Source organism: Pseudomonadota bacterium (assembly GCA_039196715.1).
Classification (GTDB): domain Bacteria; phylum Pseudomonadota; class Gammaproteobacteria; order CALCKW01; family CALCKW01; genus CALCKW01.
The window spans coordinates 56,812-172,154 of the sequence record JBCCUP010000001.1; the positions used below are offsets into that span (position 1 = coordinate 56,812).

The following is a 115,343-nucleotide window of genomic DNA, read 5'->3' on the forward strand; positions in this document are numbered from 1 at the left end:
CTACTTCGTCATTGTCATCCTCACCGGCCTGCTCGCGACCGGCATCGTGGTCGCCGCGCGGCGGGCGAACTGAGCGGGGTGCCGAGCGTGCAAAAGACCCTCTCCCGCGTGGCTCTGCTGGTGCTGTTCGCCACCGCCATCGCGGTGATCAGCCTTGTGCAACTCAGCCGGGGGCCGTTCCGGATCGACCTCACGGCCGACCGCCTGTTCACCTTGTCGAGCGGCACACTCAGTACCTTGCAGAACCTCGAGCACGACGTGCAGCTCGAGCTCTTCTTCACCGACGAGGCGACGCGCGACATCCCGGTGTTGCGAAACCACAAGCGGCGCGTGACCGAGTTGCTCGAGGAATACGTGTTGCTGAGCGACGGCAAACTCACCCTGACCGAGACCGACCCCAAACCGTTCTCCGAGGCCGAGGACCGCGCCGCTCGACTGGGCCTGACCCCGGCGGCACTCGCACCGGGCGCACCGGCCGTGTATTTCGGCCTGGCGGCCACCGGCGCCCGGGGTCAACCCGAGCGCGTATCCTTTTTCCAGCCGGGCGACGACACCCGACTCGAGCAAACGATCAGCAAGGCGGTGTTTCTCGCCGGGCGGGCCGCGGCGCCCAAGGTCGCCGTCATCAGCACTCTCGACATCGACGGCGGCTTCGACCCACTCGCCGGCCGCCCGACCGACCCCTGGTTCTCGATTCAGCAGGTGCGCGACATCGCCGACGTGAGCTGGCTGCCACGCGATGTCACGGCGGTGCCCGAGGACGTGTCGGTGCTGCTGGTGATCCACCCGAATCAGCTGTCTGATGCCACACGCTACGCCATTGACCAGCACGTGATGCGCGGCGGCAACGTGGCCGTCTTCCTCGACCCGCTCGCCGAGAACCTCAGCGCGAACGGTGCGCCGGCCGAGGCCGGCACCACAGCGTCGGACCTGCCCGCGTTGCTCGCGGCGTGGGGGGTCGAGCTGGTCGATGGCAAGGTTGTCGGCGACGCCCGCTTCGCGGTAGCCATACCCAGCCGACAAGGCAACCAGCCCGTCCGGCACCTGGGGCTGTACCAGCTGCAGCAACCGACCACGGACAAGCCGATCGTCGGCGGGTTGGAGCTGTTCACTCTGGCAAGTGCCGGCGCGCTGCGCCAGACCGAACACGCGCCCACACAGTTCACGCCGCTGCTGCAGTCCAGTCGCAACAGCGCGTTGCTGGACGCCGAGGACCTTGCGTTTCTCTTCGACCCGGCCACCTTGTACGACGGATTTGCGCCCACCGGCGAGCAGTTCACCCTGGCGGCGTTGTTGCGCGGTCGACCGCCGACTGCGTTTCCTTCGGGTGCGCCCACCGCGCCAGCCGAGGGGGACACCGCACCGCCCCACCGCGATGTCGCCCAACGCGACGCGCTGATCGTCGTGGTCGCAGACACCGACCTGTTGCTCGATCAGATGTGGGTGCAGGTGCAGGATTTCTTCGGCCAACGCGTGGCCGAACCCTTCGCCGACAACGGCACTTTTCTGTTGAACACGGTCGACACCTTGCTTGGCAACGCCGACCTGATCGGCCTGCGCGCGCGCGGCCAACACCAACGGCCCTTCCACGTCGTGCAACAGCTCGAACGCGAGGCGGATGCCCGATTCCGCGCCAAGGAGCGTGAACTCACCGCGCGGCTCACCGACACGGAGACCCGCCTCGCCGAACTCCAGCGCGCCAAAACCGGCGACGATGCGCTGGTGCTCAGCGCGGAACAAAACGCCACAATTGCCGAATTCGAGGCGGAAAAGCTGTCGATTCGCAAGGCGTTGCGGGCGGTCCAGTTGCAACTCCGCGAGGACATTGACGCGCTCGAAAACCGACTCAAACTGATCAACATCGTGGTCGCGCCCGCGCTGCTCACGCTGCTGATCTTCGTGTGGGTGCAGGTCCGACGTCGACTGCGACGCGCCCCGTTCTGACACGGTTGCACCGTGGCCGAAAATGACTTGTTCGGTGGCGTCGACGCCGCGCATACTGGCGCCCCGCCACCCCCCAGAGCTTTGCCTGATGAGCCACGTTGCACGTTGGCAATCGCCCACGCTGGTGATCGTCGCCGCCTGCCTGATCGCCACCATCGGATTCGGCGTGCGTTCGTCTTTCGGGTTGTTCCTGGACCCGATCACGGAGGCCAAGGGCTGGAGCCGGGAAACCTTCGCGCTGGCGATGGCCATTCAGAACCTGCTCTGGGGCTTCGGTGTCCCGGTGGCCGGCGCCTTCGCCGACCGCTTCGGGCCGAGTCGCGTGATCTGCCTCGGCGCGGTGCTCTATGCCATCGGCATCACCGGCCTGGTGTTCGCCGAGAGCCACGCGGCGTTGTACTTCAGCGCTGGCATTCTGACCGGTCTGGGCGTCGCCTTCTCCGCCTTTTCACTGGCGATGGCCGCCATGGCGAGAGTGGTCGGACCCGAGCGGCGGTCGTTCGTGCTCGGCCTCGGAACGGCGGCAGGCTCGTTCGGACAGGTGGTGTTCTCGCCGCTGGCGCAGGTCTTCATCACCCAATGGGGATGGGACGATGCCCTGTTCGCGATGGTGTTCTTCACGGCCCTGCTGATGCCGCTCGCGATGCTGCTGCCGTCAGGCGTGACGAAGGCGGCGCAGGCCGCGGCCGAGCAGAGCCTCCGCGAGGCCCTGGTGGAGGCGCGCGCCCACCGCGGCTACCTGCTGCTGACGTGCGGGTTTTTCGTCTGCGGGTTCCACGTTGCATTCATCACCGTGCATTTCCCGGCCTACGTCGCCGACCTCGGCCACCCCGGACAGGTCGGTGCGTGGTGCCTCGCGCTGATCGGCCTGTTCAACATTCTGGGGTCGTTTGGCGCGGGGTGGCTGGGCCAGCGGTATTCCATGAAGGTGTCGCTGTCGTGGATCTACCTGCTGCGCGCGATCACGATCGCGGGCCTGCTCGCGGCACCGAAAACCACCACCACGCTCTACGCCTTCTCGGCCGTCATGGGGGTGTTGTGGTTGTCCACCGTGCCCTTGACCACCGGCATCGTGGCACGCGTGTTCGGCGTGCAGTACCTTGCAACGCTGTTCGGCATCGTGTTCCTGAGCCACCAGATCGGCAGTTTCGTCGGCATCTGGTGGGGCGGTTGGCTGGCTGACAACAGCGGCAGCTACGACGGGATGTGGTACGCCGGCATCGTGCTGGGTCTGCTCGCGGCAGTGGTGCACTGGTTCATCGACGAGGAGCCGTTGCCGCGGCTCGCCACCGCCTGACGGCCTCGTCTCAGGACAGAACGATCAGCACGAGCGCGAGCGCCGCGGGTGCGGCCTGGATCCAGAGGATGCGGGGCTTCACCGTGAGCGACCCGTAGACACCCGCGACCACCACGCACAACAGGAAGAACACGATCACATCGACCCGACCCTGGGTCAGTGACCAGAACAGTCCGGCCGCCAGGAAGCCGTTGTAGAGGCCCATGTTCTGGCCGAGCGCCTTGCTGCGGTCGGCGAATTCCGCGTCGCCGTTGTGGAACACCTTGAGGCCGATCGGGTGCGTCCAGAGGAACATCTCGAGCACGAGGAAGCCGACGTGCAAGACGGCGACGATCGAAACGACAAGGCTGGCCAGAACACCCATCGGTATGCACTCCTGCTGCAGGACGCCAGTGTGTCACAGTCGACACCGCTTCGACCTGCCCAATCTGAGTCATTCTCGACACACTGTTCGCAGCGCTACGCCGCCGCGACCGGCGGTGGCCGCAACCGCAACCAGCGACGCGCCCAGACCATCAGGGCAATGTTCAGCAGGCCAACCACCAGGTAAGGCGCGCGCAAGGCGGTTTCGCGACCCCAGTGGGGCTCGAGTCCCGCCATGAGAGCACCACCACACACCGCACCGAACGCCATGAAACCCCACCCCGCGCAGCGGTAGAGGCTGTTGACCCGGCCGAGCAGTTCGGTCGGGATCGACCGTTGACGCCAGGAAACCGTCACCACGTTCCAGAGCATGGCAGCGAAGAGCTCGATGAACAGGCAGGCCGCCGCCCCGACCACCGAGCGGTTGACCCACAGGGCGATCGGCATGCAAGCGAACAGCGTGAACGCGAGCCACACACTTGGCAGCGGACCGATGCGGGCGACGATGCGGGGGCTGAGCACACCGCCCGCCACACCACCCACAGCCGCGACGCCCAAGAGGAGACCGTAGCCAGTCGGACCGAGCAGCAGCAGCTCTCGGCTGTAGAGCACCATCAGGGTCAGCACCACAGTCGACGAGAAGTTGATCATGCCGAGCAGCAGCGCGAGCCGCAGCAGCTCGCCGTGGCCACGCAACCAGCGCCAGCCCGCCAGGAATGCGGCTTGCCAACCCGACTGTACATCGGGCCGGTGTGCCTCGACCTGAATGACCGCCAACACCAGCGACGCCAGCGCGTAGCCGAGGGCACTGACGACGAACGGCGCCACCAGGGCCACCGCGATCAGCGCACCTGCCAGTGGCGGCGCGAGCAGCTGGTTACTCGCCGTCTCGACACTCCACAGGCGACCGTTGGCCTGCTCCAGCGCCGCACCGGGCACGAGGTCGGGCAACACGGTTTGTGCAGTGTTGTCGCGGACCACCTCGGCAGCACCGAGCATGAACGCCAAGACCGACACCAACCCGATGGCCATGAAGACGCTGGAGGGGACCGTCGACTCGAAGCCGAACACCGCCACGGCCAGCACCGCTGCGAGCAGGGCGCGGGCCCGGTCAGCCCAGCGCAACAACGGCACACGCGCCATGCGGTCGCTCATCAACCCGGCTGGCAGGGTCAGCAGCAACCAGGGCAAGCGCGTGGCGGCGGTGACCAGGGCAATCAACAGCGGATCGCGCGTGAGCTCACTGGCCAGCCAGGGTAAGGCCACGATCAGCAAGCCATCGGCGAGGTTGCTCAGTGCACTTGCAACCACGAGGGCGCGGTAGTTTCGCTGTTGTTGCGTCGAGAGCAGCGGAGGGTAGGCAGGCGGCATGCCTGCAGTCTACCACCCGACCGGAAGGCACTCCGGCGGGCAGCTCTGCAGGTTCAATAGCCGGTCATTTCAAGGTAGCCCAGGCCCACGCGGCTGCCGCCTCGGTCACGGACCTCGACGGCCCCTTCCCAGTACACCACCAGGGTGTCCATCCACTGGGCATCGACGCGGGCCACCACCTCGGCATCTATTTTCAGGCTTGGCACACTCACGCGCCAGGCCACCGGGTACGCACGTCCGTCTGGCGCGCGCCAGTGTCTGAGCGGTTCGAGTTCGAAATCCGACGCCGAGAGATGGCGAGCCTGCCCGTGCGCGTCGGTCACGGTGCCCGAACTCGCCGGGTGGGCTGTCCCCCCACTCTCGCGCAACTGGTACAACATCAGATCGCTGCCGGAATCGAGTTGCAGCGAAAACCAGTCCCAACCCACGGTGCCGTCGGCCAAGGCGCTCGTGCTCCACTCGCGATCCAGCCAGGACGACCCCGTGACAGACACACGCCGGCCGTCGACGGTCACGCTGCCAGACGTGCGCAGGCGGGTGGCAGAGTAGTAGTAAGAGGCGTTGCCAACGGCCCCGCCCTTGTGGCTGAGCCCCGCCTCGCCGTTCAACACCAGGGGTTTGTCCGGTGCCACGGTCACGTCGATCGAGAAGCTGTCACCGGCCGCCCGAAGCCGCCAGGGGAAACCGCCGTCACCGGGGCCGGACACCAGGCTCCAATCGCCAATTGCGACCGTGAACGGCGCGTCGAATTGCCCTGCCAACCCGGCGGCACCTCGGGAAAAGCGCGTGGCGTGGTGATGTGCGTCCGCATCGACGTCGGTCAGCGCCGCGTGGCCCATCCACACCGCGTTGGTGGCAAAGTCGGACCGCGACGCCGGGGGCTCCGGCGCCAACTGGTTGCGAAACCACGTGATCTGGTAGCCAAAGGCCTGGCCCTCGGGGTCGACCAGGTTGCCCACGATGTACCACCACTCGTTCTGAAACCCCGGGTGTGCGCGGTGGTCCGCCGGGAAGCGGAACGCGCGCGACCGGTCGGCGCGAGCGAAGCCCGGTTGCGCCTGACCACCAAGCACCCCCTCGACGGCCAATCCCCCCTCGTCCTCGGCAGGCCGGCCACACGACACCACGCACACGACAGTCAGGGCGATGAACCACCTCCGCGTCATACCCGTGTCACCGTGCCGAGCCGTGGCGCTTGGCGCTGCCGGGCCGGCATCACGGCCGCGGCGATCGCAGCGAGCGGTCCGAGCAGACCGACAGAGAAAAAGACGCTCGCACGAAAGTGCAGGTCGATACTCCAGCCGAACGCGCGGGTGTTGATCACGTCGGTCAGGACCCACGCCAATGCCGCCCCCAGCGGCAGGGCGAACAACGCCGCCAGACAGCCGAGCACCGCAGCGAGGCCGAACAGCAAACCCTGGAGCTGTCGCGGTGTCAGGCCAACGGCTCGCATGATCGCGAACTCGCCCTGCCGCTCCATCAGGACGGCGGTCAACGCGCCGAACACCCCCAGCACGGCGACAACCGTCACCAGCAGAGTGATGACGTCCGTGATCGCGAATGTGCGGTCGAACACAGCCAACGACTGGGTGCGGATGGCCTCGCTGTCGGTGACCCTGTACGGCGTCCGGAAGCGGGACGCGAGCGCCTCGGTTGCGGCGAACACCGCCGCCTTGTCGGCACTGTCGGACAACGCGAGGCCCACGCTGTTGAACCCGCGCGCGTCGCCCGCGCGCTGCGCCAGGCGGTGCCCCAGGGCCATGACCCCCTGGCTGCTGCTGTAGTCGCGGTAGACGCCAAGCACCCGCGATTCGGCGTCCCCGTGTGACCAGGTCACGCGCACAGCATCACCCGGGCTCAGGCTCAAGCGGCGGGCCAGCGGCTCCGACACCAACACGCCCTCACCGGCTTCAAAGGCGTCGAACAGCGTCGACGTTGCCGTCGAGCGCATCGGAAAGCCGCGCACACTGTGCGCACCCGGCTGGATCACCAGCAACTCCGTGTCCAAGGCGTTGACGCGCGCACGCAGGCGCCGACCCGCGCTGATCGACGCCACGCCGGGCACCGCAGCCAGGGCCGCTTGCTGGTCGGGCCCGACCGGCTGGGCGCCCTCGTCCCGCACCGGTGTCACATACAAGTCGCTGCTCAGGGTCTGTTCGAGCCAGGTGTCAACACTGGCCCGAAAGGCACCTACCATGCTTGCAATACCCATCACCGCCGCCAACGCAAGCGCCAGCGCGGACACGGCCAGCGCCGTCCTCGAGAGCGATTGCCGCACCGTGGTCAGTATCAGTCGAAGCTGCACGCCGCGCGTGCGCAACGCCGGCGCAACCACGATGAGCAGGCCATGGATCAACGACGGCACCACCGCACCGTAGCCGATCACCACGCAGAAGAGCCCGAGGTAGGCGCCGACAATGCCGTCCCCGAGCACGACGATGGCGGCACCGCAGCCCATCAAACCGAGGCCGAGCAGGGTAGCCCCGACAAACCGCGGCGATTCGGCCGTGGCGGGCAACGCCTGCCGGATCAACGCGGTTGGGTCGGTGAGGGCCGCTTCACGCGCCGGGCCCAGCGCGGCACAGCACACCGAGAACATCGTGACGCCGAAGGCGATCAGAAACTGGGCCGGTGCGAGCAGGAGCCGCGGGGCGGAGTCGCCGCGGTAGATGTCGACGAACACGCGGTCGAGCAAGCCGAGCACGCCTGTCGCCAGGGCAACGCCGAGCACGAGGCCGAGCACGGCACCGAGCATCCCCAGCACCACCGCCTCGAACAGCAGCAGCGCGAAGAGCTGTCCCCGGGTCGCGCCGATGAGGCGCGCCGCACCCAACGTCCGACGCCGCCGCAGCACCAGAAACACGAGCGTGTTGTAGACGAGGAAGGCGCCCACCAGCACGGTCAGCAGACTCATTGCACGCACACTGATTCGAAAGGCGCGGGTCACATTCTCGAACTGCACGCGTGACTGACCGAGTGACACCAGTTGCAACTCGGGTGCAAGGCGGCGTTGCAGCGTACGCGCCTGGTCGTCGGACAGGCTCAGTGACACGGCCTCAAAGCTGCCGTCACCGCCTGACAGGGACTGCACCAGCGACACGTCGGCTATGCCGGCACGCACCAGACCCGGGGCGTCGAACAGGGTGTCGACCTGCAAGGCGTGGCGCCGGTCGCCGAGCCGGAAATCCAACGTGTCACCGACCTGCACACCAAACGCTTTTGCGAGGTCATCGGAGAGCGCCACAACCGGCGCCCCGCCCAGCCACTGCGCCAGGGCATCGGCGGACAGCGGCTGCCGGCCTCCGTCCGCGGCCGGCAAGGGCTGCAACAACGGCATGGCGGCGTGCAGGCTCATCTCACCCACGCGCTGACCGCCCCGGTAGACCGTGCCGCTCACCTGCAACTCTGGCCAAACACGCGACACCCCGTGTTCGCGCACCAGCGTGGTCAGTACCGGCGCCGGCACCGCGCCACGACGCGAGATCACGCGGTGTGTGGCGTTCGGGCTCAGCGCCGTGATGGCCTGGTCGAACGCCTGCAGTGCACTCTGGTTGGCGAGGCCCACGGCGACGACGATGGCCGCACCCAGCGCCACGGACACCAACGCAAGGCACGCCTGCCACGGGTGTTGCGCGTAAAACCGCAAGCTGCTGCGCACCAACGCCAGGGGCAACAAGGCTCTCACCACGCGGTCTGCCCCGCCGGCAGTCCCTCGATCAGGTGGCCGTCGTGCACCGTGACCACCCGGTCGGCGCGGGCCGCCACGGCCGCACTGTGCGTGGCCACGACCACACAGCGCGCCTCGCCGCGCGCGATCGCGAACACGGCGTTGAGCACCTGCTCGGCACTTTGTACATCGAGTGAACCGGTCGGTTCGTCCGCCAGCACCACGTTCGGGTTGCAGGCCAGTGCCCGGGCAATACCCGCGCGCTGCTGTTCTCCGCCGGACACCTGGTCGGGAAACCGCGCGGCCAGCGCGCCGATGCCGAGGTCGGCCAGCCGGGCCTGCGCCGTCCTCAACGCCGACGCGCGCGCCTGGCCCTGCAGCTCCAGCGGCAGGGCCACGTTTTCGACGAGCGTCAGGGTCGGCAGCAGGCAGAACTGTTGGTACACGAAGCCAATCCGATCGCGCCGTGCCCGGGTGACCTCGGGCTCGTTCAGCGTGTGCATCGCGGTGTCACCAACCCGAACCTCACCGCTGTCGGGTCGCAGCAAGCCCGCGGTGAGTTGGAGCAGGGTCGATTTGCCGGAACCGCTGCGCCCGAGCAAGGCGACACACTCGCCCGACCCGACGGACAACGTGACGCCCTCGAGCAGGGGGGTGTCCGCGGCGTGCCGATAGCAGACTGCACGCAAACTCAACACCGAAGCCGCTTCCACCGTGATGACCCGCCCCAATTGAATTATTCAGCCTCGTCGCCGCTGAAGAGACCAGGAGACGGCGCCCGGGTTCGACCGCGCGCCAGAAAAACCGAGCCGGCTTGGAACACAGTGCTGCAGACCCTGACCCGCTATTTTCGCCGATCGCTGGTGGTGATGACCCCGACGCCCACCGTGGCGTCCCTCGTGGGCGCGCCGTCACCGGTGCAGGCCTACCCGTTCACGGTGGAGTCAGCCCGGCAACGGTGCACCTTCAACGGCACGGTGGCAATCAGTCAGGTCGTGCAACTGCTCGGGCTGCGCGAGGGCGACCGCGTGTTGCTGCCAGCCTACGTGTGCGGCTCGGAGCTCGGCCCCTTCGAACACGCCGGCTGCGTGTTGGCATTCTACCGCGTGCACCCGAACCTCCAAATCGATCTGGCCGACCTCGAACGCGCGCTCGAGACCCCGACACGGGCCGTGTTGCTCACGCACTACTTCGGCTTTCCGCAACGTGACACGGCCCGGGCCCGCGCGCTGTGCGATGCCGCCGGTGCCGCCTTGATCGAGGATTGTGCGCACGCGCTCTTCTCGACGGACGGCGCAGCACCGGTCGGGCAAATCGGCGACTACGCGGTGTTCAGCCCGCGAAAATCCCTGCCGCTGGCCGACGGTGGCCTGGTGGTGGGTCGACAGGCCCTGGCCGACACCCCGGCGTGGCCCGCTCGGCGCCCGCCGCTGTTGCCCACACTTGATCGCGTGGTGTACGGACTGCAACAGTCCGCGCGGGCAGTGCCCGGCGCAGGCGGCGGCGGTCGGCTGGCGATTGCGGCCCTGTTGCCCTTCGCGGTTGCGATCAAGGCTTTGCGGCGGCTCGTCCGCCTACCCGATTGGGCCTGGGCAACCGCGGATGTCGAGGGCCCGGCAGCGGTGCCGTTCTACCCCTGTCGGATGTCCTGGTACGGCGCGCGGGCGCTGCGTCGGGTCGACGCCTCGAGTGTGGTCACCGCCCGTCGACGGCATTACCGGCAGTGGGCTCGTGCGCTGGCCGACGTCGACGGTGTGTCGCTGCTGTTCGACACCCTGCCCGACGGGGTCTGCCCGCTCTACTGTCCGATTCTCGTCGACGCCCCCGACGCGCTCGTCGCCAACCTGGCCGCCGACGACGTCGAAGTGTTTCGCTGGTGGCCGCACCTGCACCCGGCGATCGCGTGGGCGGAGCACCCGGCACTGGTCGCGCTCAAGGCGCGCTCGGTTGCCCTGCCGGTTCATCAGCAGCTCACACCCGAGCAGATCGACGTCCTGGCGGCCCGACTGCGCGCCGCCGTCAGCGAGACGGCCAATGCGGCAGTCAACGACGTTCACACCGACACCCACGTGTCGGACACCCCCGAGGCACGACGGGCGTGGTAGCGGTCGTCCGGCACTTCCGCAACTACCTGTCCGCCGGGCTGATCGGCAGCCTGATCGGCCTGGTGAGCTTCCCCTTGCTCACGCGGTCGCTGAGCGTCGAGGAGTACGGCTGGCTGGGTCTGGTGTCCGCGACTCTGACGGTGTTCATCAGCTTCGGCAAATTCGGCATTCAGTCCGCGCTGCTGCGCTTCTTCAGTGAGGCGCGCGCACAGAGCGCCGAGGCGCTGACAACGCTGCTGTCCAGTATTGCAGGCCTGGCAATTCTGCTGTCAGTCCTGTCGCTCGCCGTCTGGCTGATCTACAGCACCTGGATCGTACCCGGACTGCCCGACGGCGAGATGATGCGACGCCTCTACTACATCGCAGCTGCGCTGGTGCCCATCAAGATCCTCTTCAGCATCACCACCAGCGTCATGAAAGCCGACGAAAAAAGCGGGTTCCTCGGCACCGTGACCGTGAGTGAGAAGGCCGCGAAGCTGTTGCTGATCGTGTTGATCATCTACACCGTCGGTGCCACCGCAGAATGGGTCATGGCGTCCACCGTCCTGGTGGAGCTCGTCATCCTGGCCTGGGTGATGCGCCGCGGCAGCCACTACCTCGGCGGTTCGCGCCCGCGTCTGTCGGTTCCCGTACTGACGCCGCTCGTCGCGTTCGGCCTGCCGGCCATGGCCGGGGAGATGGTGGCCGTGGCGCTCGAAGTGGGCGACCGCTACGTCATCCAGGCCTTCATGGGCGGCGAGGCCCTGGGCCAGTACGCGGCCTCCGTCAACATCAGCATGTACCTCGAATGGGTGCTGATCCTGGCCTTGCAGAGCGCCATCGTGCCCTACTACGTGCGCCTCTACGAGGAGCGCGGCCGTGCGGAGACGCTGCGCTTCCTGAACGGCGCATTCGAGGTGTACGCCGCAGTGGCGCTCGGTGTGTTCGCGGTATTCAGCGCTGCGGCACCGTCGTTGATCATGCTGCTCGCGGGCGAGCGCTACGCGCCGGGTGTCATCGTCATCCCGTGGTTCGCTGCCGCGTTCGTGCTGCTCGGGTCGGTGTCGATCGCCGCGGCGGGCATCTACATCGACAAGCGCCCGCGAGCACTCGCGAAATGGGTGTTGGTCGCCTTCGTGACCAACGTCAGCCTCAACATCCTGACCGTGCCGATCTGGGGTCTGCAGGCCGCCGCCGTGACCACCTTCGTGTCGATGAACGTGCAGTGTCTGGGCGTCTACTGGGAAGCGCACCGCACGATGCCGGTCAAGCCGCCGCTGGCGGTGGGCGCCATCAGCGTCTTTGCGGCACTGCTGGCGCTGTTTGCGAGCCGTCAGCTGCCGGCGGCCGGGCATTTCACCGACATGGTTCTGCGCGGCACCGCTGCGACGCTGCTGTACGCACTGACCGTGCTGGCGCTGAGTCCGACACTGCGACGCACCGCGTTCGAACGCGTGCAGGCCTGGCGCACCCAGCAGGTGAACCGACGCGCAACCTGACCGGCCGGCTGCACCGGCGAGCCGCGACGACCCGCACGCGCCGACCCTGAATTTTTCTGCTCGCCCGCCGCTGCACTCGGAAGTGTGCTCAGCGCACCACCCACGCCAGCCACGCCACGGAGCGTCCGGACATGCCCACGCGCGCCCACGCGAAAACGCCACCAGAAACGCCCTCCGTCGCCATGACCCCCGCGCCACACCTGGCTCACTGGCGGGCCAGGCCCGGCGCGGTGGAGCGCTATCCGTTGACCGTGCCGTCCGCCTACCGGTGTGACACGTTCACGGACCAGGCCGCAGTGGCCCGCTTGATCGAGGTCCTGGCGTTGAAGCCGGACGACCGCGTGCTGCTGCCGGTGTTGCAGTTCGAGCGCCAGTTCGACGCGTTGATTGCACGGTCGTGCGAACGCGCCATCTACGCCGTCGACGCGCAGATGCAAGTCGACCTCGCCGACTTCGAAGCCAAGTTGATCCGCGGCGCCCAGGCGGCAGTCGTATCGCACTACTTCGGCTTGCCGCAACGGGCGATGCGTGCCATCGCCGCGCTTTGTCAGCGCCACGGCGCGGCGTTGATCGAGGACTGCACACAGTCCATGTTTTCATCGGTTGACGGCGTGCCCACCGGCCAGTTCGGTGACTACGCGTTGTTCAGCCCGCACCGCGTACTGCCGGTGCTCGAAGGCGGCCTGTTGGTGTCACGCACCGAACTGCCGGTCGACACCGAGACGCGCGAACCCTCGCTGCTGCCCACCCTGGCGCACTACGCCGAGCGGGCGTTGCGTGCTGACGTTCCGGAACACACTGGCCCACGCTGGATGCACAGCACCGCCCTGCACCTTGCAGCGCGCATCGAGGCCACCGTCAACGCCCTCTGGCCCGGCGAGTCGAATCCCTGGTGTGTGACACCAACGGCGGCGGAAGCCCACTCACCCAAGCCGCCGTTCAGCGTCTCGGCCGTGGCCCGCGCTGCGCTCGAGCGGGCCAACGCAAACGAGATCGTGGACGCCCGTCGCGCGCATTTTGCGCGCTGGCTCGACTGCCTGCGCCACCACGACCGGTTCGAGCCACTCGTCGACGAACTGCCAGACGGGGTCAACCCCTTGTACTTTCCCGTATTGACTGACGCGCCCGAAAGCGTCGTTACTGGGCTTGCCGAGCTCGACATCGAAGCGCGCAGCTGGCCGCGCCCGTTGCTCGAGGTCGCCGGGCTCACGCCGCGCCCCGAGTGGGACAAATTCGCCCGTATTGTCGCGCTTCCGATACATCAGCAGTTGACCGGCGCGTGTATTTCCCACGTGTCAGACAACTTGCCGGGGCACGAGGGCTATACTGACGCAGCTTGAGTCAGGCAGGGTCCGGGCAAAACCAAGTTGTACAATTTTCCCAGGGCAAGCACGCCGGCAGTTCGCGGCCGCGTTGGCCCGCATCGAACGAGCTGATGTAGAAGGCCGCCAAACAAGCTGTGTTAAAGCACTTCAGAAACTACGCCTCAGCGGGGTTGATCGGCAGCCTGATCGGGTTGGTCACCTTCCCGTTGCTGACCCGCAACCTGAGCGTCGACGCCTACGGCTGGCTCGGGCTGGTGTCGGTCACGGTGACGGTCTTCATCGGCATCGGCAAACTCGGCATGCAGACGGCGATGCTGCGCTTTTTCGGCGAGGCGCGCGCGCAGGGCGAACGGCAGCTCGCCGACCTCATGGGCACCATGGCCGGGGCCACCCTGTTGTTGGCTGGCGCGAGCCTGGTGCTGTGGTTGCTGTACACCGCATTCGTGGTGCCGCTGCTGCCCGATGGCCAGACAGCCGTGCCGCTGTTCTACGTCGCGGCCGCCCTGGTGCCAATCAAGGTGGTGTTCAGCATTGCCAGCAGCGTGCTCAAGGCCGATCAGCGCAGCGGTGTGCTGGGCACGCTCACGATCATTGAAAAAGCCCTGAAGCTCAGTTTCATTGTCCTGATTGTCACCGCGCTCGGCGTCAGCAGCGAGAAGGTGATGGCCTCGACCGTGGTCGTCGAACTCATCACGCTGCTGCTGGTGTTGTACCTCGGCCGACAGTACTTGCGCGATGCGCAACCGCACCTCTCGCGGTCGAAGATGAAGCCACTGATCGCCTTCGGCCTGCCGGCGATGACGGCCGAACTGATCACCGTGCTGTTGGAGACCGGCGACCGCTACGTGGTGCAGGCGTATCTCGGCAGCGTCGAACTCGGCCACTACTCGGCTGCTGTGAACATCTGCCTGTACCTCGAGTTCGTGCTGATCCTCTCGCTTCAGAGCGCGATCGTGCCGCACTACGTCAAGCTGTTCGAAGAGCGCGGTCGCGAGGCCACCCTCGCCTTCCTGAACACGACCCTGCGCTACTACTTCGCGGTCGCACTGGGCATCTTCGCCGTGTTCTCGGCCACGGCGCCTGTGCTGCTGATCCTGCTCGCCGGTGAGCGCTACGAGCCCGGCGTGGTGGTCATCATCTGGTTCGCAGCCGGTTTTGTCGCGCTCGGCTCCGTGTCGATCGCGGCCGCCGGGATCTACATCGACAAACGCACACGCGCCCTGGTCCGATGGGGCGCCGTGGCTTTCGTGGTCAACATCACCCTGAACGTGCTGCTGGTGCCGGTTTTCGGCCTGATCGCGGCCGGTATATCCACCTTCGTTGCCTTGTCGATTCAGTGCCTTGGCGTCTACCGAGAGGGCTACAGGACCCTGCCGGTTGCCCCACCCCTGGCCACCGTGGGCGTGTGCCTGATCGCGGCCCTGGCCGCCTTGCTCGCCGCGACGTCGGTCCAGCAGGGGTACGGACTCGGTGATCTGTTTGCCGTCGGCACGGTGTCCACGCTGACCTACGTGGTCGTGCTGCTCACCCTCAGCGGGCAGCTCCGATCGGACTTCATCGGCTACCTCAGAGGCCGTCTCGGCGCCGCCTAGCGCCGGTTTCACCGGGGCCGCTTTGCGAGCGGCTCGAGGCGCACGCCGCCCGGTGTGTGATCCCGTTCTCAAAATACGCCTTACAAGCTCAATACCATCGCGGACGGTGCCGCTAGCCCCATTGTCTGCGTGGAACCGAGCTTCGCAGTGCATTTCTCAACAGCCACAACAGTGCGGAGCCAGTATGGAGAGCATTGCTCGCTTAGAGTCCGAGGTCAGGGGGTACGTGAGGTCCTTTCCGACCGTGTTCACGCAATCGCGCAACGCCCACCTGTGGGACGAGCAGGGCCGGCAGTACATTGATTTCTTTGCCGGTGCCGGAACGCTCAACTACGGCCACAATCACCCGCGCATCAAGGCCGCTCTGCTCGACCATATCCAGCAGGACGGTGTGTTGCACGGGCTCGACCTCGCCACAAGCGCCAAGATCCGCTTTCTCGAGACCTTCGAATCGGTCATTCTTCGGCCCCGCCAGCTCGACTACCGCTTGCAGTTCACCGGACCGACCGGGACCAACGCGATCGAGGCCGCCATCAAGGTGGCGCGCAAGGCCAAGTCGCGCTCGCACGTGGTGGCGTTCACGAACGCCTACCACGGCCACAGCCTCGGTGCCCTGGCTCTGACCGGTAACCGCCGGTACCACAACGAGCACTACGGTTCGCACAACAACGTCAGCCACCTGCCCTTTGACGGCTACTTCGGACCGGGGACAGACACTGCGGCGCAACTGCGTGCGCTGTTGCAGGACGGCAGCAGCGGCCTGCCGATCCCGGCTGCGATCGTGCTGGAGACGATCCAGGCCGAAGGCGGGATCAACGTGGCTTCCGACGATTGGTTGCGGGCCATCCGCGCCCTGTGCAACGACTTCGACATCGCACTGATCATCGACGACATCCAGGTTGGCAACGGCCGCACCGGGACCTTCTTCAGCTTCGAGTCCGCGGGCATCCGACCGGACATCGTCTGCCTGTCGAAGGCGATCGGCGGCGGCCTGCCGATGTCGGTCGTGCTGATCGATCCGGCCCTCGACGTGTGGCAGCCGGGCGAGCACACAGGCACCTTCCGCGGTAACCAATTGGCCTTCGTCGCCGCGAGCGCCGCGCTGCCTCTGTGGCGCGAAGACACCTTTGCACACCAGCTCAAGCGCAACGCCACCTCGGTGGAGACCCGCCTGAACGCCCTGGCCCAACAGCACGACCTGCCTCCGGCGCGGGGCCGCGGGATGATCTGGGGTCTGTGTCTGCCCAGCCAGGCCGCGGCGGACGCGGTGACGCAGGCGTGTTTCGAACACGGCCTGATCATTGAAACGGCTGGCGCCGAGGGGAACGTGCTGAAATTCCTTGCGCCGCTGACCATCGAACACGACACGCTCGCGCGCGGACTCGAGATCCTCGAATACGCGCTGCAACAGTGTGCGCCCATCCACGACGACAAGCGGGTTGCCATACCGTGACTGGTCCGGCCCATCAACACGGCATCGTTGATGACACGGTTCTTGCCGCGTTCGCGCGGCGCGTCGCGCTGGACGGCGCCAAGCCGGCCGTCGAGCACGACGGGCGTGCACTGAGCTACAGCGAGCTGGATCGCTACGCCGCCGACATTGCCGTTCGCCTCACCGAGCTCGGCGTTGGCGAAAACCACACCGTGGGCCTCTGTCTGTCGCATTCGCTGCACGCCGTTGCCGCCATGCTGGCCTGCCTGAAAGTGCAAGCCGTCTTTGTGCCCCTCGACCCGCAGAATCCCGAGGACAGGACCCGCTACATGGTGGACGATGCGGGCGTCTCCTCGGTGTTGTGCACCGAGGATACGCACAAGACGGTAGCCGCCGTCGGCTTGCCCGCGGTCGTGTTGCTCGACGACGGCATCCGGTTCTCCGACGCACACCACGCCACCGACACCGACCCGGACGCCCGCGCGTACGTGATGTACACCTCCGGCTCCACCGGCCAGCCAAAGGGCGTGCAGATCAGTCACCGTGCACTGATCAGTTACTGCAAGGCTGACGCGACGGTCTACGCACTCGAGGCGAGCGACCGGACGCTGCAGTTCTCGACGCTGAGCTTCGACATCGCGATCGAGGAGATCTTTCCACCGCTGTGCACTGGCGGCACCGTTGTCATGCGACCGAGCGAGCGCAGTGAGGCGCACGTCGAGCTCAGTGAAATCGTCGAGACCCACGCCATCAGCTGCCTGCACATCGCGACCGGCTACTGGCACGAGTGGGTTGACCTGATGGCCGCTTTCGCCCAGCGGGTGCCGGCCTCGGTCCGCCTGATGGTGGTCACCGGTGAGAAGGTGTCGGTCGAGCACTACAAACGCTGGCGGAGCCTGAGCGACCACGACACGCTCTGGGTCAACGCCTACGGGCCCACTGAGACCACCGTGTCGGCCACGGCGTTCGTGCCGGGGGCCGATTGGGACGGCAGCGACCTGCCGATCGGCAAGCCGCTGCCCGGCTACAGCGCGTACATCCTCGACGCCGCTGGCCACGACGTGACACCCGGCGAAACCGGCGAGCTGCTGATCGGTGGACCGGCTCTGGCGGACGGGTACCTGAACAAGAGCGAGCAGACACAGGCCGCCTTCGTTCGCCATCCGCACAGGCCCGAATTGCCGTTGTATCGCACCGGCGACCTGGCCCGCTGGCTGCCGAGCGGTGACATCGCATTCGCCGGTCGCATCGATCATCAAATCAAGGTCGGCTCCTACCGCGTCGAACCGGGGGAAATCGAAAACACGCTGAACGCCCAACCGGGCGTGCTCGAATCGCTGGTTGTGCCGCTGTCGGTTGACGGCCGCAACCGCCTGTTAGCCTACGTGGCAACGGGTCCGGTGTCGCTGGATCTCGACACGCTGGCCATCAACCTGCGGCACGCCTTGCCCGACTACATGGTGCCGAACCACTTCGTCACCCTCGCGCGCTTCGAGAAAACCGTCAACGGCAAGGTCGACCGCGCAAGACTGCCCGACCCGGCGACTGCACGCTCGCCGAAACGCGCTGACTACGTTGCCCCGATCAACGCCACCGAGTCGGCATTGCAAACCATCTGGCAGGCGGTCCTGGACGTGCCCGATATCGGCGTCGAGGACAGTTTCTTTGCCCTCGGTGGCGACTCACTGACCGCAACGCGGGTGATCGCGAAGATGCAGTCTGCTCTCGGCAAGACGCTGTCGTCGCGCGATTTCTTCTATCTCGAAACCATCAAGATGATGGCCGGGCAACTCGACGGGAAATCGGTGCCACGCATCGTCCCGTCGCCAGTCTCGGCTTTCATCAACACGAACGGGCGGCAGCTCTACTCCGTCCTGCAAAAATCCAAGCCCAACACCAATCGGCGCCATGGCGTGTTGTTGGTGCCGCCGCTTGGCAACGAGCAACGGCGCATTCAGCGCCCGCTTCGTAACGTCATGCAGCACTTTTCGCGCGCCGGTTACACCCTGATGCGCTTTGACTGGACCGGCACCGGAAACTCCAGCGGTGACGCCGCTGACCTCGCCTCTCTCGACCCCTGGTACGCCGACCTTGTCGACAGCGCACAGGCACTGGCAGAGCACTGCAACCAGATTGACATCGTCGCCTTTCGCGTCGGCGCACTGCTGGCCTCGCATGTGGACTTTGACTCGCTGCCGATTCGGCACACCGTCTACTGCGAGCCGGTGCTCAATGGCGCCGACTGGCTGGCCGGTCAGGAACGCCTGCAACACGACATCCTTGCAGACACCTACCGCTTCCTGCGACCGCGGGCGGTCAGGCCGGCCCGGCTGCGCGAGTACTCCGGCCTGGAGATGGGTGAGGCACTGCACACTGCGTTGCAGACCGCACGGTTCCGACCGCGCGCGGCCGGCGCCGATGGCCGCGGCACCGAGAGCCTCATCCTGCCGGCGGGCTCAGCGACCGACGGTCTGGTCGGCTACGGGCTCCACACCACGGACGACGACAACGTGTGGTACCACCACCGCAAGACCAACGCCGACATGCAGCTCAACCACACGGCACGCCTGGTCGCCGAACTGATCGACGTCCCCGCTGCACCCGGCCACGAGACGGAGCAACGTGACCATGCAGCCTGAGATCGCACGCACCACGACGCCGCACGGCCTCGAACACACGTGCACTTTCGGGTCGGATGCACGGCTCAACGGCGTGTACACACCGCCGGTGTGTGGCGACGTCATCCTGCCTTGTGCGCTGTTTCTGACCGCCGGTCTGCTGCACCACGTCGGTCCGCACCGCTTCTACGTGGAGATGGCCCGAGACCTCGCCGAGGTCGGTGCAGCCAGCCTGCGCTTCGACCTCGCCGGTGTCGGTGACAGCGAAACACGCAGCAGCGGATCGAGCTACGCGCAGCGCTCGGTCGAGGACGTGCGCTCGGCGATGAATCACCTGCAACGCGAGTACGGCCACAGCCAATTCGTGTTGATCGGCCTGTGCTCCGGCGCCGACGATGCCCTGGCCACCGCGCAACAGGACAGCCGCGTCGCCGGCGCTGTCATGCTCAACGGCTACGCCTACCGCGCCGGTCAGTTTCACTGGTACCGCGCGTGGAATTTCTTCGTGCCACGGCTGTTCATGTGGCAAAAATGGCAGAACCGCTACAACAAGCTCATGGGCCGAGCGCCGACCGACGCCTACGCCGCCGCGTCCAACAGCCTGGACGACGACTACCGCTACATTCCGCCCCAGACAGAAACCGCGGACAATATCAACAGCCTGACCCGTCAGGGCACTCAGCTGTTGTTCATCTACACCGGCAGCGAACACGAGGACTACACCTACAAGGGGCAGTTCTTCGACATGTTCCCGGATGCGCGTGACAACCTGCGGGTCCGCGAGGCCTACCTCAAGGAGGCGGACCACACCCTTGTCTTGAAGAGCGACCGTAATACACTGTCGAATTGGATTCGCAGCTGGTACGCCGGCGTGCCATTCGAACGGAAACACTAGCTCCGTGATCACCCCGAAGGTCATCAAAACACTGCTGACACAGCCGGTCGTGCACAACACGGTGTTGCCGTTCCTGCGCGCGCCCGGAGTGCGTGTGCTGATGTACCACCGAATCGGCCGCCTGGGCAGCGAGTTCGAGGGCCTGAACATCGATGTGTTTCGCGACCACGTCGCCTGGCTCGCGACACGGTACACCCCGATTCGGCCACACGAGCTCGCCGACCCGAAGCACCAGACGCGGTCCAAGCGGCCTGCAGTGCTGTTGACCTTCGATGACGGCTACACCGACTTCTACGCCAACGCCTACCCGATCCTGCGGGAGTTCAATGTACCGGCGCTGGTCTTTCTGCCCACCGAAGCGGTGTCCGACGGTGGGACGATCTGGCCCGAACGGCTCCAATGCTGGATCAACCGGGCGCGCGCTGCGGGTGCCTACGGGGCGCTGGCCGACCTGTTCAAGCCTCAGTACGGCGACCTGATCATCAAGAACCGCCAAGTGCTGAAGTCGATGCCCGACGACGAGCGCCGCGTGATCCTGGACACCATACGCACCACACTGGATTCATTGGGCGTCGACACACACGTCGAACGGCAGATGATGACCTGGAGCCAGATCAACAGCACACGACCGTTCATCGAGTACGGCGCACACACCCACACGCACCCGATCGTCGCGCGCATGTCACCTGCCGAATTCCAGGCCGACATGCAACGCAACTGCGAGCACCTCGAACGCGGCCTGGGCGAACGGCCCACCACCTTCGCCTGGCCCAATGGCCGCTGGGAAGACTTTTCGGAATCGGCCCTGGAGACGGTCAAGTCGTTCGGGTTCACGCAGATTTACACGACGGTCGAGGGGGTCAACCGCGGCCAGTTCAACCCGGACGAAATCCGCCGGCTCCCAACCATCACACCGGACGCCACGAGCCTCAACGCGCTGATGACGCGCGCGTCCTGACGCGGCGCGCCGCCGCACCCGCTCGTCCCGTTTTCCCGCGACAGCGCTGCCTGCCAACGCCCCGGCCCACGCATCGATGGGCCCGAGGCAGCCAGTGCTCAGGTAATTGGCACCTGATGCCGCTAGTACACAAAGCACCGCAGCATCGGGCCGTTGCGCCGGGCTGCTTTGCGTGCACACGCACCGTGCACGGCGACAGATGCGGTCGAGGAGGACCCCAACGTGAGCGACAAAAAAGAGATTCTGCTGGACTCGGGCACCAATGAAATGGAGGCCCTGATCTTCCGCCTCAAGGGACAGGAATACGGCGTCAACGTCGCGAAGATACACGAACTGATTACCCCGCCCGTGACCCGAGCCTTGCCCGGCAGCTCGAACTCGGTCATCGGGGTGTTCCGCCTGCGTGACGAGAACATCGCACTGGTCGACCTCGCCTACCACCTCAACCCCGACGAGGGCCGGCTGGACGGTGGCAACACGGTCATCATCACGGCCTTCAACGAGAAGAAGACGGCGTTTCTCGTCGACTCCGCTGACCATATCGAACGGGTGAGCTGGGACCAGATCGTGCCCCCGGCAGACGGCCTGGTGTCCGAGGGTGCCATCACCGGCATCCTGCAGTTGACCGACCGCATCGTACCAATGCTCGACTTCGAAGCGATCCAGGGTGAGATCGTCGGGCGCCAGTGGGGTGAACAAGAGGCCGAGAAAGTGGCTCACTGCAAAGAACGCGAGAACCTGAGCGTCTACGTGGTCGACGACAGCTCCGTCGTGCGCAAGTCGCTCTACATGATCCTCGAGGATTCCGGCGTCGGCCAGATCACGATGTTCAACAACGGCGAGGAAGCCTGGCGCTCGGTCTGCCAGGCCGCCGAGACCAGAATGCTGCCGAACATCCTGATCAGCGACATCGAAATGCCGCAGATGGACGGCTTCACCCTGACCCGCAAGATCAAGGAAACCCCGGCCATGCGCAACATGCCGGTCATCCTGTTCAGCTCCATCGTCAGCCAGGATTCGCTGCACAAGGGCTACCAGGTGGGTGCGGATGCACAGCTGTCCAAGGCCGACCTGTCGAAGCTGATTCCGACACTCGACGCGATGCTCGAAGAGACGAACGGCCTCAACTCGACCGCCGAGATCAAGATCGGCTGATCCACACCCTGCCGATCCCGCGCTGCCAACCACGCTGACGCCCGAGTCGGCGCGCACGGCCCATCGGCTGGGCCCTCACGGTGTCGGCACCCTGCCGGGACACCACGGAAGGCTGGCACCGCCCGAGCGCTCGGGTCACAATCGCCCTCCGCAACCGGAGGGAACGCCATGATCGACCACGTCCTGTTGACCCTGGCCGGATCCGACAGGCCGGGTCTCGTGCGCACCGTCGCCGACCGGGTCTCCGAACTCGGTGGCAGTTGGCACCGCAGTCGCCTGGCTCACCTCGGTGGGTGTTTTGCAGGGGTTGTCGAGATCCGACTGCCGAGCGAGCGTCGCGAAGCGCTTTCGGCGGCGCTCGATGCCCTCGGTGAAACGGGTCTCAGCGTCAACCTGCACGCGGCTGCGCCGCCCGCAGCCGAGCCGGAACGGGCCCGGGAGCGCGCCCACCTGGCCGTGGTCGCCAACGACCGACCCGGAATCATCGCCGCGATCAGCCAGGCACTCGCCTTGCATGGGGTCAATGTGGAGGAGCTGCAAAGCGACGTCGACGATGCCCCGATGGCATCCGGTCCGTTGTTCCGTGCCGAAATCGATGTGTCCTGCGACCACCGAGACCAGCTGGAACAGGCGCGTGCCGAAATCGAATCGCTGGCACACGACCTCATGATCGACCTGTCGGAGGCCTGACACCGTGTCAGGCGGGCCGACTTTGTCAGCCGGCCGCCATGGAACAACACGCCCTCAAACTGTTCAACCTGTACGCCCACTTCCCGGTGGTGCTGATGGGTGCGTACGTGTTGACACTGTTCTTGCCGCTGTCCGCGTCGCGTTTCTTTGCCTCGCTCATCGGCGTGGCCATCACCTGGGGTCTGTTCAAACACTTCGACGCCAACCTGCAATGGTGGGTCGACACCTGGGCACACACCGCCTTCGTGCCCTCGATGACGGCCCCCGAGGGCCTGGAGTACCTCATGCGTGAGGCCTACATGCGCGGGTTCTTCACCTGCCTGTGCTGGGTGTTGGGCGGGCTGCTGATTTTCGTGCCGCTGGCGGCCAACAGCTACGTGCAGTCCGCGGTTGCCATGCGCTCGCGGGTCTCGGCCAAGGGGCCGGTCTCGCCGCTCTGAGCGACTGCCCTGCCGCCCGGACCGCCGTTGCGGCCTCGCCCATTACCGCCCAGACCAGCGACGCTGCGCCAACACCAGCGCGGCCAGGCTGCGCGCCTCGGTGAAATCGTCGCGCGCCGCCAGCGCGGGCCAGTCGTCGAGTGGCCAGGGCACCACCTCGAGCGGCTCGTGCTCATCGCCCTCGGCGCTCGCGGGGTACAGGTCGGTCGCCATCACCATGTGGGTGCGGTGGCTCATCATGGCCGGCGCCAGGCTCATGATCTTCAGGAGTGTCAGCGTGTGCGCAGCAAAGCCGACCTCCTCCATGAGTTCGCGGTTGGCCGCCGCCAACGCCGTTTCACCGGGCTCGATGCCGCCCTTGGGCAACACCAACTCGTAGGCGTCCGGGCCCACCTGGTATTCACGAATCAGCAACACGCGCCCGTCGTCGAGGATGGGCACCACGATGACACCACCGACCAACTGACTGCGGGCGCGCTCGTACTGTGCGCGGTTGCCGTTGGAAAACAGGAGGTCAACCGTCTCGAGGCTGAACAACCGGCTGCGCGCGATCTCCGTGACGGCGGTGATCTCGGGTTTTTGCGCGGCCACGGCTAGACGCTCACGTCCGCCACGGCACGGTCCCGCTCGGTGGCGGCGGCGAGCAGACGCTGCGTGTAGGCTTCGACAGGCCGCGTGAAAATGGTTTCGGTGTCGCCCTGCTCGACGACACGCCCCGCTCGCATGACCAGGACGCGGTGGCTGATCGCGCGCACGACCTTGAGGTCGTGGCTGATGAAGAGATAGGCGAGGTTGTGCCGCTGTTGCAATGCACGCAGGAGTTCAAGCACCTGCGCCTGCACAGAGCGGTCGAGTGCCGACGTCGGCTCGTCGAGCACCAGCAGGTGCGGCTGCAGGACCAACGCCCGCGCAATCGCGATGCGCTGACGTTGACCACCGGAGAACTCGTGCGGGTATCGGTCGCGCACGGCCGGGTCGAGCTCGACTTCGGTCAGGGCCTCGGCGACCCGGGCGTCACGTGCGTCCGGGTCGAGAGCGGCCGCGTGCACGGCGAGGCCCTCGCCCACGATCTGGGCCACGCTCATGCGCGGGCTCAATGCGCCGAAGGGGTCCTGAAACACCATTTGCATGCGCTGGCGAAGCGGTCTCAGTGCCGACTGCGACCGCGATTCGATGGCCTCGCCCTCGAACAGCACACGACCTGATTGAAACGGCACCAGGCGCAGCAGGCACTGCGCCAGCGTGCTCTTGCCCGACCCGCTTTCGCCGACAATTCCGAGCGTCTCGCCCTGCCTGACCTGCAAACTGACCTGGTCAACCGCCTGCAGGCTGGCGCGCGGTCGACCGAGCAACGAACGCCGAAGCACGAAGCGGGTGTTCATGCGCTCGCAACTCAGCACCGGTTCGGCGTCAATCGGCACCGGGGCAGGCGATCCCGAGGGCTCGGCGTCGACGAGGTGTCGCGTGTAGGCGTGTTGCGGCGAACCGAACACCGCAACCGTGTCACCGTGCTCGACAATGGTCCCGTCGCGCATCACGGCGGTTTTCGCCGCCATGTGCCGCACCACACCAAGGTCGTGGCTGATCAACAGGATGGCCATGCCGAGCTCGGCTTGCAGTGACCGCAGCAACTCGAGAATCTGCGATTCGACCGTCACGTCGAGGGCCGTCGTCGGCTCATCAGCGATCAGCAAGCGCGGTGTGTTGGCCAGTGCCATGGCGATCATCACCCGTTGTCGCTGGCCCCCCGACAGTTCATGCGGGTAGCTGCCGAGTCGCTCGGATGCATTCTCGATCCCCACGCGGTCGAGCAACTCGAGCGTGCGCGCACGCGCGCGCCGTGCACTCAGGCGCTGGTGTAGCACCAGCGTTTCAGCAACCTGTTTTTCCACCGTGTGCAACGGATTCAACGCGGTCATCGGCTCCTGGAACACCATGCCGATCCCCCCGCCCCGAAGCTGCTGCAGCGCTTCGCCCTGCAGTCCGCCGATGGGCATGCCTTCGAACCGCATGCGCTCGCATCGCACCTGCGCTGACTCGGGCAGCAGTTGCAACACAGCACGTGCAGTCACGGATTTGCCCGAGCCGCTCTCGCCCACGAAGGCGACGGTTTCGCCCTCGGCAATCGACAGGTCAACCCCGCGCACCGCCTCGACCGGCCCACCGTGGGTCGCGAACGACACCGACAGGCCGGCGATCTCAAGCACGCGGCTCACAGCGTCACCTTGCGGGGATCGAAGGCATCGCGGACGGCCTCGCCGACGAAGACGAGGAGCGACAGCATCAACGCGATGGTGACGAAACCCGTGATACCGAGCCACGGAGCCTGCAGGTTGTTCTTGCCCTGGTTGAGCAACTCGCCGAGCGACGCAGACCCGGGCGGCAGGCCGAAACCGAGGAAATCCAGGCTGGTCAACGTGGTGATCGAGCCGATCAGAATGAACGGCATGAAAGTCATCGTGGCCACCATCGCGTTCGGCAGCACGTGACGCCACATGATCAGACGGTCGGGCACGCCGAGTGCGCGTGCCGCCTTGACGTAGTCGAAATTGCGCACACGCAGAAACTCCGCTCGAACCACACCGACCAATTGCGTCCAGGCGAACAACGTCATGATGATCAACAGCGACCAGAACCCGGGTTGGATCACGGCGGCCATGATGATCAACATGTAGAGCTGTGGCATGCCTTGCCAGATCTCCACCAGACGCTGCCCGTAGAGGTCCACGCGACCGCCGAAGTACCCCTGCACCGCGCCGATTCCCACCCCGATCAGCGAACTCGCCAGGGTCAGGGCGAGGCCGAAGAGCACCGAGATGCGAAAGCCGTAGATCACCCGCGCCAGGACGTCGCGCCCCTGGTCGTCGGTGCCGAGCCAGTGTCGAGCCGAGGGCGCGGTCGGCGGTGATCCCGGGTTTTCGTAGTCGATGGTGTCGTAGCTGAACGGAATCGGGGCAAACAGCATCCAGCCTTTGGCCTCGATCAGCTCCACCACGTAGGGGTCGCGGTAATCCGCCTCGGCCTCGAACTCACCGCCAAAGCGCGTCTCGGTGTAGAAGCGGAACGCCGGGGCCAGGTACTCCCCGTCGAAGCGCACCAGAAGGGGTTTGTCGTTGGCCACCAGTTCAGCGCAGAGCGAGACCACGAACAACGCGAAAAAGAGTCGAAGGGACCACCGTCCCCGCGCGTTGGCAGCGAACACGTCCAGACGACGGGCCGTGATCGGGTCTCGCCGCCACCGCTGGTAGGCGGCGCGCATCAGCCGCGCGCCTCGAAGTCGATGCGCGGGTCGACCCAGTGGTACACCAGATCACCGACGAGCTGCATCACCAGCGCGAGCAAGGTGAAGATATACAAGGTAGCGAAGATCACGGGGTAGTCACGTTCGATCGCGGCCTCGAATCCGAGCAGGCCCAAGCCATCGAGCGAGAAGATCACCTCGATCAACAGACTCGAGGTAAACAGGATGCCGATGAACGCGCTCGGGAAACCGGCAATCACGATCAGCATGGCGTTGCGGAACACGTGGCCGTAGAGCACGCGTCGGTCGCTCAGGCCCTTGGCACGCGCGGTCTCCACGTACTGCAGGCGAATCTGATCGAGAAACGCGTTCTTCGTGAGCAAGGTGAGGCCGGCGAAGCCGCCGATGACCATCGAGGTGACAGGCAACACCAGGTGCCAGAAATAGTCGCCGATCTGCTGCAGTGTGCTGAGCTCGTCGAAGTTGTCCGATGTCAGCCCGCGCAGCGGGAACAGGTCCCAGTAGCGGCCGCCGGCGAAGAACACGATCAACAGCACCGCAAACAGAAAACCCGGAATCGCATTGCCGACAACCACGGCGAAGCTGGTCCAACTGTCAAACCGGCTGCCGTCGCGCACAGCCTTGGCGATGCCGAGCGGAATCGAAATGAGGTAGGTCAGCAATGTGGTCCAGAGGCCGAGCGACACCGACACCGGCAGTTTCTCGATCACCAGATCGACCACGGCGATGTCGCGGTAGTAGCTTTCGCCGAAATCGAAGCGCAGGTAGTCGCGAACCATGATGGCGAAGCGTTCGTACGCGGGCTTGTCGAAGCCGTACTGCTTCTCGATCTCGGCAATGATGTCCGGGCGCAGCCCGTCCGCGCCACGGTACTGGCTGTTTGCCGTGGCGCTGGCTGCGGCGCCGCCGTCGCCACCGCTGACCCGCGCCGTGGCGCCCGCCGCCTGGCCCTGCAACTCGGCAAGCACCTGCTCGACCGGGCCACCGGGTGCGAACTGGATGATCACGAAATTGAGCAACAGGATGCCGAAGAGTGTCGGCACGATCAGCGCGAGTCGGCGAAGGACGTAGGTGAACATGCAGCGGCCGGTTCACGGAGCAATCGAGGTCAGACCCAAGGGTAGCCTACGATCGGCGCAGACGGTGAGCCGACCCACGCGGGATTCAGGGCGAGCAGTCTTGCTCCCAGACCCGTTTCGCGGTGTCGCGCCGCGGCCGTGTGCCGTCCATCGACGGGGTGATGCTGCGCACGCGAAAGACAGCGATGCGGTCGAGCGATGTGCCCTCGTGCTGATGCCACTGGCGACAGACGAAAGCGCCGAAGGCCCTGCTCACCGCATCGGGCGGCCGCGCGTGCACACGCTCCTTGAGTTTGCGCCAGCGGTTGTTGTCGATGTCGCGGTAGCGCGCCACGTCGAAGGCCAAACTCGGCTCGTGCCGGGTGCGGTGCCAGGCGTCCACGGCCGTGCCGTCCGGCCGGAAGCCCACCACTTCCATCCGCTCACTCGAGCGCCGCGGCACAGGCGCAAACATGTCCCAGCGTTGATCCAGACCCACCTGTGCGAGCGACTGATCCACGGCCGCCAGACCAAGCGCGCGGTATGCCGGCAAGCCCGTGACATTGTGGAAGGTGATCGCACACAGCAACGCGAAGGCGAGGACCTCAGCCGCCACCGCGGGTTGCAGCGCCTGCACGCGCCACGGCAGCAGCACATCGGTGACCTGGCCCATGCGTCCCCGGTTGTCAGCGACCCAGTGGTAGACCACGTCCACGCACCGGGCGCACCACCGGCGATCGAGCAACCAGGCGGCTGGCCAGGCCCAGACGCTCAGACGAACCAGCAGGCGCAACCCGCCACCGTGGCGGTGAAGACGGCCCTCGGCGTCGGTCACGACCCAGGTGTTCTCACGCTGCATCGCCGCGAACACGTCCTCGCGGCTCTGCGCGCGCAGGATGGGCACCGTGCGCGGCAGGAAGAAGGCACGCAACACCAGGCACATCTTCAGGCAGAACACACAGTCGCCGTCGTACCACATCACCACGCGGGCGCGGGCAGCCTGCCCCGGCACGCGATCGAGCGCTCGCCAGAGTGCACCGGGCAAGAGCAGGCTCAACGCGACAAAGTCGATCAGCGGAAACAGACCGATGCGCAGAAACACTGCAAAACTCAGGTGCAACGACGCCAGCAACGCCAAGCCGACCAACCGTGCAGGCGTCGAAAACACCGGACTCAATACCAACAGCGGTGCGAGTAGCTCCACCCACCAGACGTAGTGGGTACCGAAACTGATCAACGCCGGCCAGTCACGCAACCAGACGCCCGCGGTGCGGGCGTAGTCCTCGAGGTGCACGGCGTACCACGCGGCATCGCCGTCCGCATGCCAGCTCGCCCCGTCCTTCAAAAAAGCCGTGAAGACATACAGGTAGAGAACCTGCAAGACGACCGCGACCGACAGCACCGAGAACCAATCGTGATGGCTCGGCTGCGCCGGCCCGCCGCTGAGGTTCGGTCCGGCGCGCAGCGCCGGCGTCAACGCCGCGTCCACTGCAAAGCGGGCCCCAATCGGCAAGAGGAACGCAAAAAACAGCAGGATCACCAGGAGATCATCACCGCCTTGCCCGAGCAACGGGTTGCGGTGCTGTACCGACACCACCAACGCCCAACACACGAAGGCCGCCAGCTGGCTGCGGTAGCCCACCAGCATCGCGATGGCCGCCAGACCCGTGAGACCGAAGAGCAGGACTTGCAACCCTGTCCCACCCGACAGGGCGTGTACGGAGAGGAGCTGAACACCGAGGTCGTCGCGCAGCGCGGTCACAGGGAGCACACCCGCGTCCGTGTAGTGGGCCACCAGGTCACCTGCCCGGTAGGCGGTGTCGACCAACACGGCGATGGCAAGGCCGATACGGAACAACGCGACCGAACGCAGATCGAGGGCAAACACACGCTCGAGTGCCTGGCGAAGCGGGTTCAGCGGTGCGCCTGCAGCCACGGGGGTGTCCTGTGCGGTGAGACCAAGAGCATGGCAGCTCTTGCAAAGACTGTCAGAGCACGGTGTGGCGGAGTGCCAGGAAGGCCGCCAGGCACGCCAGCGCCGCCGCACTGGCACGTTGCGTGGCGCGCCACCGCGCGCGGTCTCGCAGCGCCCGCGACAACCGCGTGGCAAGCAGCGCCTGCGCCACTGAAACGGTGGTGCCAGTGACGAGAAACGCCGCCCCCAGCAGCAGGTAGGGCGCGGGCGTGTCGAGACGCTCGGCGGTGACAAACTGCGGCAGGAAGGCGAGAAAGAACAACCCCACCTTGGGGTTGAGCAGGTTGGTCAGCAGCGCTTCTCCGAAGCAGCGGCCCAGTGAGCCAGGCCGCAACGGCCCTGTGGGTGCAAGCGGCGCGTCGGCACGACGCCACGTCACACCCGCGAGCACCGCTAGCCACACGGCGCCGAGGAGCTGCACACCGACGGCCACGCCAGGCACCAGCCACAAGGCGCCGGTCAGCCCGAATGCCACGAGCAGACAGTGTATCGCCGTGCCCGCCGAGATGCCGAGCGCCGAGGCGAGGCCGGCCGCACGACCGGCGGCCACCGCCCGCGAGACCACAAAGACCGTGTCGACCCCGGGTGTGAGGTTGAGCAGCAGCGCGCTCGCGACGAACACACCCATCCCGTCAACCCCCCAGGATGCCAGCACCGTGCGTCAGTTCGACAGTGCAGTGTCCAGCGTCGGGTCCACCCACCAGGTGGACAACCACCCGACCGCAATCGAGGGCGGCGTCGCAGGCCGGCCGAAGCGGTTGCGCCAGGCGATGAACTGCCGATCGCGGAAGTAGGTTGGCACGGCGTAGTGGTTCCACAACAGCACGCGGTCGAGCGCGCGCGTGGTGGCCCGCAAGGTGTCCTTGTCCGTCGCGTCGACAATACGCTCGATCAGGTTGTCCACCGCCGGGTTGCGGATGCTCGAAGCGTTGCCCCCCGGGGTGTCGGCGGTGCGTGAGTGGAAATAGCTGAACAACAGCTGATCGGGCGGCGGGTAGAAATAGTAGCCGCCCACCCAGAGGTCGAATTCCTTCTGTTGAATGCTCGACTGCCATTGCGCGGCATCGATCAGACGGATGCCAGCGTCGATCCCCACCGACGCGAGCGCATCGAGGAAGGGTGCGGCCAGGCGCACGCGTTCGGCGCGCGCGGTCATCAACTGCACGCTGAGCTGCTCACCGGCGCTGTTGACCATGCGGCCGTCGCGCTGTTCCCACCCGGCCGCCTTCAACAAACGCACCGCATGACGTTTGCCGCGGCGGTCGCGCCCGCTGCCGTCGGTCACGTTGGGCTCGAACACGGTATCGAATACAGCTGACGGCACCTGGTCGCGCAGCGGCTCGAGGACCGCCAGCTCGGCGTCGTCGGGCAAACCGGACGACGCGTACTCGGTGTTGGTGAAATAGCTCTTGATCCGCGAAAACTGCCCGAACAACAAGGTCCGTTGCAACGCTTCGAAATCGTAGAGCGTGGCGATCGCCTCGCGCACGCGGCGGTCATGGAAAGCCGGCCGCTCGAGGTTGAAGAAGTACCCCATCATGCCCGACGGCAACCTCGACACCCGTGATTCGCGCTGTATGTCACCCCGCTCGATCAGCGGAAAATCGTATTCCTGCTCCCACCGCTTGACGCTGAACTCGTCCCGGAAATCGACCTTGCCAGCCTTGAACGCTTCGAAGGCAGCAGTCGCGTCCTTGTAATAATCCACCACGATCTCACCGAGGTGGTACAGACCCTTGGCCACCGGCAGCTCACTCGCCCAGTAGTCCTCGACGCGCTCGTAGACGATCTGCCGACCGCCGTCGACCGAGGCAATGCGGTAGGGACCACTCGCCAGCGGCGGTTCGAGCGTCGCACGGGTGATGTCACGGCTGGACCAGTAGTGCACGGGCAACGGCGAGGAATCGGCGGCGACCATGACGGGCTTCATGCTGCCGGTGGTCGTGAAGTGGTATTTCACTCGACGCGCATCCAGCGCTTCGGCGCGCTCCACCTGATCGTAGGCCGCTTTGATGAACGGACGGGCGTGGGTCTTGATGGTGTCGAGCGCAAACACGAAATCCGCGGCCACGATCGGCGCACCGTCGTGGTAGCGGGCCTCGTCGCGAATCGTGAACACCGCCCAACTGAGGTCGTCGGGCACCTCAACCGACTCGGCGATCAGGCCGTAGCGTGACTCGAACTCCTCGCCGTAGTCGAGGTAGGTCCCGCGCAAGCCCGACTTGGTCATCAGGGAGTCGGTGGTCAGGCCGATGGTCGAGGGCCAGCGACCTTTCAGCACGTAGTAGTTCAGCGTGTCGAAGTTGTCGACTTCAGCGAGCGTCACCCGCCCGCCTTTCGGTGCATCGGGGTTGGCATACGGCCAGTGCGTCATGCCCTCGTCAAAGCGGGGCTCACCGTATTCCGCAATCGCCCAGCGGGTGGTCGTCTCGGCCGCGAAAACCGGTATTGACACCAACAGCGTCGCGCAAATCGCCCAGCAGCGCATCACCGCGCCTCCAACTCGGCCGCCTTGTCAGCGTCCAACCACCAACTGCTGGTGACTCCGAGCGCGTAGCGCGGTGAGGCCTCCGGCCGGGCGAACTTGTCCCACCAGGCCACCCAGGAGGTGGGTCGGTAGTACAGCGGAATCGAGTAGTGGTTCCACAGCAACACGCGGTCGAGCGCGTGCGCCGCCGCAAAGATCTCATCCTGGGTTCGCGCCGCCACCACGTCGTCGATCAGCGCATCGACCACCGGGTTGGTGATCGCACTGGTGTTGGCGCCGCGCTCGAGTGCCGACGCGGTGCCGTACTGGCTTTTCAGTTCATTGCCGGGCGGCACGACGAAGGGTTTGCCCACCGCGAGCGCATCGAACTGCTTTTCGCGCGCGCGCTCGCGCCACTGGGCCGAGTCAACGATGCGCAGGCTGGCATCGATACCGAGGCCCTTGAGCGTGTCGAGGTACTGGCTGACAAACTTTTCGACCTCCGGCCAGGCCGTCATGATCTCGATGCTGAACACCGCGCCGTCAGCGTTGACCAACTTGCCGTCTTTCTGTGTCCAGCCGGCCGATTGAAAGAGTCTGAGGGCCGCCCGCTTCTGCCGCCGGTCGCGCCCGGTGCCGTCGGTCACGGGCAACGCAAACGGCTCGGAGAACAGGGCTTCGGGCAAGGCATCCCGATGCGGCTCCAGCAAGGCCAGTTCGGCCCCGGTTGGCACCCCGCTGGACTCGTAACCCGCGCCGTTGAAGTAATTGCTCAAGCGCCGAAACTTGCCGTACAGCACGGTGCGCTGGAGTGTTTCGAAGTCGAACAGACGCACCAGTGCTTCGCGCACGGCGAGGGGTGCGAACTTCTCGTTGGACATGTTGAAGTAGAAGCCGAACAGCCCACGCGGCGTTTCGATCGGCACCTCGTCGAGCAACACACGCCCGTCCTCGACTTGTGGCAGATCGTATTCGGAGACCCACCGTTTCGCGCTGGACTCGGCGCGAAAATCGATCTTGCCGGCCTTGAAAGCCTCGAACATGGCGGTCTCGTCGCGGTAGAAGTCGTACTGGATCTCGTCGAAATTGTGCAGGCCCGCCTTTAACGGCAGCCCCGCTGCCCAGTAGTCCGCCACACGCTCGTACACGATGGAGCGGCCAGCATCGACGCGCTTGATTCGGTAGGGTCCGCTGGTCTTGGGCGGTTCAAGGGTGGTCGCCGTGATGTCGCGGCTCTCCCAGAAGTCCTTGGGCAGCGGCGACATGCTGGCGGCGCGGATGATCGGCTTGGTGCTGCCCGTGGTGTTGAAGTGCACCTTGAGCGTGCGGTCGTCGAGCGCCTCGGCGTGGCTCAGGTCCTCGTACAAGGACTTGATCCAGGGCCGACCGTGTTCTTTCTTCGCCTCAAGCGAGTAGACGAAATCGGCCGCCACGATCGGCGAGCCATCGTGGTAGCGCGCTTCCTCGCGCAGGTAAAAGACCGCGTGGCTTTTGTCCTCGGGATACTCGACTGACTCCGCGATGACGCCGTAGTAGGCGTCCACCTCGTTGTCGTTGGATTCCATGAGGCTGTCATAAATCAATGAGATGCTGCTGGGCCAATCCCCTTTGGCGACGTGGAAGTTGAGCGTGTCGAAGGTGCCGAACTCCCCCAGCGTGATGCGCCCCCCTTTTGGCGCGTCCGGGTTGGCGTAGGGCAAGTGCGCTGGTCCGTGCGCGTACAGCGGTTCGGCGAATTCGGACAGCGCCCACGTGCGTGTGGTGTCGGCCAGGGCCGGGGCCGCGGCCACAGCGACCGTGGCGGCAAGAAGCAGGTGACTGAACAAGCGCATACGGGTTCCAGTGATCGGATTTGGGGGCACGCGGTCAAGGGTAGCAAGGCGGTGTCGACCGGCACCCCTGAGACGGTCTGAACCGGCGCACAGTTCACGCCAACTGCGGCCAGGCCGCCCACACGGCCATCGACAGGCTCTCAACGGTGCTCTATCCTATATCTATCCGATATATATCTATTCGAACAAGCATGAACATCAAGCACCTCTGCCTTGCCGTCTTGCACGTCGGCGATGCCAGTGGCTACGAGATCCGAAAGGTGCTCGCCGAGGAGCTGGCCAACTTTCAGGAGGTCTCTTTTGGCGCGCTCTACCCGGCACTCCGGAAACTGGTCGACGAGGGCCTTGCCACGAACCGCACGGTGGCGCAATCCGGCGTGCCGGACAAAAAGGTGTATGCCATCACCGATGCGGGCCGCGCGCAGTTCATCGACACGCTGTCAGAGGCCCCGGCCAACCACCAGATTCGCTCGACCTTTCTGATGCAACTCGTCTTCGCCGACGTGCTCGCCCCGGAGCGCCTTCGCGCCCTGATGCAGGAGCGCCTGGACGCGTTCGAGCGCGATCTGGCCAAGATCGACGAATTCGTTGATTGCAGCGACCAGTTCAGCCGCGAAAGCCGCGAACGCGTCGCGCGCTTTTGCAGTGGTGCGCTCCGCACCCACTGCGCCACCTTGCGTGATGAAATCGCGCGCCTCGACTCACCTGAAAACACACCACACAACCGACCTGACGGACCTGTCTCATGCGCTGGCTGACCGATCGCCCGTACCTGATCTCCATCTTCATCCTGATCGCCGTGGCGCTCTGGATGTTCCTGCCCAAGCCCGAGGAAGACACGGCGGCCACGGCGGCATCAGCCCGGCCGCTGCAAAAAGTGCAAGTGCGGCAGATGACGGCAGATGCCACCGAGCTCAACCTCGCCTTCACCGGCCGCACACGCCCGTTGCAGGAGGCCCGCATTGCGGCCGAAGTCGGTGGCCAGATCATCGAGATCGGTGCAGAACGTGGCAGTCGCGTCACAGCCGGTGCGGTGATCGCCTCCCTCGACCAAGGCACCCTCAACGAGCAACTCTCGAGCGCGAAGGCCGACTTCAACGTCGCGCGGGCAGACTACCAGGCCAAGACCAAACTGGCCCAACAGGGGTTGAACAGCAGCATTGTCCAGGCCCAGGCTGGTGCCGCGTTGTCGGCCGCCCAGGCACGCGTCGCTGAACTCGAACGCACACTTGAGAAGCTCGAAGTGCGTGCGCCTTTCACCGGTATCCTCGCCGATCGGCGTATCGAGCAAGGTGATTTCGTCGATCAAGGCCACGTGGTTGCCGACCTGCTCAACGTCGACACGTTGGTCGTGGAGGGCAGCATACCGGAGACAATGATCGGCAAATTGCAACTCGGAAAATCGGCCTCCGTGTCATTGATCGGCGGCGAAACCCGGGAGGGCCAGGTGCGTTACATCTCACCCGTGGCCGATCAGCAAACGCGCATGTTCACCGTCGAAATCGAAGTCGACAATGTCGACGGCGCCATGCCCGCCGGCATGACCGCCGAGGTGACCGTACCGCTCGGCACGATTGCCGCGTACAAACTCAGCCCGGCACTGCTCACCCTGAGCGCCGGCGGCGAGATCCTGGTCGCCGGCGTGTCGGACCAGGATACGGTCGAGCTGTACACCGTCGAGATCGTGCGTGCCGAATCCGACGGGCTCTGGCTGAGCGGCATCCCGGAGAACGCGCGCGTCATCACGCTCGGCCAGGGTTTTGTGCACGAGGGCGACCCGGTTGAGGCCATCGACGAAGCCGACGCGTCAGCCAGCACCACCAACTGAGGATACGCCGTGAACGCTTTAATCAACGCCGCCGTCGATCACAGCCGAACCGTTCTGATGGTGCTCACGCTGTTGCTGATCACCGGGACGGTCTCGTACCTGTCGATCCCCAAGGAAGCCAATCCGGATATCGACATTCCGATCATTTACACGCACACGGGTCTCGAGGGCATATCGCCGGAAGACGCCGAGCGCATGCTCGTCAAGCCGATCGAGAAGGAGCTTGAATCGATCGAAGGCGTGAAGAAACTCAACTCCAGTGCCTACGAGGGTGGGGCCTCGGTCACGCTGGAGTTCGACGCCGGTTTCGACGCCGACGCAGCGCTCACCGAAGTGCGAGAGCAAGTCGACAAGGCCAAATCCAACCTGCCCGACGAAGCCGATGACCCGATCGTGGAGGAGGTCAACCTGTCGGAGTTCCCGGTGCTCGTTGTCTCGCTCTCCGGTGCGGTACCGGAGCGTGCACTCTATGCCATTGCCGACCGACTGCAGGACGCAGTTGAAGCCTTGCCGGGCGTGCTCGAGGCGCCGATCAACGGCAAGCGCGAGGAGATGGTTGAAATCCTCATCGACCCGCTCGTACTCGAGAGCTACGGCATCAACGAAGCCGAGTTGTTCAACACGGTGTCGCGCAACAACCGCCTGGTCGCCGCCGGGGTACTCGACTCCGGCGCGGGCCGGTTTCCGCTCAAGGTGCCGGGCGTGGTCGAGAACGCGTCCGAGCTGTTCTCGCTGCCGATCAAGTCGGTTAACGGTCAGGTGGTGCGCTTCGAAGACATCAGCGAGATCCGCCGCATCTACAAGGACTCGGACAGTTTCGCCCGCATGGGCGGTGAGGCCGCCGTCACGCTGGACATCAAGAAGCGGGTCGGCGAGAACATCATCGACACCATCGACGCGGTCAAGGCCGTGGTCGAGGAGCAAAGCGCGTTCTGGCCGGTTGGGCTGACAGTCAACTTCTACGGTGACCAGAGCCAGGACGTGCGCGACATGTTGCTCGACCTGCAAAACAACGTGCTCTCGGCTGTTCTGCTGGTCGTCGTGGTCGTCATCGCCGCACTGGGCTTGCGCACTGCGGGGCTCGTCGCGGTCGCGATTCCCGGATCGTTCATGATCGGCATCCTGGTGCTTTCGACGCTCGGGCTGACGGTCAACATCGTTGTGTTGTTCTCGTTGATCATGTCGGTCGGTATGCTGGTTGACGGCGCCATCGTGGTCACCGAGTTTGCCGATCGCCGCATGGCCGACAAGGTGCCCCGGCGCGAAGCCTACCGACAGGCGGCGCAACGCATGGCCTGGCCGATCATCGCCTCGACGGCGACAACCCTCGCGGTGTTCCTGCCGCTGCTGTTTTGGCCCGGCATCGTCGGCCAATTCATGAAATACCTGCCGATCACGCTGATTGCCACCCTGAGTGCATCGCTGATGATGGCGCTGATCTTTGTGCCCACACTCGGCGGCTTGATTGGCAAACCCGGTCCGAGATCTGACGCCGCTACAGCCAATCTGGTCGCGGCTGAAACGGGCGACATGCGGGAGCTCACCGGCTTCACAGGCCGTTACGTGGCTTTCCTCGCCTGGGCAATCCGCTTTCCACTGCAGATTCTTTTCCTGGTCATCGCGCTGTTGATCGCGATCTTCACGTTCTACGGCGAGTTCGGCCGCGGGACCGAGTTCTTCCCCGAGGTCGAACCCAAGCAAGCCAACATCGCCGTGCTCGCACGCGGCGACCTCGCGGTGCGCGAACGCGATCAACTGCTGCGCAAGGTCGAACGCGAGGTGCTGAAAATCCCCGAATTCAAGACCGCCTACGCCCGCACCAATGTCGACGGTACCGACAAGATCGGCACGATTTCAGTGGAGTTCCACGATTGGGACAAACGCGAGCGCCGAGCCGATGTGGTGCTTGACGATGTCCGCCACCTCAACGAGGTGATCCCGGGCATTCTGATTGAAGTCCAGAAAATGGGCGAGGGCCCGGGCGGTGACCAGAAGCCGATCCAGGTCGCGTTCGCCTCTAACGACAACGCCCTCGCCTCCAAGGCGGCCGACCGCTTGCACCAGTGGATGCTGGACGAAGGCGGCTACGTCGACATCGAGGACAGCTTGCCGCTGCCGGGGCTCGAGTGGAACGTGCGCGTCGACCGCGAAGAGGCTGGCCGCTTTGGCGCAGACGTCGCCCTGATCGGCACCTTCGTCCAACTGATCACCAACGGCGTCAAGCTCTCTACGTACCGACCGGACGACAGCGACGAAGAGCTGGACATCCGAGCCCGCTTCCCCGCAGACAAGCGGCAACTTTCCCAACTGCAGGACCTTCGGGTCGCCGGCGCCAACGGCTACGTGCCGATCGGCAACTTCACGACGATCGAGCCGAGCCAGAAAGTCAGCACCCTGCGTCGGCTCGATGGCCAGAGCGTGCACCGCGTGAAAGCGGCTGTCACGCCGCGCGAGGGCGAAGACGTGGTCAACCTCGGTCAATTGGCAAACCAGCGCCTGCAGGAAATGAAGGACGCGGCCGAGGAGTTCGGCATCGACCCCCGTGTCGAGGTGATTTTCGAGGGCCAGGACGCCGACCAAGCGGAGGCACAGACCTTTCTGGGCAACGCATTCGGTGTGGCGCTGTTCATCATGGCGATCATTCTGGTCACCCAGTTCAACAGCTTCTACCAGGCGTTTCTGGTGCTGACGGCGGTGATCCTGTCTGTCGGTGGGGTGCTGATCGGGCTGATGGTCACGCAGCAGCCCTTCGGCATCATCATGAGCGGTGTGGGCGTGATCTCGCTGGCGGGTATCGTGGTGAACAACAACATCGTCCTCATCGACACCTTCAACGTGATTCGACGCGAGGGCGCAGATGTCGGCATTGCCGTTCTGCGCACGGGCGCGCAGCGTCTGCGACCCGTTTTGCTGACCACGGTGACCACGATACTCGGCCTGATGCCGATGGTGCTGAAAATGAACATCGACCTGTTCGGCCGTGAAATCAGTTTCGGCGCGCCCTCGACGCAATGGTGGTCTCAGCTCGCCACCGCGGTGGCCGGCGGTCTCGCCTTCGCGACCATCCTGACGCTCGTGCTCACCCCGTGCCTGCTGGCGATGACAGGCCGCTACGGCCCGATGTTCGCCTCGGCCGGGCGCGCCGTCGCAAGCGCAGCCGGCAAACGCGACAAGGCACCCACCCAACCCGCCGGCTGAGCTCGGCGGCGGTCTCGGGGCGCGTCGGATCGCGGCGACAACGTGCGTCCCGGCGGCACCGGACGCGTGCCTCAGGGGTCGCTGTCGGCGACTGGCGTCTGGCGCTCTGCTGCGGCCGGCTGCACTTGAGCGGCCGGGGGAACCTGCCAGAGCATCTTGATCGACGTCGTCATCGCCATGAAACAGAGCACCCAGAACACGATGGGCGCCGCACCACCCTTGAATCGCAGCCCTCCCACGCCAAACTCGAGCGGCCCGTGTGACATCCGCAACACCAGCGTGATGAACAGCGCCGCGAGTCCCGCCATCGGCATGCCGACCACGACCGGAAACTGCTCGCGAAAGAGATCCTCCCAAAAGGTCTCTTCGGGCTCACTGAAGGTAAACAGTCGGTAGAGGGTCGCCACGGCGAAGCCCGTCAGGACCACCACCACAACCCAGCTCATGACCCGCTGCAGCACGGTGGCCGGTGCGTCAGCCGGCGGTGTGTGATCGCTGTCCACGGTGTCGAGCCCTCCCTTGTCGTGGCGTGTCGCGGGCGCCGGCCTGCGTGGTCGCCCGCTGCACAACTGCCAGTGTAGCTGCTCTGCGCCTGCCGACCTCGGTCACGTCACGGCGCCAGCGCCCGGGTGAAAGGCGCCGTCGCACCGCCGCTTCGCGCACTTGAGTCCCCGCATTTGGTGCCGATACACCAAAAGTAGCGTGCCACGCGCACCGCCGACCTGCCGCCACCCGACCCGAGATCCGGGTGCTGCGTCTGCCGTTTGCGGGTCGGGTGCGGTGTGCACACGCCATCCACGTCTTGAGGGGCACGCCGAGCGCGAAGGAAACCGGGTGTGACGGAATCGACAAGCTCTTCCGAACCAGATGCACTGCTGACGGCGCTGCAGAAGCTGCTGCGTCCGCTGGTGCGCCTGCTGTTGCGCAACGGCATCAGCTTGTCCGACTTCACCGAGATCGCACGCGAGGTGTACGTCAAGGTTGCGCACGACGAGTTCCGCATGCCGGGCCGCAAACAATCGTTGTCGCACGTGGCAGTGTTGACCGGCGTGCACCGCCGCGAAGTCAAGAAGATCCTCAACCAGGCACCGCTCGACGAAAGCTACCCGTTCAAGCACAACCGCGCGGCGCGGGTCATCAACGCCTGGCGCACCGACCCGCAGTACAGCCGCTTCAACAAGCCACTGCCGCTCGACGTCAAGACCGACTTCGCCACACTGGTCTCACTGCACGGCGGTGACGTCACACCCCGCACGATCCTGCAGGAGCTTGAGCGTGTGGGCGCGGTCTACCAGAAGAACAACACCGTCTCGCTGATGGTCGACGCCTACACACCGACCAGCGGCAGCCGAGAGCTGCTGGAGGTGTTCGGTGACAGCGCAGCCGACCTGCTGGCCACGATGGAACACAACCTGGTCTGCCCGACCGACCAGCGCCGGCTGCAGCTCAGCGTGGTGCACAACAACCTGCCAGACGACGTGCTCGACGACATCGAGGTCGTCAGTCAGGACCGGGCACTGGTGTTTCTGAACGCGTTGAACGAGTTCATGGCCACCCAGGACCGCGACAGCAACCCGAACATCAAGGGCACCGGCCGCAACCGCGCCGGGGTCGGCGTGTATTTCTTCAAACACCCGGTGTCGGACAATGACGGGGAGGCAGGCGAATGACTGCCCTGTCCCGCGCACGTCGCGCCCTCGGCCGCACACTGGCGGTGACCGCCCTCGCAGCCCCGGTGCTGGTGTCGTGCATGGACGGCGGCATGGTCGGCACAGGATCAGGGCCATCCTCCGAGGTGCTGATCGCCCGCTCACTGCCAACCGCCGTGGCGCCCGATATCCCCCGCGCTGCATTGCAACAACTCGAAAACGACGACTCAAGCGCGGACGGCCTCAACAACCGATCGATCAGCTGGACCAGCACGGAGCTGTTCAACGACATCTACCACGCCGAGCAGGACCTGCTCGAGCTGTTTGCACTGTTCAACGCGGTCATCGACACCCTGGACAGACACTGCCCGGCCGGTCCGACCACCGCACCCTGCACGATTCCAGCCGGTCAGCTCAGGAGCACCTACACCCAGGACCTGATCGACGACCTGATCGCCGAGCGCTTGTCGTCCGCGATGGTGACGCAGATGAGCGCCGCGGAGCTGACGCGTCAGGTTGCGAATCTGAATGCGGAGTACGACGCGAAGCGCGGCCAGGTGGTGCGATTCGGTGAGACGACGATCTCGCACCCGGCTGCGGAAACCCACCGCATCTCGACGAGCGTCGCCAGCATGTTTGGCGGCAACCCCGTCAAGATCAAATGGTCCGAGCTCGAGGGCTGGGTGGAAGTGCGCTACATCAGTGTCAAGAAGTCGGGCACAACACAGGTGAATTTTCGCTTCGAGAACCACGCCGACCACACCTGGCTCACGCGCACCGAGGTGTCGAGCAACCCGAATACGGATCTCGAGAGCAGCATCACGGTGTTCTCGCGCCGCGAGGAGACCTCAACACTGTTGTGGAGCGGACACCTGCTCGGCGTGCAGGACGAGTACGGCATTGGCTACCTGTCGATGAAGGGCCGCGCCGACATGCTCGGTGCCTACACCCTGAGCCGCCTGCACTCGCCACACGGCACCGACGCCACGCGCCTCATCGACCGCGAAGTCACGCGAAACGACGACGGGCGCGTGCTGGCAAAACGCTACTGCACCGGACAGATGAACTCGCCGTTGTGTCTCGACCTGACCTATCCGTCAGCGGGTCGACAACGCGTGCAAGACAGCGACCACTACATCAACTTCGACACACAGAGCACCGACTTTCTGCCGGACCTGCACGTCACGAAGTGGCAGGTCTTCGGGCTGCCACGCGACACCTGGCGGTTCGCCGTGTACGAGGCAGGCGTCGCAGACCCGAGCGAGTCGAACCCCTTGTGCCGCGGCTACCGCATAGGCCAGACCAAGGCCTTCCTGCACTGCGCAAGTGCGGAGTCCCTGCTCCACGGCGATGCGCTGCAGTTCTTCGATGTCGTGGTCAATGGCCAGGGACAGCAGTTCATCCGCATCCCCGGCGCCTGGCTCGAGCCACGTTAGCGACCGCTGGCAGCAGCGCCCCGTGAGCGCAACAGGGACGCAGGACCCTCGTGCGAGCCGATATCGTAATACAAGCCAGACATCATCTGCAGCCCCTCATCCAACAGGGACACCGGCACGTGCTCGTTCGGGGCGTGCTGTGAGCAACCGCGGTAGGAGTGCGGAATCCAGACGGTCGGCAAGCCGGCAAATAGCGCGTTGGGCAAGGACCCACCGAGGTTCGGCAGCACGTGCACGGTCTTGCCTGTCGTGCGCTCAAGGGACTGGGTGACAACGCGGACCCAGGGGTTGTCCGGGTCGACCCGAGTCGCATCGAAGCGAACGCCCTCGCAGGCTGAGACGGTCACGTCCGTGAAGCCCTGTTCGGCGAGGTGCGCCCGCAACGCCGGCAACACGGCATCCGGATCGGTGCCGACCACAAAGCGCAACTGGCAGACCGCCCTGGCCTCACCCGCGATTGCGTTCTGAGGCGCATCCGGCGAGCCGCTGAGCAACGAGAGCACGGCGAACGCATTCCAGCCGAACACCCGTTCGGCAGGCGTCAGCGACGCGTCACCCCAGTCCTCGTCGATGTCAGGCCCGTCCGGCAGCGCGAGGGGCAGGTCCGCGAGCGCGCGGCGCACCGACGGAGTCAAGCTGGTCGCCTGCCAGCCTGACACCGCGATCTGCCCGGACGCCGAGCACACGCTGGCGATCGCGTTGGCCAACACGATCGCCGGGTCCCGAAGCAGCCCACCCCAGTTTCCGGAGTGGTGGGCCCCGTCACGCAGCCGTACGCCGATCTCGAAGTTGATGCAGCCACGTGAACCGAGGAACACGGTGGGTGTGTCCGGTTGCAAGCGTGGTCCATCCGAGGCAATCAGCACGTCGGCCTCGAGCCACTGCGGGTTGTCACGCAGAAACACGTCCAGACCCGGCGACCCCACCTCCTCGCCCATTTCGAACAGCAGACTCGCGTTGAATCCGAGCGACCCGCGCGTCTGCAGGACGGCCTCGAGCGCCGTCAGGTTGACCAGGTGCTGGCCCTTGTTGTCAGCGACACCACGACCGTAGAGCCGATCGCCCTCGCGGGCGCAACGAAAGGGGTGCAGTCCCGCTCGCCAGACCTCGGCCTGCCCGTTGACCACATCGCCGTGGGCGTAGCCCAGCACGCGCGTGTACCCCGGCTGCTCGATCCGCGCCGCCGTCAGCAGCGGCGGCGCACCCGGCACCGGGTTGTCGTGGACTGTGCACTCGAACCCGAGGCGATCGAGCCGAGGTATCACCGCGTCGCCGAGGTAGGCGCGCAGTGCATCCGTGTTGCCATGCCGTTGACTCTCTGTCGCATGCGACACGAGGGTCGCGAGCTCGGCTTCGAAGGCACCCGACGTCAGGCGCGCGCGTGCCCAGTCGACGGCGTGCTCACGCACTGGGCGCACGCTCACCGAGACGCCACGACGCCCCGTCGCCGACATCGTCGGACAAGGCCGCCAGTTCTCGCTTGAACACCGGCTCGTCCGACCGCGGAGGGCCATCGAGTTCACGCGCGTAGCGGTGACCGGCATAGGTGGCCCAGGCGATCGGGCCGGGCGCGTCAGCGTCGCCAATCGCGGCAACCCCGCGAACACCGTGGTCGGCCCACGCCGACTGATGCTCGAGCAGCGCGCGGTACAAGGTGTCTTCCGGCGTGCGTGAGGCCACCACCACCACCGCATCGCACTCAAGGTGCCGGTCGGCACCGCCGAACACGCAACCGCTGACACACGCGCCGGTCGCAATCGACTTCACCCCCCGGTTCAGCACCACCTCGACGCCGAGCTGGACCAGCCGACTGTGAATCGTGCTCTGCTCGAGTGTGTTGAACGTCCACTCGGACACGCGCGGCGCGGGCGTCACGAGTGTCACGGTGCAGCCTCGCTGCACGAGCCACTCGGCCAGCACGCCACCCATGTAGAAATGGTCGTCGTCATAGAGCACCACGTGTCCGCCGGGGGGGCAGCGGCCGGCCATCAGGTCATCGGGCGTGTACAGCGGCATGGCCGGGTCGATGGGCGGCGCCACCAGGTGTTCGCGCGACACGGCATCCCGTCGCCAGTGGCTGCCCGTGGCGATGCAGACCTGCTCGAACCCGAATTCCAGCACGTGCTCGGCCGTCAGCGCACTGGCGAGGTAGGTCTCTACGTTGGCCCGCTGCGACAGTTGATAGCTGCGGTAATCCGCGACCCGACCCCATGCAGACAACCCGGGCAATTGCCGTTCGCGCGCGACGCGCCCGCCGAGCGTCTCCCCCGCTTCAGCGAGCGCAACATCGTAGCCACGCACGGCGAGTGCGCGCGCCGCCTCCAGCCCGGCCGGTCCGCCACCCACGACCAGCACGGACCGCGACGCGCCCTTGGCGTTCATCCGCTCCGGGTGCCAACCCTTGCGCCACTCTTCCATGAAGGTCGGGTTCTGTGTGCACCGGCTCGGTGACATGGTCATGTCGCCGGTGATACAGATGTTGCACCCAATGCATTCGCGGATGTCTTCGATGCGGCCGGTTTCGATTTTCCTGGGCAGAAAGGGGTCGGCGATCGAGGGCCGGGCACACCCGATGAAGTCCAGGGTGCCGGACCGAATCTGTTTCACCATGACATCCGGGGAGGTAAAGCGACCCACGCCGACCACGGGTTTGCTGGTCAGGGCGCGGATGCCGGCGACCAGATCCTGCTGTGCGGCTTCTTCCTTGAAGCGCGACGGGCCTGAACAGTCCTCCCAGGTGCCGTGCGCGAGGTCCCAGAGGTCCGGCAAGTCGTGGTGCATGGCAACGTAGTCACGCACCTCGGCGTTGCTGAATCCCAGCTCACCGAGGTTTTCATCGAGCGACACCCGCAGCGTGATCCCCATGGTGTCACCCACGGCCTCACGAATCGACGACACCACCTCGCGCACGAAGCGCGACCGGTTTTCGAGCGACCCCCCGTATTCGTCTGCACGCTGGTTGGTCGCACGAGACAGAAAGTGCTGAAAAATACCAAAACCGTGGGCACCGTAGAGGCAGATCAGGTCGAAGCCCGCGCGTTGCGCCCGCCTGGCGGCGTTGACGAACCAGCGACGCAGGTCGGCAATCTCGGATTTGCGCAGCGCGCGCGCCTGCACCGGGTCATTGGTGAAGGTCAGAATGGGACCCGGCGACACCGCCAACGGCACTTCCCGCGTGTAGAGGTTCGGGCCGTTGATGCCCGAGTACGCGAGCTGTATGCCGGCGAGTGCGCCGTGTCGTTTCATGCTGTCCGCCATGCGGCTCAGCATCGGGATGTCCCGGTCATCCCACAGGCGCAGCTCGATGAACGGCGTGATTTCCGAACTCTGGTGCATCTCGCACTGCTCGGTGAACACGACGCCCCAACCGCCCTCCGATTTGATCTCCCGCATCGCCGCCGCGGCAGAGGGGTCACGGTAGCCGCCGCCATTGCAGTGGGGCACCTGATAGAACCGGTTCTTCGCCGTCACCGGCCCGATCGAGACAGGCTCGAACAGCACGTCATACCGCGGATCTCGCATTGTCATCTGCTCCCGTGTGTCGGGTCTGCCACCGCTCGACTACAGCGGCGGCACGTGGCACGCACCCGTGCGGTACTGAAACACCCAGAAATGCTCCAACTCACGCCACACGGTGTGCGAGGCCAGGCCCTCGAGGGCGTCGAGCATTTCATCGGGCCGCGGAAAATTTTTCAACACTTGGTGTTCGCTGCCATCGGGCAAGGTGCGTGTGTGCCAACCGTCACCGACATCGTCCACCCGGTTGATGGGTTGGCAGGCGCCCGGCAGATTGTCGACAAACACCACCGGCGAGCCGGGCGCGAGCGCGGCATCGAGCCCGCGGCAGAACGCGCGACGGCGCGCCCTCGGCACATGCGAGAACCAGAAGCCGACAAAGGCCGCATCGAAACCGCCGAGGGTGTCGAGGGCATAGGCATCGTGCAGCGCAGTCTGCACGTGATCGCCAAGCGCGCGCGCCTCGAGCCGTGCCAGGGGTTCAGCAGAGGCGTCCACGGCAAGCACCGACGACGCCTCGCGCGCAATGCCTGCAGTCCAGAAGCCGGTGCCCGCGGCGACGTCCAACACGTGGCGCGCCGTGAACACGCGCGGGATGAACTGAGTCAACCAGCGGAGGTCGGCCTGGCGTTCCGGCACCGTGTAGACGTCATCATAGTGTGGCGCGCGTGCCGCATAGTACGCCAGCATGCCGTGATCAGCGGTCATTCGCGCCTGCTGCCACACCGCGTCACGCGACGCCGCCGTCGAGGGTTTGCAAGGCGTGATACAACTCCGGTCGACGGTCACGAAACACGCCCCAACTGCCCCGGGTTGCGGCGATGCTGTCGAGGTCGACGGTGGCGGTGACCAGCCCGTCGGCTTCGCGGCCAGCACGCGCCAGCACCTGACCGTCCCAGTTGGCAACGAAGGAACTGCCGTAAAAGGTGACGTCCCTGCCGTCCTGGCTCTCACTGCCGACGCGGTTGCTCGCAACCAGCGGCATGAGGTTAGCAGCCGCGTGGCCGCACATCGCCGCTTGCCAGTGCGGCTGGCTGTCGTAGTCTGGCGCCGGGGGCTCGGAGCCGATGGCGGTGGGGTACAACAGGACTTCGGCACCCATCAGGGCCATCGCCCGAGCACACTCGGGAAACCACTGGTCCCAGCAGATGCCGACCCCGATCGTGCCCACCGCGGTCGGCCAAACCTTGAAACCGGTGTCACCCGGGGAGAAATAGAACTTCTCCTGGTAACCCGGGCCGTCGGGTATGTGGGACTTGCGGTACGTGCCCAGCACCGAGCCGTCTGCATCGACGATGGCGACGCTGTTGAAGTGCGACTGACCGGCCCGCTCGAAGAAGCTGATCGGCAACACCACACCGAGCTCGCGTGCGAGGTCGGCAAAGCGGGCAATGACCGGGTGGCCAGCTGCGGGCAACGCGCCGCCGAAATGGACCGGGTCCTGTCGCTTGCAGAAATACGGCGCCGAGAACAGCTCCTGCAACAAAACCAGCCCCGCCCCGCTCGCGGCGGCGTCACGCACCAGGGCCTCGGCGCGGTCGAGGTTGTCAGCCGGCGTGTCCACACAGGCAAATTGCGTGGCGGCAAGGGTCAGGTGTCGAGGCACAATGCAACTCCGTGTGGTCGCGGTTCTGCGTGTGGGTCACTCCGCGAAGCGGCCCCTGGGTCGTTGGCTGACCCGGGGCCGCCCGCGAGGGCTTACTTGCGCAACCGCGTCCAGATCGCGTCGTAGACTTCCTGGGTCGCCTGGTCACAGACCTCGACGAACGCGCCCGGCGCCGAGCCAGCCGGCGGCACGGATTCGGGCGACGTGCGCAGCGCCTCGTCGAGCAACTCGACCGCACCGGTGACACCGGTCATGTACTGGGCAAAGTTGCTGACCGCAGCGATGTTTTCCGGCTCGAGCAGGAAATCCATGAACTTCAGTGCGTTCTCGCGGTTCGGCGCGTCCTTGAGCAACACGACGTTGTCCATCCACACGACGTGACCCTGTTTGGGGTAGGCGTATTCGATGTTTGCGCCCTCGGCCCGGCCCTTCGCCGAGAAACCGTTCCAGATCATGCCGACGGCGGCGTCGCCCGACACCAACACGTCTTTGGCGACATCCGAACCGAATGACGCCCAGTGCGCCTTCGCGCCCTGCAACAGACCGTCAAGTGCCTTGAGCTGGTCTCGGTCGGTCGAGCACTGCGGTATGCCGAGGTGCATCGACGCCATCGCCATGACTTCACCCTGGCTGTCAAGCACGTTGATTTTGCCCTTCACCGCGTCGGGCGGATCGAACAACATGGCGGTGTCGTTGATGTCACCGCCGTAGACATCGCGGTTGACCGAAAAGCTGGTCGAGCCCCACTGGTAGGGGATCGAGTGCTGGCGCATCGGGTCGAAGCTCACGTCCGCCCACTGCGGCTCGATGTTGCCCTTGTTGGCCAGCTCACCCTCACCAATGGTGTCGAGCAGGCCCTCGTCGGCCATGATCTTGACCATGTAGTCACCCGGCACGGCGACGTCGTAGCTGCCCATCTTGCCGGCCTTGAGTGACGCGAGCAGCGCTTCGTTGGAGTCGTAGGTGTCCATGGTCACCTCGACGTCGTGCTCGGCGGCAAACTTGTCGAGAAGCTCCTGTGGAATGTATTCGAACCAGTGGTAGATCGAGAGTGAGCCGGCAGCCTGTGCAGGCGCCACACCGAGCGCTGCTGTCAGGGCGATTGCAACACCGGATTTCAAAAGTGTCCTCTTCATCGTGCGTGTCTCCTTTGTCGTGGACTGTGTGAGGTCAATTCGAGGCGGACGCCTCACCGCGGCGGCCTATCCACCACGAGGCTGTCACCAGCAACACCGACACGCACAACAGCAGTGTCGACAATGCCATGATATCGGGCTTGATGCCCTGTTTCACCGCGCCGAAGATGGCCGTGGGAAGCGTTTCGACCCCCGCACCCTTGACGAAATTCGTGATGATGAAATCGTCCAGCGAGATGATGAAGGCAAGCAGAAAGCCCGACACCACCCCGGGCATCATCATCGGCCAGAGTACGAATCGAAAGGTTTGCCAGCGGGTGGCGTAGAGGTCCTGCGCAGCTTCATCAAAATGCGCTTCGATGCCTTGCAGACGCGAACTGATCGGCAAGTAGGCAAAGGGGATGCAGAAGACGATGTGTGCCACCAGGATGGAGGCGTAGCCGAGCACAAAGCCGATGCTGGAAAAGAACACCAGCGTGGCCACCGCCGTGACAATCTCCGGCACCATGATCGGCATGCTGATCAGGCCGAAGGTCGCCGTGCGCAGCCGGAACGCCCCACCGCGCACCATCGCAAGCGCGGCACAGGTGGCGATGACTGTGGCCGTAGTCGCGGCGATCACCGCAATCGTCAGGGAATTCCAGGCGGCCGCCTTGAACTTCGGGGCTTCGGTGCCCTGAAACACCTCGACATACCACCGCAGACTGAAGCCGCCCCAGATCGTGATGGAGCGTGATTCGTTGAAGCTGTACACCATGACCACCAACAGGGGCAGGTACAACACCAACAGACAGACCACCGCCAGAAAACCAAAGCCTGGCACATGGCGCACATCATGGTTGCGGCTCACGTAGCCCCCCGGGGTGCCCTGCCCTGGCCACGCGCAAACGCGAGCAGCACGAGCAACACGATGGTCAGGAGGATCATCGACACCGCCGCGCCAAACGGCCAGTTGCCCGCATTGCCCTTGAATTGCTCTTCGATCAGAGAGCCGATCATGAAGTTCTTGGCCCCGCCGAGCAGGTCCGGCGCGAGAAAGGCACCGAGGCTCGGCACGAACACCAGGATGCAACCGGCCACGATGCCAGGCTTCACACTCGGTATGACCACGCGGAACAAAATACGCGGCCGGCTCGCATAGAGGTCTGCAGCGGCTTCGGAGAGACTGAAGTTGTAGCGCTCGACCGACGCGTAAATCGGCAGCACCATGAACGGGAGATAGGAGTAGAACAACCCGAGTTGCACCGCGAAGTTGGTGTTGATCAACGCCAGGGGTGAGTCGATCAGGCCGATCGCCAACAACGCTTCGTTCAGCGGCCCGCTGTCCCGGATGAGAAATTTCATGGACACCGTGCGGATCAGCAGATTGACCCAATACGGCACGGTGACGAGAAACAGCCAGGCCGTGCGCTGGGACGCCGGGCGCGTGGCAATGAAATAGGCGGTCGGGAACCCGATGAGCAAACACAGGGCGGTGGCTGCAAGCGCCTGCCCGATCGACCTCAGGAAGATCACGATGTAGGTCCACTCCACCCGAGGGGGTTCATCGCCGAACAGGCCGCGATCGAGGAAGAACTGATCGTAGGACGCAATCGAAAATTCCCAGATCACACCGCCGCGGAACTCCTTGGTCAGAAAGGAGTACACCAACATCACCAAGACCGGTATGAGCATGAACACCAGCAACACGAACCAGCCCGGTGCCAGCAGCCGCGCGCGCGCCGGTGCGTAGCTGTTGCAGACGACGCCGTCGACGCCGGTCGCACCCGCCATCAGTCGACCAACCTCACGGCTCCGTCGTTCGGTCGCACCGTGACCGAACTGCCGACAACAAGGTGGGCTGTGCCCTGCGTTGAGGGCGGTATCCGGACCTGCAGTGTCACACCGGAGTCGAGTTCGATACCGAGTTCGAGGCTGTTGCCAAGGTAACTCGACTGGGACACGGTGCCGCACCAGCCGGCGTTGGCGTCGTGACCGTCGACAACCCGCAATTGCTCCGGCCTAACCGAGGCGTGAACGGATTCACCGCCGGGCGTGCCGGCGGCACCGAACACGAAGGCTGTCCCGGGCAAGCGCCAACCACCGTCCACCGGCTCCACGGCAATCACGTTACTCTGCCCGATGAAGTCGGCGACGAAAGCGTTGACCGGCTCGTCGTAGATCGACTGCGGCGTGCCGATCTGTTGAATCCGACCACCGGACATCACGGCAATGCGATCGGACATTGCCAGCGCTTCCTCCTGGTCGTGCGTGACAAACACGAACGTGATGCCGGACTGTTGTTGCAGTTGCTTGAGTTCGCCACGCATCGCCTGCCGGAGTTTGAGATCCAGTGCCGAGAGCGGCTCGTCGAGCAGCAGCACTTGCGGCTCGGGCGCCATCGCGCGCGCGAGCGCGACGCGCTGTTGCTGGCCACCCGAGAGTTGTGCGGGGCGACGGTCACCGAGGTCGCTGAGCTTGACCATATCGAGCATGGCCTCAACGCGCTGCAGCGATCGCTTAGCTTCCCAGCCGAGCATCTGCAGCCCGAATCCGATGTTCTCCCGCACGCTGAGGTGGGGAAACAACGCGTAGTGCTGGAACACCGTGTTGACCGGCCGCTTGGCTGGCGGCAACGCCGAGAGGTCATCGCCTCGCAGGCTGATGTGCCCGGCGCTGAGCGACTCGAAGCCCGCGATCAGGCGCAACAGGGTTGTCTTGCCGCAGCCCGATGGCCCAAGCAAGGTGAAGAACTCGCGATCCCGGATGTCGAAGGAGAGGCCGTGTAATGCACGGGTGTCCCCGTAGTCCTTGACCACCTCGTCAAAGTGAAGCGTAGTCTCAGACACCCCGTGCTCCCATGTCCCGTGGCCCGTCGCTGTCACAACGCAGTGCGCGAGCCGTCACACAAGGGCGTCCTGGTCGTCGCCTTGCACCCGCAGAAGAACACCTGACTCGAGCTCAGCGCCGTGTACGTGAGGTGTGCGATGTCCGACCCTTTGTGGCTGCCATCGCAAAACGGCTGCTCGCCCGACTTGCTGCACGCACACCAGAAACGGCTCCTGCCCTGCTCGACATCGACGCCGCTCGGCGCGGACTGGGGGACGTCTGGGTCTGTCATCTCGTGCTCCCGGAGTGAGGGGCCCAACCGGCCACGGGTTGGCGCTGGTCGTCGCCCGTGCCAGCCGACACAGCGTTACAATGCGTGCACCGCACACACCGCGTCAATGACTGCGCGCTGGTGGGGCATGATCGCCTGTCCACCGTAGTGGGGAATGTCGCCGAGCCACGGGTCCTCAATGGACGACTGGCGGCCGTTCAGTGCTTCGACCACGGCGAGGCCGCAATAGGGTACGTACGGCGCCGAATAGCCGCCCTCGTGCAGCATCACTACGCGCCCGTCGCACACCTGCGCTGCCACATCGAGCAGCCGCAGTGTCATCGCGCGGAAATCCGCCGAACTCAGCATCATGTGGCCCAGCGGGTCCATCGCCGACGCATCGAACCCGCAGCTGACCACGATGAGCTCCGGTGCGTGGCGCGCGAGAGCGGGCAACACCACGCGTTCCAGTGTCTCGAGGTAGGCTCCGCCGCCGCTGCCCGCGGGCAGCGGCACGTTGATGTTGGCGCCGACACCCGCGTCAGCGCCGGTGTCTTCACGCGCGCCCGAAGCAATTGGAAACAGGCTGTCCTGGTGGATCGAGAGTGTCAGCACGTCCGGGTCCCGGTAGAATGCGGCCTCGGTGCCGTTGCCGTGGTGGACGTCCCAATCGACCACAGCGACGCGACCGACCCCGCGCGCTGCCCTGGCATGGTGTACCGCAAGGGCGGCATTGCCGAGCAGGCAGAAGCCCATTGCCTGGTCGCTGAGGGCGTGGTGACCGGGAGGCCGCAGCAAGGCGTAGGCGTTGTCGACCCGTGCGTCGAGCACCGCGTCCACGGACGCAATGGCGCCGCCCACGGCCAACCGGGCAATGTCGAAACTGCCCGGGCCCATCGGTGTACTCGGGCTCACCTCGCCGCCCTCGCCGGCACTCAAGGCTTCGAGCGTCTCGAGGTAATGCTCGGTGTGAAAGCGCAGCAATGCCGTGTCCGGCGCAGGCGTTGCGCGGATCGACACGAGCTCATCGAGCACACCGGCGACGTCAATGAGGTTGCGCATGCGCCGTTTGGTTTCCGGGTGCTCGGCATGCTCCCCCGGTTGGATCTGCAGCCCCGGGCGAAAGAACTGATTGAAACTCAGGGTGTCATGCCAGAGGTACAGTTCGTTAAACTGCCAGCCAGTCGCCATCGGACCGCGTCTCGCTTGAGGGTGCCTGCCGCTCATTATTCATGGGCCAATCACGGCCCTGCAAGCGCTGTCCGGGACCTGAGTGCGGTGCACTCACCGGGTGCACCTGTGCACCGACAGGGTGCCCGGCGCCCGCACCCGAACCGACGCCATCCGACGAGCACGTACCGCATGACCACAGCCACCGAGGCCTTGTTAGAAACACTGATCGCATTCCCGACGGTGAGTCGAGACTCGAACCTCGCACTGATCGACTGGTGCGAATCGCTGTTACAGGCGTGCGGCGCACGCACACAACGTGTCTACAACGCCGAGCGCAGCAAGGCGAACCTCTTCGCCACGCTCGGTCCGGAGGACAAAGCCGGCGTGATGCTGTCCGGCCACACGGACGTCGTGCCCGTCGATGGCCAAGACTGGCAGCACCCGGCTTTCCGGCTCACGGACGATGGCACCCACCTCTACGGCCGCGGCACCTGCGACATGAAGGGCTTCATCGCCTGCGCGCTGAACGCGGCCCGGGCAGCGGCCGATATCGAACTGAAAACGCCCTTGCACATCGCCCTGTCATACGATGAAGAGGTGGGTTGCATCGGCGTGCGCCGACTCATCGATGTGATGGCCGACGCGCCACAGCACCCGCGACTGTGCATTGTCGGCGAACCCACCTCGATGAACATCGCCACCGGGCACAAAGGCAAGGTGGCGCTGCGGGCAACGTGCACGGGGCGCGCGGGCCATTCAGCGCTGGCACCGAACGCGCTGAACGCCATCCACCTCGCGACCGACCTCGTCGAGCTGATTCGCGCCGAACAAGCCCGGATTGTCGCCGACGGCGCGCGCGACCCAGCCTACGATGTGCCGTACACGACGCTCCACGTCGGCGTTCTGCAAGGCGGTACCGCGCTCAACATCGTGCCGCACGAGGCCACGGTGGACTTCGAGATTCGCAACCTCGCCAGCGACGATCCAGCGGTGATCCTGCAGCGGCTTCGCGCTGCGTGCGACACGCTGGTTGCCGCGCACCAGACACGTTTCCCCGAAGCGGCTATCGACATCGTCGAACGCTTCAGCTACCCGGGCCTCAACACCGCGCCCGACAGCGAAGCCGTGGCACTGGTCAAGTCGCTGACCGACGGCAACCGCGACATCAAGGTGGCGTTTGGCACCGAGGGCGGCCTGTTCAGCGAAGCACTCGGCATCGACACCGTGATCTGCGGGCCCGGATCGATGGACCAGGGGCACAAACCCGACGAGTTCGTCAGCAAGTCTCAGCTCGCGCGCTGCGATGAGATGATGTCCAGACTGCTCGAGCTGCTGCGCACCCACTGAGCCTCGACGTGCAGCAACCTCAGGCCTGCAAGGCGTCGCGGTACCAGCGGTGGAACTCGCTGATGCAGCCTTCGAGATCCGGTGGCGCAAGCGGGCCGGGTTTGTACATCGCTGACTGCAATCCCTGTTGCAACCTGGCCAGGACGGCATGGTCCTCGGCATTGATGTCCTGCCACTTGCTGACCCGCTCCCGACGCTCGCGCGCGCTGAGTTTGGCTTCGAAACTCGACAGGCCCCAGCGCACCCGAACACGGTCTGCCGATGCCGGTTGCAACATCAGGAAAGCCAGTGTATCCGCCGACACCGACGCGACCATGCTGGGGTACACACAGAACAGCCTGGATTGCTTGCGTTCGTCATCAGACAATGCAGCTGAGCCGCGTTTTCGCGCCGGTGCCGTCTTGGCATAGTGTGCCGTGTAACTGGTGAAGTGCTTGCCACTGACATCGATTCGGCTCAACGCACTGGGTGTCAGAGGGTGCAGCGTCTCGGGGTGCACCACGGACAGGTGGTAGGCGTCCATGAAATTCTCGACAAGACACTTCCAATTGCAAGGCCACTCCTCTTCAAACACGTCTATGAGGTGGAAGCCGTCCATCGCGTAGGGTGCAATGCTCTGATCCAGCCTGCGCAACACCGGCGGCTTCGCGTTTGCACTGGGGTTGGCAAACACAAAGCCACCCCAGCACCAGGTCTGAAATTGGGTCAAGGCGCACGCGTCAAAGTCGACCCATTCGCGCATCAGGGGCGCACCGATCAACCGACCGTCGAGGTCATAGGCCCAGGCGTGGTACGGGCAACTCAGGCGCCTCGACACGCCGCTGCCCTCGGCCAGCAACATACCGCGGTGACGACACACGTTGGACAGCACACGCACCTTGCCACCGCGATCCCGCACCACCACCACGGGCTCCTCGTGCAGATGCGTCGCGAGGAAGCTGCCTGCAACGGGCACCTCATCCTCCCGGCACAGCGCGGTCCAGCCCCGCGCGAACACGGAGCGACGCTCGGCCGTCATGATCGCCTCGTCGGTGTAGTGTTCTGCCGCGAGCCCAGCGGTGCCGGTTTTCGCCGGTCGCCGAGTGGGCCGCTGCGACGGTCTGCGCGCCTGATCCGATCGCCGATCGACGTTGTGCGCCTGCGCGTATTCGTTGACCTTCATCGGCTGTTCCCCCACCGCTCACTCATCGCCGGCGACGCCGTAGCTCGGCGCGGCGGACGGGTCGAGCGCCCGTGTCACGTAATCCTCGAGCTGGGGCTGGTAGTGCTGCCAGAGCGCGTGCAGTTCGGCGATCGGGTCGCCGTCAGACCAATCCACGCGCAAGTCTGCCACCGGCCAGGGGACCTCGCGGACCAGTTTCAGCCCGGCGGAGTGCACCGGGCCCGCTTCACCGCCGGCGTCGCGCCCGGCCGCCAGCGCCTGCAACAGTCGGTCACCGAGGTGGCCTGCGCTGCCGACGAACGCATCGACCATGGCTTGCGGCACCGACGGGTTGGCGAGCAGGTTGCCACCGCAGACCACGTGGTCCGCGCGAGCCTCGCTCCAGGTGCCCAGGGCGTTGGCACCGGAATGGGCCGCAGACCGCCCAGCTGCGTCGACCACCAATACCTGGCGGTAGGCCATGTGCGGTGCCGTGCGCGCGAGGATGGCGACGGCCTCGGTACTCGTCGCCCCTTGGGACAACAGGGCCAACGCACGCACCCCGAGCCGCGGGTCGGTGACATTCTGGGACGCCACGGCACCCACGCCCGCCTGGGCGTAGGCGCAGCGCGCTGCCACCGCCGGAGAACTGGACGTGATCGCCAGCCCGAGCATGCCGGTTTCGTGGCATCGAGCCACGATGGAGAAGGTCATGTCTCAATCCTGCCACCGCAATGCCGCGAGTGTACTGAAGCTCGTGTCTCGCTGGCCAGAGCCTGGCCAACGAGGTGCGGCATAATGCACGCAGCCGCCCTGACGCCGCGCTGATGCGGGTCAGACCGAGCGCGTCAGGCCGCCGTCCACACGCAGGTTCTGCCCCGTGATGTAGCTCGATTTCGCTGACGCGAGAAACACCACGGCCTCGGAGAGCTCGCGCACTTGCGCGTACCGGCCGGCCGGGATGCGCGCCACGCGATCGGGTTTTTCCGGCAGGCTGTCGATAAAGCCCGGCAAGACGTTGTTCATGCGCACGCCGTGCACGGCGAACTGGTCGGCGAACTGTTTGGCGTAGCTCGCCAGTGCGGCCCGGAACACCGCAGACGTCGGAAAATCGGGGTCGGGTTCGAACGCGGCAAAGGTGCTGACGTTGACAATACTGCCACCGCCTTGCGCCTGCATCAGCGGGCCGAGATGCCGCGCCGCCCGCACGACGTTCAGCAGGTAGGTGTCCATGCCGGATTGCCAGTCGGCATCCGACAGGGCGAGCAAGGGCCCCTTCGGTCCGTGGCCGGTGCAGTTGACAGCCGCGTCCAGCCGCCCGAAATGGGCGTGGGTGCCGCTGACGCAGGCCTCGATGTCAGTGTCGTTCAGGTTCGAGCCGGTGAAACCGATCCCGCCCAGCGCGGTGCCGAGTGCTTCACCCTTGCCGCTCGAGGACATCACGGCGATGTCGAAGCCGTTCTCGGTCAGACACCGAGCGGCGTCCGCGCCAATCCCACTGCCGCCGCCAATCACCAAGGCCACGGGTTTGCTCATGGTCCCTCCCCCTCCGCATCGTGCTGGACACAGGGTAGGCGAAAGCCCGTCACGCGTCGCGGCCGTCGAGCAGGTCGGGCAGCACCAGATCGGTCGGCACGACGGCACCGCGCGCCTGGACCACTTGCCTCGCCAGGGCATGCCCGGCCGCCAGGCACGTCGACGCTGGCGCGCCGACGGCGTGCGCGGCCAACCAGCCGGCATTGAAACTGTCGCCCGCGGCAGTGGTGTCGACCACCCGAGGCGCCTCGGCGTGCACCGCGGTCGGGTCGCCGCACGGGTCCAGGTCGCACGGGCCAGCTGCACCGCGTTTCAGCGCGCCGGTGGTCACACCTGACGCGTGCAACCGTGCGACGACCGCATCCTCGTCGTCATCGCCGAAGAGCGCCATTTCATCGTCGACCGAGGGCAGTGCGATGTCCACAGCGGCCCACATCGCCGACATCGCTTCCTGGGCGACGCGGCGCGAGGGCCAGAGCCGTGGGCGGTAGTTGCTGTCGAAGGCCACGCGGGTGCCGCGCTGACGGGCGGCCGAAAGCGTGTCGAGCAGCGCTGCGCGCACGTCAGGCGCGAGCACCGCGAGGCTGATACCGGAGAGATAGATCAGATCAAACGCGTGCAGGCACGACACGTCGACGTCGGCTGGCGCCTGAAACAGCGAGCGTACTGCCGAGGCGCTGCGCCAGTAACTGAATCGCCGCTCGCCCTCCGAATCGGTCTCGATCGCGTAGAGGCCCGGCGCCGCACCGCGCCGCCGTTCGACATAGTCGGTGCCCAGGCCGTGCTGCCGCATGCGCTGCAGGATGCGCTCGCTCATGTGGTCGTCGCCGAGCGCGGTCACGTAACTGAGCGCCGTGTCCGAGCGCTGCCCGTCGAGTTCACGGCGCAGGTACACTGCGGTGTTGAAGGTGTCACCAGCCACGCCAACCGCGGCGGTGTCGGCCGTCTGCAGCGCGAGTTCGATCATGACCTCGCCCAGACAGCCAATGTGTCGAATCGGCTTGTAATCCGTCATGACCTGCTTCGTTGGGCCCGCGGCCGCTTGCACCACAATGGACTTTATCGTACTACCAAAATCAGCATTTGATCGGGAAATAAGGTAGCCTTTACCAGAACCCGTAAATTTGGTCTGACCAAAATGCCGTGCGATACCCGCGCTGTCATCCGGGACGTGGCCGTTGCACGCCACTGCCTGCCGCTCGATGAGGTCCTCGCCGATGCGAAGCACGGCGATCACACCCACTTCGAGCTCATCACCGTGACCCTGACGTTGTCCGACGGTCGCGTGGGCACGGGTTACACCTACACGGGTGGCCGCGGCGGACGCGCCATCGCCAGCCTGATCGAACACGACGTGGTCGGCCAGCTGCTGGGCCAACCCGCTGAACCGGTCGAGGCGATCCACGACGCCCTGCAATGGTACCTTCACTACGTCGGTCGCGGTGGCATCGTGTCCTTCGCGGTGTCCGCCGTGGACATCGCGCTGTGGGACCTCAAGTGCAAACGCCTGGCGCAACCGCTGTGGCAGGTCGCGGGCGGCGCCGCCGACCGCTGCCACGCCTACTGCGGCGGCATCGACCTCAACTTCCCGCTGGACAAGCTCCTGGCCCAAACCGAGGGCTACCTTGCACGCGGTTTCGATGCGGTCAAGATCAAGGTTGGCCAGCCGGAACTGGCTGACGACGTCCGTCGCGTTGCAGCGGTCCGCGAGCTGCTCGGTGCGTCGCGCGCGCTGATGGTCGACGCCAACTACGCGCTCAGCGTCGACCAGGCCATTGACGCCGCCCACGCCTTCGCAGCACACGATATCCTCTGGTTTGAAGAGCCGACAATACCGGACGACTACCTCGGCTACCGGCGGATCACCGAGGCCACCGGCGTGCCGCTGGCCATGGGTGAAAACCTGCACACCGTGCACGAGTTCGAGTACGCGTTTCGCGATGCCAGCCTGGCGTACATCCAGCCTGACGCCTCGAACTGCGGCGGCATCACCGGGTGGTTGCGCGTGGCCGAGCGCGCCCGCGCCGCCGGGATCCCGGCGTGCAGCCACGGCATGCAGGAATTGCACGTCAGCCTCGTGTCAGCGCAGACCAACGCCGGCTGGCTCGAGGTCCACAGTTTCCCGATCGACCGCTACACCACGCGGCCGCTGGTAGTCGAGGACACGCTCGCCGTCGCGCCGAATGCACCCGGTATCGGCGTGACCTTCGATTGGGACGCATTGCACGCCGCGCACGACCACACCGTTTGATCGCCACGACACCATTCAGGGCCAGAAACCATGTCATCGACCATCCAGGCCGCCTTCTACCGCGGCAACCGCCAGTTCGAAGTGAGCACACGCACGTTGCCGGCACTCGCCGATGGCCACGTCGCCGTGCGCGTGGCCTACTGCGGCATCTGCGGCACGGACATGCACGTCTACCACGGCAACATGGACGCGCGGGTCGGTTTTGAACGCGTCATCGGCCACGAAATGTCCGGCACCGTGGACGCGGTTGGTGACGGTGTCACGAGCGTCAACGTGGGCGACACCGTTGTCGTCAGGCCGCTGGCCGCGTGCGGCGACTGTCCGGCGTGCCGCGCCGGGCATGCGCACATCTGCCACACGCTCGATTTTCTCGGCCTCGACACCGACGGCGCGATGCAGGAAATCTGGCAGGTACCTGCGCACACCCTGCACACATTGCCCGCATCGATGCGGCTCGACCACGCAGCGCTGATCGAGCCGCTGTCCGTCGCCTGCCACGACGTGCGGATGTCAGGCCTCACGGACGGCGAAACCGCACTGGTGATTGGCGGCGGCCCGATCGGTGTGCTGGTCGCATTGGTGGCACGCGAGAGCGGGGCCGCAGTGGTGGTGTCGGAAGTCAACCCGCACCGCCTGCAGATCGTCCAGTCACTGGGTTTTGACACCGTGGACCCATCCCGGGCGGATCTCGCCGCGGAAATCAACGCACGCACCGGTGACAAAGGCGCGGACGTCGTGTTCGAAGTCTCGGGTACGCAGCCGGGTGTCGATGCAATGACCGCCTGTGCAGCGACGCGCGCGCGCATTGTCATGGTTGCCATCCACGCGAAGAAACCGGAAGTCGACCTCTTCCAGTTCTTCTGGCGCGAGCTGCAGTTGATTGGCGTGCGGGTGTACGAGCCCGAAGACTACGAACGCGCGATCGCGTTGCTTGCGGCGTCGCGCATTCCAGCCGACGATATCATCACGGACGTGAAGCCCCTGGCAGACATCCAGGCCGCCTTCGAGTCGCTCGACAGCAGCCCGACAGCGCTGAAGAGCCTGATCCAGATTCAGGAGACCGTGTGAACAATCCGAACCCCTTCAGCCTCGACGGCAAGCTCGCCGTGGTCACCGGCGCCAAACGCGGCATCGGCCGCGGTATCGCTGAAGCCCTGGCGGCCGCTGGCGCGGACATCATCGGCGTCAGCGCGAGTCTGACGCCCGGCAGCGAGGTCGAGTCCGCTGTCACTGCGCTCGGGCGCACCTTCACGGCACACCAGTGCGACTTCCGTGACCGAGACGCCGTGCGCGCGTTGGCCGCCACCCTGGTGGCGACGGGACCGGCACCGGATATCCTGTTCAACAATGCCGGAACGATCGAGCGCAAACCCGCAGCGGAGCACGACGATGCACTGTGGGATGCCGTGGTCGAGACAAACCTCAGTGCGCAGTTCGTGTTGAGCCGCGAAATCGGTCGCCACATGGTGGCGCGCGGCAGCGGGAAAATCGTCTTTACCGCGTCGTTGCTGACTTTCCAGGGCGGCATTACCGTGCCGGGCTACGCCGCGTCAAAAGGTGGCATCGGCCAGCTGACCAAGGCGCTGGCGAACGAGTGGGCACCGCACGGTGTCAACGTCAACGCCATTGCGCCGGGCTACATTGCCACCGACAACACCCAGGCACTGCGAGACGACCCAGTGCGCTCGAAAGCCATCCTGGATCGCATCCCCGCGGGCCGTTGGGGCCGTGTGGCCGACTTCGGCGGACCGGCCGTGTTCCTCGCTTCCGCCGCGTCGGACTACGTGCACGGCGAGATCCTCACGGTTGACGGCGGCTGGATGGGTCGCTGATACGCATGGACACACCCAACCGCGAAGGCCGCGCCGCCGACACCATAATTACGCGCATCGAGGCCGACATCGCTGAAGGCGTCCTCGCCGACGGCGACCCTCTGCCGTCCGAGCGCGCGCTGATGCAGCAGTTCGGTGCCTCCCGTTCGGTTGTGCGCGAGGCGATCACGGCCTTGACGCACCGTGGGCTCGTTCGGGCCTCACCCCGCCACCGACCGCGTGTGCAACGCGCCAACGCCGACGCGCTGCTCGCCACCACCGCCGCGGTGATGCATCAGCTGCTGGGCCAACCGGGCGGGGCTCAGAACGTCTACCAGGCACGCGTGTTCATCGAACGCGGATTGGTCAGGCAGGCCACTCTGTCTGCGAGCCACGAGGACCTGACCCAGTTGCGTACGGCCCTGGCTGCCAACCAGGATGCAATCGGTGACACCGCCCTCTTCTTTCAAACGGACATCGACTTCCACGGCGTGCTGTACGCCATCACCGGCAACCCGATCTTCACCGCGCTGCACCGCGGGCTGACGCAATGGCTGGAGCCTCATTGGTCCCGCATGCCTTGCGCGCCGGAGCACGACCAGGCCAACTACCTCGCACACGAGGCGATCTACACGGCCATCCTGCAGCGAAACCCGGACGAAGCTGAGGCCGCCCTCACCGCACACCTGGACACGGCCTGGCGGCTCGTTCGGGAAACCATCGATTCACCGGATTGATACGGCCACCGGCCGCGCCGTCGTCCACGGAGCTCGGTGCTAGAACGCGCGACCGAGCAAGGCGTCGCGGAAATCCGGACGCGACGTGGTTTCACCGAGCCAGATGTCGAAGAACGCCTGCGTGAACGCGGCGTCCTGAACCTCGCCAATCCGCTCGTCGCCGAAGAAGAACTCCGTGTGGCCGCGCGCATTCTTGATACCGGTGAGCTCGTCGCCCGATTCGACATCGGGGAAGATCGCACTGAGCGACGCCTCCCAGCGCTCCAGCGCCTGCGCGTCGCTGCGTGGGTGCGCCGCCATTTCTTCGATGGACGCTTCGACAAGCTTGTCGCTGTTGAAGCGGCGGCGGTAAGACAGCGTCAGTGCGAACGGCCTGGCAGGGTCATACTCGCCATTGGGTGCGCGCAAGGTGGCGTCGAGCACATCCCAGAACAGCACTTGCAAACTCGCTTGACCGACGACGTGGGCGTCGGGGAACACCGACGGCGCCGCGCGGTCACGGGCCTGCAGTGTGGTCGCGGTGGCACACACGGCAACTGCAAGCCCGGTCTGCAAAGCGCGTCTGCCCCACCGTTCGAGCTGCCTTTTCAACTTCTCAATACCGCCCATGTGCTGTCTCCCGTGCGGGCGCTGTTTTGCCCGCATTAAGAGCTTACGACCAGATCGCGCAAAAGTATCGTAAAGATTTCTTCACAGGCCAGCGCGCGACAACCCGCGAATCGCGCTATTCGCGCGTTCCGATTCACTCTCCGACGTAAGAACCGTCGGGCATCAATTTGCAGCGTTTACCAGCGTGGTACTTGCCATCCGGGCACAGCCGACGGTGCTTGCCGCCGAGGTAACTGCCGTCCGGCGCGATCGAAATCGTGTCGCCACCAACGTAACTGCCATCCGGCGCGAGCCGCGCGGACTGGCCTCCCACGTAGGTGCCATCGGGTGCCAGGTAGCACTGCGTGCCGGCGACGATGGTGCCGTCGGGGCACACCACGGCCAGCGCAGCCTGACTGCAGGCAAACAACACGGCACTGCACAGAATTCGGGTCATCGAGGTCTCCAGAGGTGGCGTCAGCGCGGCCGGGGCAAGCGGCCCGGTGTTTCACACGCTATACGCACAGATCGTGACAGGTTGTGCAGTTCATCACAGTTTTCTGCGTTGAGGCGCCACCGGGTGGCTCAGTCGGGTATCACGGCCGTCGCGTCGATTTCCACCAGCCACTCGGGTCGTGCCAGCGCGACCACCACCAGCCCCGTGCAGCACGGGTGAACACCCCGAATGTACTCACCCATCGTGCGGTAGACCGCTTCCCGGTGCCGCACGTCGGTGATGTACACCACCAGCTTGCAGAGGTCCTGGACCGTGCCACCGGCTTCGCCAATCAACTGAACGATGTTCTGCATGACCTTGTGCGTCTGTGCGACCGGGTCGTTGCTGGCCACGGACTCGGCCGTGTCCAGATCCTGCGGGCACTGCCCGCGCAGAAACACCGTCCGCCCGCGCGCCACCACGCCCTGACTGAGGTCATTGTCGAGGTTCTGTTCCGGATAGGTGTCACGCGTGTTGAAGGGCCGCAGCCGTTCGTGGCTCACGAGCGCACACCAACTGGCTGGTTCACACGACTCGCCAAATAATGGGCAAAGTCGTAATTCGGGCGCTCCAAATGCGACAGTGGGCCGGGGGCAGCATAGTCCGAGCACAGGCCACGATACACCTTCTCCGTGCAGCCACGGTCCTCGACATTGACCCGATCCAGCAAGTCCTTCAACTCGGCAAAATGCGCTTGGGCGTTGGGATCGTTAACGTAATCAGGCGACATACCACCCCCGAACGCAATGCGCACGCGTCCGACGCCCTCGGGGTGCAGCGAGAGGTACCAGAAATACCCGGGTGTCAGTGTGATCAGCAAACTCGGGTAGATCGCGAGCAGGTAGGTCATTCGCCGCCGTTCGCCTTGCAGGCGCTGGTTGTTGTCATGCGCCAAGGCGATCTGGAGTCGGTCATCCTTGAGAATCGTGTGGTAGTTGAACGCGCTCAAGCCTGGTGGGCAGACCATCTCATCGAGCTTGGACAGGCCGCCAATGGTCCCGGCGTGGCACACCGGCAGGTGGTAACTCTCCATGAAATTTTCCGCCAACACCTTCCAGTTGGTGTCCCAGACGTGGGTTTCGAAGAAGGTTTCGACATAGGCACCCATGTCATAGTCGCCGACCAACGATTCCACTTCCGCGAGCGCCTCGGAAACCGGCAATGCGGCGGGGTTGAGCGATACCATGATCCAGCCCAGCCACTCTTCACAGCGCACGGCCGGCAGGGCCATGTCGGTCTTGCAGAAGGCGTGGTTCTGGCCCATGGCCGGTGCGCCGATCAGCTTGCCGTCGAGCCCGTAGGTCCAGGCATGATAGGGGCATGTGATTCGCCGCGTGTTGCCGCGGCCGTGCAACAAGGTCGACATGCGGTGTAGACAAACATTTGACAGGGCCCGGAGCTCGCCCGACTTGTCACGCAGCACAACCACAGGTTGCCCGGCCAGTTCGAGTGTCGTGTAGTCGCCGATCGAGGACAGCGCACTCGCACGCCCGGCGCAAAACCAGTCCTGTTTGAAAACGCTTTCGAGTTCCGCTTCGAGAAAGGCGTTGGACGTGTAAACCGAGGGCGGCATCGCGGACGCCCTGTCGAACGGTTTTGCAACGTTCGCGGCCAGTTGCGCGAAGGGGTCGTTTGCAGGCGTTGCAGATGTCATGGCGCTGTCCTCTGTTCAACATCGCTACCGGGGCGCAGAATACCACCGACGTGGGGCACTGCCGAGCGGTCTGACCATTGGCACGGCACGCGCACCGGCAGGCACCGACAACAGGGCAAACCAACGCCAGCATGGCAGATGACAACTGAGCTGCACGGGGCATGGCCCTTCAGGGGCGCGGCCAAAACCGTGCTGATTGCCGGCATCGGGGCTGTTTTGGCCTCGGTACTCGACTTGCCGTTGCCGTTGCTGATCGGCCCATTGCTGATCTGCCTGGTGTGTGCCCTCGGCGGCATGCACCTCACCGGGCTGCCGCGCACTGCGGCGACCTTGCGCACTGTGCTCGGCGTCGCCGTCGGCGCAAGCATCACGCCGGCCGTGTTGCAGCAGGCTTCGGACTACGCGGCTTCGGTGGTTTTGGTGCTCGTGCTGACAGTCCTGATCGCTGCCGCCGGCGTGCCCTGGTTCCGCTGGCACGGCTTCGACCGCCCGACTGCGTTCTACGCGGCGATGCCCGGTGGGCTTCAGGACATGCTGTTGTTCGGTATCGAGGCCGGTGGCAACCCCCGCGCTCTGTCGCTCGCGCACGCCACCCGCCTCGCGGTCGTGGTTGCCACCCTGCCCTTTCTGCTTACCGGCCCTTTGGGTGTCGCGCTCGATCAGCCACCGGGCGCGCCCGCCACCACGTTCACATTCGGTCAACTGGGCATCCTGCTCGCCTGCGCGCTCGGCGGCTGGTGGCTCGGCAAGCGGCTCGGCATGCCCGGTGCGACGATTCTCGGCCCTCTGGTGCTCACAGCCATCCTGTCGCTCGCAGGCGTGGTCGACCAACGTCCGCCGCGTGAGGCCATCCTCGCGGCCCAGTTCGTCATCGGCTTGAGCGTTGGCGTGCACTACGTCGGCATCACAGTGCGGGAACTTCGCCAGATCGTCAGTGCAGCGCTTGGCTATTGCCTGCTGTCGGCGGCGTTGACGGCCGGGGTCGTGCAGGTCGTGCTCGCGCACGGGCTCGCGCCGCTGCCGGATGCCCTGTTGGGCTTCTCGCCCGGTGGCCAGGCGGAAATGACCGTGCTGGCAATCGTCGCCGGTGCCGAGTTGAGCTACGTCGTCACCTTGCACCTGTCGCGAATCGTGCTCGTGATTGTCGGGGCGCCGGTGCTGCACCGCTGGCTGCACCCCGAGCGCAACAACTGACCGGCTCGCACAAAAAAAGGGCGCTCTGTCGAGCGCCCTGGTTGTCGGCACTGCTCAGCGCCTTACTTCGCGAGCGCCTTGCGGTAGCCAGCGACCTTCTTGGCCAGCGCGCTGTCGCGCTCCAGACGGTCGCGGAAGTTGCGCAGGTTGCGGCTCATGGTCGTGAGATCACGGCCAAAGCGGTTGGAGACGTCCGTCAGGGACGCGGACTCGAGCTCGACTGCGAGGTAGCTGATGATCTGACGAACCAGGCTCTCAGCCCGTGCGCGGCTCGGGTTCGCGAGCGCGGCCTCCTTGAGGCCCTCTTCCTTCAGAACGTGCTTGACCAGCTTGTCGAGGCTCACCGGCTTCGCTTTCTTGGCCGGTGCTTTGCGCACCTGCTTCTGGAAGGCCTTGTCGCCCAACACCGCACCGTCGTTGCCGCGCTCGAGGTCATCCCGAACGCCCTCGCCCGCGCCCTTTGCGAAGAACTCACCATAACGCTTGATGGCCGTCGGCTCGCGTTTGGCGAAGGTGTCGTACACGTCACCACGCGTCAGCCAATCCGATTTCGCTGTGCCGAGGTAGGCCTTGTGGCTGGACCACTTGAACGTATCCGGCTTGCGCGATGCGCCGGTGCGCGCCGGAGAGTGGTGGATGTAACGCACCAACTCGGCCAGGTAGGATTTGGCGTCGACGAGGATCGCCTTGTAGCGACCGTGAAACAGCTGACCCTGGCTGTTTCGCGCGTTGTTGTAGTAACGCGTATAGCGGAACGACAGGTTCTGCATGATTTTCGACAAGCTGGTCTTGTCGACCTGGATCGCCAGGTGGAGACGGTCGGGCAGGAAGCAGTAGGCGTGCACTTTGTGGCCAAAGCGCTGTACTCCCTCGGCAACGAGGGCTTCGAGGTACTTGCGGTCTGCGTCGGTGCTGAAGATTTTCTTGCCGTTCTCGCCGTGCAACATCACGTGGTAGAGCGCACCAGGGACGTGGATTCGGGGTTTTCTGGCCATGGGAGGAGCCTCTGAGATCTCGTTGGGAATTTGGGGGTAGTCCGTGGGCAGGTGCCGTGTGTACTAAGCCGCGCGGTGTGCGTACCCAGCTTGCACAATATCGACCAACTCGCGTGTCGAGAGTTCCACGCCCTGAACTTATCAGTGCTGAAAGGATACTATACTGGCCCCACTCCGACCAGAAATATTCCAGAGCTGCAATATTCAAGTTGTGCGCAGATTCAGCACTATGTTGCACAATCGCGCGGTTATTGCGGGTCACTCCGGGCTTGGCATGCCGCCTCATCGAGCCCTTCGGCTCGGCAGCGCTCGATCTCGGTCAGCTCACGCCACGCACCGGGCGCAAGACTGTCATCAAGTGCGAGCGCACCGACGGACAGCCGGTGCAGGCCGACCACACGGTTGCCCACCGCCGCGAGCATCCGCTTGATCTGATGGTAGCGCCCCTCGTCGAGCGTGACGCGGAGGCTGTCGGGGCCGAGCGGCGTGACGTCGCAGGCCACGGCGAGGCGCCGCTCGCCGCGCAGTTGAACACCCGTGCACAAATGGTCGAGCATTTGGTCCGTCCAAGCGGCCGCCAGCGCCACACGGTAGACCTTGGTGCTCCGCCCCGGCCGGCTGACCCGGTGGTTCCACTGTCCGTCGTCACTCAGCAGCAGCAAGCCTGTCGTGTCGATGTCCAGACGGCCGACACACTGCAAGCGCGCACCCGCCTGAATCGGTACACAGTTGAGCACGCTGCGCGGGTCGGCGTGTGCCGCTGTGCACACGGTGCCAACGGGTTTGTTCACCATCAGGTAGCGCGGTCCCCGCAGCACGAGCACGGTACCGTCGAGGCTGACACAGTCGCCGTTCGACACGGGCTCGGCCGGGCGCGTGGCGACGGTGCCATTGCGTGTGACGCGACCGGCGCGAATCCAGGTGCGCACGGTGCTCCGGCTGTCACCGGTTGAACCGCACAGATACCGGTCGAGGCGCATCAATCGAGCTCGACTCGCCCCTGATCGGTGCGGATTCGAGCGACAAGGCCCTGTGGTCCGTCCACAACCGTCACGGGTTCACCGGTCAGCAGCGCGGCGATCGGCGCGAGCCGGCCGCGCTCCGGCGTGTTCAGCCACAGCGCGTCGAGCGCGAGACCGAGCGGCGGCAGGACGTCGGTCGGGTGCGGCGGTTGCCACCAGATCAGGTGGGGAACCGCACCGCCGTCGCACAGCCCGCTGTCCTCTGCGATGGCAAGGCGCCAGTGAAAATCCCCGCGCTGGACGGCAACGGGCTCCGCCAGGCCAGGACAGGCCGCCCAAACCCGCGCGACGTCATCGCCCGGGTCGACACGGGCAACCCAGGTCAGCAGACGGGGGCGCTCTGCGAGCCGGGCCTGCACGGCCGACTGCGACAAGCCGAAGGGCGGGGTCTGAGCTGCACTCGCGCCCGGTTTGCATGCGATCAACTCAAGGTAACGGTGGCCATCGAGACGCCAGAGGCGGTTGTGCGTGCCGTACTGCAGGTGTTCACCGCCGCCCGAGGCCGCGACACCCAGTCGTTCAGCGAGCCAGGCTTCGCCCTGCACCAAGTCGGTGCACCCAACGACGAGGTGGTCAAGCCGCATTCAACGCTCCAGCAGCGTCTTGACGTGCGCGCTGGCAGAACGCCCCAACGCGGCGAGGTCGTACCCGCCCTCGAGCATCGACACGACCCGGCCACCTGCGTGTGCGTCGGCGAGGTCGAGCACCTGCCGCGTGATCCACGCGAAATCGTCTTCAACGAGATTCAGCGAGGCGAGCGGGTCGGCCCGGTGCGCGTCGAATCCGGCCGACACGATAATCAGTTCTGGCCGCTGCGCCTGAAGGACCGGCAACCAGTGTGCGCGCACCGCCTCGCGAAAAGCCGCACCGTCGCTGCCTGCGGCCAGCGGTGTGTTGACCCGCTGGCCGTCGATATTGTCGCGGTAATACCCCGGGTAGTGCGGATACTGAAAACTCGAGCAGAAGAGGATACGCGGGTCGTGCTCGACCAGGTCTTCCGTGCCGTTGCCGTGGTGTACATCGAAGTCCACGATCGCCACCCGCTTCAGGCCGTGGACGTCGAGCGCGCGCTTGGCTGCAATGGCCACAGAGCCGAACAGGCAGAAGCCCATCGCCCGGGTGCGTTCAGCGTGGTGGCCGGGCGGGCGCACCGCGCAAAAGGCGGCATCAACGTCGCCTGCGACCACCGCGTCAACCGCGTCGACGGCCGCACCGGCGGCGTGGCGCGCCGCGGTCAGCGAGTGGGCGTTGATCGTCGTGTCGGCGTCGAGCGCAACCCGGCCGCTGCGTGGCGAGGCTGCTTCGACCTGGTCGACGTAGTCGGCCGGGTGCGCGCGCTCGATGTCGGCACGCGCCGCCAGCGAGGGGGTGCGCACGTCGAGCTGTGCGTAGTGACCATCGCGCTTCAGGGCGTCGAGCACTGCAGCCAGGCGCGCCGGTTGCTCGGGATGGCCGGCACCCTGGTCGTGCTGCACACAGGCGTCGTGGTAGTAGAGCGCCGTGCTCATGCGGGTGTCTCCGCCGCGGCCACCATCCGCGCGACCATCGCACGCAAGCCGTTGCCGCGCGTCGGGCTCAGGTGATTGACCAGGTCCAGGGTCTCGAACCACGCCTCGATGTCGAAGTCAGCGATCTCCTCGGGCGTGCGGCCGTTGTAGGCACTGAGCACAATGGCCGCCAGACCGCGCACGATGTGCGCGTCGGAATCGATCAGGTACCACACCCGGTTGTCGGCGTGCTGTGCCATCAACCAGACCTGGCTCTGGCACCCCCTGACCAGCCGGTCCTCGGTGCGGTCGGCCTCAGGCAACGGCACAAGCTGTTGACCGAGCTCGATCACGTAGCGGTAGCGGTCTTCCCAGTCATCGAGGAAGCCGAGTGTGTCGGCCACATCGTCGCGCGACACGGACTGGCCGAAGGGGTTGGATTGAAACAGCGCTGCACTCTCAGGCGTCATGGTGTTGTCCAGGTGATGGCCGACGCGCCACCCCGTAGCGGTGCGCCAGCATGCGGGCACGGCCAATGAAGGCCAGCAAACCGTTGTTGCGCTCGCTTGCCATGTGCCCCGCGAGCTCCAGGTCGGCGACCAGTGCCTTCGCGTCGAAAGCCGAAGCGACCTCGGGGGTTTGTGCATTGTATCCGTTGAGCAGGCAGGCCAGCAGACCGGCGACCACTCGGGTCTCGGTCGCGCAGCTCAGGTAGAGTCGCTGCGTGCGCACATCGAAGGCGTGGTCAACCCAGACCACGGCCTGGCAACCGTGCAAACGGTTGATGTCGATGCGCACGGCATCCGGCAACGCCGGCAACAGGTCCCCCAGCGCAATCAGGGCACGGTATCGCGCCTCCCAGTCGAGGTTCGGGTCCAGTCGATCACGCACGTCTGCCGGCGTGATGGACACGCCGAGCGGGTTGTCGTGCAACCAGGCTGGCACTGTGTCGGGTGTCCGGCTCACCGCTGCGCTTCCGAGAGCGTGTGTGTCCAGAGGGTCACGGTCAGGTCGCGTTGCACACCGCAGCAGTCAGTAGAAGAGGCCCAGCTCGAGCTTGGCGGCTTCCGACATCATGTCGTGCGACCAGGGCGGATCGAAGACCAACTCCACCGTGACATCGTTGACGTTCGGGACTTTCAGCAGGCGCAGCCGGCACTCCTCGATCAAGACCGGCCCCATACCGCAGCCGGGTGCAGTGAGTGTCATTGCGACGTGCACCCGGTTACCGGCCTCGAGCGTCTCGACGTCAACCATGTAGATCAACCCGAGTTCGACGATGCTAACCGGGATCTCCGGGTCGTAGATGGTGCCAAGCGTGCGCCAGAGGTCGTCGGAGTTGACCGAGCCATCCGCGGGCGTGTCGTACTCCATGACCTCGGCTTCCATGCCCAGCGCGTCGGCGTTGCTGCCGTCGACGCGCAGCATGTTGCCGTTCACGATCAAGGTGAACGCACCGCCAAGCGACTGCACGAGGTGCACATACGAGCCTTCGGCCAGCCGGACTTCAGTGCCGTGCGGCACGAGCAGCGCGTCCACGTCACGGCTCAGGGTGATGAGCTGTGCGTTGTGGCCCATCATGAGACGGAGAAGCTCTCGCCGCAGCCACAGGTGTCTTGGGCATGCGGGTTGTTGAACCGCATCACACGGGAGATGCCGTCCTGCACGTAGTCGATCGTGGTGCCACCGACAAGTTTCAGGCTGTCGGCATCGACGAACACGCGCACGTCGTCCGTTTCGAACACCGTGTCCTCGGCGTCTGGCTGCTCGACAAAATCCAGCTGGTACATGAAACCGGAGCACCCGCTCTTGCGCGTGCCGAGCCGAATACCGACGGCGCTGGGTTGTTGTGCAATCTGGTTGCGCACGTGCGCCACCGCGGCCGGCGTCAACCGCACCGGCTCGGGCTGTGCGTCATCGGGGTGCCAGGTGTCCACTGTCATGCTCACTTACCATCACAGGAAGGTTTTGACCTTTTCCAGGCCGGCGAACAACGCATCCACGTCGTCCCGCGTGTTATACACCGCAAAGGATGCGCGTACCGTGCCGGGAATACCCAGCCGGGCCATCAACGGCTGCGCGCAGTGGTGTCCGGTGCGCACCGCAACACCCTGTCGGTCAAGCAAGGTGCCAACGTCGGCCGGGTGCCCACCGTCGAGCAGAAACGACACTGCTCCGGCCCGCTCCGCCGCGTCGCCAATGAGCTGCAGGCCAGGACATTGACGGGCCCGATCAACGCAGTAGCGCAGCACGTCGTGTTCGTGTAACGCCGCCGCTTCGGCGTCCAGCGACGCGACGAACTCGAGCGCCGCGCCAAGTGCGATGACGCCGCTGATGTCAGGCGTGCCAGCTTCGAACCGGAACGGCGGCGCGTTGTACGTGGTGCCCTCGAAGCTGACCTGCTCGATCATCTCGCCACCGCCCTGCCAGGGCGGCATCGCATCGAGCAACGCGTAGCGGCCCCAGAGGGCGCCGAGGCCGGTTGGCCCGAAGAGCTTGTGCGAGGACAGCGCATAGAAATCGCAGCCGATCGCCTGGACATCCACCGGCACGTGCGCCACCGCTTGTGCGCCGTCGACCAGCGTCACCGCGCCCGCGTCGCGCGCCATGCGCACCATCTCGGCGACCGGGTTGACGGTGCCAAGCGCGTTGGAGACGTGGGCGACAGCGACGAGCTTCACCGGACCGCGCAACAGCGCCTGGTAGGCCTCGAGGTCGATTTCTCCGGCGTCGGAGATGGGAATCACCGACAACACCGCGCCGCGTTCTTCGCAGAGCATCTGCCAGGGTACGATGTTGGCGTGGTGCTCGAGTGCACTGATCACGATGTGGTCGCCCGCACCGATGTTGCGCCGACCCCAACTCTGCGCCACCAGGTTGATGCTCTCGGTGGTCCCGCGCGTCCAGATCACCTCTTCCTTTCGCTCGGCGTTGAGAAAGGCAGCAAGCTGCTCGCGGGTGCGCTCGAAGGCCCGGGTCGCGAGGTCGGCGAGGTAGTGCGCACCCCGGTGCACGTTGCTGTTCTCGGCACGGTAGTAGTGGTCTAGCGCGTCGAGCACGGCTTGCGGTTTCTGCGTGGTCGCCGCGTTGTCGAGGTAGACCAACGGTCGCCCGTGCGCCTCGGTGTGCAGAATCGGGAACGCCGCACGCAGGGCGTCGACGTCGAACGCCCTGCTGCCACTGTGCCGTGCCGTGCTCATGGCCTAGGCGTCCGTCAGACCCGCAAAAAACGCATCGACCCGCGGCGTCACCAGGGCCGAAATCGTCTCGTCGGGCATTGCCAGCAGCACCTCGTTGATGAAGCCGTAAGACAGCAACGAGCGCGCGGAGGCGAGCGGCGTGCCACGCGAGCGCAGGTAGAACAGCGCTTCTGGGTCGAGCTGGCCGACGGTCGCACCGTGCGCGCACTTGACGTCGTCGGCGTAGATTTCCAGCTCAGGTTTGGTGTTGATTTCGGCGTGGCGGGACAACAACAGGTTGCGATTTGACAGTTCGGCGTTGGTCTTCTGCGCATCCGGGTGGATGTGAATGCGCCCGTTGAAGACCGCCTTGCCACGTTGAGCAGCGACCCCGCGGAAGACCTCCTGGCTGTCGCAGTGCGGCAACGCGTGGTCGACGGCCAGGTGGATGTCGGTGTGTTCCGATGCCCGGCACATGTAGAGACCGAACAGCTGGCTGTCGCAGTTCTGTCCCTGAATATCCAGGCCGAAGTCCAGCCGGTTGAAGTCACCGCCGATGACCGCCAGGTAGGCGCGGTAGCGGCTGTCGCGTGCCTGTCGCGTGGCGACGCGGCCGATGTGGCGGCTGCCCGCTTCGCCGAACGCGAAGCGGTAGTGGTGCACAGCGCTGTTTGCGCCAATTCGCACTTCGGTCACAGGCACATCGAAGGTGTCGAGGCCAGGTGCGTAACGGTAGTGTTCGGCGAGGTTCAGCCTGGCGTTGTCGCCGACGTTGACCAACACGCGCGGGGCCGTGGTGCCGGCTTGCGTGCGCAGTTTGACGATGTGCAGCACCGGATCCAGTGCGGCGCCATCGGCCACATCGACCCAGACGCCGTCTTCTGAGAGCGCCTCGCTCATCAGCACGAACGCCTGGCCCTGGGCGCGCGCCTGCGCGCCGAGGGTCTCGCGAATACGGACTTCCTGGGCGGGGTCGGCTGCCGAGAACGGCGCCACCGCAACACCCTCGGGCAGGCGCGACAACTCGGCGCAGAAGCGGCCGTCGAGCAGCACCACGACCGGGGCATCGAGCGCCAACACGTCCGCCGCCAGCGACTGCGCCACGGCCAGGTCGCCGGGTGCGGTCAGCGCGACCGACAGCCCGTAGACCGAGGACAGGTTGTTGTACTTCCAGCTCTCGGCAGAGCGATCGGGCAGATCGACCGTGGCCAGAGCGTCACGCGCGGCATCGCGCGATGCCATCCACGGCACCGCGGGCACACGCGCCGCCGCCTCGAGGGCGGAGCTCTTGAACGAGTCGTGCATGTCAGGCAACTTCCTGCTCGATCCAGCCGTAACCGTTCTTCTCGAGCTCGAGTGCCAGCTCGCTGCCCCCGGACTTGATGATTCGGCCGTCGGACAGCACGTGCACGAAGTCCGGCACGATGTAGTCGAGCAGGCGCTGGTAGTGGGTGATCACGACAAAACTGCGGTCCGGCCCGCGCAGCGAGTTCACGCCGTCGGCGACCACCTGCAGGGCGTCGATGTCGAGGCCCGAATCGGTCTCGTCCAACACGCAGAGCTTCGGCTGCAGCATGATCATCTGCAGGATCTCGTTGCGCTTGCGCTCTCCGCCGGAGAACCCCTCATTCACACCGCGTTTGAGGAACGCGGGATCGAGGTTGACCTGGGCGCAGGCGTCGCGCGCCATTTTCAGGAACGCCGGTGTCTTGGGCGCCTCGGTGCCGCGGTGCTCGCAATTGGCTTCCACTGCGGCTTTGAGAAACTCCATGTTGGAGACGCCCGGCAATTCGACCGGGTACTGAAACGCCAGGAACAGGCCTGCGTACGCGCGCTCCTCGGGCTCGAGTTCGAGCAGGTCGACACCATCCAGTGTGACCGCTCCACCCGTGGCCTCGTAGCCGGGTCGGCCGCCCATGACGTTCGAGAGCGTGCTCTTGCCAGCGCCGTTCGGGCCCATGATGGCGTGCACTTCGCCGGGGCCGACGCGCAGGTCCAACCCCTTGAGGATGGCCTTGTCTTCAACAGAGGCCCGCAGATTGTCGATGGTGAGCATGTGATCGTGTTCTCGTGGTGAAGAGGTCAACCAACCGACCCTTCGAGGCTGATTTCAAGCAGTTTTCCGGCTTCCACCGCAAATTCCATCGGCAGCTCGCGGAAGACCTCCTTGCAGAATCCGTTGACGATCATCGAGACCGCCTTCTCGGTGTCGAGGCCGCGCTGTTGGCAGAGGAACAGTTGGTCGTCGCTGACCTTGGACGTGCTCGCCTCGTGCTCGATCACCGCTGAGTTGTTGCGGCTCTCGATGTACGGGAAGGTGTGGGCCCCGCAGGTGTCGCCGATCAGCAGCGAGTCACACTGTGTGAAATTGCGCGCTCCCTCGGCTGTCGGCGCGACGCGCACGAGGCCGCGGTAGCAGTTTTCGCTGCGCGCCGCTGAGATGCCCTTGGAAATGATCGTCGACTTCGTGTTCTTGCCCATGTGGATCATCTTGGTGCCGGTGTCGGCCTGCTGCCGCCCGCGGGTCAGCGCGACCGAATAGAACTCGCCCACGCTGTTGTCACCGCGCAACACCACACTCGGGTACTTCCAGGTGATGGCCGAGCCGGTCTCGACCTGCGTCCAGGAGATGTGGGCGTTGCGGCCCTTGCACAACCCACGCTTGGTCACGAAGTTGTAGACACCACCCCGGCCCTCTTCGTCGCCCATGTACCAGTTCTGCACGGTGGAGTACTTGATCTTCGCGTCGTCCAGCGCCACCAGCTCGACCACAGCGGCGTGCAGCTGGTTCTCGTCACGCATGGGCGCGGTGCAGCCCTCCAGGTAGGAGACGCTCGCGCCCTCCTCAGCGATGATCAGTGTGCGTTCGAACTGCCCGGTGTTCATCGCGTTGATGCGGAAATAGGTCGAGAGCTCCATGGGACAGGTCACGCCCTTCGGGATGTAGACAAAGGAGCCGTCCGAGAACACCGCCGAATTCAGGCAGGCGTAGAAGTTGTCACTGATCGGCACGACCGTGCCGAGGTACTTCTGCACCAGCTCCGGGTGCTCCTTCACCGCCTCGGAAATCGGGCAGAAGATGACTCCGGCCTCGGCCAGCGTGTCCTTGAATGTGGTGTGGATCGACACACTGTCGAAGACGACGTCGACCGCGACGACGCCCGCCAGTCGCTTCTGCTCGTGCAACGGGATGCCGAGCTTCTCGTAGGTGCGCAGGATTTCCGGGTCGACCTCGTCAAGCGACTTGGGCCCATCACCCTGCCCCTTGGGGGCGGAGTAGTAAGAGAGTGCCTGGAAGTCGATCGGCTGGTAGTCGACGTGCGCCCACGTGGGTTCCGACAGCGTAAGCCACTTGCGGAACGCCTTGAGGCGCCACTCGAGCAGCCACTCGGGCTCGTCCTTGCGCGCCGAGATGGCCCGGATGGTGTCCTCGTCCAGGCCCGGCGGCAGAGATTCGCTCTCGACCTCTGTGACGAAACCCGCCTCGTAGTCACTGGCGAGGCGTTCATTGATGCGTTCGACGCTTTCCGACATGGTCGATTCCTGCAGCCCAAAAGTGTGTGCGTGGAGGGGCAATCCCGGGGCACGGTCGGCGCAGCCTGCTGCCGAGCGCGCGCGTGGGGCCGGCGGCCCAAGCCTGCCCATAATATCAGACTAAATCAGTCGGGAATTAGTTTCGTCAAACGGGGGAAATCGGCGACGTTGCCGGCTGACGCCGACGTCCGGGTGCGGCGTCAAAAGCCGAAGCGGCGGGTGTAGCGCTCGGTGAACGGTCGCATCGGGCGCCAGAGGAAAGGGGTGACGACCGCTATCAGGCCGACGCCCACCAGCGCGCACCAGCCCAACATGCCGAGCCAGCTGCCGCCAGGTGCCGAGAGGGGGCCCCGCAGCAGGACGTAGCCGGCGATGATGAGCACCGGGTACCACAGGGTCTGCACCGCCACACTGACTGAGCTGCGATCGAGCGCGAACTGTCGCCCGACGAGCACGAAGCCGGCCGGTAGAGACACGAAGAGCATGAAAATCGCCGCGCCGGCGAAGATGCCGACTACCCCGAAGTTGTAGCCGCCGAGCACGGCGAACAGCAGCACACCGACACCCTCAAACAGGCACAACTGGCCACGCAGGCGCATGTCGCCGCGGATGTACAAGAGGTTTTGCAGCGAGGAGTTCAACATCCACGCGGCCAACATCGCACACAGCGCGAGATTGGCATCCGTCCCTGCCCAATAGGTCTCCCCAACCCAGAGTGCGATGAAGGCCTGGTTCGTAACGCCACCCGCGACAAACGCAATTGCAGACAGGCAGGCCATGAGTTTGAGGTAGGTACTGACGGTAGGCCACAAATCGTCGCCGAGCTCGCCTGCATGGTACTTGGCCGCGAGGGTCGGCCGCACGACATATCCAATCCATGTCAACAACTGAACGACGAGGTAGGGCATCACGAAAAGAAGTGCAACAGCGTTGGCGGTCTCAAGGCCCATACCCGGCAACAGACCAGCGATCATTCGGAAGCTTTGGAGCACCATCGCCCCGCCAAGAGTCGATGCCAGCATCCAGCCGCTCATGCCGAGCACCTGCTTGAGCACCGCGAGCCGTGGCAACAGCGGCGGCAGTGGCATCTTGAAGCCAAGCCGAGCGGCGAAATGCCGGCGCAGCATATAGAACACCAACACACCCACCACGGCGGCGGCGCCGAGCCCACCGAGCCGAAACCCTAACCACACCAACAGAACCGACACCACCGACGTGGTGAGCTGCATGACAATGAAGCAGAGTTGGTGGTTGCGGTGATTCTGCAAGCCGACCAGGAGTGATGAGTGGTGTGCACCCAGCAAGGTGAGACCAATGACGACCGCGCATGCCACGGTGAACCAAATGGCGCTGAGCGCCTCCTCTGGCGTCAACTCGTCGGTGAGCGCTTCGAGGTGAAAGGCGATCCACACCGCCGCGACAAAGGCCACAAGGGCAATCGCGGACTGCAGCCAGCGGCCGACCGCGAGCGTCTCGCGCGTCGCATCATCTGCGCGGCCATCCCGCACGTTCTTCTCGATCACCGCTTGCATGGATTGCGCGGTGCCCGGGTTTGCAGACTGGAGGTAGCCGACGAGCTCAAGCACGGCAGCCCGCAGGCCCATTAACTGCGGGCCCAACGCGCTCAGAAAGAAGGGGATAGTGAGCAAGCGCACGGCGCCGTCCAGGGCAAACTGAATGTACCCAAACAGTACGCCGTCGATTACCCGCTTCTGGTTCGAGCCACTCACCGAACTACCACGCTGCGCTTTGATCAATCGTCACCGTGCTAAGTGTAACGGTCGATACGCAGAACGCAGGGGCATACACGCTCGCCGTGTCAGCGTGCGGTGCCCTCCGAGCGGGCGAAAGGCAGCACATCCGCGCTCTGCGTGCTGGGTTTGAGCGAGGCAAGTTCCTCCTCGGACAGGGCCTCCGGCCGGACCACGGCGTTCAGCTGCACTCTCAGTTCATCGAAGGATTTCCACATCCGACCACTGGCGTCCAGGCACGCCGCGAGCGGCGACGGTGATGTCTGGCGCTGCGCGTCGAGCTCGAACACGAGGCCTCGCAGGCGGCGGTGCATGCGCGGCGGTGCACACTGCACACACTGCTCGAGCAACTCCGCGCGCAGCGCCTCGAACGCCTCCGGGTTGTCCCGCGCCAAGGTCGCCAGCTCGTCGAAATCGGGCATCGCCACGGGGGGCGGAAGGTCAGTGGTGGTCACAATTGCGGTCCTCTTGCTACAGCGTTGCGTCATGCCGAAGCGCAGTGTCAGATTTCTGATGCACCTGCTCAAGCACGGCGACGCCAAACTGCGAACCGCCTCACAGGAAACGCCCTGGCAGGCCCGCGGATCGCCACCGGCACGGTGATCGGCCTCGCCGCGCCTCGCCGGCGGCTGTTCAACCGTACAGAATCCGCGCGCGCCGTCGATAGCACTCAAAGCGGTTGCTGCACGTGTTACGCGACGGCGTCGGCACCGCCCGCCGCACCGGGTCGGTCACGCCGCCCAATGCGGCCGAATTCACGGTCAGCTTCCGGCGTCAACCCCGTAACAATATGGACATCACCGGTACGGCGGAATCTGCCAAAATGAAAAGCGTGCCTGTACGGTCACGCGAGGACCACGCGATGTCGCTCCCCGCTACACCAGTATTCGATTCATCCACCCTCGCAGAGCACACCGATCAAGAGCTCGCTCGCCACGTGTACCGCCCGTTTACGATTTTCATTCCGGCGTACAACGCCGCCAAGACGCTGCCCGAGGTGCTCGAGCGTATCCCTAAACACCTCTGGGACGATTGCGTCGCGTGCTTCGTGATCAGCAAGGCGAGCCGCGACAACACCCTCGAGGTGGCCGAATCGCTGCAGGCGACCTACCCCAAATTGCGCTGGGTCGGCGGTGACACCAACCTCGGCTACGGCGACTCGGTTCGCACCGGCTTGACGGCCTGCCTGAGCGTCGAGTCGGACACCGTCGTCTGCCTCCACGGCGACGGTCAGTATCCACCCGAAGAGTTGCCGACGATGCTCACCGAAATCCAGTCACGTGGTCTGGACATCCTGCAGGGCTCGCGGCACAAACTGAACACAGCGCGCGCCGGCGGTATGCCACTGTACAAGGTGATTGGCGGCAAGGTGCTGACCTGGATGGAAAACCGGGTCTTCGGCATGGCGATGACGGACTACCACTCGGGGTACATGCTCTACAGTCGGCACGCCCTCGAGACCTTGCCGATCGACCACCTGAGCTACTACTTCGACTTTGACATCGAGGCCATCGCCGCCGCGCGTGCGATGGGCTTGAAGATCGACGAAGTCGGCATCCCGACGCACTACGGCGACGAGGAGTCGTACTTGAACCCGTGGCTGTACGGCCTGCGTTGCCTGCGCGTCATGGGCTTGTACATCGCCGGCAAGTACCACCGCTTGGCACGTGCCCGAAACTGACAGGAGCGAAGACATGGCTTGCATTCTGGTGACAGGTGGCGCGGGTTACATCGGTAGCCACACCGTCAAACTGCTCGGTCGCGACCACGAGAACGTGGTTGTGCTGGACAACTTGTACACCGGCTTCGCCGAATCAATCACCCACGGCACCTTCGTCCAGGGCGACACCGGCGACCGCGTACTGCTCGACAAGGTGCTGGAGGAGCACGACATCGAAACCGTGCTGCACTTCGCGGCGCACACCATTGTGCCGGAGTCGGTCGAGAACCCCCTGAAGTACTATGGCAACAACACGGCCAACACCCGTACGCTGCTCGAAGCCTGCAATGATCATGGCGTGAAACACTTCGTGTTTTCCTCAACGGCAGCGACCTACGGCGAGCCCGCCTCCGGTCGATGCAACGAGCAGACACCGACGGCGCCGATCAACCCGTACGGCATGTCAAAGCTCATGAGTGAGACCATGCTGCGCGACCTCGACGCCGTCTCCGACATGAACCACGTGATCCTGCGCTACTTCAACGTCGCGGGTTCGGACCCGGACGGCGCGATCGGCCAGTCCACCGAGAAGGCCACCCTGCTGATCAAGGTCGCGGCCGAACACGCGGTCGGCAAGCGCGATGCCGTGTACATCTTTGGCACCGACTACGCCACCGCAGACGGCACGGGCATCCGAGACTACATCCACGTGACCGACCTCGCCGAAGCCCACGTCAGCGCGTTGCGCTACCTGCGCGACGGCGGTCCGAGTGTGACCCTGAACTGCGGCTACGGCAGCGGTTTCAGTGTGCGGGATGTCCTCAACACCGTGCAGTCCCAGGTGAACCACGAGCTCAACATCATCGAAAAACCGCGTCGTGCTGGCGACCCGCCCGAATTGGTCGCCGACGTTGATCGCATCCATGCCACACTCGACTGGACGCCGCGCCACAACGACCTGGATACGATCGTGCGCACCTCGATCGCCTGGGAACGCCGCCTGCTTCAGGATGACTTCCGCCGCCGCGCCTGACCGGGTGCAGCGCTAGAGCGGGATGTCGGGCTCGAGCGCGTCGAGGCGCGAAAGTCGGTCGCTCAACCGCCGCGCGAAGGCCCGGTACATGCCGACCTGAACCGACGGCGGCGCAGTGTAGAAGAAATCGGCGCGCAACCGGTAGGCAAACACCTCGGTCAGGGCGACGATCGCCTCCGGGCTTGGCGTATCGGACACGAAGCCGTGCTCCCCGACGCTGTCGCCCTGCCCCAGCAAGGCCACGGGCGTGTCGTCACGCTCCACCTGTGCGAGCCCGTCAGCGATCAGGTAGAGCACACGCTCCGAACTGCCCTGGGCGACGAGCACGTCGTCTCGACCGAACTTCACCGGTTTGCTGCCTCGCAGCAACTCCGCCAGATCGAACTCGCTGAAGCTGCCAAAGACCGAATGGCGGCGCAGCAAACGCTGCATGTCCGCCAACTCCCGTCGGCCACCGTGGACCAATTCCTCGATCACCGCACGCAGCGCTGACGCCATGTCAGCGCCCGTCTGGAAACGCCGTTCGGGCCGTTTCTGCAACGCGCGATGCATCACCTGGGCGAGGCTCTCGGGCAGGTGCGGCGCGGCGACCTTGAGGTGCGGTGGCGGTTCCCGCAGCACCTGGGCAAAGAGGTCCTTGACCTTCTTGGCCGCGTACACACGCTGGCCGGTCAGCATTTCGTACATGACCGTGCCGAGCGAGTAGAAGTCAGTCGGCGGCCCGAGCCGGTCCCCCCGGATCTGTTCGGGAGACATGTAGTTGGGTGTACCCAGCGAGGCCTTGCGGCCCTCGGCAACGCTCTGGTCCCGTGACAGCGCAATGCCGAAATCCAGCAGCTTTGCCTCGCCGTTGATGTCGAGCATGATGTTCGACGGCTTGATGTCGCGGTGCAGAAAGCCCTGGCTGTGCAGGTAGTCCAGCGATTCGCAACACTGGACCATGATCTCCAACACCCGTCGCGGCGGCAGCAACACCTGGCCCTTGCCGTGCACCTTGAGCGTGACGCCCTCGACGAGCTCCATGACGAGGTAATTGTGGCGTTCGGTCGCACCGACATCGTAGAGCGCGACAATGCCCGGGTGGGACAGCCGCGAGGCCGCGGCCGCTTCGGTGAGGAACGCGCGGTAGTGTGCGGGCTTGCGCGCGGGGTTGGGTTCCGTCGCCCCGGTGATGTCGAGGTTTTCGCGTTCGGCACCCTGGTCGCGCGAGGACAGTTTCACCGCGACGTCGCGCCCGAGCTTCTCGTCGAAGGCGCGGTAGACCGTGCCACAGGTGCCGCGACCCAACACATCCGAGAGGCGGTAGTGGTCGATGCGTGTGGGCACGGAATCGTCAGGTTTTGGGGCGCCGGATGCCACCGCGTCCGCCTCGCATGCAGAGCGTTGATTGTCTGGATTCACTATAGCAAAGCCTTGAAAAGCTACCGGATTCAGGCTCCGGTCAGTGCGTCCAAAATCTGACGCTGCACACCCTCGAAGCTTCCGTTCGACATACACACAATGCAATCGCCTTCGCGCGCCTCGCGTGTGAGTGTGTCGATCAGTTCACACCGGGATGTCACATGTGTCGCGGTGTCGCCCGCGACCCCGTCCCCGGCACGTCCGTCCGGGTCGTACAACACCACCTGTGTGGCGGCACACAGCGCCGCCGGGAGCGCGGTGGCGTGCGCCCCGGCACGCATGCTGTTGGAGCGCAGTTCCAGCGCCACCCGCAGCCGCGCCCCCGGGTGAAGGCTTTGCAGAGCCTCCAGCGTGGCGGCAATCGCGGTCGGGTGGTGGGCGAAATCGTCGTAGACGGTCACACCCCGACCCACGCCCAGGTGCTCGAGCCGTCGCTTTGGCGGTTCGAAACCCGCGAGGTGTGCGACCAACTCGCCGGGGTCGGGAACAAACGGCCTGCAGGCCGCCACCGCCGCCAGCGCGTTCAGCCGGTTGTGCCGACCGGCCGCGATCCAGCCTGCGGGTTGGCGGGGAGCGAGCCCGGGACCACACAGCGCCTGCGCGGCGTCGAGCTGCCAGTCCGCCGCACCACCAAACCCGACACGGTGGCTCCAGCACCCGCGTTCCAGCACACGCACGACGGCCGGGTCTTCGGCGTTGTAGACCACGCTGCCCCGGCCCGGTACACAACGCAGGAAATGGTGGAACTGGGTTTCGATCGCCGCGAGGTCGGGAAAGATGTCAGCGTGATCAAACTCGAGGTTGTTGAGCACGGCAATCTCTGGCCGGTAGTGCACGAACTTCGAACGTTTGTCGAAAAAGGCCGTGTCGTACTCGTCGGCTTCGACAACAAAACACGCCGATTGCCCGAGCCGGGCCGAGACACCGAAATTGCCAGGTACGCCCCCGATGAGGAAACCCGGCGACAACCCACTGGCCTCGAGCAAGTGCGCCACCAGGCTCGACGTGGTGGTCTTGCCGTGCGTCCCGGCAACGGCGATGACCCGTCGACCGCGCAGCACCTCGTCGGCCAACCACTGCGCACCAGACGTGTATGGCAGGCCGCGGTCAAGCACCGCCTCGACTTCGGGGTTGCCCCGAGACACGGCGTTGCCGATGACGACGAGATCGGGTGTCGGTGACAGGTTCTCGGCAGCGTACTGCGGGCACGTCGCCACGCCCAGCGCAGCAAGTTGGTCGCTCATCGGCGGGTAGAAGGCTTTGTCTGACCCCGACACCGTGTGGCCAAGCTCGGTTGCCAGACGCGCAACGCCCCCCATGAAGGTGCCGCAGACGCCGACGATGTGGATGTGCATGGTGTTCGCGCCTCAGAAGACCAGGTCGAAGACCGCGAAGGCCACCATGAGGTAGCCGATCGCCAGCGCAATCGCCAGCGCGCGCGAGCACTCCAGTGTCGTGCGCAGCACGTGCGCCTGAATCGCCACGAGCCAGCCCATGAGCAGCGTCCAGGGCAGCATGAAGCCCGCACCCGGTTCGACGCCGGCCGGGAGCTGCGACAACCGCCACATCAGCGGCGCCGCGGCGAGGTTGACCACCGCACTGCCGCCGCACAAGGCCGAGAACGCCTGCTGAAAACGCGCCGGTTTGGACAACACGCTGAGGGTGCCGAACAGCAGCGCTGCGCTGAGCGCGATGTCGACGAGGGCACGTTGAAACACCAGCGAAAAGTCGGCGTCCAGACTGCCGACGAGCACGTAGGACACCAGTGCCGTCGCAATGGCAACCGCCATCCCGGGCGTGCCGGCGGGCAGATCAGCAGGCGTTCCACGCAGTAATGCGATCCAGAGGTACTGCTGCCAAAGTCTGATCACGCGCGGAAAGCCTCTTGCAAACTAGTGGTATGATCTCGCCCCATTCGCCGGCGCCCACCTCACACTATGACAGACGCGTACCGACCGGGCGCCCCCTTCACCCTGGCCAACCGCTTCCGCGGCTTTCTCCCGGTCGTGGTGGACGTCGAAACCGGTGGGTTCGAGTCGGCCACCGACGCGTTGTTGGAAATCGCCGCGGTGGTCATCGGACTGGACGAGGCCGGCCAGCTCGCGCCCACGACCCACGTCTCGACGCACGTCATCCCATTCGAAGGCGCGCGCCTCGACCCGGCGTCGTTGGCCGTCAACGGCATCGACCCCTGGCACCCGCTGCGCGCGGCGCGGAACGAGGTGGACGCACTGAGCTACATCTTCAAACCGGTGCGTGAGGCGGTGAAAGCGGCCGGTTGCAACCGCGCCGTGCTGGTCGGCCACAATGCGGCGTTCGACCAGGGTTTCCTGAACGCGGCGCTCGCGCGCACTGGCATCAAGCGAAACCCCTTCCACCCGTTCAGCCACTTCGACACTGTCAGCCTTGCTGGCCTGGCGTTCGGCCAGACCGTCCTCGCACGTGCAGTGCGGGCGGCCGGACTCGAATGGGACAACGATGAAGCGCACTCGGCGCTCTACGACACGCGCAAGACCGCCGAGCTGTTCTGCCACATCGTCAACAGTTGGGAACACCGCCACCGGTGACAACGGGCCTCAGGCGGCCTTGTCGACGGCTTCCTGCACCAGCGTCTTGAGTTCACCTGAGGCGTGCATCTCCAGGGTGATGTCACACCCACCGATCAGCTCGCCGTCGATGTACACCTGCGGAAACGTCGGCCAGTCGGCGTAACGCGGCAGGTTCTCGAAGATCTCCGGGTCTGCGATCACGTTGACGTAGGCAAACTCGCGCTCGCACTGCTTGAGCGCGTCCACGGCGCGGGACGAAAAACCGCACATCGGCATGCCGGGCGTGCCCTTCATGTAGATGATCACGGGATTGCTTTCCACTTGATCCTTGATCTTGTCCAAAACGTCCATTGGCAATTCTCCGGGTGCGCGCCCGTCGGGCGCATGGTCATTGTGTGCGTGAGACGCGTGCGGCAACGGCGGTACCATCACGCGCCCTCGAGCTGTTGCTGCAGCCAAAGCTCCGTCAAGGCGAGGTGCCAGAGCTTGCTGCCCTGCAAACGGGTGAAGTGCTGATCCGGCTCGGCAAGCAATATGTCGACGAAGTCCCGCTGAAACAAGCCCCGTTCGCGACACGCCTGGCTGTTGAGGATATCGCCCATGTACTCGAGCAGCGGGCCGCGCACGAACTTGAGCGCCGGCACCGGGAAATAGGCCTTGCTGCGGTCGATGACGGCGTCCGGCACGATGCCGCGCGAGATCGCCTTGAGCACGCCCTTGCCTCCCTGTGCGAGCTTGAGCCGCGCAGGCATCGACAACACGAGTTCGATGAGCTCGTGGTCGAGAAAGGGCACCCGCGCCTCGAGGCCGAAGGCCATGGTCATGTTGTCAACCCGTTTCACCGGGTCGTCGACAATCAGCGACGTGACGTCCATAGCCAGGACCCGGTTCAGGTACTCACCGTCGCCGAATTCCGCGAGCAACCGCTCGATGTGCCGGGTCGTGACGTCACTGTCCGTGTGGTACGTCGGCGCGATCATGCGAGCCCATTCCGCGTGGTCGCGGTCGACGTAACGGCTGGTGAAGCGTGAGACGTCGGGCTCCTCTGTCGCCGCGTGCATCTCGGGGTACCAGAAGTAACCGGCAAACACCTCGTCGGCACCCTGCCCGCTCTGGACCACCTTGACCTCCTGGGCGACGCGCTCGCTCAACAGGTAGAAGGCCACCGCATCCTGCCCGACCATCGGCTCGGCCATGGCCGCTATGGCCTCTGGCAGGCGGCGCAGCAGTTGCGCGTTGGGCACGTGGAACTTGTGGTGGACGGTGCCGTAGCGCTCGGCGACAAGGTCGGAATACTCGAACTCGTCACCGCGTTCTTCGGGCTGGTCGTCGAACCCGACGGTGAAGGTTTGCAGCGACGTTGCGCCGGCCTCGGCCAGCAGCGCCACCAGCACGCTGGAGTCCAATCCGCCGGAAAGCAGCACACCCACCGGCACGTCGGCGATGTCGAGCCGGCGCTTCACCGCCAACGTCAGCGCGTCGCGGGTCAGCTCGAGCCACTCGGCGTCACTGCGTGACTCGGGCTGACCGACCTGCGGGTGCCAATAGCGTTCGAGCGTGGTGTCGCCGTTGGCGTCCCAACGCATCCAGTGGCCAGGCTGCAATTTCTGCACACCCTGAAACACGGTGTGCGGAGCCGGCACAGACGCGTGCAGCATGAACTGGTGGTGCAGCGCAACGGGATTGAGCCGGGTGTCGGCGCCACCCGCTGCGAGGATGGCCTGCGGGTTGGACGCAAAGCGCACACGCCCCGACTGGCGCGCGTAGTACAGCGGTTTGATACCGACGCGGTCGCGCGCGAACAGCGTGCTGCCGTCCCTCGGGTCGTGGAGTGCAAAGGCGAACATGCCGGACAATCGCGCGACGACGTCGGCGCCCCATTCGAGGTAGCCGCGCAGGATGACCTCGGTGTCACCCGTGGAGCGGAAGCGGTGCCCGCGTTCGATCAGTTCAGCACGCAGCGCGGGGTAGTTGTAGACCGCACCGTTGAACACCAGTGCCAGACCGGTGGCCGGGTCGACCATGGGCTGCGCCGCGCGGTCGCTGAGGTCGATGACGGACAAGCGTCGGTGTCCGAAACAGGCCGGTCCCACCGCGTGCACACCACTGCCGTCGGGCCCGCGACGTGCAATCGCCGGTAGCATGCGCTCGACGGTGGCGCGATCCGCCACGCTGCCGTCAAACCGCACCTCCCCGCAAATTCCACACATGGGCCTCGCCCCTAGTCTCGACAGGCAGGTCGGAGGACCCCGCCCGGATGGGTTGTCAGCAAAAAAAACCGGCGCACGCGGCGCCGGTTTTGGCGGTCAGATCGCTCGGCAATCACGCCGCCGCGAAGCGCTCTGACACCTTGGCCCAGTCAACCACGTCCCACCAGGCTTTGATGTAGTCGGGGCGCTTGTTCTGGTAGCGCAGGTAGTAGGCGTGCTCCCAGACGTCCATACCGAGCAACGGGGTACCCTGCTGTTCGGCGACGTCCATGAGTGGGTTGTCCTGGTTGGGCGTGGAGGTGACCACCAACCGGCCGTCCTGTTTGATCAGCCACGCGAAGCCGGAGCCGAAGCGGGTGATGCCCGCCTGCGTCATCTTCTCCTGCAGCGACTCCATCGAGCCGAACTCGGCGTTGATGGCCGCGCTGAGCTCACCGCTCGCGCTGCTGCCCCCGTTGCACATGGAGTTCCAGTAGATGATGTGGTTGTAGAACCCACCGCCGTTGTTGCGCACGGCCGCACCGTGCTCGCCTGCCTTGGCGAGGATTGCTTCGAGCGACTGATCGGCCAGAGGCGAATCGCTGACCGCGTTGACGAAGTTGTTGAAGTACGTCCGGTGGTGGCGATCGTAGTGGATCTCCATGGTCTGCGCGTCGATCGACTGCTCGAGCGCGGTGTAGTCGTAGGGCAGATCCGGGAATTCGAATGACATCGAAAGCTCCTTGCTTGAGTCGTGGGGTTGGCGGCACAGCGCACAACGAACAGGCTAACACGCCATTGTACCTCGCCACTGAGCCAATACAAACCAACCCGAGCCGCCCTGCGCCCACTCGGCAGCGCCCGATAGCGGCTTGCACGCCCACGCCACTGGCGTACACTGAACGGTTTTCCCAACCGAATCGATGCGGAGGACATCATGAGCGCCCTGATGAATATCTACGCGCGGCTGCCGATCGCCATCAGCCACGGCGAAGGGTCCTGGCTTTGGGACGATCAGGGGCGACGATTCCTCGACGGTTTCGGTGGCATTGCCGTCACCGCGCTGGGGCACGCACACCCGCGGATCGCGCGCGCCATCGCCGAGCAGGCGGGCCAGCTCATGCACACGTCGAACGCGCTGCACATCCCGCTGCAGCAGCAGGCCGGCGATGCGTTGTGCGACATCGCCGAGATGGACTCGGTGATATTTTGCAACTCCGGCGCCGAAGCGAACGAGGCCGCCTTGAAAATCGCGCGCCTGCACGCCCGCAAGCGCGGCATCGACGCGCCGCGCATTCTGGTCATGCACAACAGCTTCCACGGTCGTACCCTGGCGACCCTGAGCGCCACTGGCAGTGACAAGGTGCAGGCAGGCTTCGGCCCGCTGGTCCCGGGTTTCGTCCACGTGCCGTTCAATGACCTCGACGCGATCGACGCCGCGGCGGCGGCCCACGACGACATCGTTGCCGTGCTGGTCGAGCCCATCCAGGGCGAGGGCGGTATCTGTCCACCGACAGAAGGCTACCTGCAAGGCCTGCGCGCGCGCTGCGACGCACACGACTGGCTGCTCATGCTCGACGAGATCCAGTGCGGCATGGGCCGCACCGGCCGGTGGTTTGCGCACCAGCACGCCGGCATCCAACCCGACGTGTTGAGCGTGGCCAAGGCACTGGGAAACGGTTTCCCGGTCGGGGCGTGTCTGGCGCGCGGTGCGGCAGCGACGCTCATGCAACCGGGCAACCACGGCACCACCTACGGCGGCAATCCGCTGGCGTCGCGTGTGGTGCTGGAGGTCATCGCCGTGATGCGCGAAGACAGGCTGCTCGAGCGCGCCGCCAAGCTCGGTGCGACCCTCAGCGCCGCGCTGCGTGACCAACTCGACGGCGTCGAGTCGTTCGTCGAAGTGCGCGGGCAAGGGCTGATGATCGGTGTCGCCTTCGACCGCGACCCGACGCCAGTGCGCGACGCTGCGGTCGACGAGGGGCTGTTGCTGGTGCCCGCCGGCCAGAACACGCTGCGTCTGCTGCCCGCCTACACGCTGAGCGACGAGGACGCACGGGAGATCGCCGCGCGCCTTGGCCGCGCAGCGAAACGCGCGTGTGGAGCCGAAGCGGCATGACCGCCCATTTTCTGGTCGATACGGACCTCGAACCGGACACCTACCGGCGTCTGCTCGAGCGCGCCCGCGAGCTCAAGGCGCTGCAGCGCGACCGCACCCCCCACCGGTCGCTCGAGGGGCGTGTGCTGGCGATGATCTTCGAGAAATCGTCAACGCGCACCCGCGTGTCCTTCGAGGCCGGCATCTTCCAGCTCGGCGGGACAGGCTTGTATCTTAGCACGCGCGACAGCCAGCTCGGTCGCGGTGAACCGATCGCTGACACGGCACGCGCCCTGAGCGAGATGGTTGATGGCATCATGATCCGCACCTTCGCGCAGCACACCGTCCAGGAACTGGCCGTGCACGCCACGGTGCCGGTGATCAACGGTTTGACCGACAGCTACCACCCCTGCCAGTTGTTGGCGGACATGCAGACCTGGTTCGACAACCGCGGCGACATTCGCGGCGCCAAAGTGGCCTGGATCGGCGATGCCAACAACGTGTGCAACTCCTGGATGTTGGTGGCCGAGATGCTCGAGTTCGAACTGCACATCGGCTGCCCGCCGGGCTTCGCACCCGAGCCGACGGTGTTGGCACGCTGCCCGACCGCGGTCACCGTCCACCAGGACCCGCGTGCCGCGATCGAGCACGCGAGCCTCGTGGTCACCGACGTTTACGCCAGCATGGGCCAGGAAGACGAGGCGGCCCAGCGGCGCTCGGCGTTCCGCGGCTACCAGGTGAACAGCGAGCTGATGTCGGGAGCGGCCAGCGACGCGCTCTTCATGCACTGCCTGCCGGCGCACCGCGGCGAAGAAGTCAGCAGCGATGTCATCGACGGCCGTTGGAGCGTGGTCTGGGAACAGGCTGGCAACCGATTGCACGCCCAGAAAGCCCTGATGGAACACCTGATGGCCGGCTGAGCCGCAGGCTCGATGTCAGGCTGGAATGGGGCTTGCAGTCTGCGGGACAACGACACCGCTGACAAAGGCCCGATGACCGCTTCCCGCTACACCGTTGTGGGCGCCCACCTGCTGCTCAGCGCAGCCCTGTTGGGCGGCCTGCTCGTCGTCATGCTCACACTGTGGTACCCGGCCGGCCTGTTCGGCGTGGCCGGTGGCTGGCAGGGACTGCGCATCCTCGCGCCGATCGACCTCGTCCTCGGGCCGCTGTTGACCCTGATGTTCTACCGACCCGGCAAACGCGGCGTGGTGCGCGACCTCGCGGTGATCGGCTGTGTGCAGATTGCGGCACTGTCGTACGGGCTCTTCGCGGTCTACCAGCAACGCCCCGTGGCAATCGTCTTCGCCGAAGGCGAATTCATCGCCGTGACACCGGCTGACCGCGACGAGGCCAACGCGGCCTTGCGCGCACGCGACTACCGACCTGTTGACCCGCGCACCTTGAGTGAGGCCACGCCACCGCTCGTGGTGGCGCGGCCAGTGCCACCCGACGAGTACGGCAGCTACATCACATCTCTTTTTAATGACATGCCCGAGCTCGCCATGCGCGCGGACCGCTACGAGCCCCTCGCGGTGCACCGGACGCTGCTCGACAAACACGCGGTCGACGGTGGGGAGGCGTCAGGCACGGACGCGTGGTTCAGGCTGAAGACCAAATTCGGCACCGGCCGCATCCGGATTGACCTGTCACACGGGGGCGTGATCGCGTCACACCGCGACACCGCGGCGTCCGAACCGCGCGCTCAAGCCCTGCATCAGGGGTCCGACAAGCGCGACGACCATCACACTACTAACAATTAATTCCAGCCGCCGGTAACAGCAACGCGTCTGGCGCGCACCAACGTGCGCCGATATTGCACTGCACCATTTCCGGTCTCCAGTGCCCAAAAACCCCCCTGAATTAGACCGCACTGTGTGATTTTGCACCGCAAATCGCGTCCGAAACGGTGCGTGGCTGACCAAAAAGCGTGCGTCTCGACCCTGCTGTTCAGGCCGGTTCCGCCGTTTGCGAGGCGGCGCCGTTGTGTTAGCGTGTCGCCGTAACTGGCACCGTGCCAGCTGAAAAAACAGCACGGCTCACACGTGCGATCTCACCTCCCAACACTCTTATTACCAAGAGAGACACCCATGAAGAAAATCACCCAAGTCGCCTTGGCAGTTGCTGCGTTTGGCGTTGTCGCTGGCAACGCTCAGGCCGGCACACTGCAAGACGTCATGGCGAAAGGCCATGTCCAGTGCGGTATTTCGACCGGCGTACCCGGCTTTGCGTTCACTGATGACGCCGGCAACTGGCAAGGCTTCGACCCGGCGGTCTGCCAGGCGGTCGCAGCGGCCATCTTCGGCGACGCGAGCGCGGTCAAGTACACCACCACCACCGGCAAGACCCGCTTCACCGCACTGGCCTCTGGTGAAGTGGACATGCTCGCACGCAACACCACCTGGACCTTCAGCCGCGATACCGATCTGCAGTTCGAGTTCACTGGCGTGAACTACTACGACGGTCAGGGCTTCATGGTCTCCAAGGACCTCGGTGTGACCAGTGCGAAGGAACTCGACGGCGCGTCTGTCTGCATCCAGACCGGTACCACCACCGAGCTGAACCTGGCTGACTTCTTCCGCACCAACGGCATGAGCTACGAAGCCGTGCCGATCGAGACCAACGACGAAGCACGCACCAACTACATCGCCGGTCGTTGCGACATCTACACCACGGACGCATCCGGTCTGGCAGCGACCCGTTCAACCCTAGACGACCCGTCTGCGCACATCATCATGCCCGAGATCATCTCGAAAGAGCCCCTCGGTCCGCTGGTTCGCCACGGCGATCACCAGTGGGGTGATGTGGTGCGCTGGGTGCTGAACGCGCTGATCACCGCTGAAGAGCTGGGCGTGACCCAGGCCAACGTCGACGAAATGGCTGCGGGCACCAACAACCCGGAAATCAACCGCATGCTGGGCGCTGAAGGCGACCTCGGCGCGATGACCGGCCTGCCGAAAGACTTCGGCCACCAGGCGATCAAAGCGGTCGGTAACTACGGTGAAGTGTTCGAGCGGTTCATCGGCCCGAGCACGCCGATCGGCCTCGAGCGCGGCCTGAACGCGCTGTGGACTCAGGGCGGCATCCTCTACTCTCCGCCGTTCCGTTGATCATCACCGGGTTGCGCAGATTGCGCACCTGACGTGATGCTGGCAGGGGCCCAGCCGGGCCCCTGTCTTGTTTCCGACTCCCGCAAACGATCCGCGAGGCCTGGATGCTGTGACTGATGCGACCGCACTGAGCAGACCCACCGAGTCCTTTTCGTTGTCCAAGTTGTGGTACGACAAGAAGTACCGGAGCGTCATTCTGCAAATGATCGCCATGGCGATCCTGTTTGCCGCCATCTTCTACCTCGCAGGCAACGCCGTCAGCAACCTGGAAAAGCTCGGCAAGACCTTCGGATTCGATTTTCTCAGCCAACCTGCTGGCTACGACATCAACCAGCGCCTGATTGAGTACGACTCGCGCAGTTCGCACCTGCGCGCCGGCGTGGTCGGCCTGCTCAACACCATTCTGGTCGCCGTCTGCGGCATCATCCTCGCGACCATACTCGGCTTCGCGCTCGGCGTGATGCGGCTGTCGCCAAACTGGCTCGTCAACAAACTGAGCTACTGCTACATCGAGTTCGTGCGCAACGTGCCCGTGCTCGTCCACATTCTCCTGATCCACGGTGTGCTGGTCACGACCCTGCCGAAAGCCAAACAGGCGCTCAACGTCGGGGATCAGTTCTTCCTGTCGAACCGCGGCTTGTACGTGCCGAAACCCATCATGGAGCCGCTGTTCTACCTTGTGATCGCCACGTTTGTCGGCGGCATCGCCTACGCGTGGTACTACCGGCGGCAGGCGCGCATCAAACAGGAAAAGACCGGTGCGCAGTCGCCGGTATTCTGGGTGTCGGTTGGCGCCATCATCGGCGCACCGATCGCCGCCTTCCTGATCACGGGCATGCCGCTGGCTTGGGAAATCCCCGAACTCAAGGGTTTCAACTTCCGTGGCGGCCTCGCGCTGAAGCCGGAGTTCATCTCGCTGTGGCTCGCCCTGTCGCTCTACACCGCGGCCTTCATCGGCGAGATCGTACGAAGCGGCATCCAGGCCGTCAGTCACGGTCAGACCGAAGCGGCGTCAGCGCTTGGCCTGCCGCGCGGCCGCACGCTGAACCTGGTGGTGATCCCTCAGGCACTGCGGGTGATCATCCCGCCGCTGAACAGCAACTACATGAATATCACTAAGAACTCGTCGCTCGCGATCGCGATCGGGTACATGGACGTGGTGGCAACCATCGGCGGCATCTCACTCAACCAGACGGGACGTGAGATGGAATGCATGATCATCGTGCTCGGCATCTACCTGTGCCTGTCGCTGATCATTTCGTCGATCATGAACTGGTACAACAACCGCATCAAGCTGGTTGAACGGTAGCAAGGAGCAGAGCTGCAATGTCTGAACAACAGTACGCGCCTGGCACCCACCCCGATCTGAAACCACCGATCGGTCAAAGCGGCATCCTCTTCTGGTTGAAGAAGAACCTGTTCTCGTCACCGTTCAACGTCCTGCTGACCTTGGTGACGCTGTACGTCCTGTGGATCATCATCCCACCCACGCTGAACTGGGCCTTCTTCGACGCCGTGTTCTACGCCGACTCCCGCGCCGATTGCCGCGAGCTGGGCGGTGGTGCGTGTTGGGCGTTCATTGACAAGCGCATCGGTCAGTTCACTTACGGCTTCTACCCCGTCGAAGAACGCTGGCGCGTGATCCTCTGTTTCGTGCTGTTCCTGGTGGCAATGTTGCCGATCCTCTGGGACAAGACGCCGGCGCGGCGCAAGATGCTCTGGTTCAGCCTGGCCTTCCCGGTGATCGGGTACTGGCTGCTGGTCGGCGGCTTCGGGCTCGAGCCGGTCGAGACAACCAAATTCGGCGGCTTCATGCTGACACTGGTCATCGGTGTGACCGGCATTGCCTGTTCGATGCCGATCGGCATCGCCCTGGCGCTCGGCCGACAGTCGGACATGCCGATCATCCGCTGGCTCAGCACCTGTTTCATCGAGTTCATTCGCGGGGTGCCGTTGATCACGCTGCTGTTCGTGGCCTCGACCATGCTGAACTATTTCCTGCCACCGGGCACGACCTTCGACCTGATCCTCCGCGTCCTGATCATGGTCACACTGTTCTCCTCGGCCTACATCGCCGAGGTCGTCCGAGGCGGCCTGCAAGCCATTCCGAAAGGCCAGGGTGAAGCTGCGGACGCACTGGGTTTGAACTACGGCAAGAGCATGCGCTTCATCATCCTGCCGCAGGCGCTGAAAATTTCGATCCCCGGTATCGTCAACACCTTCATCGGCCTGTTCAAGGACACCACACTGGTGGTCATCATCGGCTTGCTGGATCCGCTGGGCATCGGCCGCGCTTCGTTGTCCGACATCAAATGGGCCGGACTTGCAGCCGAGGTCTACATCTTCGTCGCCCTGTTTTTCTTCATCTGTTGTTTCAGCATGTCGCGGTACTCGATCTACCTCGAAAACAAGCTGCACACCGGACACAAGCGTTAGGACACCCGACACCATGAGTGACTCTGCAGAAAACACCATGAAAGTCTCCGACGACGTGATGATCACGATCAACGAGATGCACAAGTGGTACGGCGAATTCCACGTACTGAAAAACATCAACCTCTCGGTAAACCATGGCGAGCGCATCGTCATCTGCGGGCCGTCGGGTTCGGGCAAGTCCACGCTGATCCGGTGCATCAACCGACTCGAGGAACACCAGCGCGGCGACATCGTTGTCGACGGGACGACGCTGACAAACGACCTCAAGAACATCGAGCAGATCCGCCGCGAAGTCGGCATGGTGTTCCAGCACTTCAACCTCTTCCCGCACCTCACCGTGATGGAAAACTGCACGCTCGCACCGATCTGGGTGCGCAAGATGCCCAAGGCCGAAGCCGAGGCCATCGCGATGAAGTACCTCGAGCGGGTCAAGATTCCGGACCAGGCAGGCAAGTACCCGGGTCAGCTGTCCGGTGGCCAGCAGCAGCGGGTGGCGATTGCGCGCTCGCTGTGCATGAGCCCGAAGATCATGCTCTTCGACGAGCCCACGTCAGCGCTCGACCCGGAGATGATCAAGGAAGTGCTCGACGTCATGATCGAGTTGGCTCGCGAGGGCATGACGATGATCTGTGTCACCCACGAGATGGGCTTCGCGAAGACCGTGGCAAACCGCGTGATTTTCATGGACGGCGGCGAGATCATCGAGCAGAATCCGCCCGAGGAGTTCTTCGAGAACCCGCAGAACGAGCGCACAAAGCTCTTCCTGAGCCAGATCCTCGCGCACTGAGGGCGTGCGTCGCGCCATGTCGACGCGTGCCCTGCTCGGCGCCTGCTGCCTGCTGCTGACGGGCTGCCTGTTGCAACCCGTGGCGGTCGAGCGAGAGGCGAACACCCTCTACCTCCTGCCCTTGGGTGACTCGATCACCCAGGCCGACCGCGCCCACACCAGCTACCGCTACCCACTGTGGTCGCACCTCGTCTCGCGCGGGGTCAACGTGGACTTCGTGGGTTCCCGAAAACGCCACCACACCGGGCTCGGCCCGGCCACGGCCGCCGTGAACGGGCAGACCTTCGACCGCGATCACGAGGGCCACTGGGGGTGGCGAGCCGACGAGGTGCTGGCGAAACTGCCAACCTGGCTGGCGCACTATCCTGTCGATGTCGCGCTTGTGCACCTCGGCACGAACGACGTGCTGCAAGGGCAGGACACCGACGAGACCCTGCGTGAACTCACCGGTATCGTCACGGCCCTGCGTGCCCGGAACCCGAGCGTGACGGTCCTGCTCGGGCAACCCGGTCAGAGCCGGTGGGCCAACGCCACCGCACTGCCAGCCCTCGCCGAGGGTGTGGCGCGGCTGAGCCGCGAACTCGACGACCCCAGGTCGCGCGTCGTCGCGGTGCCCCTGCACACACGGCTGACGCCCGAGAAAACCTACGATGGCCTGCACCCTGACGCGGCGGGCGAAGCCGCCCTCGCCGCCGGATGGCTGGCGGCGCTGGACGCGTTGAACCTGCTCTAGCAGGACCCGGCGAACCGGGCGCCCCTTGGTTGATCAGCCCGGAGAGCCTTGGCACTCAACTTGTATTCTCAGTCTCGTCCCCGCAGCGGCTGGGCCGTCTTGCTGCGCCGATCCGGGGACACCCCGCCGGGCGGCGACCGCTGCATCGAAGGCACATTCCCACAACACTCCGGGCGTCTGCCCCTCCCTGTGGGCGCGGTACGTCTGTGACCTCATTCGACTTAGGTGTTTTGCCGTATCACCTGACTCTCGTCGGGTTCGAATAAACTGGACATTTGCTAAGCTAAGGCAGCACCCAACGCGCGCTGAATGACATGAGAAAATTCACCACTCTGATCGCCCTCGCCGTCTCCTGGCTCGCATGGTCAGGATACTACGACGGCCTGCTACTCACCTTCGGTGCCCTGTCCTGTTTGTTTGTTTTCTACCTGATGCACCGGATCGGCCTGGCCGATCTCGACCCGCGCAGCGCACGCACCTTTGCCAACATGGTGAGCTACATCCCCTGGCTGCTGCTCGAAATCATCAAGAGCAACATCGAGGTCGCGAAAATCATCTGGCGCCCCGCGATGCAGCTCAACCCGGCGGTGCAAGACATTCCGTCCACCCAGGAAACCACGCTTGGGCTTGTGACATTTGCCAATTCCGTCACGCTGACCCCCGGCACCCTGACCATCAGCGCCGAGCCGGGCTCGCTGAAGGTGCACGCCCTGAACGCAGACGCCTTCGAGGGTGACGGTTTTGCCGAGATGGATCGACGCGTTTCCACCCTGGAGCAATAGCATGTTCAGTGTCGCCATGCTTGCAGTTCTGGTCACGATGGCGCTCGCGATGTGCCGGGCCTTGATCGGCCCGACGGTGTACGACCGCATCCTGGCAGTGAACAGCTTCGGCACCACCGCCATCCTGTTCATCGCAGTCCTGGGCTATCTGACAGGCCGACCCGACTTTCTCGACATTGCGCTGGTGTACGCGCTGATCAACTACATCGGCACCGTCGCGGTACTCAAATACTTCAAATTCGGAGACCTCGGTCACGATGGCGATGTGGAGGACACACCGTGATCCTCCTCGACGTCGCCAGCTGGGTGTTGATCGTCATCGGCAGTTTTGCCTGTGTCACAGCGGGCATCGGCCTGATCCGCCTGCCCGACTTCTTCTGCCGTTCGCACGCGGGCGGCATCATGGATTCACTCGGTATGGGCTGCCTGTTCCTCGGCATGGCACTGCAGACGAGCAACCCCCTGGTGTTAATCAAGCTCTTCTTCATCTACACCTTCATCCTGCTCACCGGGCCGACCGCCATTCACGCACTGGCGCGCGCGGCCCTGCACGCGGGGATCAAGCCGATCGACGGGCAGCACACCGGAGGTGACGCATCGACACGTTGATCAACTTCGCACTGCTGGCGATGCTGCTGTTGGTTGCCGTCGCCTTGCTGCGACTGCGAGACCTCTTCACGGCGGCGATGCTGACCGGTATTTACAGTCTCGTCAGCGCCTGCTTCTTCATGGTCCAGGACGCCGTGGACGTCGCGTTCACCGAGGCGGCTGTGGGCGCGGGCATCACCACCGTGCTGTTCCTCGCCACCTTGTCGATGGTCGGTCGCGACGAGGCACCGATCAGCCGCATCCACCTGCCGGCCCTCGCCTGCACCCTGGCCTGCGGCGCCTTGCTGGTGTACGCCTCGCAGGACATGCCGGCGTGGGGCGACCCAAACGCCCCAGTCCACCAACACGTGGCCCCCCGGTACATCGAACACTCCGCTGACGAGGTCGGCCCGCCCAACATCGTGACCTCGGTGCTGGCGAGCTACCGGAGCTACGACACCATGGGCGAGGTCGGGGTTGTCTTCACCGCCGCCATCGGTGTGCTGTTGCTGCTGGGCAACGGCACCAAGCGCCGCCGCACGGCGCGCCGCGAGCCGGAGGACTCCGCGTGATCGACAAGCCCCGTTCCATGCAATCCAACCCCATCCTGCGCGGCGTGACGTCGATCACGATGGGGCCGATCCTGCTGTTCGCCTGGTACGTGCAATGGCACGGCGACTACGGCCCGGGCGGCGGTTTCCAGGCAGGTGTCATCTTTGCGGCTGCCGTGATTGCCTACGCGCTGATTTACGGCCTTGACCGAGCGCAGCGGTTCATTCCACCGCCTGCGGCGGAGATCGGCGTCATGGCCGGCTGGCTGCTCTACATCGGCACCGGCGTGCTCAGCATGTTCCGCGGTGCCAATTTCCTCGACTACGACGTGATCGCGCACGATCCGCTGCACGGCCAACACTACGGCATCCTCGCCGTCGAGCTGGGCGTCGGCATCACCGTGGCGGCCGTGATGATCGTGCTGTTCTACGCCTTCGCAGGGAGACGCCACCGGTGATCAGTCTGCTCAACTACTGGTTCGTGTTTGCGCTCATGCTGCTGGGTCTCTACGTCACGATATCGGCCAGCAACCTGGTCAAGAAGGTGGTAGGGCTCAACATCTTCCAGACCTCCGTGTTCGTGTTCTTCATCTCCATGGGCAAGGTGGCCGACGGCACGGCACCGATACTCGATTCAGCCTACAACGCCTACAGCAACCCCTTGCCCCACGTCCTGATCCTCACGGCCATCGTTGTCAGCGTTGCCACCACCGCGCTGGCGCTCGCCCTCATCGTGCGCATCCGTGAGGCCTACGGTTCGGTGGAAGAATCCTTCATTCACGACGCGGACAACGACACGGCACCATGAGCGCTCAACTGCCCATCCTGGTCATCCTGTGGCCGCTGGTCGCGGCGCCGTTGTGCACCCTGTTGCACAACCGCCAGGTTGCCTGGATGTTCTCCGCTGTCGCCACCTGGGCGAGCTTGCTCACGGCGATCGGCCTATACATTCAAACGTCCGCCGGCGGGGAACTTGTCTACGAGCTCGGCGGTTGGCCACCACCGTGGGGCATCTCCGTCAACATCGACAGCCTGAACGCCCTGGTGCTGCTGTTGATCACCGGCATGGCCTCGGTGTTGATCTTCGCGTTTCCCGCCAGTCTGACGATTCAATGGCTGGGCAACCGGGCGCGCTTGTACTACACGGCCTACCTGCTGTGTCTCGCCTCGTTGATCGGCATCACGATCACGGGCGACGCGTTCAACGTCTTCGTTTTTCTGGAAATCTCGTCGCTGAGCACCTACGCGCTCGTTGCAATGGGCCGTGACCGGCGCGCCCAGGTGGCGGCGTTCCGTTACCTGATCATGGGCACCGTGGGCGCGACGTTCATCCTGATCAGCGTCGGCTTGCTGTACATGGTGACGGGCACCCTGAACATGGCCGATTTGGCCGAACGCATTCCCGCCCTGCACGACAACCGCGTGGTGCGCGCGGCCTTCGGCTTTTTCATCATCGGGGCCGGCGTCAAGGTGGCCATGTTTCCGATGCATTTCTGGCTGCCCGGTGCGTACAGCTATGCGCCCTCGATCGCGAGCGCCTTTCTCGCCGCGACAGCCACGAAGGTCGCGGTGTACATCATGCTGCGCTTCGTCTTCGGTGTGTTCGGTGCCGACCTGTTCTTCGACGTGCTCGCGCTCGACCAGGTGTTCCTGTTGTTCGCCACCGTCGGCATCGTTGTCGGCTCCCTCGCGGCACTCTACAAGGACGATATCAAGGCCGTGCTGGCCTACTCCTCGGTGGCCCAGCTTGCGTACATGGTCCTGGGTATCGCTGTCGGATCCGTGTCCGGTCTGACCGCCGCGGTGGTCCACATCTTCAACCACGGGCTGATCAAGGCGGCCCTGTTCATTGTTCTGGCCGGCATCTTCGTGCGCTTTCAGTGCACCCGTCTGTCGGAGCTGGCCGGGCTCGGCAAGTACGCACCCTGGACGGTCGGCGCTTTCGGCGTCGGCGCAATGAGCCTGATCGGGATTCCGGGCACGGCCGGCTTCATTTCCAAGTGGTACCTGCTGTTGTCGGTGCTTGAACACCACTGGTGGTTCATGGCCCTCGTGATAATCGGTTCCTCGCTGCTGGCCCTCGCCTACATGTGGCGTGTGATCGACGCACTGTGGTTGCGTGAGCCAACGCAGCTGGTGCAGGAACGCGGTCGTGAGGCCCCGCTCAACATGCTGATTCCCGCGTGGACACTCGCTGCAGCCAACTTCTTCTTCGGCATCGACACCACCGTCACCCTGGGCGCGGCGTCGCGGGCAGTCGCCTCGCTTCTCGGAGTCAGCTCATGAGCAACCCCGTCCCCGCGCTGGCGATCTGCCTGCCCTTGCTCGGCGCACTTCTGGTCCTGGTGAACCGAGAGCGGCCAAACCTGCGCGACGGCATCAGCCTGGTCACAACGGTGTTGTTGTTTTTCCTGGTGCTGTCGCTGTACGGGCCGGTGCTGGCCGGCGAGCAGCCGACGTGGCGCTTCATCGCGCCCATACCCGGGCTGGCAATGGGGTTTCGCGTCGAGCCCCTGGGCCTGCTGTTCGCCACGGTTGCCTCCGGTCTCTGGATCGTGACCACGGTTTACGCAATCGGCTACATGCGGCGAAACAAGGAAAAACGTCACACGATGTTTTTCTTCTGTTTTGCGATCGCGATCGCGGCGGCCATGGGTGTGGCTTTCTCGGCAGACTTGCTGACGCTGTTCGTGTTCTACGAAGCCCTGACCCTCTCGACCTACCCGCTGGTGGCGCACAAGCAGACCCCGGAGGCCCGCCGCGGCGCGAAGATCTACCTGGCGTTTCTGCTCTCCACGTCCATCGGCCTGTTGCTGGTCGCGATCATCGCCACCTACGAGATCGCCGGCACACTGCAGTTCACTGAGGGCGGCGTGCTCGACGGCCAGGTCGGACCCTTCGGGTTGACCGTGTTGGTGTGCCTGTTCGCCTTCGGCATCTGCAAGGCCGCGCTCATGCCAGTGCACCGGTGGCTGCCGTCGGCCATGGTCGCACCGACGCCAGTCAGCGCCTTGTTACACGCCGTCGCAGTGGTCAAGGCGGGCGTGTTCACGATCGTGAAGGTGGTTGTGTACATCATCGGTATCGACAACCTCAGTGCGACCGGTGCCGGGGACATCGTCCTCTGGGTCGCCGCCATCACCCTGACACTCGCGTCGATCATCGCGCTGCGCAAGGACAACCTGAAGGCACGCCTGGCGTATTCCACGGTCGGCCAACTCGCCTACGTGGTACTCGGCGCCATGCTGGCAAACAGCGCGGGCCTGCTCGGGGCGAGCATGCAGATTCCGATGCACGCGGTGGGCAAGATCACACTGTTCTTTTGCGCGGGCGCCATCTACGTGGCGACACACAAGACCGAAATCAGTCAACTCGACGGCCTCGGTCACCGCATGCCCTTCACCTTTGCGGCCTTCTTCATCGGCTCGCTGAGCATCATCGGGTTGCCGCCCATGGGGGGTGCCTGGAGCAAGTGGTTCCTGCTGATGGGCACGGCTGACGCTCAGCAGTGGGTTCTCATGGGCCTGCTGTTGCTGTCGTCGTTGCTGAACATCGCCTACCTCCTGCCGATCGTCGGCCGCGGCTTTTTCAGACCGTTGCCGGCCGAGGACGCCGAGCGGTTGCCACCGGGCACGCTGGAGGAGGCGCCGATGACGTGTGTCATCCCCCTCGGATTGACCGCAGCAGGGTGCGTGGTGCTGTTCCTCTACGCGGACACCTTGCACGATTTCCTGTTGCCACTTTTCAAGTAGGGCAGAGCCATGGACAAAAAAACCGCCGAAAACACGTGGTTCGACAAGCCGGAGAACGTCAGGAAAATCATCTGGGCGCTCGGCATCGTCTGCGCCGCCCTGTTTCTCGCCGACTTCTTCTACCACAAGCACGCGCACTTCGCCGTGGAGAACGTGTTCGGTTTTTACGCCTTGTACGGGTTCATCATGTGCGTGTTGCTGGTCCTCGCGGCAAAGCTCATGCGCGTCTTTCTGATGCGCGACGAGGACTACTATGATTGACGGTCTGAACCCCGCGCTGATCCTGATCTTCGGCGCGCTGCTGGTCCCGCTCTTCCCGCAACCCTGGCGCACGGCCTACGTCATCGCCTTACCGCTGGTGTCGATGCTGCAGTTGGTGTTGCACCCCTACGGCAGCTTCGCCGAAGTGCCGCTGTACGAGATGACGCTCGAGACCTTCCGTCTGGACGGTTTGAGCTTCGTGTTCGGCCTGATCTTCCACATCGCTGCGGTGCTTGGCGTGATCTACGCCCTGCACGACGACGATCCCGTGCACCCGACAGCCGGTCTGCTCTACGCGGGCTCCGCCATCGGCGCGGCGTTTGCGGGTGACCTTGTCACACTGTTCGTCTACTGGGAGCTCACGGCCGCGTCCTCGGTATTCCTGATCTGGGCACGGCGCACCGAATCCGCCTTCAAGGCGGGCATGCGGTACCTCATCATCCAGATCGGCTCTGGCGTCATCCTGCTCGCTGGCCTGGTGCTGCACTACAACGAGAGCGGGTCGATCACCTTTGCCGCGATGGACCTCGACACCGTCGGCGGCAAGCTGATCTTCCTCGCTTTCGGTATCAAGTGCGCCTTCCCGTTCCTGCACAACTGGTTGCAGGACACCTACCCCGAGGCGACGGCCAGCGGCACGGTGCTGTTGTCGGCGTTCACGACCAAACTCGCGGTGTATGCTCTCGCGCGCGGCTATGCCGGCACCGACATGCTGATCTGGATCGGGGCTGCAATGACCGCCTTCCCGATCTTCTACGCGGTGATCGAGAACGACTTGCGCCGGGTGTTGGCGTACAGCCTGAACAACCAGTTGGGCTTCATGGTCGTCGGCATCGGCATCGGCACCCAGCTCTCGATCAACGGCGCAGCCGCTCACGCGTTCTGCCACATCCTCTACAAGGCGCTGCTGTTCATGAGCATGGGCGCAGTGCTGCTGCGCGCCGGCACCTGCAAGGGCTCCGAGCTCGGTGGCCTCTACAAGTCGATGCCGTTCACCACTGTGTGCTGCATCATCGGTGCGGCATCGATCTCGGCCTTCCCGTTGTTCAGCGGCTTCGTGTCGAAGTCCATGATTGTCTCGGCGGTCGCCTACGAGCACCTGACCGTGGTGTGGCTGATGTTGATCTTTGCATCCGCCGGCGTGTTCCACCATTCGGGTATCAAGATCCCCTACTTCGCCTTTTTCGCGCACGACAGCGGCATCCGCTGTGAAGAGGCCCCACTGAGCATGCGCATTGCGATGGGCATCACCGCGGCGCTGTGCATCGGCATCGGGGTGTTTCCCGGCTTGCTGTACGCCATCCTGCCCTACCCGGTTGACTACGTGCCCTACACCACGGCGCACGTGATCACCCAACTCCAGCTGTTGATGTACTCGGCTCTGGCGTTCACGGTGATGATGGTGTGGAAGATCTACCCACCGGAACTCCGGTCGGTCGTACTCGACACCGATTGGTTCTACCGCAGGCTGCTCGCGCGCACGGTGCCGCCGGCGCTCGACGCCGTGTTCGACCGCGTCTACCACGCCCAGGCCTACGCGTTGACCACGACCATTGTCGCCGTCAAACGCGCCGGCAGCGCCTTTGCCAGAAGCGCCCTCGCGCGCGACAACCAGAGCACCAATATGGTCACCTGGGCCGTGCTCGCGCTCGCTGTCAGTATCGCCTGGGGCATGCGCGGCTGAGCGTGGGTCAGCCCATACCCGAGCTGCGCGCACGCAGGATGAGCCGGGCGCGGCTGTTGACATCGAAGGCCCGCATGATGTGTGACACGTGGCTTTTCACCGTGCCCTCCGCGATGCCAAGCGCCGCCGCGATCTCCGCGTTGCTCTGACCGCCGAGCACGCAGTGGAGCACCTGGCGCCGCCGACGTGAGAGCAGGATCGGCGGGTCAGCCAGCGGGGGCTGGCCACCGTCGCCGTGTGATGACACCAGCGTCGGGAAATACCGCGCACCTGAAAGCACGGTCTCAATCGCCATCAGCAACGACGGCACGGACGCCGATTTCGGCACGAAACCGTCGCAGCCCGCTTCGCGCGTCGCTTCCACATTCGCCGCGGATTCGTCCGCGGCAAAGTGCAACACCACCAACCGCGCGCACTGGCGCCGCATCGCATCGAGGTACATGGTCTCGCGTTGCCCGACCGGCAAATGGTCCAGCAGCAGCAGGTGATTGGCCGCCCGAGCCAACTGCATTCGGGCCTCGGGCAATGCCGGCACGGCGACCACGTGATCGACGGCAACCAGCGACTGGACGGCGGAAGTGAGCGCATCGCGCACGATCGGATGCCGGTCGACTATCAACACCGACAAACCCACGATTTCTGTCACCGCTGGGGCCTCTCGGACAGCGCACCGCTCGCCTGACGGACGCGCGCGCGCGCGGAAGTCGGCGTCGCTGTTAGCGCCTCGGAAGGGCTGAATGCTGCGGTGCACAACGACGCTGTTTGCCCCGCACGACGGCAGATCCCCACCGTCACGAAAAACCGGACCCAACGACCGGGTCGACGCGAGATGGTGCGAGATATTGGCATTTTTGCGTGAATTCCTGAACGTTCGGCACTATAGCAATGACCAATACAGATGATTATGCGACGTTTTCATCGACAAACCGGGAATTTCCGGCAAGAATTCTGCGAGTCATCTGAGTCACGACGCTCGCCGATCCGCCGCCACCCGGCGGTTTGCGGGCCACCGGCAGGGTCTTTCAGCGTGACGGTTTTGCTGCGGGTGCGCAAAGCACTCACCACGACGGCTTCACGCCGCGCCGGGGCGCAGCACCCTGTCGAACCAATCACAGCCAACGTCGAGGAATACGCATGTCCGACAAACACGTCACGGTTACCGATCCCACATCGGGCAAGACCGCAGAGTTACCGGTCGTCGAGGGCACGGTCGGGCACAACGCAATCGATGTGCGCTCGTTGGCGAAACAGACAGGCTACTTCACGTACGACCCCGGTTTCGCTGCAACCGCATCGTGCAGCAGTGCCATCACCTATATCGATGGCGAGCAAGGCATCCTGCTGCACCGCGGCTACCCAATCGAGCAACTGGCCGAAAAATCGAGCTACCTCGAGGTGTGCTACCTGCTGCTCAAGGGCGAGCTCCCGGACGCGACCCAATCGCAGGATTTCGAAAACATCATCAAGAACCACACGATGGTGCACGAAAACATCGGGCAATTCATGCAGGGCTTCAGGCACGACGCTCACCCGATGGCGATGTTGTCGGCCACCGTTGCCGCGCTCGCGTCCTTCTACCACGACTCGATCGACATCAACGACCCCGAGCACCGGCAAATCACGGCGCACCGCCTGATTGCCAAAATGCCAACTCTGGCATCCTACTGTTACAAACACTTCCGTGGACAGCCGTTTGTCTACCCGCGCAACAACCTCGGCTACTCCGAGAACTTCCTGCACCTGATGTTTGCCGTACCAGCCGAGGAATACACGCCGTCACCCGCTGCGGTGCGCGCATTGGAAACCTTGCTGATCTTGCATGCAGACCACGAGCAGAATGCCTCCACCTCAACCGTGCGACTCGCTGGCAGCTCCGGTGCAAACCCCTTCGCATCGATCGCCGCCGGCATCGCCTGCCTCTGGGGACCGGCCCACGGGGGTGCAAACGAGGCCGTGATGAACATGCTCGACAGCATCATGGAATCGGGCGAAACCATTGAGAGCACCATCGCCCGGGCGAAAGACAAGAACGACCCATTCCGACTGATGGGCTTCGGCCACCGCGTCTACAAGAACTACGACCCCCGCGCCACGTGCATCCAGGGTGTCTGCCACGACTTGCTGGACGAGCTCGGAGGCGATCAGCCGCTGTTCCAGCTGGCCCGCGAACTCGAAGAGGCTGTGCTCGCCGACGACTACTTCAAGGAGCGCAAGTTGTTCCCGAACGTCGACTTCTACTCGGGCATCATCCTGCGTGCGCTCAACATCCCGATGAGCATGTTCACGGTGATGTTTGCGATGGCACGTACTGTGGGGTGGATCGCACACTGGCAGGAGATGCACACCGACCCGCACTTCCGGATCGGCCGTCCGCAGCAGATCTACACCGGCGCCACGCGCCGCGAGTACCCCGGGTCCTGACGCCACCGGATCGCCCGGACCCGCACGTGGCATGGCGGCCGGTGCACCACGTTGCACCGGCACGCGACTGGTAGAACTACGGACTTGCGCTCCGCTGAGAAAGCTCTCAAGGTGCAACAGAGCCTGATCTGTTGCCACCTCAAGGGGGTTAGCCGACATGACGCCTGTCCTACGAACCGTGTTCACGGGTGCGCTCGTGTGTCTCTCGGCACTCGCGACCGCGACGCACGGCCGCACCCTGAACGGCTTCGACCTCGACGGTGCCACGGTTCCTCCGAGCAAGATCTTCCATGGCGGCCCGCCGCGCGACGGCATTCCGTCGATCGACAACCCGGTGTTCGTCTCGGCCGAGGACGCCGACTTTCTCGCTGACGATGATCGCGTGCTCGGGCTCGACGTCGACGGCGTGCAACGCGCCTACCCCATCGCCATTCTGAACTGGCACGAGATTGTCAACGACCGAATCAACGGCAACGCGGTGGTGGTGAGCTTCTGTCCGTTGTGTGGCACCGGCGTGGTCTTCCACGGCGCGATCGACGGAGAAGACCGTCAGTTCGGTGTGTCGGGCTTGCTGTACAACAGCGATGTGCTGCTCTACGACCGCAGCCGCGAGAGCCTGTGGTCGCAGATCAAGGCCGAGGCCGTCACCGGACCCGACACCGGCACACGCCTGCAACTGATCCCGGTGACGCACACCTCGTGGGCGGACTGGCGGCGCCGGCACCGCGACACGGTGGTGCTCAGCGACCAGACCGGCTTCGCCCGCAATTACGCGCGCGATCCCTACACCGGCTACTACAGCAGCAGCCACGTCATGTTCCCGGTGTCGGCCGAGAGCAAGCGGTACCACCCGAAGGAAAACGTCATCGGCCTGAGCCACAACGGCAGCGAGAAGGCGTGGCCCTTTGTGGAGCTTGCCCAGAGCGGTGCCTCACCGCTCGTCGACTCGATCGGCGGCACACCGGTGCAGGTGCATTTCGACAGCGAGCACCGCACCGCTCAGATCACCACAGGCGACGGCGAGGCCCTGCCGGGCATCGTCGGTTTCTGGTTCGCCTGGTACGCCTTTCACCCCGACACCGAGGTCTACACGGCGCCCGACGGCTAGTCGGGGCAAACCCGCTGGCGCCGGCGACGTTTCAGTCGCCCGAGGGCGCCGCGTTCGTGTGTCGGTCAAGTAGCACCGCGAGCGCGCGCCAGGCGAGGAGGATGCAGGTGTGCCTCGAGGCGTGGGGCCGTGCCCCGTCGAGTGCCTCGAGTTGGCTGTGCGGTGGCTCACCGCCGGTGCGCTGTCCGACCCAATCCTCGAGTGACGTACACAGCGCCCGTGCCTCGGACACGGACAGGGCCTCACAGGTTTCGGTCAGCATCGATGCCGACGCGATGCACACCGAGCAGCCTCTGCCGTGGAAACGCAGGGACGCGAGGTGGCCGTCGGCGATCGACACGCCGACTTCGAGGTCGTCTCCGCAGCGCGGGTTGCTGCCCCGCTCCCGGTCCATGGCCGCGTCGAGCGCCCCCTTGTTGCGCGGCCGACGAAAATGGTCGAGTAGGTGTTCACGGTAGAGTGAGCTGCTCATGGCATGGATCCGAAGAGGTCCTTGACCGACGCCACCGCAGCGACCAGCGCGTCGACATCGGCCGTGTCGTTGTAGAGTGCGAAGCTCGCGCGCGCCGTCGCATCGACTCCGAGGGCCTGCATCAACGGTTGGCAACAGTGGTGACCGGCGCGAATGGCCACGCCCTGTTCGCCGGCGATCTGGCCGACGTCGTGCGGGTGCACGTCGTCGAGATTGAACGAAACGATGCCGTGGCCACTCGACGGCGACGCCATCCCGTACACCGTCACCCCGTCGATGGCCGACAGGGCACTGCGGGCGTGCGCGCTGAGCTGCGCGACATGCTCCGCCACGGCGTCGCGACCGGCCGACTCGAGGTAGCGCGCTGCTGCCGCCATGCCCACCGCGCCGACGAGGTTCGGCGAACCGGCCTCGAGACGGGCCGGCAGGGCCGCCCACGCCGGGGTTGCGAGCGTCGCCTGGTCGACCATGCCGCCGCCGACCAGCAGGGGTTCGATCTGCTCGAGCGCCGCGCGCCGACCGAGCAGCACGCCAACACCGGTCGGGCCCAGCATCTTGTGACCGGACGCCACGAGGAAATCGCAGCCCAAGGCGTCAAACGCCGTGGTTTGGTGCCCAACGGACTGCGCCGCGTCCACCAGCACGGCCGCGCCAACAGCGCTCGCTTGCTCGCACACGGCAGCGATGGGCGGCGCTTCACCGAGCACGTTGGAGACAGCGGTCAGCGCGATCATCTTGACGGCGGGGGTCACGGTCGGCATCGACTCGAAGTCGAAACCGCTCGCGTCGCTCAACGGCAGCACCCGAAGCGTCGCCCCGGTGCGCGCACAGGCACGCTGCCAGGGCAGGTAGTTCGCGTGGTGCTCCATCACACTGACCCAGACCTCGTCGCCGGGCGCCAACCGGGGCTCAAGCCAACCGGTGGCCACCACGTTGATCGACTCGGTGGCCGAGCGGGTGAAGATCAGCAGGTCGTCAACGCCGGCGCCGAGGAAGGCCGACACCGTGCCACGCGCGTCCTCGTAGGCGTCCGTGGCACGCTCGGCGGCCGGGTACAACCCGCGGTGGATCGGTCCGTACTCGCGGCCCATGGCGCGTGTGCAGGCCTCGAGCACGGCGTCGGGCTTCAACGCGGTCGCCGCCGAGTCGAGGTAGTGCAGGGCCGTGTCCGCGCGCAGTTGGGGAAAATCCCCGCGCCAGAGGCTGTTGATCTCAGTCATCGGCCGGATCGTCAAGCAACTCACGCATGCGTCGGCCGCTGCCGCCGCGCCAATGCAGGGTGATCTCACTGAGCACACTCAAGGCAATCTCGGCCGGCACGCGCGCGCCGATGTCGAGCCCGCAGGGCGCCATCACACGCGAGAGCGCCTGGTCGTCGAAGCCCTGATCGCGCAGGTAATCCATCACGAGTCCGGCACGCTTGCGGCTCGCAATCAGGGAGATCAGCCCGGCCCCCGACGCCAGCGCGCGCGTCATCGACTCGTGGTCGCCCTTGTGCTGCGTCGCGATGACGACAAAGTCGCTTTCGTGCGGGTCGAGCTTTGCATAGTCGAGGTCGTCGGTGATGCGCTCGTGGGCATCGGGAAATTTCGCCTCGCTGGCCATCGGGTCGTTGACGATAACGCGGTGCCCGAGCGCGTGCGCAAAACGGCACAGATGCTCCGCCACCTCACCGTGCCCCATGATCCACACGCAGCGCTGTCTTTGAACCGGTTCCACGTACACTCGCATACTCCCGCCACACGGCATGCCCACGCCGAGGACCTCGTCGTCGAGGTCGATGTCGATGATTGTCGTCTGGCCGCTGTCGAGCGCCTCAAGCGCTGCGTGGCAGGCCGTCGATTCCGCGCAGCCGCCGCCCACCCAGCCGGTCACCACCTGCCCGTCGGCGTCGATGATCGCCTTCGAGCCGGTCTTCGCCGAGGATGAGCCCTCGACGTCGACGACCGTGGCGACCGCGTACGGCCTGTTGGCATCGCGCAGCGCGCGTAATTGGTCAATGAAATCCATCAGGTCATCTCCTCGTCTCATCGAGGTACGCCCGGTAGTCGTCGGGCGTGTCCAGGTCCTGCAGAATACCCGCGTCGTCGACGGGCACCACCGCCACCCGGTCCGGGTGGCGTTTGAACAACGTGCGTGCCGACAGCGCCGGGTCGCCGAGCAGCGCGCGACACCAAGCTGCACCGAGCACGCGCGGGTTGCCCCAGGTGCCCTTGTGCGCGGGCACCCAGGCATCGAAGCCGGGCGACGTCTGCACCGCGGCGTGCAGCGACGCGAGCGTGCTGCGCTGCAGACGCGGCAGATCGGCCAACATGACCAGCACCGCGTCGGCGTCGTGCACCACGGCACGCAAGCCGGCGCGCACCGAACTCTGCTGGCCCTCGGCGAACTGCGCATTGATCACGAACGCCATCCCCTGCTGGCTCACCACCGGTGCACTGTCCTCGATACGGTGTCCGAGGACCACCATCCGAGGGCTCAGCGGACTGTCGGCGAGCAGCGCCACGCTGCGGGCCAGCAACGCCTGCCCCGCCACGGGCAGCAGCAGTTTGTTGGTTTCACCCATGCGGCGCGATTCCCCCGCCGCCAACAGCACCCCTGCGATCCGCGTGCCCACACCCGCCCTCATTTCACCACAGTCAGTTCCGCGCGCCGGCGGGGAGGCATGCTGTTGCCACGCGGGCTGGCGAGCAGTGCGGCGAGTTCATCGAGGGCCGTCAGGTTGTGCACACTGCGAAAGTCACTGACGTGGGGCAGCAAGGCCCTGGCCCCCTGGGCCAGCGCCTGGTACTTGTCGTACCGTAGCAGCGGGTTGAGCCAGATCAGGCGTTGGCAGGAGCGCGACAAGCGCGCCGCCTCGACTGCGAGCAACGCACTGTCATCGCGCTCGAGACCGTCCGTGATCAGCAACACGACGGCCCCTTGCGACATCACGCGCCGCGACCAGTCACGGTTGAACCGCAACAGGCTGTCGGCGATGCGCGTGCCACCGCTCCAATCGCACACCTGTTGCGAGACGGTGTCGAGTGCCTCGTCGACATCACGCTGCGCCAGTGCGCGTGTGATGTTGGTCAGCCGTGTGCCGAACACGAAGCTGTGCACGCGCTGCTGATCGCGGGTGAGCGCGTGTAGAAAGTGCAGCATCATCCGCGAGTATTGCGCCATCGACCCCGAGATGTCGCACAGCGCCACGATCGCCGGTTCGCGCGTGCGGCGCTGTCGGGTCACCAGTGGAATGCCGCAGTCCGGGCGCCGCGCGGCAGCGCGCACGCTCGCGCGCAAATCGATCTCACGGCCCTTGCCGCTGCGGTAGCGGCGCGTGCGCTGCGGCGGCATGCCGAGGTCCATCTGCTCGATCACCCGCCGGGCGTCGCGGGTTTCCTGCTGACTCATGGTCTCGAAGTCCATGTCCTGCAGGGTCTCCTGATCCGACCACGTCAAGGTCGACTGGTGCTCGACAATCTCCTGTTCGGGCACATCCCGACTGTCCGCTGCGTCGGCGTTCAGCGCATCGGTCAGGCGTTGGTTGAGCTTGTCGGCCTCGTCGGACTTCGGCACCCGCAGTTGCGGCAGCATCATCGACATCATGCGCTCGAGCAGCTGCGGGTTGCGCCAAAACACGTGAAACGTTTGGTCGAACAGCGGCCGGTGTTCACGGCGGCTGACAAAACACGCAGACAAGGTCCAGTAGAGGTCGCTGCGCGAGCGCAACCCGACGGCGCCAATGGCGTCGGCGGCGCGCAGCACCGCACCGGGTCCGACGGGCACGCCGACTTCGCGCAGCACACGCGCGAAATGCATCAGGTTGTCCGCCAGCTGTCCGCCGTGGGTGCCCGGCAAACGCGGCACTCGCCGCAGCTCGGACGACAACGTCACCGCAGCGCGCTCCGACGTCGGCGCGCCCCTGAGGTCGATGCCTGAGACACCCTACTGATCACGGGACATTTCCATGCGAATCTGTTCCAGCAAGCTCGCCGCCTCGGTGCCGCGCAGCCGCGCGATGTCGTCCTGGTATTTCAACAGCGCGCCAACGGATTGGTCCACCACCTCAGGGTCGAGCGACACGACATCGAGCTGGGTCAGGGCGTGTGCCCAGTCCAGCGTCTCGGCGACGCCCGGCGACTTGAACAGATCGAGCCCGCGCAAACTCTGCACAAAGGCAACGATCTCGCGGCTCAGGTCATCTTGCAACTGCGGCACCTTGCGACGCAGAATCTCGCGTTCACGCTCGGCGCTCGGGTAGTCGACCCAGTGGTAGAAACAGCGACGCTTGATCGCGTCGTGAATCTCGCGGGTTCGGTTCGACGTGACGACGACGATCGGTGGCTGCTGCGAACGCACCGTGCCAAGTTCCGGAATGGACATCTGGAAGTCGGAAAGGACTTCGAGCAGAAACGCCTCAAAGGGTTCATCGGCGCGGTCCAGCTCGTCGATCAGCAACACAGCCCGGTCGGCACCGTCGGGTTGGAGGGCTTGCAGCAGCGGCCTGCGCGTGAGGAAGCGCTCGCTGTAGAGCCGCTCGCGCAGCGTGTCGCTGTCGCTCTGCCCTGCCTCAGCCAGGCGGATCTCCATCATCTGTGCTGGGTAGTTCCACTCGTACGCCGCCGCCGAGACGTCCAGGCCCTCGTAGCATTGCAGGCGCACCAGGGGTGAGCCCGTGGCCGCCGCCACCACCTTGGCGATCTCGGTCTTGCCGACGCCGGCGTCCCCCTCGAGGAACAACGGTCGGCCCAATTTCAGGCTCAGGAACAGCGCTGTCGCCAGCGCGCGATCGGCCACGTACTCGTGGGCACTCAAAAGCGCCAGGGTGCCGTCGACGGTGGTCGGTAGCGAAAAAGACATAGGGTGTTTCCGATACAAAAACGGCCCGCTACTGCACCAGTAACGGGCCGTGCAGGGTGCTGAGACCTCAGCAGGCTGACACAGCCCTCTTGGCCATCACGGACACCAGATTCGCCCGGTAGGCGGCACTGGCGTGGATGTCCTCATTGAGGTTGCTCGCGTCGACCGTGAGGCCGTCGAGAGCATCGGCGGCAAAATTGCCACCCAAGGCCTGCTCGAACGCGGCTTCACGGAAGACGCTGGGCCCGGCTCCGGTGACTGCAACTCGCACACCGTCTCCGGTTTGCGCCACCATAACCCCCACAACCGCGTAGCGCGAGGCCGGGTTGGGGAACTTCCGGTACGCCGCCTTGGCCGGGATCGGAAAACTGACCGACACCACCAACTCGTCGTCAGCGAGGGCTGTCTCGAAGACGTCGACGAAGAAGTCGTCGGCAGCAATGCTGCGCGTGTTGGTGTTGACCGTGGCGTTCAGGCCCACGACGGCCGCAGGGTAGTCCGCGGCGGGGTCGGCGTTGGCGATGGACCCGCCAATGGTGCCACGGTTGCGAACCATCGGGTCGCCAATGCCGCTTGCGAGTGCCGCCAGGGCCGGAATGGCCGACTGCACCTCGGCGCTTGCGGCGACCGAGGCGTGGGTGGTCATCGCGCCGACAACAAGCGTGTCGCCGTCACGGCTGATGCCGACAAGTCCGTCAATGCCGCCGAGGTCGACGAGTGTGTCCGGTGCCGCAAGCATCTGCTTCATGGTGGGCAACAGCGTCATGCCACCGGCCATGAACTTGCCGTCGTCGGCGCCGTTGAGCGTGGCAACAGCTTCGTCAGCAGAGCCGGGTTTGCGGTAGGTAAAAGCTTCCATGGGGCTCTCCTCAGTTTCCGTTGGCGTTCATGATGGACCACACCTTGTGGGCCGTCACGGGCATGTCGATGTGTTTCACACCGTAGTCGCTGAGCGCGTTGATGACGGCGTTGACAACAGCCGGCGGGGAGCCGATCGCACCGGCCTCACCACAGCCCTTCACGCCCAACGGGTTGTGCGTGCAGGCGGTCACATGGTTGCTTACTGTGACGTTGGGCAAGTCGTCCGCACGCGGCATGCAGTAATCCATGTAGCTGCCAGTCAGGAGCTGGCCGTTGTCGTCGTAGACCGCGCCTTCCATCAGCGCCTGCCCAACCCCTTGTGCCACCCCACCGTGCACCTGACCCTCGACGATCATCGGGTTGATGATGTTGCCGAAGTCGTCTGACGCGTGGAACTCGACGATGTCGATGACGCCGGTGTCCTTGTCCACTTCGACCTCACAGACGTAGGCACCCGACGGGTAGGTGAAGTTCTTCGGGTCATAGAACGCCGTTTCCTCCAAGCCGGGCTCGAGCGTCTCGAGCGGGAAGTTGTGCGGCACATAGGCGGTCAACGCCACATCGCCGAAGCCCACCGATTTGTCGGTGCCTTCGACCGAGAACTGGCCGTCCTTGAACACCACGTCGTCGGCGCTCGCCTCCATCAGGTGCGCCGCGATCTGGCGCCCCTTCAGGACGATCTTGTCGAGCGCGTTCGACAGTGCTGCACCCCCAACCGCGATCGAACGCGACCCGTAGGTGCCCATACCGAAGGGGATCTTGCCGGTGTCACCGTGGACAATGTCGACGTTCTCGATCGGGATACCGAGGGTGTCGGACACCACTTGCGCGAAGGTCGTTTCGTGACCCTGACCGTGAGAGTGCGAGCCGGTGAGCACTGCGACCGAGCCGGTCGGGTTAACGCGCACCGTGGCCGCCTCGTAAAGACCGGCCCGGGCACCGAGTGCACCGGCGATGTTCGACGGCGCGATACCGCAGGCTTCGATGTAGCAGGCGATGCCGCGACCGCGCAGCTTGCCGCGTGCCGCGGACGCCGCCTTGCGGCCATCGAACCCGGCGGCGTCGGTGTTCTCCAGCGCCATATCGAGCGTGGCCTGGTAGTTTCCGATGTCATAGGTGAGTGCAACCGGTGTGTCGTAGGGAAACGCAGCGGGCTGGATGAAGTTGCGCCGCCGCAACTCGACCGGGTCGATGCCCGTTTCAATCGCCGCGAGGTCGACCACCCGCTCGAGCAGGTACGAGGCCTCGGGCCGCCCTGCGCCGCGGTAGGCATCGACTGCCACCGTATTGGTGAACACGCCCTTGACGTTGGTGTAGATCGCCGGTGTGGTGTAGGTGCCAGCCAACAGTGTGCCGTGCAAGTAGGTCGGTACCGAGGGCGCGAAGGTCGAGAGGTACGCGCCCATGTTGGCCAACGTGGTCGACCGCAAACCGAGGAACATGCCGTCGCCGTCCAGCGCGAGTTCAACCGTGGTCACGTGGTCGCGACCGTGCGCGTCGGAGATGAACGACTCGCTGCGATCCGCTGTCCACTTCACTGGCCGGCCGATGAGCTTGGACGCCACCGTGACGATCGCCTCCTCGGCGTAGTGGAAGATCTTCGAGCCGAAGCCGCCGCCGACGTCAGGTGCAACGACCCGCAATTTGTGCTCGGGCAGGCTCAGCACGAAGGCGCCCATCAGCAGGCGGATCACGTGCGGGTTCTGGCTGGTGGTGTAGAGCGTGTGCTCGCCGTTCGCCGAGTTGTAGTCACCGATGGCCGCGCGCGGTTCCATCGCGTTTGGCACCAGGCGGTTGTTGACCAACTCGAGCCGGGTCACGTGGGCCGCAGCGGCGATGGCGGCGTCGGTCGCTGCAGCGTCGCCGAGTTCCCAGTCAAAACACACGTTGCTGGGCGTGTCGCTGTGCACGAGCTCGGCGCCGTCGCTGGCCGCCAACTGCAGGTCGACGACCGCGTCTCCTTCGCTGTAGTTCACATCCACCAGACCCGCCGCACGGCGTGCCTGCGCCTTGCTCTCGGCCACGACCACCGCCACCGGGTCACCGACGTGGCGCACCGCGCCCTCGGCGAGGATCGGGTGCTTGGGTTCCGTCATCGGGTCGCCGTTCTTGCTGTGCACCTGCCAACCGCAGGGCAAACCGCCAAACGCACTGAAGTCGTCCGCGGTCAGCACCGCCAACACCCCGTCCGAAGCGAGTGCGGCGGCGGTGTCGATGCCATTGATCGTCGCGCGTGCGTGCGGCGAGCGCACCATGACGGCGTAGCTCTGGCTCGGCAGGACGATGTCGTCAACGTAGTTGCCGAGGCCACGCAGGAAGCGGCTGTCCTCGACGCGGGTAACGGATTCTCCGATGCCGGTATTCAGGGGTTCTGCAGCAGCCATCAGCTCGCCTCCATTTCTTTGGCACCCGCGAGGATGGAGCGCACGATGTTGGTGTACCCGGTGCAGCGGCAGAGGTTGCCCTCGAGAGCGTCGCGCACCTGTCCCTCGCTGGGCGACGCGTTTTGCTTGACGATGTCGAGTGCGCTCATGATCATGCCTGGCGTGCAGAAACCGCACTGCAGACCGTGGTTGTCCTTGAACGCCTGCTGCATCGGGTGCAGCGTCTCACCGTCGGACACGCCTTCGATGGTCGCGACCTCGCAGCCGTCGGCCTGGGCGACCAGCATGGTGCAGGATTTGACCGCGTCCCCGTTGAGGTGGATGGTGCAGGCGCCACACTGGCTGGTGTCGCAGCCGACGTGGGTGCCCGTCAGGC

Annotated in this window: 110 protein-coding genes (2 of these 110 only partly in view); 48 read left to right on the top strand and 62 right to left on the bottom strand. The window is 65.1% G+C overall.

Annotation, left to right across the window (positions count from 1 at the left end; all coding sequences use genetic code 11):
* The 3 genes from AAGA11_00290 to AAGA11_00300 form a co-directional block, all read left to right on the top strand.
* Positions 1 to 73: the 3' portion of an ABC transporter permease gene (locus tag AAGA11_00290; protein MEM9601271.1), read on the top strand. Its footprint begins 662 nt before the window's first position; only the last 73 of its 735 coding nucleotides appear in the window; the start codon falls outside the window, past its left edge; its stop codon occupies positions 71 to 73.
* A gap of 14 nt (positions 74 to 87) precedes the next feature.
* Positions 88 to 1,944 (top strand): Gldg family protein, encoded by a 1,857-nt coding sequence (locus AAGA11_00295; protein ID MEM9601272.1) that lies wholly within the window; start codon positions 88 to 90, stop codon positions 1,942 to 1,944.
* 88 nt (positions 1,945 to 2,032) lie between these two features.
* A complete protein-coding gene (locus AAGA11_00300; GenBank protein ID MEM9601273.1) occupies positions 2,033 to 3,241 on the top strand; it encodes an MFS transporter in 1,209 nt (402 codons plus the stop codon).
* A 10-nt stretch (positions 3,242 to 3,251) separates the two neighbouring features.
* On the opposite strand, the gene AAGA11_00305 is transcribed toward AAGA11_00300, so the two are convergent.
* The 5 genes from AAGA11_00305 to AAGA11_00325 form a co-directional block, all read right to left on the bottom strand.
* The gene (locus AAGA11_00305) at positions 3,252 to 3,605 is read right to left on the bottom strand and encodes a DUF1304 domain-containing protein (GenBank protein MEM9601274.1); all 354 of its coding nucleotides are present in this window, start codon (positions 3,603 to 3,605) and stop codon (positions 3,252 to 3,254) included.
* A gap of 95 nt (positions 3,606 to 3,700) precedes the next feature.
* A complete protein-coding gene (locus AAGA11_00310; GenBank protein MEM9601275.1) occupies positions 3,701 to 4,975 on the bottom strand; it encodes an MFS transporter in 1,275 nt (424 codons plus the stop codon).
* A 53-nt stretch (positions 4,976 to 5,028) separates the two neighbouring features.
* Positions 5,029 to 6,141 carry a lipocalin-like domain-containing protein gene (locus AAGA11_00315; protein ID MEM9601276.1) on the bottom strand — a complete coding sequence of 371 codons (1,113 nt, stop codon included), beginning with the start codon at positions 6,139 to 6,141 and terminating at the stop codon, positions 5,029 to 5,031.
* On the bottom strand, positions 6,138 to 8,663 hold the full coding sequence (locus AAGA11_00320) for an FtsX-like permease family protein (protein ID MEM9601277.1): 2,526 nt from the start codon (positions 8,661 to 8,663) through the stop codon (positions 6,138 to 6,140). Before AAGA11_00320 ends, AAGA11_00315 begins: the two co-directional genes overlap by 4 nt.
* Positions 8,657 to 9,340, bottom strand: coding sequence for an ABC transporter ATP-binding protein (locus tag AAGA11_00325; protein ID MEM9601278.1), 684 nt, complete (start codon positions 9,338 to 9,340; stop codon positions 8,657 to 8,659). Before AAGA11_00325 ends, AAGA11_00320 begins: the two co-directional genes overlap by 7 nt.
* Before the next feature lie 126 nt (positions 9,341 to 9,466).
* On the opposite strand from AAGA11_00325, the gene AAGA11_00330 reads away from it, so the two are divergent.
* The 11 genes from AAGA11_00330 (at position 9,467) to AAGA11_00380 (ending at position 23,330) form a co-directional block, all read left to right on the top strand.
* The gene (locus AAGA11_00330) at positions 9,467 to 10,747 is read left to right on the top strand and encodes an aminotransferase class I/II-fold pyridoxal phosphate-dependent enzyme (GenBank protein ID MEM9601279.1); all 1,281 of its coding nucleotides are present in this window, start codon (positions 9,467 to 9,469) and stop codon (positions 10,745 to 10,747) included.
* A complete protein-coding gene (locus AAGA11_00335; protein MEM9601280.1) occupies positions 10,741 to 12,225 on the top strand; it encodes an oligosaccharide flippase family protein in 1,485 nt (494 codons plus the stop codon). Before AAGA11_00330 ends, AAGA11_00335 begins: the two co-directional genes overlap by 7 nt.
* 131 nt (positions 12,226 to 12,356) lie before the next feature.
* Positions 12,357 to 13,565 carry a DegT/DnrJ/EryC1/StrS family aminotransferase gene (locus tag AAGA11_00340; protein ID MEM9601281.1) on the top strand — a complete coding sequence of 403 codons (1,209 nt, stop codon included), beginning with the start codon at positions 12,357 to 12,359 and terminating at the stop codon, positions 13,563 to 13,565.
* A gap of 119 nt (positions 13,566 to 13,684) precedes the next feature.
* The gene (locus AAGA11_00345) at positions 13,685 to 15,142 is read left to right on the top strand and encodes an oligosaccharide flippase family protein (GenBank protein MEM9601282.1); all 1,458 of its coding nucleotides are present in this window, start codon (positions 13,685 to 13,687) and stop codon (positions 15,140 to 15,142) included.
* A gap of 184 nt (positions 15,143 to 15,326) precedes the next feature.
* Positions 15,327 to 16,595: a diaminobutyrate--2-oxoglutarate transaminase gene (gene ectB, locus AAGA11_00350; protein MEM9601283.1), complete on the top strand. Its 1,269-nt coding sequence runs from the start codon at positions 15,327 to 15,329 to the stop codon at positions 16,593 to 16,595.
* Positions 16,592 to 19,213: an amino acid adenylation domain-containing protein gene (locus AAGA11_00355; GenBank protein ID MEM9601284.1), complete on the top strand. Its 2,622-nt coding sequence runs from the start codon at positions 16,592 to 16,594 to the stop codon at positions 19,211 to 19,213. The genes ectB and AAGA11_00355 overlap by 4 nt, the downstream gene beginning before the upstream one ends.
* Entirely contained in the window at positions 19,203 to 20,087 is an 885-nt protein-coding gene (locus AAGA11_00360) for an alpha/beta fold hydrolase (GenBank protein ID MEM9601285.1), read from the top strand. The genes AAGA11_00355 and AAGA11_00360 overlap by 11 nt, the downstream gene beginning before the upstream one ends.
* Positions 20,088 to 20,091: 4 nt before the next feature.
* Positions 20,092 to 21,045 (top strand): polysaccharide deacetylase family protein, encoded by a 954-nt coding sequence (locus AAGA11_00365; GenBank protein ID MEM9601286.1) that lies wholly within the window; start codon positions 20,092 to 20,094, stop codon positions 21,043 to 21,045.
* A 222-nt stretch (positions 21,046 to 21,267) separates the two neighbouring features.
* Positions 21,268 to 22,200 (top strand): chemotaxis protein, encoded by a 933-nt coding sequence (locus AAGA11_00370; GenBank protein ID MEM9601287.1) that lies wholly within the window; start codon positions 21,268 to 21,270, stop codon positions 22,198 to 22,200.
* A 168-nt stretch (positions 22,201 to 22,368) separates the two neighbouring features.
* A complete protein-coding gene (locus AAGA11_00375; protein ID MEM9601288.1) occupies positions 22,369 to 22,890 on the top strand; it encodes an ACT domain-containing protein in 522 nt (173 codons plus the stop codon).
* A gap of 38 nt (positions 22,891 to 22,928) precedes the next feature.
* Entirely contained in the window at positions 22,929 to 23,330 is a 402-nt protein-coding gene (locus AAGA11_00380) for a hypothetical protein (protein ID MEM9601289.1), read from the top strand.
* Between the two features lie 42 nt (positions 23,331 to 23,372).
* Here the strand turns inward: AAGA11_00380 and nudE are convergent, their stop codons facing one another.
* The 8 genes from nudE to AAGA11_00420 all read right to left on the bottom strand — a co-directional run bounded on the left by nudE (position 23,373) and on the right by AAGA11_00420 (position 33,924).
* On the bottom strand, positions 23,373 to 23,921 hold the full coding sequence (nudE, locus tag AAGA11_00385; protein MEM9601290.1) for an ADP compounds hydrolase NudE: 549 nt from the start codon (positions 23,919 to 23,921) through the stop codon (positions 23,373 to 23,375).
* A 2-nt stretch (positions 23,922 to 23,923) separates the two neighbouring features.
* On the bottom strand, positions 23,924 to 25,546 hold the full coding sequence (locus AAGA11_00390; GenBank protein ID MEM9601291.1) for an ABC transporter ATP-binding protein: 1,623 nt from the start codon (positions 25,544 to 25,546) through the stop codon (positions 23,924 to 23,926).
* Positions 25,543 to 26,589 carry an ABC transporter permease gene (locus AAGA11_00395; protein ID MEM9601292.1) on the bottom strand — a complete coding sequence of 349 codons (1,047 nt, stop codon included), beginning with the start codon at positions 26,587 to 26,589 and terminating at the stop codon, positions 25,543 to 25,545. Before AAGA11_00395 ends, AAGA11_00390 begins: the two co-directional genes overlap by 4 nt.
* A complete protein-coding gene (locus tag AAGA11_00400; protein ID MEM9601293.1) occupies positions 26,589 to 27,671 on the bottom strand; it encodes a microcin C ABC transporter permease YejB in 1,083 nt (360 codons plus the stop codon). Before AAGA11_00400 ends, AAGA11_00395 begins: the two co-directional genes overlap by 1 nt.
* 85 nt (positions 27,672 to 27,756) lie before the next feature.
* Complete coding sequence (locus tag AAGA11_00405) at positions 27,757 to 29,586, bottom strand: HTTM domain-containing protein (GenBank protein MEM9601294.1); 1,830 nt, start codon at positions 29,584 to 29,586, stop codon at positions 27,757 to 27,759.
* 52 nt (positions 29,587 to 29,638) lie between these two features.
* Entirely contained in the window at positions 29,639 to 30,280 is a 642-nt protein-coding gene (locus AAGA11_00410) for a LysE family translocator (protein MEM9601295.1), read from the bottom strand.
* 6 nt (positions 30,281 to 30,286) lie between these two features.
* The gene (locus AAGA11_00415) at positions 30,287 to 32,113 is read right to left on the bottom strand and encodes an extracellular solute-binding protein (GenBank protein ID MEM9601296.1); all 1,827 of its coding nucleotides are present in this window, start codon (positions 32,111 to 32,113) and stop codon (positions 30,287 to 30,289) included.
* On the bottom strand, positions 32,113 to 33,924 hold the full coding sequence (locus AAGA11_00420; GenBank protein ID MEM9601297.1) for an extracellular solute-binding protein: 1,812 nt from the start codon (positions 33,922 to 33,924) through the stop codon (positions 32,113 to 32,115). The genes AAGA11_00415 and AAGA11_00420 overlap by 1 nt, the downstream gene beginning before the upstream one ends.
* 191 nt (positions 33,925 to 34,115) lie before the next feature.
* Here AAGA11_00420 and AAGA11_00425 point away from each other — a divergent pair, with 191 nt between their 5' ends.
* From AAGA11_00425 to AAGA11_00435, 3 genes are read left to right on the top strand one after another with little or no spacing between them, the layout of a single operon-like run.
* Complete coding sequence (locus AAGA11_00425; GenBank protein MEM9601298.1) at positions 34,116 to 34,682, top strand: PadR family transcriptional regulator; 567 nt, start codon at positions 34,116 to 34,118, stop codon at positions 34,680 to 34,682.
* Positions 34,670 to 35,752 (top strand): efflux RND transporter periplasmic adaptor subunit, encoded by a 1,083-nt coding sequence (locus AAGA11_00430; GenBank protein ID MEM9601299.1) that lies wholly within the window; start codon positions 34,670 to 34,672, stop codon positions 35,750 to 35,752. Before AAGA11_00425 ends, AAGA11_00430 begins: the two co-directional genes overlap by 13 nt.
* 9 nt (positions 35,753 to 35,761) lie before the next feature.
* Entirely contained in the window at positions 35,762 to 38,950 is a 3,189-nt protein-coding gene (locus AAGA11_00435) for an efflux RND transporter permease subunit (protein ID MEM9601300.1), read from the top strand.
* Between the two features lie 71 nt (positions 38,951 to 39,021).
* Here AAGA11_00435 and AAGA11_00440 read toward each other — a convergent pair whose 3' ends face one another.
* Positions 39,022 to 39,453, bottom strand: a complete 432-nt coding sequence (locus AAGA11_00440) for a hypothetical protein (protein ID MEM9601301.1) — start codon at positions 39,451 to 39,453, stop codon at positions 39,022 to 39,024.
* Positions 39,454 to 39,786: 333 nt separating this feature from the next.
* On the opposite strand from AAGA11_00440, the gene AAGA11_00445 reads away from it, so the two are divergent.
* Entirely contained in the window at positions 39,787 to 40,620 is an 834-nt protein-coding gene (locus AAGA11_00445) for a DUF6502 family protein (GenBank protein ID MEM9601302.1), read from the top strand.
* Positions 40,617 to 42,035, top strand: coding sequence for a hypothetical protein (locus AAGA11_00450; protein ID MEM9601303.1), 1,419 nt, complete (start codon positions 40,617 to 40,619; stop codon positions 42,033 to 42,035). The genes AAGA11_00445 and AAGA11_00450 overlap by 4 nt, the downstream gene beginning before the upstream one ends.
* Here the strand turns inward: AAGA11_00450 and AAGA11_00455 are convergent.
* The 10 genes from AAGA11_00455 to AAGA11_00500 all read right to left on the bottom strand — a co-directional run bounded on the left by AAGA11_00455 (position 42,032) and on the right by AAGA11_00500 (position 52,563).
* Positions 42,032 to 43,459 (bottom strand): M20 family metallopeptidase, encoded by a 1,428-nt coding sequence (locus AAGA11_00455; protein ID MEM9601304.1) that lies wholly within the window; start codon positions 43,457 to 43,459, stop codon positions 42,032 to 42,034. The two genes, AAGA11_00450 and AAGA11_00455, sit on opposite strands and share 4 nt — an antisense overlap.
* Positions 43,437 to 45,557 (bottom strand): FAD-dependent oxidoreductase, encoded by a 2,121-nt coding sequence (locus AAGA11_00460; protein MEM9601305.1) that lies wholly within the window; start codon positions 45,555 to 45,557, stop codon positions 43,437 to 43,439. The genes AAGA11_00455 and AAGA11_00460 overlap by 23 nt, the downstream gene beginning before the upstream one ends.
* Positions 45,558 to 45,596: 39 nt before the next feature.
* Complete coding sequence (locus AAGA11_00465) at positions 45,597 to 46,259, bottom strand: methyltransferase domain-containing protein (GenBank protein ID MEM9601306.1); 663 nt, start codon at positions 46,257 to 46,259, stop codon at positions 45,597 to 45,599.
* 22 nt (positions 46,260 to 46,281) lie between these two features.
* Positions 46,282 to 47,157, bottom strand: coding sequence for an N-carbamoylputrescine amidase (gene aguB / locus AAGA11_00470; protein ID MEM9601307.1), 876 nt, complete (start codon positions 47,155 to 47,157; stop codon positions 46,282 to 46,284).
* Positions 47,158 to 47,249: 92 nt separating this feature from the next.
* Positions 47,250 to 48,293 (bottom strand): extracellular solute-binding protein, encoded by a 1,044-nt coding sequence (locus AAGA11_00475; GenBank protein ID MEM9601308.1) that lies wholly within the window; start codon positions 48,291 to 48,293, stop codon positions 47,250 to 47,252.
* Between the two features lie 34 nt (positions 48,294 to 48,327).
* On the bottom strand, positions 48,328 to 49,143 hold the full coding sequence (locus AAGA11_00480; protein ID MEM9601309.1) for an ABC transporter permease: 816 nt from the start codon (positions 49,141 to 49,143) through the stop codon (positions 48,328 to 48,330).
* The gene (locus AAGA11_00485) at positions 49,140 to 50,066 is read right to left on the bottom strand and encodes an ABC transporter permease (GenBank protein ID MEM9601310.1); all 927 of its coding nucleotides are present in this window, start codon (positions 50,064 to 50,066) and stop codon (positions 49,140 to 49,142) included. Before AAGA11_00485 ends, AAGA11_00480 begins: the two co-directional genes overlap by 4 nt.
* Positions 50,066 to 51,121, bottom strand: a complete 1,056-nt coding sequence (locus AAGA11_00490; GenBank protein ID MEM9601311.1) for an ABC transporter ATP-binding protein — start codon at positions 51,119 to 51,121, stop codon at positions 50,066 to 50,068. Before AAGA11_00490 ends, AAGA11_00485 begins: the two co-directional genes overlap by 1 nt.
* Positions 51,122 to 51,153: 32 nt before the next feature.
* Complete coding sequence (locus AAGA11_00495; GenBank protein MEM9601312.1) at positions 51,154 to 51,393, bottom strand: CDGSH iron-sulfur domain-containing protein; 240 nt, start codon at positions 51,391 to 51,393, stop codon at positions 51,154 to 51,156.
* Between the two features lie 75 nt (positions 51,394 to 51,468).
* Complete coding sequence (locus tag AAGA11_00500; protein MEM9601313.1) at positions 51,469 to 52,563, bottom strand: class II histone deacetylase; 1,095 nt, start codon at positions 52,561 to 52,563, stop codon at positions 51,469 to 51,471.
* A 171-nt stretch (positions 52,564 to 52,734) separates the two neighbouring features.
* Here AAGA11_00500 and argE point away from each other — a divergent pair, with 171 nt between their 5' ends.
* Positions 52,735 to 53,892 (top strand): acetylornithine deacetylase, encoded by a 1,158-nt coding sequence (argE, locus tag AAGA11_00505; GenBank protein ID MEM9601314.1) that lies wholly within the window; start codon positions 52,735 to 52,737, stop codon positions 53,890 to 53,892.
* Positions 53,893 to 53,911: 19 nt separating this feature from the next.
* On the opposite strand, the gene AAGA11_00510 is transcribed toward argE, so the two are convergent.
* The 4 genes from AAGA11_00510 to AAGA11_00525 form a co-directional block, all read right to left on the bottom strand.
* Positions 53,912 to 55,054 carry an aromatic ring-hydroxylating dioxygenase subunit alpha gene (locus AAGA11_00510; GenBank protein ID MEM9601315.1) on the bottom strand — a complete coding sequence of 381 codons (1,143 nt, stop codon included), beginning with the start codon at positions 55,052 to 55,054 and terminating at the stop codon, positions 53,912 to 53,914.
* 18 nt (positions 55,055 to 55,072) lie between these two features.
* Complete coding sequence (locus tag AAGA11_00515) at positions 55,073 to 55,747, bottom strand: DUF1028 domain-containing protein (GenBank protein ID MEM9601316.1); 675 nt, start codon at positions 55,745 to 55,747, stop codon at positions 55,073 to 55,075.
* Positions 55,748 to 55,867: 120 nt separating this feature from the next.
* The gene (locus tag AAGA11_00520) at positions 55,868 to 56,569 is read right to left on the bottom strand and encodes an SDR family oxidoreductase (GenBank protein ID MEM9601317.1); all 702 of its coding nucleotides are present in this window, start codon (positions 56,567 to 56,569) and stop codon (positions 55,868 to 55,870) included.
* Positions 56,570 to 56,618: 49 nt separating this feature from the next.
* Positions 56,619 to 57,584: a sugar kinase gene (locus tag AAGA11_00525; GenBank protein ID MEM9601318.1), complete on the bottom strand. Its 966-nt coding sequence runs from the start codon at positions 57,582 to 57,584 to the stop codon at positions 56,619 to 56,621.
* A 123-nt stretch (positions 57,585 to 57,707) separates the two neighbouring features.
* On the opposite strand from AAGA11_00525, the gene AAGA11_00530 reads away from it, so the two are divergent.
* From AAGA11_00530 to AAGA11_00545, 4 genes are read left to right on the top strand one after another with little or no spacing between them, the layout of a single operon-like run.
* Positions 57,708 to 58,820 carry a mandelate racemase/muconate lactonizing enzyme family protein gene (locus AAGA11_00530; GenBank protein MEM9601319.1) on the top strand — a complete coding sequence of 371 codons (1,113 nt, stop codon included), beginning with the start codon at positions 57,708 to 57,710 and terminating at the stop codon, positions 58,818 to 58,820.
* Positions 58,821 to 58,850: 30 nt separating this feature from the next.
* On the top strand, positions 58,851 to 59,888 hold the full coding sequence (locus AAGA11_00535) for an alcohol dehydrogenase catalytic domain-containing protein (protein ID MEM9601320.1): 1,038 nt from the start codon (positions 58,851 to 58,853) through the stop codon (positions 59,886 to 59,888).
* A complete protein-coding gene (locus AAGA11_00540; GenBank protein ID MEM9601321.1) occupies positions 59,885 to 60,652 on the top strand; it encodes an SDR family NAD(P)-dependent oxidoreductase in 768 nt (255 codons plus the stop codon). The genes AAGA11_00535 and AAGA11_00540 overlap by 4 nt, the downstream gene beginning before the upstream one ends.
* A 5-nt stretch (positions 60,653 to 60,657) precedes the next feature.
* Positions 60,658 to 61,368: an FCD domain-containing protein gene (locus AAGA11_00545; protein MEM9601322.1), complete on the top strand. Its 711-nt coding sequence runs from the start codon at positions 60,658 to 60,660 to the stop codon at positions 61,366 to 61,368.
* A gap of 39 nt (positions 61,369 to 61,407) precedes the next feature.
* On the opposite strand, the gene AAGA11_00550 is transcribed toward AAGA11_00545, so the two are convergent.
* The 4 genes from AAGA11_00550 to AAGA11_00565 form a co-directional block, all read right to left on the bottom strand.
* Positions 61,408 to 61,977, bottom strand: a complete 570-nt coding sequence (locus AAGA11_00550; GenBank protein ID MEM9601323.1) for a chalcone isomerase family protein — start codon at positions 61,975 to 61,977, stop codon at positions 61,408 to 61,410.
* 133 nt (positions 61,978 to 62,110) lie between these two features.
* Positions 62,111 to 62,413: a hypothetical protein gene (locus AAGA11_00555; protein MEM9601324.1), complete on the bottom strand. Its 303-nt coding sequence runs from the start codon at positions 62,411 to 62,413 to the stop codon at positions 62,111 to 62,113.
* A 128-nt stretch (positions 62,414 to 62,541) separates the two neighbouring features.
* The gene (locus tag AAGA11_00560) at positions 62,542 to 62,955 is read right to left on the bottom strand and encodes a RidA family protein (GenBank protein MEM9601325.1); all 414 of its coding nucleotides are present in this window, start codon (positions 62,953 to 62,955) and stop codon (positions 62,542 to 62,544) included.
* The gene (locus AAGA11_00565) at positions 62,952 to 64,106 is read right to left on the bottom strand and encodes an SRPBCC family protein (GenBank protein MEM9601326.1); all 1,155 of its coding nucleotides are present in this window, start codon (positions 64,104 to 64,106) and stop codon (positions 62,952 to 62,954) included. Before AAGA11_00565 ends, AAGA11_00560 begins: the two co-directional genes overlap by 4 nt.
* A gap of 138 nt (positions 64,107 to 64,244) precedes the next feature.
* Between AAGA11_00565 and AAGA11_00570 the strand changes: the two genes are divergently transcribed.
* Positions 64,245 to 65,300, top strand: coding sequence for an AbrB family transcriptional regulator (locus tag AAGA11_00570; GenBank protein MEM9601327.1), 1,056 nt, complete (start codon positions 64,245 to 64,247; stop codon positions 65,298 to 65,300).
* Positions 65,301 to 65,362: 62 nt separating this feature from the next.
* Here the strand turns inward: AAGA11_00570 and AAGA11_00575 are convergent, their stop codons facing one another.
* The 14 genes from AAGA11_00575 to AAGA11_00640 all read right to left on the bottom strand — a co-directional run bounded on the left by AAGA11_00575 (position 65,363) and on the right by AAGA11_00640 (position 77,723).
* The gene (locus tag AAGA11_00575) at positions 65,363 to 66,295 is read right to left on the bottom strand and encodes a transposase (protein MEM9601328.1); all 933 of its coding nucleotides are present in this window, start codon (positions 66,293 to 66,295) and stop codon (positions 65,363 to 65,365) included.
* Positions 66,296 to 66,543: 248 nt separating this feature from the next.
* On the bottom strand, positions 66,544 to 67,275 hold the full coding sequence (locus AAGA11_00580) for a pseudouridine synthase (GenBank protein MEM9601329.1): 732 nt from the start codon (positions 67,273 to 67,275) through the stop codon (positions 66,544 to 66,546).
* On the bottom strand, positions 67,275 to 67,901 hold the full coding sequence (locus AAGA11_00585) for a VOC family protein (GenBank protein MEM9601330.1): 627 nt from the start codon (positions 67,899 to 67,901) through the stop codon (positions 67,275 to 67,277). Before AAGA11_00585 ends, AAGA11_00580 begins: the two co-directional genes overlap by 1 nt.
* Positions 67,902 to 68,825 carry a histone deacetylase family protein gene (locus AAGA11_00590; GenBank protein ID MEM9601331.1) on the bottom strand — a complete coding sequence of 308 codons (924 nt, stop codon included), beginning with the start codon at positions 68,823 to 68,825 and terminating at the stop codon, positions 67,902 to 67,904.
* Positions 68,822 to 69,274 carry a SufE family protein gene (locus tag AAGA11_00595; GenBank protein ID MEM9601332.1) on the bottom strand — a complete coding sequence of 151 codons (453 nt, stop codon included), beginning with the start codon at positions 69,272 to 69,274 and terminating at the stop codon, positions 68,822 to 68,824. The genes AAGA11_00590 and AAGA11_00595 overlap by 4 nt, the downstream gene beginning before the upstream one ends.
* On the bottom strand, positions 69,264 to 69,770 hold the full coding sequence (locus AAGA11_00600; GenBank protein ID MEM9601333.1) for a SufE family protein: 507 nt from the start codon (positions 69,768 to 69,770) through the stop codon (positions 69,264 to 69,266). The genes AAGA11_00595 and AAGA11_00600 overlap by 11 nt, the downstream gene beginning before the upstream one ends.
* 66 nt (positions 69,771 to 69,836) lie before the next feature.
* On the bottom strand, positions 69,837 to 70,382 hold the full coding sequence (gene sufT / locus AAGA11_00605; GenBank protein ID MEM9601334.1) for a putative Fe-S cluster assembly protein SufT: 546 nt from the start codon (positions 70,380 to 70,382) through the stop codon (positions 69,837 to 69,839).
* Positions 70,382 to 70,747: an iron-sulfur cluster assembly accessory protein gene (locus AAGA11_00610; GenBank protein ID MEM9601335.1), complete on the bottom strand. Its 366-nt coding sequence runs from the start codon at positions 70,745 to 70,747 to the stop codon at positions 70,382 to 70,384. Before AAGA11_00610 ends, sufT begins: the two co-directional genes overlap by 1 nt.
* A gap of 12 nt (positions 70,748 to 70,759) precedes the next feature.
* Positions 70,760 to 72,004 carry a cysteine desulfurase gene (locus AAGA11_00615; protein MEM9601336.1) on the bottom strand — a complete coding sequence of 415 codons (1,245 nt, stop codon included), beginning with the start codon at positions 72,002 to 72,004 and terminating at the stop codon, positions 70,760 to 70,762.
* Between the two features lie 3 nt (positions 72,005 to 72,007).
* On the bottom strand, positions 72,008 to 73,288 hold the full coding sequence (gene sufD, locus AAGA11_00620) for a Fe-S cluster assembly protein SufD (protein ID MEM9601337.1): 1,281 nt from the start codon (positions 73,286 to 73,288) through the stop codon (positions 72,008 to 72,010).
* 1 nt (position 73,289) lies between these two features.
* Positions 73,290 to 74,039 (bottom strand): Fe-S cluster assembly ATPase SufC, encoded by a 750-nt coding sequence (gene sufC, locus AAGA11_00625; GenBank protein MEM9601338.1) that lies wholly within the window; start codon positions 74,037 to 74,039, stop codon positions 73,290 to 73,292.
* A gap of 26 nt (positions 74,040 to 74,065) precedes the next feature.
* Positions 74,066 to 75,517: a Fe-S cluster assembly protein SufB gene (gene sufB / locus AAGA11_00630; GenBank protein MEM9601339.1), complete on the bottom strand. Its 1,452-nt coding sequence runs from the start codon at positions 75,515 to 75,517 to the stop codon at positions 74,066 to 74,068.
* A gap of 200 nt (positions 75,518 to 75,717) precedes the next feature.
* On the bottom strand, positions 75,718 to 77,247 hold the full coding sequence (locus tag AAGA11_00635; protein ID MEM9601340.1) for a hypothetical protein: 1,530 nt from the start codon (positions 77,245 to 77,247) through the stop codon (positions 75,718 to 75,720).
* An 89-nt stretch (positions 77,248 to 77,336) separates the two neighbouring features.
* Positions 77,337 to 77,723, bottom strand: a complete 387-nt coding sequence (locus tag AAGA11_00640) for a DUF3135 domain-containing protein (GenBank protein ID MEM9601341.1) — start codon at positions 77,721 to 77,723, stop codon at positions 77,337 to 77,339.
* A gap of 407 nt (positions 77,724 to 78,130) precedes the next feature.
* Between AAGA11_00640 and AAGA11_00645 the strand changes: the two genes are divergently transcribed.
* The gene (locus AAGA11_00645; protein MEM9601342.1) at positions 78,131 to 78,949 is read left to right on the top strand and encodes a glycosyltransferase family 2 protein; all 819 of its coding nucleotides are present in this window, start codon (positions 78,131 to 78,133) and stop codon (positions 78,947 to 78,949) included.
* 13 nt (positions 78,950 to 78,962) lie between these two features.
* Positions 78,963 to 79,961: a UDP-glucose 4-epimerase GalE gene (gene galE, locus AAGA11_00650; GenBank protein MEM9601343.1), complete on the top strand. Its 999-nt coding sequence runs from the start codon at positions 78,963 to 78,965 to the stop codon at positions 79,959 to 79,961.
* Positions 79,962 to 79,973: 12 nt separating this feature from the next.
* Here the strand turns inward: galE and AAGA11_00655 are convergent, their stop codons facing one another.
* The 3 genes from AAGA11_00655 to AAGA11_00665 form a co-directional block, all read right to left on the bottom strand.
* Positions 79,974 to 81,287, bottom strand: a complete 1,314-nt coding sequence (locus AAGA11_00655) for a serine/threonine-protein kinase (protein MEM9601344.1) — start codon at positions 81,285 to 81,287, stop codon at positions 79,974 to 79,976.
* A 104-nt stretch (positions 81,288 to 81,391) separates the two neighbouring features.
* Entirely contained in the window at positions 81,392 to 82,717 is a 1,326-nt protein-coding gene (gene mpl, locus AAGA11_00660; GenBank protein ID MEM9601345.1) for a UDP-N-acetylmuramate:L-alanyl-gamma-D-glutamyl-meso-diaminopimelate ligase, read from the bottom strand.
* A 12-nt stretch (positions 82,718 to 82,729) separates the two neighbouring features.
* The gene (locus AAGA11_00665) at positions 82,730 to 83,233 is read right to left on the bottom strand and encodes a hypothetical protein (GenBank protein MEM9601346.1); all 504 of its coding nucleotides are present in this window, start codon (positions 83,231 to 83,233) and stop codon (positions 82,730 to 82,732) included.
* A gap of 66 nt (positions 83,234 to 83,299) precedes the next feature.
* On the opposite strand from AAGA11_00665, the gene rnt reads away from it, so the two are divergent.
* The gene (gene rnt / locus AAGA11_00670) at positions 83,300 to 83,929 is read left to right on the top strand and encodes a ribonuclease T (GenBank protein ID MEM9601347.1); all 630 of its coding nucleotides are present in this window, start codon (positions 83,300 to 83,302) and stop codon (positions 83,927 to 83,929) included.
* Between the two features lie 9 nt (positions 83,930 to 83,938).
* Here rnt and grxD read toward each other — a convergent pair whose 3' ends face one another.
* The 3 genes from grxD to AAGA11_00685 all read right to left on the bottom strand — a co-directional run bounded on the left by grxD (position 83,939) and on the right by AAGA11_00685 (position 86,833).
* Positions 83,939 to 84,262 (bottom strand): Grx4 family monothiol glutaredoxin, encoded by a 324-nt coding sequence (grxD, locus tag AAGA11_00675; protein ID MEM9601348.1) that lies wholly within the window; start codon positions 84,260 to 84,262, stop codon positions 83,939 to 83,941.
* A gap of 77 nt (positions 84,263 to 84,339) precedes the next feature.
* Positions 84,340 to 86,121: an N-acetylglutaminylglutamine amidotransferase gene (locus tag AAGA11_00680; GenBank protein ID MEM9601349.1), complete on the bottom strand. Its 1,782-nt coding sequence runs from the start codon at positions 86,119 to 86,121 to the stop codon at positions 84,340 to 84,342.
* Between the two features lie 112 nt (positions 86,122 to 86,233).
* On the bottom strand, positions 86,234 to 86,833 hold the full coding sequence (locus AAGA11_00685) for a superoxide dismutase (protein ID MEM9601350.1): 600 nt from the start codon (positions 86,831 to 86,833) through the stop codon (positions 86,234 to 86,236).
* A 204-nt stretch (positions 86,834 to 87,037) separates the two neighbouring features.
* Between AAGA11_00685 and AAGA11_00690 the strand changes: the two genes are divergently transcribed.
* From AAGA11_00690 to AAGA11_00775, 18 genes are all read left to right on the top strand, one after another.
* Complete coding sequence (locus AAGA11_00690; protein MEM9601351.1) at positions 87,038 to 88,219, top strand: aspartate aminotransferase family protein; 1,182 nt, start codon at positions 87,038 to 87,040, stop codon at positions 88,217 to 88,219.
* Positions 88,216 to 89,118, top strand: a complete 903-nt coding sequence (gene argF / locus AAGA11_00695; GenBank protein MEM9601352.1) for an ornithine carbamoyltransferase — start codon at positions 88,216 to 88,218, stop codon at positions 89,116 to 89,118. Before AAGA11_00690 ends, argF begins: the two co-directional genes overlap by 4 nt.
* Before the next feature lie 72 nt (positions 89,119 to 89,190).
* Positions 89,191 to 89,958: a hypothetical protein gene (locus AAGA11_00700; protein ID MEM9601353.1), complete on the top strand. Its 768-nt coding sequence runs from the start codon at positions 89,191 to 89,193 to the stop codon at positions 89,956 to 89,958.
* A 327-nt stretch (positions 89,959 to 90,285) separates the two neighbouring features.
* Positions 90,286 to 91,305 (top strand): amino acid ABC transporter substrate-binding protein, encoded by a 1,020-nt coding sequence (locus tag AAGA11_00705; protein ID MEM9601354.1) that lies wholly within the window; start codon positions 90,286 to 90,288, stop codon positions 91,303 to 91,305.
* A 109-nt stretch (positions 91,306 to 91,414) separates the two neighbouring features.
* Positions 91,415 to 92,614 (top strand): amino acid ABC transporter permease, encoded by a 1,200-nt coding sequence (locus AAGA11_00710; protein ID MEM9601355.1) that lies wholly within the window; start codon positions 91,415 to 91,417, stop codon positions 92,612 to 92,614.
* A gap of 17 nt (positions 92,615 to 92,631) precedes the next feature.
* Complete coding sequence (locus tag AAGA11_00715; protein MEM9601356.1) at positions 92,632 to 93,741, top strand: amino acid ABC transporter permease; 1,110 nt, start codon at positions 92,632 to 92,634, stop codon at positions 93,739 to 93,741.
* Between the two features lie 13 nt (positions 93,742 to 93,754).
* Positions 93,755 to 94,528, top strand: coding sequence for an amino acid ABC transporter ATP-binding protein (locus AAGA11_00720; protein ID MEM9601357.1), 774 nt, complete (start codon positions 93,755 to 93,757; stop codon positions 94,526 to 94,528).
* Positions 94,529 to 94,544: 16 nt separating this feature from the next.
* The gene (locus AAGA11_00725) at positions 94,545 to 95,261 is read left to right on the top strand and encodes a GDSL-type esterase/lipase family protein (protein MEM9601358.1); all 717 of its coding nucleotides are present in this window, start codon (positions 94,545 to 94,547) and stop codon (positions 95,259 to 95,261) included.
* Between the two features lie 314 nt (positions 95,262 to 95,575).
* On the top strand, positions 95,576 to 96,043 hold the full coding sequence (locus tag AAGA11_00730) for a Na+/H+ antiporter subunit E (protein ID MEM9601359.1): 468 nt from the start codon (positions 95,576 to 95,578) through the stop codon (positions 96,041 to 96,043).
* Between the two features lies 1 nt (position 96,044).
* The gene (locus AAGA11_00735; GenBank protein ID MEM9601360.1) at positions 96,045 to 96,326 is read left to right on the top strand and encodes a monovalent cation/H+ antiporter complex subunit F; all 282 of its coding nucleotides are present in this window, start codon (positions 96,045 to 96,047) and stop codon (positions 96,324 to 96,326) included.
* Positions 96,323 to 96,652, top strand: a complete 330-nt coding sequence (mnhG, locus tag AAGA11_00740) for a monovalent cation/H(+) antiporter subunit G (GenBank protein MEM9601361.1) — start codon at positions 96,323 to 96,325, stop codon at positions 96,650 to 96,652. The genes AAGA11_00735 and mnhG overlap by 4 nt, the downstream gene beginning before the upstream one ends.
* Positions 96,649 to 97,203, top strand: a complete 555-nt coding sequence (locus AAGA11_00745; GenBank protein ID MEM9601362.1) for a DUF4040 domain-containing protein — start codon at positions 96,649 to 96,651, stop codon at positions 97,201 to 97,203. Before mnhG ends, AAGA11_00745 begins: the two co-directional genes overlap by 4 nt.
* Complete coding sequence (locus AAGA11_00750) at positions 97,200 to 97,640, top strand: Na(+)/H(+) antiporter subunit B (protein ID MEM9601363.1); 441 nt, start codon at positions 97,200 to 97,202, stop codon at positions 97,638 to 97,640. The genes AAGA11_00745 and AAGA11_00750 overlap by 4 nt, the downstream gene beginning before the upstream one ends.
* A complete protein-coding gene (locus tag AAGA11_00755) occupies positions 97,637 to 97,990 on the top strand; it encodes a cation:proton antiporter subunit C (GenBank protein MEM9601364.1) in 354 nt (117 codons plus the stop codon). The genes AAGA11_00750 and AAGA11_00755 overlap by 4 nt, the downstream gene beginning before the upstream one ends.
* Positions 97,987 to 99,468, top strand: a complete 1,482-nt coding sequence (locus tag AAGA11_00760; protein MEM9601365.1) for a monovalent cation/H+ antiporter subunit D family protein — start codon at positions 97,987 to 97,989, stop codon at positions 99,466 to 99,468. The genes AAGA11_00755 and AAGA11_00760 overlap by 4 nt, the downstream gene beginning before the upstream one ends.
* Positions 99,465 to 100,934: a proton-conducting transporter membrane subunit gene (locus AAGA11_00765; protein MEM9601366.1), complete on the top strand. Its 1,470-nt coding sequence runs from the start codon at positions 99,465 to 99,467 to the stop codon at positions 100,932 to 100,934. Before AAGA11_00760 ends, AAGA11_00765 begins: the two co-directional genes overlap by 4 nt.
* Positions 100,935 to 100,943: 9 nt before the next feature.
* A complete protein-coding gene (locus AAGA11_00770; protein MEM9601367.1) occupies positions 100,944 to 101,195 on the top strand; it encodes a hypothetical protein in 252 nt (83 codons plus the stop codon).
* Positions 101,188 to 102,879 (top strand): Na(+)/H(+) antiporter subunit D, encoded by a 1,692-nt coding sequence (locus tag AAGA11_00775; GenBank protein ID MEM9601368.1) that lies wholly within the window; start codon positions 101,188 to 101,190, stop codon positions 102,877 to 102,879. Before AAGA11_00770 ends, AAGA11_00775 begins: the two co-directional genes overlap by 8 nt.
* 7 nt (positions 102,880 to 102,886) lie before the next feature.
* On the opposite strand, the gene AAGA11_00780 is transcribed toward AAGA11_00775, so the two are convergent.
* On the bottom strand, positions 102,887 to 103,525 hold the full coding sequence (locus AAGA11_00780; protein MEM9601369.1) for a response regulator transcription factor: 639 nt from the start codon (positions 103,523 to 103,525) through the stop codon (positions 102,887 to 102,889).
* A 488-nt stretch (positions 103,526 to 104,013) separates the two neighbouring features.
* Here AAGA11_00780 and AAGA11_00785 point away from each other — a divergent pair, with 488 nt between their 5' ends.
* Positions 104,014 to 105,300 (top strand): citrate synthase, encoded by a 1,287-nt coding sequence (locus tag AAGA11_00785; GenBank protein MEM9601370.1) that lies wholly within the window; start codon positions 104,014 to 104,016, stop codon positions 105,298 to 105,300.
* A gap of 157 nt (positions 105,301 to 105,457) precedes the next feature.
* Positions 105,458 to 106,408, top strand: coding sequence for a DUF3179 domain-containing protein (locus AAGA11_00790; GenBank protein ID MEM9601371.1), 951 nt, complete (start codon positions 105,458 to 105,460; stop codon positions 106,406 to 106,408).
* Between the two features lie 31 nt (positions 106,409 to 106,439).
* Here AAGA11_00790 and sufU read toward each other — a convergent pair whose 3' ends face one another.
* The 9 genes from sufU to AAGA11_00835 form a co-directional block, all read right to left on the bottom strand.
* A complete protein-coding gene (gene sufU, locus AAGA11_00795) occupies positions 106,440 to 106,880 on the bottom strand; it encodes a Fe-S cluster assembly sulfur transfer protein SufU (GenBank protein ID MEM9601372.1) in 441 nt (146 codons plus the stop codon).
* The gene (locus AAGA11_00800; GenBank protein ID MEM9601373.1) at positions 106,877 to 108,100 is read right to left on the bottom strand and encodes an aminotransferase class V-fold PLP-dependent enzyme; all 1,224 of its coding nucleotides are present in this window, start codon (positions 108,098 to 108,100) and stop codon (positions 106,877 to 106,879) included. Before AAGA11_00800 ends, sufU begins: the two co-directional genes overlap by 4 nt.
* Positions 108,093 to 108,890: an XdhC family protein gene (locus AAGA11_00805; GenBank protein MEM9601374.1), complete on the bottom strand. Its 798-nt coding sequence runs from the start codon at positions 108,888 to 108,890 to the stop codon at positions 108,093 to 108,095. Before AAGA11_00805 ends, AAGA11_00800 begins: the two co-directional genes overlap by 8 nt.
* A 4-nt stretch (positions 108,891 to 108,894) precedes the next feature.
* A complete protein-coding gene (locus tag AAGA11_00810) occupies positions 108,895 to 109,497 on the bottom strand; it encodes a nucleotidyltransferase family protein (GenBank protein MEM9601375.1) in 603 nt (200 codons plus the stop codon).
* An 8-nt stretch (positions 109,498 to 109,505) separates the two neighbouring features.
* Entirely contained in the window at positions 109,506 to 110,756 is a 1,251-nt protein-coding gene (locus AAGA11_00815; protein ID MEM9601376.1) for a VWA domain-containing protein, read from the bottom strand.
* A 51-nt stretch (positions 110,757 to 110,807) separates the two neighbouring features.
* The gene (locus AAGA11_00820; GenBank protein MEM9601377.1) at positions 110,808 to 111,722 is read right to left on the bottom strand and encodes a MoxR family ATPase; all 915 of its coding nucleotides are present in this window, start codon (positions 111,720 to 111,722) and stop codon (positions 110,808 to 110,810) included.
* Between the two features lie 67 nt (positions 111,723 to 111,789).
* The gene (locus AAGA11_00825; GenBank protein ID MEM9601378.1) at positions 111,790 to 112,581 is read right to left on the bottom strand and encodes a xanthine dehydrogenase family protein subunit M; all 792 of its coding nucleotides are present in this window, start codon (positions 112,579 to 112,581) and stop codon (positions 111,790 to 111,792) included.
* A gap of 10 nt (positions 112,582 to 112,591) precedes the next feature.
* The gene (locus AAGA11_00830) at positions 112,592 to 114,967 is read right to left on the bottom strand and encodes a xanthine dehydrogenase family protein molybdopterin-binding subunit (GenBank protein MEM9601379.1); all 2,376 of its coding nucleotides are present in this window, start codon (positions 114,965 to 114,967) and stop codon (positions 112,592 to 112,594) included.
* On the bottom strand, positions 114,967 to 115,343 hold the 3' portion of the coding sequence (locus tag AAGA11_00835; protein ID MEM9601380.1) for a (2Fe-2S)-binding protein. Its footprint extends 97 nt past the window's final position; 377 of the gene's 474 nt are visible here — the last part of the coding sequence; the start codon falls outside the window, past its right edge — the gene reads right to left on this strand; its stop codon occupies positions 114,967 to 114,969. Before AAGA11_00835 ends, AAGA11_00830 begins: the two co-directional genes overlap by 1 nt.

Bases quoted from the DNA above. Each gene is read 5' to 3' on its own strand.
- AAGA11_00300 (MEM9601273.1), top strand. From the start codon at position 2,033: ATGAGCCACGTTGCACGTTGGCAATCGCCCACGCTGGTGATCGTCGCC.
- AAGA11_00305 (MEM9601274.1), bottom strand. From the start codon at position 3,605: ATGGGTGTTCTGGCCAGCCTTGTCGTTTCGATCGTCGCCGTCTTGCAC.
- AAGA11_00310 (MEM9601275.1), bottom strand. From the start codon at position 4,975: ATGCCGCCTGCCTACCCTCCGCTGCTCTCGACGCAACAACAGCGAAAC.
- AAGA11_00315 (MEM9601276.1), bottom strand. From the start codon at position 6,141: ATGACGCGGAGGTGGTTCATCGCCCTGACTGTCGTGTGCGTGGTGTCG.
- AAGA11_00340 (MEM9601281.1), top strand. From the start codon at position 12,357: ATGCCCACGCGCGCCCACGCGAAAACGCCACCAGAAACGCCCTCCGTC.
- ectB (MEM9601283.1), top strand. From the start codon at position 15,327: ATGGAGAGCATTGCTCGCTTAGAGTCCGAGGTCAGGGGGTACGTGAGG.
- AAGA11_00360 (MEM9601285.1), top strand. From the start codon at position 19,203: ATGCAGCCTGAGATCGCACGCACCACGACGCCGCACGGCCTCGAACAC.
- AAGA11_00375 (MEM9601288.1), top strand. From the start codon at position 22,369: ATGATCGACCACGTCCTGTTGACCCTGGCCGGATCCGACAGGCCGGGT.
- AAGA11_00380 (MEM9601289.1), top strand. From the start codon at position 22,929: ATGGAACAACACGCCCTCAAACTGTTCAACCTGTACGCCCACTTCCCG.
- AAGA11_00395 (MEM9601292.1), bottom strand. From the start codon at position 26,589: ATGCGCGCCGCCTACCAGCGGTGGCGGCGAGACCCGATCACGGCCCGT.
- AAGA11_00400 (MEM9601293.1), bottom strand. From the start codon at position 27,671: ATGTTCACCTACGTCCTTCGCCGACTCGCGCTGATCGTGCCGACACTC.
- AAGA11_00415 (MEM9601296.1), bottom strand. From the start codon at position 32,113: ATGCGCTGCTGGGCGATTTGCGCGACGCTGTTGGTGTCAATACCGGTT.
- AAGA11_00420 (MEM9601297.1), bottom strand. From the start codon at position 33,924: ATGCGCTTGTTCAGTCACCTGCTTCTTGCCGCCACGGTCGCTGTGGCC.
- AAGA11_00425 (MEM9601298.1), top strand. From the start codon at position 34,116: ATGAACATCAAGCACCTCTGCCTTGCCGTCTTGCACGTCGGCGATGCC.
- AAGA11_00430 (MEM9601299.1), top strand. From the start codon at position 34,670: ATGCGCTGGCTGACCGATCGCCCGTACCTGATCTCCATCTTCATCCTG.
- AAGA11_00450 (MEM9601303.1), top strand. From the start codon at position 40,617: ATGACTGCCCTGTCCCGCGCACGTCGCGCCCTCGGCCGCACACTGGCG.
- AAGA11_00460 (MEM9601305.1), bottom strand. From the start codon at position 45,557: ATGCGAGATCCGCGGTATGACGTGCTGTTCGAGCCTGTCTCGATCGGG.
- AAGA11_00465 (MEM9601306.1), bottom strand. From the start codon at position 46,259: ATGACCGCTGATCACGGCATGCTGGCGTACTATGCGGCACGCGCGCCA.
- AAGA11_00475 (MEM9601308.1), bottom strand. From the start codon at position 48,293: ATGAAGAGGACACTTTTGAAATCCGGTGTTGCAATCGCCCTGACAGCA.
- AAGA11_00485 (MEM9601310.1), bottom strand. From the start codon at position 50,066: ATGGCGGGTGCGACCGGCGTCGACGGCGTCGTCTGCAACAGCTACGCA.
- AAGA11_00495 (MEM9601312.1), bottom strand. From the start codon at position 51,393: ATGACAGACCCAGACGTCCCCCAGTCCGCGCCGAGCGGCGTCGATGTC.
- AAGA11_00500 (MEM9601313.1), bottom strand. From the start codon at position 52,563: ATGGCGACTGGCTGGCAGTTTAACGAACTGTACCTCTGGCATGACACC.
- argE (MEM9601314.1), top strand. From the start codon at position 52,735: ATGACCACAGCCACCGAGGCCTTGTTAGAAACACTGATCGCATTCCCG.
- AAGA11_00510 (MEM9601315.1), bottom strand. From the start codon at position 55,054: ATGAAGGTCAACGAATACGCGCAGGCGCACAACGTCGATCGGCGATCG.
- AAGA11_00515 (MEM9601316.1), bottom strand. From the start codon at position 55,747: ATGACCTTCTCCATCGTGGCTCGATGCCACGAAACCGGCATGCTCGGG.
- AAGA11_00520 (MEM9601317.1), bottom strand. From the start codon at position 56,569: ATGAGCAAACCCGTGGCCTTGGTGATTGGCGGCGGCAGTGGGATTGGC.
- AAGA11_00525 (MEM9601318.1), bottom strand. From the start codon at position 57,584: ATGACGGATTACAAGCCGATTCGACACATTGGCTGTCTGGGCGAGGTC.
- AAGA11_00530 (MEM9601319.1), top strand. From the start codon at position 57,708: ATGCCGTGCGATACCCGCGCTGTCATCCGGGACGTGGCCGTTGCACGC.
- AAGA11_00535 (MEM9601320.1), top strand. From the start codon at position 58,851: ATGTCATCGACCATCCAGGCCGCCTTCTACCGCGGCAACCGCCAGTTC.
- AAGA11_00545 (MEM9601322.1), top strand. From the start codon at position 60,658: ATGGACACACCCAACCGCGAAGGCCGCGCCGCCGACACCATAATTACG.
- AAGA11_00550 (MEM9601323.1), bottom strand. From the start codon at position 61,977: ATGGGCGGTATTGAGAAGTTGAAAAGGCAGCTCGAACGGTGGGGCAGA.
- AAGA11_00555 (MEM9601324.1), bottom strand. From the start codon at position 62,413: ATGACCCGAATTCTGTGCAGTGCCGTGTTGTTTGCCTGCAGTCAGGCT.
- AAGA11_00565 (MEM9601326.1), bottom strand. From the start codon at position 64,106: ATGACATCTGCAACGCCTGCAAACGACCCCTTCGCGCAACTGGCCGCG.
- AAGA11_00570 (MEM9601327.1), top strand. From the start codon at position 64,245: ATGACAACTGAGCTGCACGGGGCATGGCCCTTCAGGGGCGCGGCCAAA.
- AAGA11_00575 (MEM9601328.1), bottom strand. From the start codon at position 66,295: ATGGCCAGAAAACCCCGAATCCACGTCCCTGGTGCGCTCTACCACGTG.
- AAGA11_00580 (MEM9601329.1), bottom strand. From the start codon at position 67,275: ATGCGCCTCGACCGGTATCTGTGCGGTTCAACCGGTGACAGCCGGAGC.
- AAGA11_00585 (MEM9601330.1), bottom strand. From the start codon at position 67,901: ATGCGGCTTGACCACCTCGTCGTTGGGTGCACCGACTTGGTGCAGGGC.
- AAGA11_00590 (MEM9601331.1), bottom strand. From the start codon at position 68,825: ATGAGCACGGCGCTCTACTACCACGACGCCTGTGTGCAGCACGACCAG.
- AAGA11_00595 (MEM9601332.1), bottom strand. From the start codon at position 69,274: ATGACGCCTGAGAGTGCAGCGCTGTTTCAATCCAACCCCTTCGGCCAG.
- sufT (MEM9601334.1), bottom strand. From the start codon at position 70,382: ATGGGCCACAACGCACAGCTCATCACCCTGAGCCGTGACGTGGACGCG.
- AAGA11_00610 (MEM9601335.1), bottom strand. From the start codon at position 70,747: ATGACAGTGGACACCTGGCACCCCGATGACGCACAGCCCGAGCCGGTG.
- AAGA11_00615 (MEM9601336.1), bottom strand. From the start codon at position 72,004: ATGAGCACGGCACGGCACAGTGGCAGCAGGGCGTTCGACGTCGACGCC.
- sufD (MEM9601337.1), bottom strand. From the start codon at position 73,288: ATGCACGACTCGTTCAAGAGCTCCGCCCTCGAGGCGGCGGCGCGTGTG.
- sufC (MEM9601338.1), bottom strand. From the start codon at position 74,039: ATGCTCACCATCGACAATCTGCGGGCCTCTGTTGAAGACAAGGCCATC.
- sufB (MEM9601339.1), bottom strand. From the start codon at position 75,517: ATGTCGGAAAGCGTCGAACGCATCAATGAACGCCTCGCCAGTGACTAC.
- AAGA11_00645 (MEM9601342.1), top strand. From the start codon at position 78,131: ATGTCGCTCCCCGCTACACCAGTATTCGATTCATCCACCCTCGCAGAG.
- galE (MEM9601343.1), top strand. From the start codon at position 78,963: ATGGCTTGCATTCTGGTGACAGGTGGCGCGGGTTACATCGGTAGCCAC.
- mpl (MEM9601345.1), bottom strand. From the start codon at position 82,717: ATGCACATCCACATCGTCGGCGTCTGCGGCACCTTCATGGGGGGCGTT.
- rnt (MEM9601347.1), top strand. From the start codon at position 83,300: ATGACAGACGCGTACCGACCGGGCGCCCCCTTCACCCTGGCCAACCGC.
- grxD (MEM9601348.1), bottom strand. From the start codon at position 84,262: ATGGACGTTTTGGACAAGATCAAGGATCAAGTGGAAAGCAATCCCGTG.
- AAGA11_00680 (MEM9601349.1), bottom strand. From the start codon at position 86,121: ATGTGTGGAATTTGCGGGGAGGTGCGGTTTGACGGCAGCGTGGCGGAT.
- AAGA11_00685 (MEM9601350.1), bottom strand. From the start codon at position 86,833: ATGTCATTCGAATTCCCGGATCTGCCCTACGACTACACCGCGCTCGAG.
- AAGA11_00690 (MEM9601351.1), top strand. From the start codon at position 87,038: ATGAGCGCCCTGATGAATATCTACGCGCGGCTGCCGATCGCCATCAGC.
- argF (MEM9601352.1), top strand. From the start codon at position 88,216: ATGACCGCCCATTTTCTGGTCGATACGGACCTCGAACCGGACACCTAC.
- AAGA11_00700 (MEM9601353.1), top strand. From the start codon at position 89,191: ATGACCGCTTCCCGCTACACCGTTGTGGGCGCCCACCTGCTGCTCAGC.
- AAGA11_00705 (MEM9601354.1), top strand. From the start codon at position 90,286: ATGAAGAAAATCACCCAAGTCGCCTTGGCAGTTGCTGCGTTTGGCGTT.
- AAGA11_00715 (MEM9601356.1), top strand. From the start codon at position 92,632: ATGTCTGAACAACAGTACGCGCCTGGCACCCACCCCGATCTGAAACCA.
- AAGA11_00720 (MEM9601357.1), top strand. From the start codon at position 93,755: ATGAGTGACTCTGCAGAAAACACCATGAAAGTCTCCGACGACGTGATG.
- AAGA11_00725 (MEM9601358.1), top strand. From the start codon at position 94,545: ATGTCGACGCGTGCCCTGCTCGGCGCCTGCTGCCTGCTGCTGACGGGC.
- AAGA11_00730 (MEM9601359.1), top strand. From the start codon at position 95,576: ATGAGAAAATTCACCACTCTGATCGCCCTCGCCGTCTCCTGGCTCGCA.
- AAGA11_00735 (MEM9601360.1), top strand. From the start codon at position 96,045: ATGTTCAGTGTCGCCATGCTTGCAGTTCTGGTCACGATGGCGCTCGCG.
- AAGA11_00760 (MEM9601365.1), top strand. From the start codon at position 97,987: ATGAGCGCTCAACTGCCCATCCTGGTCATCCTGTGGCCGCTGGTCGCG.
- AAGA11_00765 (MEM9601366.1), top strand. From the start codon at position 99,465: ATGAGCAACCCCGTCCCCGCGCTGGCGATCTGCCTGCCCTTGCTCGGC.
- AAGA11_00770 (MEM9601367.1), top strand. From the start codon at position 100,944: ATGGACAAAAAAACCGCCGAAAACACGTGGTTCGACAAGCCGGAGAAC.
- AAGA11_00775 (MEM9601368.1), top strand. From the start codon at position 101,188: ATGATTGACGGTCTGAACCCCGCGCTGATCCTGATCTTCGGCGCGCTG.
- AAGA11_00785 (MEM9601370.1), top strand. From the start codon at position 104,014: ATGTCCGACAAACACGTCACGGTTACCGATCCCACATCGGGCAAGACC.
- AAGA11_00790 (MEM9601371.1), top strand. From the start codon at position 105,458: ATGACGCCTGTCCTACGAACCGTGTTCACGGGTGCGCTCGTGTGTCTC.
- sufU (MEM9601372.1), bottom strand. From the start codon at position 106,880: ATGAGCAGCTCACTCTACCGTGAACACCTACTCGACCATTTTCGTCGG.
- AAGA11_00800 (MEM9601373.1), bottom strand. From the start codon at position 108,100: ATGACTGAGATCAACAGCCTCTGGCGCGGGGATTTTCCCCAACTGCGC.
- AAGA11_00805 (MEM9601374.1), bottom strand. From the start codon at position 108,890: ATGGATTTCATTGACCAATTACGCGCGCTGCGCGATGCCAACAGGCCG.
- AAGA11_00820 (MEM9601377.1), bottom strand. From the start codon at position 111,722: ATGTCTTTTTCGCTACCGACCACCGTCGACGGCACCCTGGCGCTTTTG.
- AAGA11_00825 (MEM9601378.1), bottom strand. From the start codon at position 112,581: ATGGAAGCTTTTACCTACCGCAAACCCGGCTCTGCTGACGAAGCTGTT.
- AAGA11_00830 (MEM9601379.1), bottom strand. From the start codon at position 114,967: ATGGCTGCTGCAGAACCCCTGAATACCGGCATCGGAGAATCCGTTACC.